This is a genomic window from Kaistia defluvii, assembly GCF_040548815.1.
GTDB classification, from domain to species: Bacteria; Pseudomonadota; Alphaproteobacteria; order Rhizobiales; family Kaistiaceae; genus Kaistia; species Kaistia defluvii_A.
This window is the reverse complement of record NZ_JBEPSM010000001.1, coordinates 1-111,433: the sequence shown is the minus strand read 5'-3', so window position 1 is coordinate 111,433 and position 111,433 is coordinate 1. Positions and strand designations below refer to the sequence as shown.

Genomic DNA, 111,433 nt, shown 5'->3' with positions numbered 1-111,433 from the left:
GCCATAGGTCGGATCGGTGAACCAGATCGAGCCATCCGACTTCACGACCACGTCGTTGGGCGCGTTCAGCTTCTTGCCTTCGAACCGGTCGGCAAGCACCTTGCGCGTACCGTCATGCTCGATGCGGCTGACGCAGCGGCCGAGATGCTCGCAGGAGACGAGGCGTCCCTCGAGGTCGACGGTATGGCCGTTGTGGTTGTTGCACGGCGTGGCGAAAACCGAGACCGAGCCGTCGGTTTCGTCGTAGCGCATCAGACGGTCGTTCGGGATGTCGGACCAGATCAGATATTTGCCGGCGGCGAAATAGGCCGGGCCCTCCGCCCAGCGAAAGCCCGTCGCGAGCTGCTCGACATGGACGTTCCCCATGGCCAGAGAACGGAACCGGTCGTCATAGACCACGAAATCCTTGGTAAGCATGTCCCCTCCACAATCTTCCATATCTTGGCGTTGAAAGATGCCGAAGCATAGGCGAAGCAACCTTTGCCGCAAGGCCCTCCCCGACGGCCGCCAACGCATAACCGTGCATAGACAGACTGTTCACCAGCAGCCGCCTTTCAAAAAATGCTCAGGCATCCGACATGTGCTGAAGTGCAAATGAAGGAAGGCTCCCATGACCAAGGTTCTCGTTCTCTATTATTCCGCGTATGGCCACATCGAGAAGATGGCTGAAGCCGTCGCGGAAGGCGCCCGCTCCACCGGCGCCAAGGTCGATATCAAGCGCGTACCCGAGCTGGTGTCGGAAGAAGTCGCCAAGGCTTCGTATTACAAGATGGACCAGGCCGCTCCGATCGCGACCCCGGCCGATCTCGAAAACTACGATGCGATCATCGTCGGCGCCGGCACCCGCTACGGCACCGTCGCCTCGCAGATGCGCAATTTCTGGGACCAGACCGGCGGTCTGTGGGCCCAGGGCAAGCTCGTCGGCAAGGTCGGCTCGATGTTCACCTCGTCGGCGACGCAGCATGGCGGCCAGGAGTCGACGATTCTCGGCTTCATCCCGACCTTCCTGCATCACGGCCTGGCCTATGTCGGCCTGCCCTACGCCTTCCAGGGCCAGATGGGCGTTGAAGAAGTAAAGGGCGGCTCGCCCTACGGCGCCTCGACCATCACCGATGGCGACGGCAGCCGCCAGCCGTCGGCGATCGAACTCGAGGCCGCCAAGTTCCAGGGCGCCCACGTCGCCACCATCGCTGCCAAGGTTGCCGGCAAGGTCCTGCAGCCGGCATAAGCCGCACCAGAGCCGCTGCGCCCGCCTTCCTGCGCGGCGCGCTTGGAAACGCCCCGGCCTTCGCCGGGGCGTTTTTGCGTCGGGCGCCCGATTTTGTCGCGGCTTGCTTGAACCCGCCCGCCGATCCCGCTAGCTCATGCGCATGACTTCCATGGATTTCGAACGCGACTTCGATCCCGCCTATGGCCGCGCCGTCGCGATCGGCGACCAAGTGCGCCGCATGACAGTGCCGAATGGCGGCCCCTTCACCTTCCACGGCACCAACAGCTACATCGTCGGCCGAGGCGACGTCGCGGTAATCGATCCAGGTCCCGACGATCCCGAGCATATCGAGGCGATCCTGCGCGCCACAAAGGGCGAGCGGATCCGCCAGATCCTTATCACCCATACGCATCGCGACCATTCCCCCGGCGCCGCGCGCCTCAAGGAGCTCACCGGCGCGACGCTGCTGGGCGAAGGGCCGCACCGGCTGTCGCGGCCTCTGGCAACCGGCGAAATCAACATGCTCGACGCCAGCGGCGACATGGATTTCGTGCCGGACCGGGCGCTGGCGGATGGCGACCGGATCGAGGGCGACGGCTGGGCGCTGACGGCGATCGCCACCCCCGGCCACGCCGCCAACCATCTCGCCTTCGCGCTCGAAGGGACGCCGCTGCTGTTCTCCGGCGACCATGTGATGAAATGGGCGACGACCATCGTGGCGCCGCCGGACGGGGCGATGAGCGACTACATGGCCTCGCTCGACAAGCTGGCCGAGCGCCCCGAGACGATCTACCTGCCCGGCCATGGCGGCCCGGTCGAGGATGCCCCCTCCTTCGTGCGCGGCTTGAAGGCGCACCGGCGGATGCGCGAGGCGGCCATCGTCGACCGCATCGGTCGCGGCGACCGCACCATCGCCGACGTCGTCGCCGCCATTTATCGCGATACGCCAACCGCTCTGCATGGCGCCGCCGCGCTCTCAGTCTTCGCGCATCTGGAAGATCTGGTGGCGCGCGGACGGCTTCGCGCGCCGGAAGGCGTTACGCTGGTCGGCAGGTTCGAGCCGGCCTGAACGGACGCCTCATCGCGCCCGGGGCGATACCGGCGGCAAGGGCGGCATGTCGGTCTCGTCGCCTTCGACGGGCTCCGTAATGCCCTGAAGAGCCGAATCCAGATCGCTGAAGAAGGCGCGGATCCGGCGCGCATTGTCGCCGAGATCATGCGAGCCGATGCGCGAGGCCGACCGCATGTCGACGAGCGAACCGTCATCGTCGGCGACGATGCGAAGCGCGACATCCGCCGGCAGGGCCAGGACGAGGGTGCGCGCGACCGCCTCGATCGACGCGTCGGCGCTTTCGATATCGGGCGGCGCCGCCTTGCTGATGGTCCAGCCGCGCGCCGTCATCAGCGCGGTCGCGGCGTCGTAGACGCGCGCGGGCGATACCGGATAGTGGCGCGAGAGGATGTCGGGATAGGCCTTCGCCTGCTCATCATTACTGACGACATCCGGTGCCGGATGGGCGGCCTGGGCTGACGGCGCCAGTTCTGGCGGGTCGTTCAGATCGGTCGAGATATCGGCGAGGCGCGGCAGGCGGATCATTTCCTCGACCACCAGCCCCGGCACGGCGAGAATCGCGATCGCCAGCAGCGAGCCGGTGAGCGCCGGGGCGAAGCCGCGCACGCCGTCGATCCAGATCCGGCGCATGGCGAGCCCGCCGAGCACCAGCGCCGCCAGCGCCAGCGCCCAGGCGATGGCGATCAGCAGGAAGAGCGGCACGGTGTCGATCTGGCCGTAGCGGTGCATCACCACAGCGACGATCAGGAGCGGGATCGGCAGGAGGGCAAGGCGCAACGACCAGGGGGCCGTCCTCGCCTCGCGCTCGAACGGGCGCGCGGTCATGCTGTCTCTCCGCAGCCACGCTGCTTCAGGAAACTCGGCTGGCCGGAACTCGTCTTCCGGAAGCTTGTCGTGGCAAGTTTACCGCAGCCGGCGGACATTCCTATCCTGCAATATCCTTTAACAATCATTGTCCTCAGCCGTGGCCTTTTAACCATTTTGTAAACCACGAATCCGCCATAATGGAATTTCATACGCGCATCCCTCGGATGCCAGCCGGCGAAAGATCGGTACGGTGTCCGGCGGAAACGCTCAGGATTCGAGACGATTATGACCAGTGTGAAGCACCCCCCCTTCCGTTCCAAGGCTCAACGCGAGCAGGAGCAGAACCTGCAGGCCAAGTATGGCGAACTCGGCAATCCCGAGATCGTCGCCGCCATCCTGCAGAAGAAGAAGCTGGAACAGCAGAAGCAGGCTCAGGCCGCTCTGAAGCCCAGCGAGCGGGACTGATCCACGCGGCGGCCCGATGGGCGGCCTCGCGTATCGACCGGAATAGCCGAGGCGGGACGACCCGCGGGATCCGCTGAATCGTGCGGGAAGCCTGCGCAGCGCTGTCGCGACTGCGCCTCGACGGTGAACCTTCCAGCCTGAAAACGGGCTGCGGGCATGCCGTCGGCACGCCTGGACGCGCCGCCGGTCAAGGTAGCCGTCAGCGCCACGTGGGCTATCGCTTTGGCCTATCAGCCAAAAGCCTGCCACAGCAGCGACGCGGCGATCGCGAACATCACCAGGCCGATGACGATATCGAGCGCCTGCCAGGCGACGGGCCGGGCGAACAGGGGCGCCAGCAGCCGCGCGCCATAGCCAAGCGCATAGAACCAGACGCAGGAAGCGAACATCGCGCCCAGGCCGAATGCCAGCCGGGCCGTGCCCGCGTGGCGCGCCGACAGCGAGCCCAGCAGCACGACCGTGTCGAGATAGACATGCGGGTTGAGGAAGGTCAGCGCCGCGACGGTCGCCAGCGCCGGGGCAAGCCGCGTCTCCGCCGCGCCGCTGGCCGAAAGCCCCGCGGCATGGAAGGCGCGGCGGATGGCCATCGCGCCATAGGCTGCGAGGAAGGCCGCGCCGGCCAGCGTCACCACGAACAGAACGCTCGGCATCGCCTGCACCAGCGAACCCAACCCGCCGACGCCGGCCGCGATCAGCAGCGCATCGGCAAGGAAGCAGAAAGTGGCGATCGCAAAGACATGCCGCCGCGCCAGTCCCTGCCGCAGCACGAAGGCATTCTGCGCCCCGATGGCGACAATCAGGCTCGCGCCGAGGAAGAAACCCTCGACGGCGGGCTGGAGCAGGTCTGGCATGGGGTCGGCTTCCGGACAGGCGAGAGAGGTTGGACGGCACCGTCTTAGGCAAGCCGAATGGCGCCGTCATCCTCCAAAACGTCGATTTCGCAGCCGGAAGGGGGCGTAGCGCGCCTAGAACAGCTTCAATTGACTGTTGTCGACCGGCTTTTCCGCCTTTTTCGAACGCGAGGGCTCCGGTTCCGGCATGGGCGCCACGCGCGCCAGGATCGACGGATCGTCATTGCGGAAGTTGTTGACGGCCTGGCCGATCGGGATCGCCTCGAACGTGCCGTCCGGGGGCGGCAGCAGCACCTGCGCGGCCTTGGCGCCCCGGTCGGCGTCGAGCCCGAGCCAGAGATCATATTGCTCGCGCCGGACGATGACCGGCATGCGCTCATGAATCGGCGCCAGTTCGCGGTTGGCGGCCGTGGTCAGGATCGTCGCCGTATCGATGATATTGCCCTTGTCGTCGGCCCATTCATCCCAGAGCCCGGCGAAGGCGATGATGCCGCCGCTGGCGGGCTGCAGATAGTAGGGCTGCTTCCTGCCGTTCGGGCCCTTCTGCCATTCGTAGAATCCGGTCGCAGGGATCAGGCAGCGGCGATGGCGATAGGCGCCGCGATAGGCCGGCTTCTCCGCCGCCGTTTCCGAGCGCGCATTGAACAGCAGCGGCAGGGCGGCGAGGTCCTTGGTCCAGGACGGGATCAGCCCCCAGCGCACCAGCGCTGGCCGCCGCTCCCCCCGTTCGCCGCGGACGATCAGGATCGGCTGCGTCGGTGCAATGTTGTAGCGCGGCGGAAACCACTCGATGCGGATCATCGAGAATTCAGCCTCGATATCCTCCGGCTGCACCGCCAGGGCGAAGCGTCCACACATCCATTTTGCTCCAACTCAGCCTGCGGCGCCGCTTTGGTAAAGACTTCGTAAGGAAGCGCCGCTAACGATCTGCATCGTATCATTTTCTCGCCGCGTATTTGCGATGCCGTCCAGCGTCGTCGCAATTTGGGGGACAGCATGCAGTTCGGGCCGGCGCCGCCGGAAAGCAATTATCTGAATCACGCCGAGGACCTGGCGCTGCTTCTTGAGACATTGCCGCACCGGCTCGACCTCGTCGACGGCGTTCTGGCCTGGAGGCCGGAGCACCGGCGTCATGTGCTGGCCACCGCGGCCGGCCACCGCGATCGCGTTCGCCTGGAACAGCTGGAAACCCGGCTCTATCGCCAGGCCACTGCCGCGCAGGACGCGGTTCGCGAAGTGGTGCGCAACGGCAAGCTCGACCTGCTCTGGCCGATCGCGGCCCTCGCCGCTAAGGAAATCCGGCCCGTCATCGCCGAGGCGCGCGACGCCATCGCCCATGCCGAGCCGACGATCGCCTCCCCCGCTCCGGAGGAATCGCATGTCCCGTTCGCCCGCTCCGCCTGAACCGCCCACGACCGCGCTGCCGGCCGGCCCGGTTCTCGGCGTCAGCGTCGCCGTCTGGCGCGATGGCAAGGTGCTGCTCATCCAGCGCGGCCACGATCCCTGGCGGGGAGCCTGGTCGCTGCCCGGCGGTCGGGTCGAGCGCGGCGAGACGCTGATCGAGGCGGTCGCGCGCGAACTGCTGGAAGAAACCGGCCTCGTGCTTGGCGTGCCTCGCCTCGTCGAAACGCTGGACGCGATCGACCGGGCCGAGGACGGCACGGTGCGCGGCCATTTCGTCATCATCGTCTTCGCGGCCGATGCGGAAGGGACGCCAATCGCGGCCACCGACGCCGCGGACTTCGGCTGGTTTACGCTCGACGCCATGGACGCCCTCACGACGACGCCGGGGCTGAAGCGCATCGTTGCCCTCTCCGCTCCGGCATGAGCGGCGCAAATTGCCACCGCGACGCCGGGCGGCCTTGCTGCGCGTCGCCCGGCACAGCATGATCCCGCCCGACCGCGAGGTCGCAGCAGGAACGGCAAGCAGGATCGGCGTGATCACCTCAAAGGGCAATTCGGGACGGATGGCGGCGATCGCGCTGGCGCTGGTGCTCGCGGGCACGCCCATAGTGACGCGAGGCCAGGATGCCGTCGGCGCCGGCGCGGGCGACCCGCCCTATGAACAGCAATTGCAGCGGCTGGCCGAGATCCTTGGAGCGCTGCACTATCTGCGCCCGCTTTGCGGGGCCGAGGAACCGAGCGTCTGGCGCGACCAGATGGACCAGATCCTTGCCGCCGAGGACCCGACGCCGGACCGGCGCGCGCGCATCGTCTCGCAGTTCAACCACGGCTTCTCCAGCTTCGCCACGGTCTATCGCACCTGCACGCCGGCGGCGCTGACGGCGATCGATCGCTACATGGCAGAAGGCAAGAAGCTGACCCGCGACATCACGGCGCGCTACGGGCGCTGATCGCGTGTGTTAACCAGCCGCATCGAATTGTTATCGACATCTTAACCTCCTCTTCAGGATCTCGGCCCGGTTACAACCGCTCGTGCTACCCTGCGGATGAGGGCGATTCGGTTTCTGCCCATTCATGATGCGGAAAGCAGGCGACCCCATGGAACACGATCCCGACGAGATCGAGATTGCCGAACAGAAGCGCGCGGCTCTCGCCTATCTCACGGAAGCCTGGGACGAGGCGATCGCCGAGGGTATCGAGCCGGACATTCTCGCCCATGCCGCCCTGTTCGCGGCTCTTTCCGACCTGATCGACACCTATGGCGAAGACGCCGTCGCCGATCTCGCCGTGTCGCTGCCCGACCGCGTCCGCCGCGGCGAATTCACGCTGCAGCGCACGATCCAGTAACGGTTCCGGCCACAGCGCATTGACATCAAAGCCTCGCGGCGGAAACGCCGGCGGGGCTTTTTCATGCCCGGCGAAGGCCGGATTGTCCGCCCCGGCGCTTGGCCGATTCCGGCCGGTCGGTTATGACTGACAGACGAATGTAGGAGACAGGCATGCTCGGGCGCTGGACTATCGCGGGAACCGCCATCGCGATGCTGATGATCGGGACGAGCCCGTCCCACGCTCTCGTCGCCGGCGAGAGCAAATCGGTGCCGACCTTGAGCATCACCATCCCGCCCGATCCGGAGGACGATGGCGCCGAGGATCCGGCCGATGCCAAGAAGGCTGCGCCCGCGGTCAGGGTCGCGCCGGATGAGCCGCTTCCGGTCATCGAATATGACGTCTCCAAGCTGCCGGAACCGGTGAAGCGCCTGCGCGAGAAGCTGCTCGAGGCCGCCAAGACCGGCGACATCAACCAGCTGAAGCCGATCATCGACGCCAACAAGTCACCGCCCAATCTCGGCGCTGACGAAGACCAGGACAAGGACCCGATCGCCTTCCTGAAGACGCTGTCGGGCGACCCCGAGGGCCGCGAGATCCTGGCGATCCTGAGCGAGATCCTGGATGCCGGCTACGTCCATGTCGATATCGGCACGCCGCAGGAAGCCTATATCTGGCCCTATTTCGCGCGCTACCCGATCGACGCGCTGACGCCGCCACAAATGGTGGAGTTGTTCCGCATCCTCACCTCGTCCGACTTTGACGAGATGAAGAGCTTCGGCGCCTACATGTTCTACCGCGTCGGCATCGCGCCGGACGGCACCTGGACCTATTTCGAAGCGGGCGACTGAGGCCACTGGCCTCGCCCAAAGCCGGTTGACGACGCCTGAGGTTCATGGTTTGTTCCATATGCCATCGGAGGGAACATCATGGACACCACGCAGTTTCATCGCGGCCGCCTGATCGACCATATCCAGCTCGTTGTCAGCGATTACCCGGCCTGCCGCCGCTTCTATGAAGCGATCATGGATGTCCTCGGCATTCCGATCCTGTTCGGAGAGAACTTCCTCGACGCCGATGATTTCGTGGTGAGCGCGGGCTCGCCCCCGACCGGGCGCTGCCACGTTGCCTTCCAGGCGAAGGATCAGGCGACCGTCGACGCGTTTTACGCCGCCGGGCTGAAAGCCGGCGGCCGGGACAATGGCCCGCCCGGCCTGCGCGACTATCATCCGAACTACTATGCGGCGTTCCTGATCGATCCGGCCGGCAACAACATCGAGGCCGTGAACCACGGCCCCGCGAGGCGATCGGCGGAATCGGTGGTGATCGAAGCGCTGTGATCCCTGCGCCTCCCCTGGGAGGGTGCAGCGACCCCGGTCGTGCCGGGGCCGGAGTTAACGGGCGGCGTGCTCTGGGGCCCGAGGACCGCCAATCAGCCGCGCGGCAGGGCCTCGAGGAACTGGATCGGTTCGCCGATCGAGGGCTCCGTGATCTCGCCATCCCACATGACGCGGCGGCCGCGCACGACGGTGCCGACCGGCCAGCCGATGACGCGCTTGCCATCATAGGGCGTCCAGCCAGCGCGCGATGCGATCCACTTGTTGGTGATCGTCTCGCGCCGCTTCATGTCGACGATGGTCAGGTCGGCATCGTAGCCGACGGCGATGCGGCCCTTGCGCGCCATGCCGAAGATCCGCGCCGGTCCGGCCGATGTCAGGTCAGCCAGGCGCTCCAGCGTCAGCCGGCCCGCATTGACGTGGTCGAGCATGATCGGCACGAGCGTCTGCACGCCCGTCATGCCGGAGGGCGAGGCCGGATAGGGCTTGGCCTTTTCTTCCAGCGTATGCGGGGCATGGTCGGAGCCGAGCACGTCGATGATGCCCTGCGCCACGCCCTTCCAGACGCCGGTGCGATGGCGCGCATCGCGGATCGGCGGGTTCATCTGCAGAAGGGTCCCGAGCCGGGCGTAATCGTCGGAAGAGAGCGTCAGATGGTGCGGTGTCGCTTCGGCGGTGGCGACATCCTTGTGCAGCGCGAGGAAGTCGATTTCTTCCGCCGTCGAGATATGCAGGACATGGATGCGCGCGCCGGTGCGGCGGGCGATGGCGACGAGCCGCTCGGTCGCCTGCATGGCGGCGATCTCGTCGCGCCAGACCGGATGCGAGGACGGATCGCCCTCGACGCGCAAGGACTTGCGCGATTCGAGCCGCATCTCGTCTTCGGAATGAAAGGCGGCGCGGCGGCGGGTCTTGGAAAGGATGGCGGCGATGCCTTCATCGTCCGCGACCAGCAGATTGCCGGTCGAGGAACCGATGAAAACCTTGATGCCGGCAGCGCCCGGCAGGCGCTCGAGCTCGGGAATCGCGTCGACATTCTCGCGCGTGCCGCCGACCCAGAAGGCGAAATCGCAATGCATGCGGTGATGCGCGCGCGACACCTTGTCGGCCAGCGCCTCGGCGGTGGTGGTCGTCGGGTTGGTGTTCGGCATCTCGAAGACGCCGGTCACGCCGCCCAGAACGGCGCCGCGCGATCCAGTTTCGAGATCTTCCTTCTGTTCCGCGCCCGGCTCGCGAAAATGCACCTGGGTATCGACGACGCCCGGCAATATATGCAGGCCGGTGCAGTCGATCACCTTGCCGGCGCGACGCGGATCGACATCGCCGATCGCGGCGATCCGTCCATCGCGGACCGCGATGTCATGCGTTCCGATGCCGTCCTGATTGACGACGGTTCCGTTCCGAAAGAGAAACTCGTAGGTATCCGACATGGCCGCCCTCCCCAGTGCATACCTGATCCGCCCAAGTCCGATGACGGATGGCTGGCATCGGATTAAGGAAGGCGGAAGAACTTCACAAGCGCGTCCAATGCATGGGAACCATGTCTATGCGTAATGGGTCATATGCCCGCCTTACCGATCGCGGCTCCGTTTTCATCAATGGCGCAGAGGCCGAAGCGTTTCTGCAGAATATCATCACGACCGACATGGGTCGCGTGGTTTCGAGCGGCGCCGGCTTTGGCGCGCTGCTCTCGCCACAAGGCAAGATCCTGTTCGATTTCCTCGTCTTTGCAGCCGAGGACGGCTTCCTGTTCGACCTGCCGCGCGCGCTGGTGGCCGATTTTCTCAAGCGCATGACGCTCTACCGGCTGCGCGCCAAGGTCGGCATCGCCGATCGCAGCGAGAGCGACCAGGTCGTGGCGTTCTGGGGCGGCGACGTTCCGCCCGCGATTGCCGGAGTGGTCGCCGCCGATCCGCGCCTGCCGGCGCTCGGCTATCGGGCGATCGTCCCGGTCGAGACGTCCCTGGCGGTCGCGGGTTACGACGAGGCGACCGAGGCGGATTATCACGCCTGGCGGACCGGGCTGACCGTGCCGGAGGGCGGGCGCGACTTCCCGTTCGGCGACGCATTTCCGCATGATGTCGACATGGACGATCTTGGCGGGCTCGACTTCCGCAAGGGCTGCTATGTCGGCCAGGAAATCGTCTCGCGCATGGAGCATCGCGGCACCGCCCGCCGCCGCGCCGTTGCCATTGCGGGCGAGAGCGCCCTGCCCCCGCCCGGCACGCCGATCGAAGCCGACGGCAAGCCGCTCGGTGCCCTGGGCGGCACGGCGGGCCAGGCCGGCATCGGCCTGATCCGGCTCGACCGGGCGAAGCGGGCGCTCGACCAGGGAATGCCGGTAACGGCGGGCGGCGTGCCGCTTTCGATCACGCTGCCAGCCTTTGCCAAGTTCGACTGGCCTGGAGATGGCGGAGAGAGCGACGCATGAAGCCGAAGGCCGCCGCTCCGCCCCGCGTCTGGCAGCGCATGCTTTCCGGCCGAAGGCTCGATCTGGCCGATCCCTCGCCCTTCGACATCGAGATCAGCGACATCGCGCATGGCCTTGCCCGCGTCGCGCGCTGGAACGGCCAGACCAGCGGCGCGCATGCCTTCTCGGTGGCGCAGCATTCCGTGCTGGTCGAGGAGATCGCGGGGCTTGCCGATCCCGCGCTTTCCCCAGCCGGGCGGCTGGCGGCGCTGCTGCATGACGCCCCGGAATATGTCGTCGGCGACATGATCTCGCCGTTCAAGGCGCTGGTCGGCGGCGAATACAAGGTGGTCGAGGCGCGGCTGCAGGCGGCGATCCATCTGCGCTTCGGCCTGCCGGCCGACCGTGCCGCGAGCCTGACCGAGGCGATCAAGGCGGCGGACCGCGTGGCCGCTTTTTTCGAGGCGACGGAACTGGCCGGTTTCACCGCCAACGAAGCGGCGAAATATTTCGGCCGGCCGCGCGGCCTGCATCGCGAGCAGCTGGCGCTGGAGCCCTGGCCGACGGCCGAAGCCGAGCAGCGCTTCCTGGCGCGGTTCGCCGCCCTGGTCGAGGCGCTGGCGCCCCCGACCGTTTCGGCGTGACCCGAACGCCTCGAACCCCTACATAGACGTCCCGGCGCCTGTTTCGCCGGGCCAATCCATTCCGGCGGCCGGTCGATCCGGCACGCCGGCGAACGAGACGGCGCAAGGAGAAAAACGATGTCCCGCATTCACGTCTGCTCATTGTCCCGTATCGGTGCGACCGTAGCCCAGACCGGCGCCAGCCATCTTGTAACACTGATCAATGCCGGCACGCCGGTCGAGCGCCCGGTGGCGATCCCGGAAGACCGCCACCTCTTCCTCGCCTTCAACGACATCCTGGAGCCGATGGAGGGCATGACCCCGCCGGCCGAGGAGCATGTCGTCTCACTGCTCGACTTCGTCGAGGGCTGGAAGCCGGAAAAGCCGATCGTCATCCATTGCTTCGCCGGCATCAGCCGCTCGACCGCCGCCGCCTTCATCACGGTCTGCGCGCTGCGCCCGGATCGCGACGAGGCCGAGATCGCCACGCTGATCCGCAGTGGCTCGCCCTCGGCGACGCCGAATCTCCGCCTGGTGCGCTTCGCGGACGAGATCCTCGGCCGCCGCGGCCGCATGGTCAGCGCGATCGAGGCGATCGGCCGGGGCCGCGACGCATTCGAGGGCCACCCCTTCGCGCTCGACCTGGATCTGGTGCGGTGATCGCACTTCGCGGGAACCCAGCTGCATGAACATTCAATCTCTGCAATTCCCCCTCGCGACTGGTCGGCTGACGCTCCGGCCGTTCGTGGCGGAGGATTTCACTGCCTACGCCGCGTACCACACGCTTCCCAAGGTCTATCGATATCTCTATGCGGCGCCGCCGGCCGGCGTGGACTTGCAAAAGCAGTTTGACGAAGTGCTCTCCGCGCCTTTCGATACGGACGGGGATGCCTTCCGGCTGGCCGTCGTGTCGACTGCCGAGCACGCCGTCATCGGCGAGACCATTCTGAAATTGGCCAGCAAGGCGGCCCTGCAGGGCGAGGTGGGATACATCTTCAACCCCGCCTTCGCCGGAAAGGGCTATGCCACCGAAGCCGTTGCCAGCACGATCGATTTCGGTTTCTTCAACTTCGGCTTCCACCGGATCTTCGCACGGCTCGACACCGCCAACCGCGGATCCGTGGGCGTGGTCGAGCGCCTCGGCCTGCGGCGCGAGGCGCATCTCGTGCAGAACGACCGCTTCAACGGCGAATGGGGCGACGAGTACATCTATGCCGTGCTGGCCTCGGAATGGCGCCAGAGACGGGCCATCGCCTGATCCTCGCTCGCGCGCCAATCGCCGCAGGGACAGGCGCCGAGAACTGTTTCAATATTTTCGTGTTGCAGCGCAGTAAGAGCTTGATCTAGCTAGATGTAGCGCCGGCAGGAGCCGGTCGCCGCTGGAGCGTGCGCAGATGACGAAATGGGTCTACACCTTCGGCGGGGGACGCGCCGAGGGTGACAGCGCGTTGAAGGAGATCCTGGGCTCCAAGGGCGCGGGACTCGCCGAGATGAGCGCGCTCGGCCTGCCGGTGCCGCCGGGCTTCACCATCTCGACCGAAATCTGCCGCCACTTCCTCGCGACCGAAAGCGCCTTCCCGCCCGAGCTCGAGCAGCAGGTTGCCTCGGCACTGGAGGGGATCGGCAAGGTGGCCGGCCATCGCTTCGGCGATACCGAGCATCCGTTGCTGGTATCCGTCCGTTCCGGCGCCGCCGCGTCGATGCCCGGCATGATGGATACGGTCCTTAATCTCGGCCTCAACGACGAGACGGTCGAGGGGCTGGCGCGTGTCTCGGGAGATCGCCGCTTCGCCTTCGACAGCTATCGTCGCTTCATCCAGATGTATGGCGACGTCGTGCTTGGTCTCGACCACTCGGTGTTCGAGGAGAAGCTGGAAGACTACAAGCTCGAGCGCGGCTTCACGCTCGACAGCGATCTCGATGCCGGTGACTGGCACGCGGTCTGCGATTTGTTCAAGGCGCTCGTCGCCGACGAGCTGGAGATCCCCTTCCCGCAAGCGCCGCAGGAACAGCTCTGGGGCGCGATCTCGGCCGTCATCCGCTCCTGGAACAATCCGCGCGCGAAAGCCTATCGCCGGATCAACAATCTGCCGGAGGGCGGGGGCACCGCCGTCACGGTGCAGGCGATGGTGTTCGGCAATCTCGGCGAAACCTCGGCGACGGGCGTCGCCTTCACGCGCCATCCCTCGACCGGCGAAAACATCCTCTGGGGCGAATACCTGCCGAATGCGCAGGGCGAGGACGTCGTCTCGGGCATGCGCACGCCGCAGGACCTGACCGAGGTCGCGCGTCGCGAGACCGGGTCCGAATTGCCGTCGATGGAAGCGGCGATGCCGGCGGTGTTCGCCGAGTTCCGCGCCGTCTGCGCGGCGCTGGAAAAGCACCATCGCGACGTGCTCGACCTCGAATTCACCATCGAGCGCGGCCGGCTCTGGATGCTGCAGGCGCGGCCGGCCAAGCGGACGATCCACGCGGCGCTGAAGACCGCCGTCGACATGGCGCATGAAGGGCTGATCACCCGCGCCGAGGCGGTCGCGCGCATCGATCCACGCACGCTGGAGCAGCTGCTGCACCCGACGATCGACCCGGAATCGAGCGGCGACATTTTTGCACGCGGGCTGCCGGCGTCGCCCGGGGCGGCGAGTGGCACCGTCGTCTTCACCTCGGAAGAAGCCGAGATCGCGCGCACGCAGGGGCGAAAGGTCATCCTGGTCCGCGTCGAGACCAGCCCGGAAGACGTGCACGGCATGCATGCGGCGCGCGGCATCCTGACGACGCGCGGCGGCATGACCAGCCATGCGGCGGTCGTGGCGCGCGGCATGGGCAAGCCCTGCGTCTCCGGCGCCGGCACGATCCGCGTCGATTTCCACGCCGGCACGATGTCGGCCGGCGGCCGGACGATCCAGCGCGGCGACATGATCACCATCGATGGGGGCACCGGCCAGGTGCTGCTCGGCGCCGTTCCGCTGCGCGAGCCCGAGCTTTCGGGCGCCTTCGCCGAGCTGATGGAATGGGCAGAGACCTTCCGCACGCTCAAGATCCGCACCAATGTCGATACGCCCTCGGATGCGCGCGCCGCGCGCGGCTTTGGCGCCGAGGGCATCGGCCTCTGCCGCACCGAGCACATGTTCTTCGATGCGCGCCGCATCGTCGCCGTGCGCGAGATGATCCTGGCCGAGACCCATGCCGCCCGCGCCGAAGCGCTGGCCAAGCTGCTGCCGATGCAGCGCAGCGACTTCGCCTCGCTGTTCGAGATCATGTCGGGCCTGCCGGTGACGATTCGCCTGCTCGATCCGCCGCTGCATGAATTCCTGCCGAAGGGCGAGGCGGAGATTGCCGAGCTCGCCGCAGTCATGGGGATTTCACCGGCCAAGATCCGCGCCAGCACGCATGCGCTTTCGGAAGCGAACCCGATGCTCGGCCATCGCGGCGTGCGTCTTGCCATTTCCTTCCCCGAGATCGTCGAGATGCAGGCGCGCGCCATCTTGGAGGCAGCCCTCGACGTCGCCGACGAGACGGGCACGCCGGTCGACCTCGAAATCATGGTGCCGCTGATCGCCGGCAAGCCGGAGCTCGACCTGGTCAACAGCCACATACGTGCGGCAGAAGCGCTCGTTCGAAAAATTCACGGCCGCGCCCCCGCCTACCAGCTCGGCACGATGATCGAGCTGCCGCGCGCGGCTCTGGCCGCCGGCGAGCTGGCGAAGAGCGCCACGTTCTTTTCGTTCGGCACCAACGACCTGACCCAGACGACGTTTGGTATTTCGCGTGACGACGCCGCGACTTACCTGAACACCTATCTCGCCAAGGGCATCCTGCCGCACGATCCCTTTGCCTCGATCGATCGCGAAGGCGTCGGCGAACTGATCCGGATCGCCTGCGAGCGCGGCCGGGCAACGCGGCCGGACCTGAAGCTCGGCGTATGCGGCGAGCATGGCGGCGACCCCGCCTCGATTCATTTTTTCGCCGAAATTAACCTTGATTACGTCTCGTGTTCGCCTTTCAGGGTGCCCGTCGCCCGGCTGGCCGCCGCTCAGGCAGCCTTACAAAACAGAGACAGAGCCAATTCCGCCTCTCCCCTCCCAACGCCCCCGACAGCCCCTCCCGACCGTTAACCTCGTTTTTAGGTTAATGCCGCAGATTCCAGCCACGTGACCAGCAAAGCACACTGGTCGGTTTTGTTCCGTGCGCGTGGAGTTGCGTACCTCATGGCTGGATCCAAGCGGCGTCCGACGTCAGGAATGTCCCTCCGCGCCCACCCGGGCAACGACGCGCAATTCGTGCTGCGACGTCGGCGACCGAGGCCGACCTTCCGCCGCATCGCGCTGCTTTCCGGCATTCTGGCGAGCGGCCTCGTGGCGCTTTCCTCGACCACCGTCGCGTTCCAGGACGTCGCCAGCCTCTATGGCAAGGACCTGCCGGCCTCGCAGCGCTGGCTGGCGCGGCTGATGCCGCGGCCCTCGGGCGAAGCCTACCAGCCGGGCTCTCTTTCGGCGCCGCCGGCAGCCCGCCTCGTCGCCGGCAATGTCGTCAGCGACGGCAAGCTGATCGAGCCCGTGCTCGACATCGCCGTGCGCGGTCCCGTTTCCGCGCCGGAATTCGTTCCGCCGACCGTGAACCGGACCGGCAAGCAGGACATCACCGTCGCGCAGCGCAAGGCGGAGCCGCTCCGGACCGCCGCCGCCCGCTTCAAGGCCGGCGTGCTCAAGACCGCCGATCTCGGCAGCGTCTTCAGCAGCGCCAATGCCGTTCCGAAGATGGCCTTCCTGACCGCCCAGGACGTGGCCAGGCCCGATCAGCCGCTGCAATACGCCTCGAAGGCCGATCCGGTCGGCGCGGATGCGAAGAAGGGCGAGGAAGTCGCCAAGCCGGTGGTGGCGCTCGCCTCGATCGCGCCGCTGCCGCGCCGCAACGAATTGCTCGATCGCAGCGGCAAGAACGCCGAGGCTGCCGCCAAGGCGCCGGGCAGCCTGGTCGTCTCCGCCTATGCCAATCCCGAGCAGGACAAGGCGCTCAGCGCGCCGTTCACCGCCCTGCTCAACCGCCCGATGGCGATCGGCAAGGATGGCAAGCCGGATCATTGGTGGGTGATGAACAAGATCCCGACCAATGCGCGCTCCGCCACCGAGCAGAAATGCCTGGCGACCGCGATCTATTTCGAAGCGCGCGGTGAATCGGTGAAGGGCGAACTGGCCGTCGCCCAGGTCGTCATCAACCGCCTGAAGAACCCGGCCTATCCCAACACGGTCTGCGGCGTCGTCTACCAGAACAAGAACATGCGCAACGCGTGCCAGTTCTCCTTTGCCTGCGACGGCATCCCCGACCGGATAACCGATGCGACCTCATGGGCGCGGGCTCAGGTTCTGGCCAAGCGCGTCCTGTTCGAAGACAACTGGTGGAATGCCGATGTCGGCTCGTCGACGCACTATCACGCGAACTACGTGAAGCCGCGCTGGGCGAGGACGATGAAGAAGATGCAGAAGGTCGGGCACCACATCTTCTACAAGACCTATGGCGGCGGCTGGATCTGAGGCGGCGCGACTGGCTTTTCCTGTGGCGGACGACGGCCGTCGCCCCCGCTCCGCCGTCATCCCTGCGCAAGCAGGGATCCATGCCTAAGCGAGGCTCAGGCCTTCCGGCCTACGGCCACGACCGCCCTAGCCGTCAACACCGCGTTTTACAGAAAGGTGGATCCCTGCTTTCGCAGGGATGACGCCGAGGGTGAGGAGACGGGGGAGCTGCATTTCTGCGCGAGGATGACGCCGGCGCGGGACGCGAAAAGCCCTACCCGATCTCCACCACCAGACGTCCCCGCACCTTGCCGTCGACGATCTGACGCGCGGCGTCGATGACATCGTCGAAGGCAATCCGCTTCGTCATGGCGGCCAGCTTGGCGCGGTCGAGGTCGCGGTCGAGCCGATCCCAGGCGGCGATGCGGACGGGCTTCGGCACATAGACCGAATCGATACCGTACAAAGTCACGCCGCGCAGGATGAACGGCGCGACGGTGGCCGGGAATTCCATGCCGCCGGCCAGCCCGCAGGCCGCGACCGCGCCGTCATAGCGGATCATCGACAGCAGATTGGCCAGGGTTTGACCGCCGACGACGTCGATCGCGCCGATCCAGCGTTCGCGCGCCAGCGGCTTACCGGGACCGTTCAGCTCCGAGCGCGGTATGATCTCGGCCGCGCCCAGCCCCTTCAGATAGTCTGCCTCCTCCGGCCGGCCCGTCGAGGCGACGACGTGGTAGCCAAGGCCGGCCAGCAGGGCGACGGCGACCGAGCCGACTCCGCCCGCAGCGCCCGTGACGAGCACGGGCCCGGCGGGCGGATGGATGCCGTGGCGCTCCAGCGCCATCACCGCCATCATCGCGGTATAGCCGGCCGTGCCGATCGCCATGCCTTCATCGGGCGAGAAGCCGGAGGGCAGCGAAATCAGCCAGTCGCTCTTCCAGCGTGCCTTTTCGGCCCAGGCGCCCAGGTGCAGTTCGCCGACGCCCCAGCCATTCAACAGCACCCGGTCGCCCGGCTTGAAGCCCGGCGCGGAGGATTGCTCGACGATGCCGACGCCATCGACGCCCGGCACCATGGGAAAGCGGCGCACGACCGGGGCACGGCCCGTGATCGCCAGGCCGTCCTTGTAGTTGACGGTCGAGCGCTCGATGCGCACCGTGACGTCGCCTTCCATCAAATCCGCGTCGCTGAGGGTCGCGAAGCCGACCGACTGGCTGCCGCTCGCATCCCTCTGGATCAGGACGGCCTTGAAGCCGGGCATGGCATGTCTCCTCGGTTCGGTTGCGGGCAAAGCGCTTCCACGATCATAGGAAGTCGAGCCCGCTTCGATAAGGTCGCCGCGACCTGAAAGCGCCGGATCGCGCTTCAACCCTCACCCGCCATCTGCTTCTGCCGACCGGGAATCCCGCGCTTCCTTGACCGGGCGGGCGCCGGGCGATTAGGGTGCGCCGCCTTCGCGTCGCATCACGCCACGCGTCCGAATTTCTCAAGGTTTGCCGGTGTTCGAAACACTTCCTCCCCACATGCGCCCTGACCGGTCCTTCCAGGGCCTGATCCTGACGCTGCAGCGCTTCTGGGCCGATTACGGCTGCGCGATCCTGCAGCCCTATGACATGGAAGTGGGCGCCGGTACCTCGCATCCCTCGACCATGCTGCGATCGCTCGGTCCGAAGCCGTGGAAGGCCGCCTATGTGCAGCCTTCGCGCCGGCCGAAGGACGGCCGCTATGGCGAGAACCCGAACCGGCTGCAGCACTACTACCAGTTCCAGGTGATCCTGAAGCCGAACCCGCCGAACCTGCAGGATCTCTATCTCGACTCGCTGCGCGCCATCGGCATCAACATGGCGCTGCATGACGTGCGCTTCGTCGAGGACGACTGGGAAAACCCGACGCTCGGCGCCTGGGGCCTCGGCTGGGAGTGCTGGTGCGACGGCATGGAAGTGTCGCAGTTCACCTATTTCCAGCAGGTCGCCGGCATCGAGTGCAATCCCGTCTCGGGCGAGCTGACCTACGGCCTCGAACGCCTCGCCATGTATGTGCAGGGCGTCGACAACGTCTATGACCTGAACTTCAACGGCCGCGAGGGCGACGAGAAGGTCACCTATGGCGACGTCTTCAAGCAGGCCGAGCAGGAATATTCGCGGCACAATTTCGAATTCGCCGACACGGAGATCCTCTTCCGCCGCTTCGCCGATTGCGAACGGGAATGCCAGGCGCTGCTCGCCGCCGGCGGCATGACCATGCCGGCCTATGACCAGTGCCTCAAGGCAGGCCACGCCTTTAACCTGCTCGACGCGCGCGGCGTGATCTCGGTCACCGAACGCCAGAGCTACATCCTGCGCGTCCGCGAACTGGCCAAGGCCTGCGGCGCTGCCTGGCTGGAAACCGCAGCCGGGGGAAAAGAATAAATGCCCGATCTTCTGCTTGAACTCTTCTCGGAAGAAATCCCCGCCCGCATGCAGCGCAAGGCGGCGGAAGACCTGAAGAAGCTCGTCACCGACGCGCTCGTCGAGGCAGGCCTGCACTATGAGGGCGCCAAGGCGTTCTCGACGCCGCGCCGCCTCGCCCTCACCGTCAGCGGCATCCCGACGCATTCGGCCGCGACCCATGAGGACCGCAAGGGACCGAAGGTCGGCGCCCCCGACGCCGCGATCCAGGGCTTCTTGCGTGGCGCGGGGCTTACCTCGCTCGACCAGGCGCATATCCACTCGGATCCGAAAAAGGGCGATTTCTACGTCGCCCATATCCACAAGCCGGGCAGCGACACCAAGGACGTGCTCGCCAACGCGATCCCGGCCATCATCCGCTCGTTCCCCTGGCCGAAATCCATGCATTGGGGCACCGGCAAGCTGCAATGGGTGCGCCCTCTGCAGTCGATTGTCTGCACCTTCGGACCGGAGACCGAAGAGCCGGAAGTCATCGATTTCGAGATCGACGGCATCCGCTCGGGCAATATCACCCACGGCCACCGCTTCATCGCGCCGAGCGCGATTCCGGTGAAGCGCTTCGACGATTATGTCGACAAGCTCGACAACGCCTCCGTCATTCTGGATGCCGACCGCCGCAAGGACGTCATCCTGCATGACGCGCGCGACCGGGTGTTCGCGCTCGGGCTGGAACTGGTCGAGGACGAGGGCCTGCTGGAGGAAGTCGCGGGCCTGGTCGAATGGCCGGTGGTTCTGGTCGGGACCTTCGAGGAAGAGTTTCTTTCGATCCCGCCGGAAGTGATCCGCGCCACCATCCGCGCCAACCAGAAGTGCTTCGTCGTCCGCAAGCCCGGCACGACCGAGCTCGCCAACCGCTTCGTGCTGATCTCCAACATCGAGGCGATCGATGGCGGCGAGGCGATCACCGCCGGCAATGGCCGCGTCATCCGCGCCCGCCTGTCGGACGCCAAGTTCTTCTATGACACGGACCTGAAGACCCGCCTCGAGGACCGTCTGCCGAAATTCGACCAGATCGTCTTCCACGAGAAGCTCGGCACGCAGTCGCAGCGCATCCTGCGCCTGCAGAAGCTCGCCGCTGCGATCGCGCCGCTGGTCGGCGCCGATGTCGACAAGGCGAAGCGCGCCGCGCTGCTTGCCAAGACCGACCTCGTCACCGAGGTGGTCGGCGAATTCCCGGAAGTCCAGGGCCTGATGGGGCGCTACTACGCCATCGCGCAGGGCGAGGACGAATCGGTCGCGGCCGCGATCGAGGACCACTACAAGCCACAGGGACCCGGCGACCGCGTGCCGACCGATCCGGTCGCGATCACCGTTGCGCTCGCCGACAAGCTCGACACGCTCACCGGCTTCTGGGCGATCGACGAGAAGCCGACCGGCAGCAAGGACCCCTATGCGCTGCGCCGCGCGGCGCTCGGCGTCATCCGCATCGCGCTGTCGATCCCGGCCAAGCTGCCGCTCAACGTCGCTCTCGCCCATGCGATCGACGGCTATAACGACCAGACCGAATCCGAAGCGCTCACGGATTATGAAGGCGCCCAGAGCCATGTCTCGCGAGACGACGTGGATGGCGAACAGGATCTCGACAACGCGCTGGAGAGCTTCGGCCGCCGGCTGCGCCGCGAGCTCGACGCGAAGACGCCCGAGATCATCGCCGACCTGATCGCCTTCTTCGCCGATCGCCTGAAGGTGCAGCTGCGCGATCAGGGCGCGCGGCACGATCTGGTCGACGCCGTGTTCGCGCTCGGCAATCAGGACGATGTGCAGCTGATCGCCCGCCGCGTCGAGGCGCTGGGCAAGTTCCTCGATACCGAGGACGGCAAGAACCTGCTCGCCGGCTACCGTCGCGCCGCCAACATCCTCAAGGCCGAGGAGAAGAAGGGCGAAAGCTTCGATGGCGCCGTCGATGCCGCCCATCTCCGCCTTTCGGAAGAGCGGGCGCTGCATGTGGCGATCGCCACCGCCCGCGCCGAGGCGGAAGGCGCCGTCGCGCGTGAAGACTATGAAGGCGCCATCGCCGCGCTCGCGCGCCTGCGCGCGCCGGTCGATGCCTTCTTCGAGGCCGTCCTGGTCAATGCCGAGGAGCCGGAGGTCCGCGCCAACCGCCTCCGCCTGCTGAACGCCATCCGCAGCGCCACGCTGACGGTTGCCGACTTCTCGAAAGTCAGCGGCTAGTCCGCCGCGATCCGCCTGGCCCTCCCCCTGGGGAGGGCCAGGTTGCGCCCCACTCTCCTGATGGTGGCAATTCGATCACGCTACGTCACAGCGTTTTGAGGCGCGGAATTCTTGATCTCCTGCGGGAAAGAGAGATCTTCCCGACTTGCCCTCGGCCCGGGGGAAATCCCCCGTTTGAAGCACCTTTGGATCCGATGCGACGCGCGAGCGGCGGGGAGGTCGCTCGGTTTGCACGTCGCTGCCGATGGCATGGGCTCAAGGAGCAATCATCATGGCGACTCAAACCAGACATGCTTCACTTGCTTTCGCTGCCGCCCTTTCCTTGGCCGCAGCGCCCGCATTTGCCGATCAGAACGGATATGGCGGCCCAAAAAGCTATTCAGGTACCGGCGGGTCGTCCTTCACGAGTATGAGCGGATCTTCCTTCTCCAGCATGACGGGAGGGGGGTCCATGTCCCGCTCCCCGTCCTGGGGCAGCGCGACATCCATGCACAGCCCTTCGTCCAGCAGCCATTCCGGTTCGGGATGGCAGGGTGGAACCGGCCAAAGCCCCAAGAACTGGGCCAATAATGGCTCCTGGGGCGGCAACCGGCACCATGGCGTCAAGTGGCCAGGCACTGGTCATTGGCCGCATCATCCCCTGCCCGAACCCGAGCCGACACCGACGCCGACACCCACGCCAACGCCGGTCCCGGTGGCTCCGCTGGCGCGCCTGCTGGGCCTCGGTAGCGGCGGGGGAGCAGCAGCAGCATGCCGGACTACAACTGCTCGATCTACGGCTATGCGAACGCGCCCTGGTATTGCGGACCATCGTCCGGCGGCCAGTAACAGTCTTCGCCGGATCGGTGATTTCCGCTGATCGCGCCGGGGTCGCGAGCTTGTGACCCCGGTCATATTGCCGCTGAGGGGAAAAGACGATGGTGCGCCTGCCATCGGCCGGGCAGACATGCCCGGTGCAGCCTCTCCTCGAAGAGACCGCATGGGCGCGCGGACGACAGGGTGTCGCTCCGGTATTCGCGTCGTCATCGGTGGCAGCTCAAGGGAGCCCCATCATGACGAAACGCCTCGCCCTTTCCATCGCCGCCTTTGCCATCGCCGGCCTGTTCATGGCCGACCTGTCGCCGGCCATCGCCCAGACCGCCGCGCCTTCCCGCACGCCCCCGTCCTCGACCGTTCCTGGTGGACCGGATGGCGGTGATGGCGGCATGCGTTCGGCCAGCTGCGGCGAATACGGTTATGCCAACATGCCGTCGGGCTGCCTGGTCCAGGCCATGGCCTGCGTCTGCCCGAACGACAGCGATCCGAACTACCGGTCGCCTTCCAGCTGCGAAGGAATTACGCGTAACGCCCGCCACGCCGCGGAGCGCAAATGCGCCAACAACACGCGCGCGGTTCGCCGGCTGTTCTGAGACGTCGGTTTTGACCGAAGACTTCGCTACGGAGAGATCTAGTAGCGGTCGTTGGGACGATAGATGCCGGTCACAGGATCCTGAACCAGAGTCGCCATCGGCCGCTTGGCCATGGCGCGCTCTGCTTCGCGCATCCGGACCGCGACGCGTTCGCGCGACTTCATCAGGGTGCGGGCCGTAATGACGCCCAGCGTGCCCAGAAGCGCCAACATCAAAACCTGCAGCATCATCCCAATCCCTTCCCTGTCGAGCCCTTGGCTCGCTCGATCCATCCGCTGAACGATGCCGGGAAAACCCGGCCTGCGCCTAGAGCCCGAACCGGCTCCAATGGGCGCGTTCCTCCAGCGTCGAGACCGCACTGTCCACAATATTGGACGCAATAGCGGCAGAGGCAAGGCCACCGGCTCCACCACCGCCAAACCGCGCCAACACGCCGCGCTTCGGCGCGACCAGGACCATGCGCATCTTGTCGCCGAAACGACCGCGCAGATAGGAGCGCAGGTCGCCGATCCGGTCGATCAGGCCGAGTTCCAGCCCTCGCGTGCCCGACCAGAACGCGCCGGAAAACAGCGTCGGATCATCGGCGAGCCGCTCGCCCCGGCGGGCGCGGACAAGGTCGATGAACATGTCGTGCACGTCGCGCTGCAACGACTTCAGATGCTGGATGTCGGCCTCTTTCTCCGGCTTAAACGGATCGAGCATCGCCTTGCTCTCTCCCGCCGTGTATACGCGGCGCTCGATGCCGATCTTCTCGATCAGCTTCTCGAAACCGAACCCGGCCGAGACCACGCCGATCGACCCCACCACCGAGCTCTGGTCCACGATGATGACGTCGCCGGCCAGCGCGATCAGGTAGCCGCCGGAAGCGGCCACATCCTCGACCCCGACGATGACTTCCTTCTTGTTCTCCTCCGCCAGCGCGCGGATGCGCTTGAAGATCAGATGCGACTGCACCGGCGAACCGCCGGGCGAATTGATCAGGATCCCCACCGCGGGCGCGTTTTTCATCGCAAAGGCGCGCTCCAGCTGCGGCGCCACGCTGGAGAGCGTGAGGCCCGAGCGAAATTGGGAAACGGCGCCGATGACGCCCGAGAGGCGAACCACCGGGACGACCACCTCTTCCTTGCGGAAGCGGGCGGGAAGAACCCTGGAGAGCGAGGCTTTGAGATCCTGGAGCACGGCGATCTGACCTTCACGAAGAACGGGTTGCGGTCTCGCCCCATTGCGGGTCGGACCAGACGGAATGGATATCGGCGATCGACGCACCCTCGCGCAGGATCGCGGCAGGGCCGGCCAGATAGGCGGAGCCGGTGCTGCCGTGCAGGAAGAGACCCGGCAGAAGCCGCATGGCGGCCCGGCTGCCCTTGGTGCCGCGGACCAGAACCCGGCTTGCCGGTTCGCCGGCTCGCGGATGCAGCGGCAGGACCGCCAGGCCACCGAACCGGCCCTCGCAGGCGGCCAGAACCGCCGGCAGGCGGTCGGCGGGCAGGATGGCGGCCAGCGTCCCCTGCTGGCGGACGAGCGCGGCGGCGGCGCGGAACCAATCGTCCAGCCCGCCCGCCTCCAGCACATGCGCGCGGGCGCGGAAATCATCCGGCGAGGCTCGAACGCGCCCCTTGTCATGGAATGGCGGATTCATCAGCGCATGGTCGAAGCTCTCCGGCAGCAGCGCCGCCGCCTTGCGGGCATCGCCGGCCAGGAGATCCACGCCGACGACCTCGACCCGATCGGCGAAGCCGGCATTGGCCGGCCGCTTGAGGGCCCGCTCCGCGCAAGCCAACAGTTCCGCTTCGCGTTCGGCCAGCACCAAGCTGGCGCCCGGGGCCCGCGCCGCGAGCGACAGGCCGGCGACGCCGGCCCCCGCGCCCATGTCGATGATGCGGCCGCGCGCGACGGCACCCATCGCGGCCGCAAGGATGACCGCGTCGAGCCCGGAGCGGTGATGACCGCGCGCCGGCTGGATCGCCTCCACCATGCCGCCCAAGAAGGCGTCGACCGTCGTCTCAAGCGGCACGTCGAGCATCGCCTAGCGTTCCTCCGGCAGTTCGCCACCGACACCGGCGTCGGTCAGCAACTGGCGTGCATCCGCCATCTCCTCGGCGAGGACGAGGACGCGGCGCGGCAGCACGCCGAGCGAACCTTCCATGACGCTCATGTTCTGGTCGACGACCATATGCTCGATGCCGGCATCCCGCAGCAGGGCTTCGACGAAGGAAATCATGACGATGTCGTTGGTACGGATGAGTTCTTCCATGTCCCCTCAAGGGTTGTCGACGGCGATATACCGTCTCGCCAAGCCTAAGGCCGGCCGGGCCTGGCAGCAATGCGGCTGGCATCGTCGCAACGTTCGTCCTGCATCGCAGCAAGAAAAGCCGCAATCGGCGACTTGGTTGCCTGCGTGAGCCATCGTGTCACTTGTTCCGATCCCGCTCGCCCCCTATTGTCCCCCGCGAAACAGAGGCGAACCGGGAGCGTTGCCCGTGGGATTGGTAGTTCCGCTCGACGAGAGCAAGAAGAAGGGCGCAGCCCGGATCGAGCCTCTCGTCGCGCTAGTATCGGCCGACATGGATCTGGTGAACCAGATCATCCTGTCCAAGGCCGGATCTGATGTGGAGATGATCCCCGAGGTCGCCCAGCATCTTATTTCCTCCGGCGGCAAGCGCCTGCGCCCGATGCTGACGCTCGCGGCGGCGCGCATGTCCGGCTATCACGGCGATGCGCATGTGAAGCTCGCGGCCAGCGTCGAGTTCATGCATACGGCGACGCTGCTGCACGACGACGTCGTCGACGAGAGCGAATTGCGGCGCGGCAAGCAGACGGCGCGGATGGTCTGGGGCAACCAGGCCAGCGTGCTGGTCGGCGACTTCCTGCTCGGCCAGGCCTTCCGCATGATGGTCGAGGTAGGCTCGCTCGACGCGCTCGACGTCCTCTCGGCTGCCGCCACGGTGATTGCCGAGGGCGAAGTGATGCAGCTCTCGGCCGCCAAGAACATGGCGACGACCGAAGACGAATATCTGGCCGTGATCAAGGCCAAGACGGCGGCGCTGTTCTCGGCCGCTGCCGAAGTGGGTCCGATCATCGCCGACAAGGGCCGCGATGCCCGCGCCGCCTTCCGCTCCTACGGCACCAATCTCGGCCTCGCCTTCCAGCTGATCGACGATGCGCTCGACTATGGCGGCAACTCGGCCGAGCTCGGCAAGAAGGTCGGCGACGATTTCCGCGAGGGCAAGATCACGCTTCCGGTCGTGCTGGCCTATCGGCGCGGCTCGGAAGCCGAGCGTGCCTTCTGGCAGCGTACGCTCGAAAAGGGCGACATCCAGGACGGCGATCTGGAAAAAGCAATCGCGCTGCTTCGCTCGCACAAGACCATCGACGAGACGATCGAGCGCGCCCGCCATTTTGGCTCGGTCGCGCGCGACGCGCTAGCCACCTTCCCGGACAGCGGCTGGAAGTCCTCGCTGCTGGAAGTCATCGACTTTTGCATCGAGCGGGCGCACTGACGAACGTGGCGAGGGAACGCGTAGCGCCCCGGCTGCCATGAGTTCATTCGCCACGGGTTGCGGGGTGGTCGCAAAAGCGCCATCCTCTTTGGCCAGCCTCGGGATCGAGGTTCTATACCAACACTGGGTATCAGACAGGATTTCGATGCGCCGCACGCTGCCTTCCCTTGTCCGCCCGCTTCGCTCCGCGGCCATCTGCCTTGCCCTGCTCGCCAGCACCAGCCTTCTGGCCGGCGCGGCGGCCCGGGCCGAGACGTCCGTGTCCGACTTGCTCGACGACGCGATGCCCACGCTGACGGGCAGCTACCTGGCCGCTTTGAGCGCAATCTCCGCCCAGGACTACGATTCGGCGACCGCGCTGTTCGAGGAGGCGCTGAGCCAGGATCCGGACAATCCGATCCTGATGGAGCGGACCTTCACGCTGCTGATCGCCAATGGCCATATTGACCGGGCCATCCCGCTGGCCGAACGGCTGGTCGAGCTGAACCCCGAAATGCGCATGGGCCAGATGGTCCTCGGCGTGAAGGCGCTCAAGTCGAAGAAATTCGCCGAAGCCGGCAAGCATCTCGGCAAGAGCGAGCGCGGCCCCCTCGCCAACATCTCGTCCGGCCTGCTTTCGGCCTGGGCGGCGCAGGGCCAGGGCGAGACCGACGCGGCGCTCAAGATCGTCGAGACGCTGCAAGGCCCCGAATGGTATTCGGTGTTCAAGAATTTCAACATCGCGCTGATCAACGAGAATGCCGGCCGCACCGACGCGGCGCTCAAGGCGATCACCGCCGCCTATGAGGCCGAAGGCGGCTCGCTGCGCGTCACCGAAGCCTATGCCCGGATGATGGCGAGGGCCGGCAAGATCGACGAGGCGAAGCAGGCGCTCGACCGCTTTACCCAGAACAGCGTTGGCCACCCGCTGGTCGCCGCGCTGCAGAAGGACGTCGCTTCCGGCCGGAAGCCCGCCCCGATGGTGCGCAACGCCCAGGAAGGCGCCGGCGAAGTCCTCTACGGTCTCGGCTCGGCGATCGGCAGCGAGAATGGCGGCGCCGACTTGGCGACGATCTATCTGCGTCTGGCGAACTACCTGCAGCCGACCAACGAACTCGTGATCATGGCGCTCGGCGACCTGACGCAGAACGCGCAGCGCTTCGAGCGCTCGATCCCGATCTTCGACAAGGTCCCCAAGACCTCGCCGCTGCGGCGCAATGCCGACCTCCAGGTCGCACTCAGCCTCGACGCGGCCGGCAAGCCGGACCTGGCCATCAAGCGCCTCAAGAGCCTGATCGCCGCCAACCCGCGCGACATCGACGCCCTGACCACCCTGGCGACGATCAACCGCACGGCCAAGCGCTATGACGAGGCGGCCAAGCTCTATACCCGGGCGATCGATGCGATCACCGAGGACAATCCCCGCAACTGGCTGATCTACTATTTCCGCGGCATCGCCTATGAGCGCGCGCAGCAATGGCAGAAGGCCGAGGCCGATTTCCTCAAGGCGCTGGAAATCACCCCGGAAGAGCCGCAGGTACTGAACTATCTCGGCTATAGCTGGATCGATCGCGGCCTCAATCTCGACCGCGCCACCGACATGATCAAGAAGGCGGTCGAGCTGCGCCCGAATGACGGCTACATCGTCGATAGCCTGGGCTGGGCCTACTACAAGCAGAACAAGTTCGAGGAGGCGGTTGCCCAGCTCGAGCGCGCCATCACGATCAAGGCCGACGACGCCACCATCAACGACCATCTCGGCGACGCTTACTGGAAGGTCGGGCGCAAGCTCGAAGCGACGTTCCAGTGGGCGCATGCGCGCGACCTGAACCCCGAGCCGGCCGACAAGGCGCGTATCCTCGCCAAGCTGGCCAAGGGGCTCGACAAGGTCGAAGCCGAAGAGAAGGCCGCGGCTGCCCCTGGCGGCGACGCAGCCAAGGGCGACGCGGCAAAGACCGAGTCGGCCAAGCCGGAGCCCGCCAAGGCAGATTCCGCTACCGACAAGACAGCTTCGCCGCATGCCGAGGGTCCGAGCCGGATCACGATCAGCGCCGGCGACAGCCTGTGGAAGATTGCGCTCAAGGTCTATGGCGACGGCGAGCTCTACAGCCGGCTGATCGACGCCAACCGTGACAAGCTGCCCAACCCGAACGTCATCGTTCCGGGCCTGGTCATCGACATTCCGCAGTTCGACACGGCGCAGTGACCGCAGACGACCGGAGCGGCGCCGAGCCCGGCTCCGCGCTCGGATCGGCCTTCGCTCCGGCGAAGGTCAATCTCGCCTTGCACGTCACCGGCCGGCGCGCCGATGGCTATCATCGCCTGGACAGCCTCGTTGCGTTCGCGGCGATCGGCGACACCATCGAGGCGATCGCCGACCCGGCCGCCACCGAACCTTCCCTCGCCATCCAGGGTCCATTCGCGTCTGGTCTCGCAATCGAGCCGGACAATCTCGTCCTGCGGGCTGCGCGCGTCCATGCCGCGGCCGGCGGCCGTATCGACGGCCTGGCCCTGCGCCTTACCAAGCGGCTGCCCGTCGCATCCGGGATCGGCGGCGGATCGGCCGACGCGGCGGCAACGCTCCGCCTGCTGGGCGCGATATCTCCCCTCCCCGACGCGCGCGCCAGCGAGCTTGCGGCCCTCGCGGCATCGCTTGGCGCCGACGTGCCGATGTGCCTGCTCTCGACGCCGGCGCGCGCCAGCGGCATTGGCGAGATCCTCGAGCCGGTGCCCGGCCTGCCCGCCCTGCCGATGCTGCTGGTGAACCCCGGCATCGCCGTCTCGACGCCGGCCGTCTTCAAGCGGCTCGAACGGGCCAACAATCCGGCGCTTCCGCCTATTCCCTCCGCCTTCGCCGATAGTGCCGCAGTGGCGGAATGGCTTCGCGCGACGCGCAATGACCTCGAGGCCCCGGCCATCGCGGCCCTGCCGCCAATCGCCGATGTGATCGCCAGGGTCGAGGCCGAGCCGGGATGTTTGCTGGCGCGAATGTCAGGGTCCGGCGCCACAGTCTTTGGACTTTTCCCCGATGCCGCCAGCGTGGACCGGGCCGCCGCGCGGATACGCGCCGATCATCCCGCATGGTGGGTCGTCTCGACCCGGACGGCTGCGTCCTAGCCGCCACTATCCTCTCCGCCCGGCGCGGTCTATGTCTGGTCCCGAGACATGCGACCGAGGATCCAGCCATGGCCACGCCCGACGAGAGCCTCCCCTTCATTGCCGTCCGCTTCGCCGTGCTGACCGTCTCGGACACGCGCTCGCTGGAGGACGACAAGTCCGGCAAGATCCTGGCCGACCGCATCCTGGAGGCCGGCCATATCCTGTCCGTGCGCGCGATCGTTCCCGATGACATCGACGAGATCCGGACCATCGTCACCTGCTGGATCGAGGACCCCGAGATCGACGTGATCATTACAACGGGCGGAACCGGCTTCACCGGCCGCGACATCACGCCGGACGCCGTCGAGCCCTTGTTCGAAAAGCGGATGGACGGCTTCTCCGCCGTCTTTCACCGGATCAGCTACGACAAGATCGGCACGTCCACAATCCAGTCGCGCGCCACGGCCGGCGTCGCCAACTCGACCTTCATCTTCGCCATTCCGGGATCGCCCGGCGCCTGCAAGGATGCCTGGGACGGGATTATCCGCGTGCAGTTCGACTATCGCAGCCGGCCCTGCAATTTCGTCGAGATCATGCCCCGCCTGGACGAACACCTGAAGCGCGGCAAGCTGAAGGGCTGATCATGCGACCGCTGCGCGCGACACGGCACGCGACCGCAGGAAGGACAGCCGGGCCCGCCCGATGCGACGGGCTAAATCGCCGTCGACATTGCCGGGCCTGGCCCGATGGCCGCCGACCGTGCGGTAGAGGCTGGCCGAGACCAGAAGCCCTTCCATGCGCGAGGGCGACGCGAACAGGCGCGAGCGAACCGAGGCACGGATTTCCGACAGCCGCGCCCGCCAGCCGAAGCCGGCATTGGCATGACGGAACGAGGCGGCGCGATTGGCCCCTGCCCCCGACATCGCCAGACGATCGATGAAGTCGCGCGCCTCGCGCTGCCAGCCGGGCTCCAGCATCACGTCGGGCGACAGGAACAGCAGCCAGTCGGAACGCGCCTTGGCGGCGCCCGCCGCCAGGTCCGCGCCGCGATCGCCGGTACCGGGGAGGATCTTGCAGCCGGCCGCATCCGCGACCGCCAGCGTGTCGTCCGTCGAGCGCGCATCGACCACGATCACTTCGCGCACCATGCCATCGGCCGCAGCCGGGACCAGTGCCGCCAGCGCATGCGCCAACGCCATTTCATCATTGTGAGTGGAAAGGATCACGCTGATCATCATTTCGATCTTAAACCGAGTTTTTTGCGACTGCGAGACGAATCCACCGAGACGTTGCGTCGCAAGACATAACGTTCTTGTTTTGTTCCCGCTGTGAGCGTATGAATCGTTGCATGTCGCTCGCCCGCTCCCTCCCCCCGCATCTCGACCCGCTGCTCCTGTCGACGGACCAGACCCATGCCGCGTCGATCGATCCTGACCGTCGACGCGGACGGGGCGCCCAGAGCAACAGCTCTGGGCGCTTTGAAAAATTCCAGTCCATCCCCTTCGACGATGGCTGGCAGACCCTGGATGAACTGCCGCCGTTCAAGACGGAAGTGATGCCGGAGAAGGCGAAGACGATCATCACGCGAAACGATTCGCCGGATCTCGCCTTCGACCGGTCGATCAACCCCTATCGCGGCTGCGAGCATGGCTGCTCCTACTGCTTCGCCCGGCCGACGCACGCCTATATGGGCCTGTCGCCGGGGCTCGATTTCGAATCGAAGCTTTTCTACAAGCCGGACGCCGCCAAGCTGCTGGAAAAGGAGCTTTCCGACCCCGGCTACAAGCCGCGCACGATCGCCATCGGGACCAATACTGACCCGTATCAGCCGATCGAGCGGCAGCACCGGATGATGCGTGACATCCTCGAGGTTCTGGACCACTTCAACCATCCCGTCGGCATCGTGACGAAGTCGGCGCTGGTGCTGCGCGACGTCGACATTCTCGGGCGGATGGCGGAGCGCGGCTTGGCCAAGGTGGCGCTGTCGATCACGACGCTCGACCGCCAGCTGGCGCGCACGATGGAGCCGCGCGCCGCCACGCCCGGCCGCCGGCTCGACGCGCTGCGCGGCCTGGCGGATGCCGGCGTCCCCGTCGGCGTCCTGGTCGCCCCGGTCATTCCCGCCCTCAATGATTCGGAGATCGAGCGCATTCTCGACGCCGCCGTCGCCGCCGGGGCGACGGAAGCCGGTTATGTGATCCTGCGCCTGCCGCTCGAGGTGAGCGAGATCTTCAAGGAATGGCTGCTGCGCCACTATCCCGACCGCTTCCGCCATGTCCTCTCGGTCCTGCGCTCGATGCGCGGCGGCAAGGATTACGATTCGGAGTTCGGCAAGCGGCAGAAGGGCGAAGGCCCCTATGCCTGGCAGATCGGCCGCCGCTTCGAGATCGCGGCGCAGCGCCTCGGGCTGAACCGCCGCCACCTGAAGCTTCGCACGGACCTGTTTTCCCCACCTCGCGAGGCCCCGGCGCAGCTCAGCCTGTTCTAGTCACGGCGCTCTCCGACGCCATCTATGGTAACAAGGGCGATCTGGCGCGCGGGTGGCAGGCGCTCGGCGTCTTCGTCCATCGGCCGCCCTCATGCGACGATCGGAGTGAGAATTGGCAGAACAACTTCCCGGGGCGACGCAGAAGCTCGCTCTGCTGATCGATGCCGACAATGTCCGGGCCGACTTCCTTCCGATCATCATTCGCGAAGCCTCGACCATCGGCCGCGTCGTCATCCGCCGCGTCTATGGCCACTTCGCCTCCAGCGCGATGAACCAGTGGCAGCCGCTGCTGCATTCGCATGCGCTTACGCCGGTCCATGTGCCGCCGGCCGCTGTCGGCAAGAACGCGACCGACATGAAGCTCGCTATCGAGGCGATGGACATGCTGCACGAGAAGGGGCTAGACGGCTTCTGCATCGCGTCCAGCGACAGCGATTTCACGACTTTGGCGAGCCGGATCCGCGAGGACGGCCTGGTCGTCTATGGCTTTGGAGAGCAGAAATCGACCAAGCCCTATGTCGCCGCCTGCGACCGCTTTTTCTACTGCGACCTGCTGCTGGCCGAAGAGCGGCAGGAGAAGAATGACGGACCGGCGGCCAAGGCAGCCAAGCAGCCGGCCAAGAGCGCCCCTCGCCTGCCGCGCGACGAGATCTTCGCGGCGATCGAGGACGTGTCCGGCGACGATGGCTGGGCGCATCTCGGCCCGGTCGGCCAGATCCTGTTCAAGCGCATGCCCGATTTCGACCCGCGCAATTACGGCTTCCGCAAGCTCGTCGACTTGATGGAGACGGTTGCCGGCGTCGAGGTGCGACGCGTCGACCTGGAAGCGGGCGGCCGCGCCGTGATGATCCGGCTCAAGGTGAAATAGCGAAGGCCCGTGTTGGCAGGCGAAGCGCAGCGCGCGGCGGCCGGATGGCATTGCGGCGCGCTGCTTTGCTGACTAACATACTCACAATTGTATCCATCTTGTGGGGGCGACCGTGCTCAAGTCCACGACAACCGATCTCGACTATCTGGTCAGCCACATCGCCCAGGCGGTCCGCTCTGCCGAAGCGTTCGACGATCCGTTCTATCATCTGGTGCTGGACGGGATCTTTCCGGCCGATGTCTATGCCGAGATGCAGGAACTGATGCCGTCGGCCGGCCATTTCCGCGCGCTGGCCGGCCGGGGCAACGTCAACATCCGCGACGACGGCAGCGCCACGCGGGTCAAGGTCGACCTGTTCCCGGAATATCTGCGCCATCTCGAAGGCCGCCGGAAGGTCCTCTGGAACCTGGTCGGGGCCGCGCTGTGCTCGGTTCCCGTCCGCGATGCCTTCGTCGAGCGGCTGGAGCCCGGCCTCAAGCGTCGCTTCGGCAGCGCCTACAAGGCGACGGATTTCTTCCCGATCCCGATGCTCACGCGCGACACCTCCGGCTACCGGATCAAGGAACACACCGATACGCGCTGGAAGGGCATCACCGTCCAGATGTACCTGCCGCGCGACGAATCGCTGAACGGCGTCGGCACCGTGTTTTCCTCGCGCGAGCCCGAGGGTGGCTTCACCCGGGTGAAGCAGATGGAGTTCATCCCGAACCACGGCTATGCCTTCGCGGTCGGCGACAACACCTGGCATTCGGTCGACCCCACGGGCGTGCTGCCGACTTCGCGCGACAGCATCCTGCACACCTATTTCGTCGACCAGACCGCCTTCGAGAAGGCGCGCAATCGCGGCAAGCGGGTCGGCAATTTCATCAAGAACGAGTTCCGCCAGTTGGTTGGCTGAATTCGGCCCACAGCGGCGCAGTCCTGGATTCGAAGGCGTCGGGGCAACCCGGCGCCTTTTTCCATTCGGCCACGGCTCGCCTGCGTCGTCAGGCGCGACGCCGGCCGCGCTTGCATTCGTCCGCCGCCTCGGGGATTTTGCCGGAATGGCACGCGCATCCGAATCACAGCTTCTGTTCGAAATTCCGCCCGTCCCAACCGACGCGATCGAACGACGCCTGCGCCGGGCCGGCCACAAGGCCATTGCCGGGGTCGACGAAGTCGGCCGCGGTCCGCTCGCCGGCCCTGTGGTCGCGGCGGCGGTCATCCTCGATCCCAAGCGCATTCCCGACGGGCTGAACGATTCGAAGAAGCTGACGCCCGCGGCGCGCGAAGCGCTGTTCGAGCAGATCATGGCCACGGCGCATGTCTCCGTGGTCGCGGCGTCCGTGCTCCGGATCGATACGACCAACATCCGCCAGGCAACGCTCTGGGCGATGGCCCGAGCCGTCAACGGCCTGTCTCATCTCGCCGACCACGTCATCGTGGACGGTATCGACGTGCCGCCTGGCCTCGCCTGCCGGGGCGAGGCGTTCGTCAAGGGCGATGGACGCTCCGTGTCGATCGCGGCCGCCTCGATCGTCGCCAAGGTCTCGCGCGACCGGATGATGGTCCGCGCCGCCGCGCATTACCCCGATTACGGTTTCGAGCGCCATGTCGGATATGGCACGGCGGTTCATCTCGCCGCGCTGGCAAGCCTCGGCGCCTGCCCGCTGCACCGCACCAGCTTCGCGCCGGTGCGCGCCGTGCTCGCAAACGAAAACGCCGCCGGCATGGCCGACGGCGTTGACTGTCTCGACGAGGAATTCCTCGTTTAGTTCAGGCGGTTCTTCACGTCGGCGATCGACGAGGCAACCATCTCGGCGCCGGCCGCGCCCTTGAGCTTGGCCGACAGGATCTTCTCGGCAGCCGCAATCGCGACATCGGCAGAAAGCGCCTTCACTTCCTGCAGAGCCTGATGCTCGGCCTGGGTGATCTTGTCCTCGGCCATCTTGGTGCGGCGCGTGACGTAATCTTCCATCTGGACCTTCGCCTCATCGGCCAGTGCCGCGGCTTCGCGACGTGCCTTCTCGACGATGGTCTGAGCCTCGGCCTCGGCCTCGCGAGCCCGCTTCTGGTAGTCGGCGAGCAGAGCCGCCGCTTCCTCGCGGAGACGCTTGGCGTCGTCCAGGTCCTTGGCAATGCTCTCGGAACGCTTGTCGAGCGCCTTGCCAATGGTCGTGTGCACACCGACGAAAGCCAGCAGCACGAAGAAAAGGATCAGGCCGACAAGGGCGAAAAAGGAAGCATCGATATGCATGGTCCTGCCCCTTACTTCGACGAAACGGAAGAGACGGCGGCTGCCACCTCGTCCGAGCTCGGCTGCTGTCCGGAAAGCGCCGCGACAACGGCTGCGGCGGTTTCTTCGGCGATCGCGCCGACATCGCCGAGCGCCTTTGCCTTGATCTCGCCGATCCGGGCTTCGGCTTCCTCGAGCTTCGCGCTGAGCGAGGACTCGATATCGGCACGCTGCTTGACGGCGGCGGCCTTCGCCTCGTCCGTGCCGGCCTGCGCGATGGCGTGGGCGGCGGTACGTGCGTCGGCCAGAGCCTTCTCATAGGTGCCGAGTGCCTTGTCGGACTCGACGCGAAGGCGCTGGGCTTCTTCCAGATCGCCGGAGATCCGCGCTGCGCGGCCCTCGACGATGGTGCTGAGCCGCGGCACCAGGAAGCGCTTCATCAGCAGATAGAGCAGGCCGAAGAAGATCACATACCAAAGGATCTGCGACGGGTACTTCTGCGTGTCGAAGGGTGGGAACGGTGCCTTCACCCCTGCCTCGTGCCCGACCTCGGTATGTGTCTCAGTCGGCGCCGGCGGAACGACGGCAGGCGCCGGCGCGGGCGCGGCATCCTGTGCGTGGGCAGGCGAGATGAACCAAGTCATCGAAGACCCCAGATCGTAAACTAAAACACATGCGACGGCACGAGGCCGCCGCATGAGGCTTCACCCGGCCGCCCGAAGACGGCCTGACGGGATCAGACCACGAAGAGCAGGAGCAGAGCGACGAGCAGCGAGAAAATGCCGAGCGCTTCCGTCACGGCGAAGCCGAGGATGAGGCGACCGAACTGGCCGTCAGCAGCCGACGGATTGCGCAGCGCGCCCGTCAGGTAGCTCGAGAAGATGTTGCCGAGGGCGAGAGCCGTTCCGGCCATGCCGAAGCAGGCAAGACCAGCACCGATGAACTTTGCAGCTTCCGCTTCCATTTTATGCTCCTTGAAGTCGTAATTTCGGGTTGGAAGAACGTGTACCTTCGCCGACCTGCTGATCAATGCCCGGGATGGAGGGCGTCGTTCAGATACATGCAGGTAAGGACCGTGAAGATGTAGGCCTGGAGGAATGCCACCAGGAATTCGAGAGCCGTCAGGCCGACCGTCATGGCCAGCGGCAGGATCGCGCCGCCGACGCCGATGGCGCCGAGCGAGGCCATGCTGGCAACGAAGCCGGCGAAGACCTTGAGCGTGATGTGACCGGCAAGCATGTTGCCGAAGAGACGAACCGAAAGGCTGATCGGGCGGGACAGGAACGAGATGATCTCGATCGCCGACACCAGCGGCACGACCGCCATCGGAACGCCATGCGGCACGAACAGGCCGAGGAAGCCGAAGCCATGGCGCATGAAGCCATAGACAACCACGGTCAGCATGACCGTCATCGCCAGGGCGAAGGTCACGATGATCTGGCTGGTCGCCGTCATGAAATAGGGGAACATTCCGAAGAAGTTCGCCACCAGGATGAACATGAACAGCGAGAATACGAGGGGGAAGAACCGCATCCCCTCCTTGCCGGCGCTCGATCGGAGCGTGTTGGCAACGAACTCATAGGCCAGTTCCGCGACCGACTGCAGCCGGCCCGGGATCAGGCTCGCCTTCGACGTCGCGAGCAGGATGAAACCCGTCACGATGGCGACCGTCGCCCCCATGGCGAAAGCGGAGTTGGTGAAATGGAATTCCATTCCGCCGAACTGGCCGAGCGGGAAATATTCCTGAATGTGAAACTGATGGATCGGATCGTTAGCCACCGAGCCCGCCTTCTTCGCCTGAGTCTGACCGCAGCCTGTGCCGCGACCCTATGGATACCTACTTCTTCTTAGCCCGGCTCGACACCTGCCGGGCTTCCGGCGGCGCAACTTTGCCGACCGCGCGCAAGACGTTCAGGACGCCCGCGACGAACCCAAGCAGCAAGAGCACGATCATCCCCCAGGGGGACGTACCAAGCCAGCGGTCGAACAACCAGCCAAGTCCGGCACCGACCAGCACGCCCGAGACGAACTCTCCAACGATCCGAAACGCCAGGCGCATCCCCTGCGCATTGACTTCGTTCGATGGTTGAGCCCGTTCGGCTGCCTTCGCTTCCTCAGACGCCTTATCCAGCTTCTGACTTAGCGCGCGCAGCCTCGCCGATAGCGCGGCTTCGTCCTCAGCCATACGCTTGATCGTCTCTTCGTCACCCGGCGAACCCGTGTCGCTCATCGCGTCATCCTTGCCAAGTGCCGAGAAAGCCTCACAAAGCTTATTACCGCCCCGAAACCGCGCGCACCATAGTGACGCCTCCAACCCGTGTCAAGAAGCCGGAATTCATTCGTAACGCCTTGATTTTATTGGAATTAATCAAATCGATGCTGAGACGTTTTATCGGAATCAGCGAATCCCTGACGGGCGGCACGTTCACAGCGCCCCGCCATCGTGCGACAAGACGACCATGAGCGACAATACCAACCCCAAGGTCAACCGCGGGCCGCGATCGATCGGCGCGCTGATCGCCAGCGTGATTGCGCCGGTCTGCGCCAAGCGCGGCTTCGCCACCGCCGATCTGATCTCGTCCTGGGCTGACATCGTCGGTCCGCGCTACGCGACGACCACAATGCCGGAAAAGATCACCTGGCCGCGGCGCGACCAGGCCAAGGCGCCGTCCGGCGCGACGCTGGTCATCCGGGTCGATTCGGGCATGGCGATCTATCTGCAGCACGAGACCGGCGTGATTCTCGACCGGATCAACGGATTTCTGGGTTTCGGCGCGGTGTCGCAGCTCAAGATCGTGCAGGGCGTCGTCGCCACGCCGCGCAAGGCCACGGTGGCGCCCGCCCCGCTTTCCAAAGCCGATGAAGCCCGCGTCGTCGATACCGTTGCCTCCGTCGAGAGCGAGGGATTGCGCCAGGCGCTCGAGCGCCTGGGTCGCGGCGTCTACGGCGCCTCCCGGCGGTCCTGAGCGTCGCTGGCAAGGGCCGGCGTGTTCAACTTAACGAGAAACGCCACATTTGATGTGGTAGGTTTCCCGCCAAGCGTGTCATTCGTTCCGCTGTCCGGACGCCATAGCAGCGCCGGGGCAAAAGGAGATGCAGGATCTTGAAGTTCAATCGCAGACAGTTTCTCGGCCAGGCTGGTGTCGGCGTTCTCGCCATCGGCGCCGTTTCGATGCTGCCGGCTTCGGCCCAGGCCGCGGACACGGTCGACCTCGCAGCATTGCTGAAGCCGGGCCCGCTTGGCGACAACATGATGGGCGATCCCAAGGCCCCCATCACGGTCGTCGAGTACATGTCGCTGACCTGCTCGCACTGCAAGCATTTCCACGACACGACCTGGAAGCCCTTCAAAGAGAAGTACATCGACACGGGCAAGGTCCACTTCATCATGCGGGATTTCCCGCTCGATCCGCTGGCCACAGCCGCGATCATGCTGGCGCATTCCGCGCCCAACGATAACTTCTTCCCGATGGTCGACCTGCTGTTCGACCAGCAGGAGAAGTGGGCTTTCGTCGAGAACCCGGTTCCCGCCCTACTCGACCTCGCCAAGCAGGTCGGCTTCACGCAGGAGACCTTCGAGCTCACCCTGAAGAACCAGGCCCTGCTCGATGCGGTGAACGCGGTCAAGGAACGCGGCGCGAACGAGTTCGGCGTCAATTCTACCCCGACCTTCTTCATCAACGGGTCCAGGCATCCGGGTGCTCTCTCGATCGAGGAAATGGACAAGCTGCTGGCCGGCTGACCGGCGGCACCGGATCGTATCCAGTCTCGCGAGGGCGCGCTGGCGCCCTTGCGAGCCTTCCTGTCTGTCTGTCCCGACGACCGGCCCTCTCGACCCTGGGAGGGCTTTTGCTATGCAGTTGTTCCGCTTGCCGTCCCTCCGCTCGCAGCCCCTCCCCTCCAGGCCCGGTACCGCGTCATGAAATTCACGCGGCTCCGCGTCCACGGCTTCAAGTCCTTTGTCGAAGGGACCGATTTCCTGATCGAGCCTGGGCTTACCGGCGTGGTCGGCCCGAACGGCTGTGGAAAATCCAATCTCGTCGAAGCGCTACGCTGGGTGATGGGCGAGAGCTCGTACAAGAACATGCGCGCGTCCGGCATGGACGACGTCATTTTCGCCGGCAGCGGCAAGCGCCCGGCGCGCAACACCGCCGAAGTGACGCTCGTCGTCGACAATCAGGACCGGATGGCGCCCGCCGCCTTCAACGATGCCGACATCCTGGAAGTGACGCGCCGGATCGAGCGCGAATCGGGCTCGGTCTACAAGATCAACGGCAAGGACGTCCGCGCCCGCGACGTGCAGTTGCTGTTCGCCGACGCCTCGACCGGCGCCCGCTCTCCGGCCATGGTGGGCCAGGGGCGCATCGGCGAGCTGATCTCGGCCAAGCCGCAGGCTCGCCGCGCGGTGCTCGAAGAGGCGGCCGGCATTTCAGGGCTCTATTCCCGCCGCAACGAGGCCGAGCTTCGCCTGCGCGCCGCCGAGCAGAACCTGGAGCGGCTGGAAGACGTGCTCTCCGAGCTCGAGAACCAGCTCGAGGCGTTGAAGCGCCAGGCGCGGCAGGCCAACCGCTACCGCAACCTTTCTGCCGATATCCGCAAGACGGAAGCGACCGTCCTTTACCTGCGCATGCTCGCCGCCGCCGTGCAGATGCGCGACGCGGAAACGGCGCTGCAGGCGGCGGGCGAAACCGTGGTGGCCCGCAGCGAAGCGCAGGCTCGCGCGGCCCGCGACCAGGCCGTCGCCGCCAGCAAGCTGCCGGCGCTGCGTGAGGCCGAGGCCGGATCCGCGGCGGCGCTCCAGCGCCTGACGCTCGCCCGCGACGCGCTCGACGCCGATGAAAAGCGGATGAAGGAGCGGCTGGTCGACCTCGACCGCCGGCTCGCCCAGCTCAACGAGGACATCCTTCGCGAAGAGCGCATGGTGCGGGAGAACGCGGACATCCTCGCAAGGCTGGACGCAGAGGAACAGACGCTCCGGGCCGAGGGCGCCGAGGCTGTCGACAAGCAGGCTTCGGCCAATGAGGCGCGCGGCCTCGCCGAGGTCCGGCTCGCGGAAACCGAGCGCAAGCTCGCCGAGGCGACCGCCGCCCATGCCGCGATCGCGGCGCGGAAATCCGAGCTGGAGCGCGCGCATCGCGAGACCGGCGAGCGCACCGCCCGCGCCCGCAACCAGCTTGCGGAAGTCGACCGGGAACTGACGGCGCTGGTCAGCCAGATCGCCGCCTTGCCGGGCGTAGCCCCGGCGCAGGCAGCGGTCGCCGCCGGCGAGGGAGCGGTTGCGGAGGCCGATGCCAAGGCCCAGGCGGCAGAGCGCCAGACGGCGCAGGCCCGCGAGAGCGAGACCGCCGCCCGTGCGCCGCTGGCGGAAGCCGAGCGCGCGCTTTCGGGCATCGAGACGGAAGCGCGAACGCTCGCCAAGATCCTGGGATCCGGGGCGCCGGCGGGCAAGCGCCCGCCCCTGCTCGACACGCTCTCCGTCGCCAAGGGCTTCGAGGCAGCGCTGGCGGCTGCCTTCGGCGATGCGCTCGACGCCTCCGACGACCTCGCCATGGTCGCGCATTGGCGCGATGTCGCGGCGCTGGGCGACGACCCCGCCCTCCCCGCCGGCGCGCAGCCGCTTGCCGCCAAGGTCAAGGCGCCCGACGTGCTGGCCCGCGCGCTGGCCCAGACCGGGCTGGTCGCCCGCGCCGATGGCCCGGCGCTGCAGAAATCGTTGAAGACCGGCCAGCTTCTGGTCTCGCGCGAGGGCGACCTCTGGCGCTGGGACGGCTATGTCGCCACCGCCGAAGCGCCGACGGCCGCCGCCATGCGCCTCGCCAACCGCAACCGTCTGGCCGAGTTGCAGGAAGCGGCGATCGGCGCCCGCGCCGAGGTGGAAAAACACCAGGCCGGATTGGCGCAGGCAGCGCTTGCCGCCCGCACCGCGCAGGAACAGGAGCGGATGGTGCGCGAGGCCGGCCGCGCCGCGCAGCGCACGCTGGACGAAGCGCGCAGCCGCCTCGCCGCCGTCGAGCGCGAGGCCGGCCGCCTGACCAGCCGGCGCACGGCGCTGGAGGAATCGCGCGAGCGCGTCGTCGCTTCCGTTACCGAGACCGAAGCGCAGCACGCCAGCGCCGCCAGCGCGCTCGCCGACGCGGCCGACCCGCTCGCGGCGCAGCAGGACGTCATGATCCTGCGCGGCACGGTCGCCGAGGAGCGCGGTGCGCTCTCCGAAGCCCGCGCCGCCGCCGATGGCCTGACGCGGGAGTCGGAAGTGCGTCGGCGCCGCCTGGAGTCGATGGCGGCGGAACGCAAGAACTGGCAGGAACGCGCCCTCAACGCCGAGAGCCAGGGCCGCATCCTGGCCGGCCGGCGCAAGGAGATCGAGACCGAACGCGCCGGCCTTGCCGACGCCCCGGCCGAGATCGAGCAGAAGCGGCGGGCGCTGCTTTCCGAAATCACCCGGGCGGAGGCCGCCAAGCGCGATGCCGCCGACGCGCTGCGCGAAGGCGAGCAGGCGCTGGCCGGCTTCGACCGCGCCTCACAGGACGCCATGACGGCGCTTTCCGAGGCGCGCGAGCAGCGCGGTCGCGGCGAAGAGCGGTTGAAGGCGACGCAGGAGCGCCGGCTTGAGATCGAGGCGCGCATCCTCGAAATCCTCGATTGCGAGCCGCATGAGGTGGTGAAGCTCGCCGAGATCGATGCTTCCGCGCCGATGCCGGACCTTGGACAGCTGGAGACCCGCCTCGACCGGCTCCGGCAGGAGCGCGAAAAGCTTGGCGGCGTCAACCTGCGCGCCGATGACGAGGCGGTGGAAGTCGCCGGCCGGCGCGAGGCGCTGATCAAGGATCGCGACGATCTGATCGAGGCGATCCGCCGTCTCCGTCAGGGCATCGCCAGCCTCAACCGCGAGGGCCGCGAGCGCCTGCTCGCCGCCTTCGACGTGGTGAACGGTCACTTCCAGCGGCTGTTCACCCATCTCTTCGGCGGCGGCGCGGCCGAACTGCAGCTGACCGAATCGGACGATCCGCTGGAAGCCGGCCTCGAAATCATGGCCAGCCCGCCCGGCAAGAAGCCGCAGACCATGACGCTGCTTTCGGGCGGCGAGCAGGCGCTGACGGCGATGGCACTGATCTTCGCCGTGTTCCTGACCAACCCGGCGCCGATCTGCGTACTCGACGAGGTCGACGCCCCGCTCGACGACCACAATGTCGAGCGCTTCTGCAACCTGCTGGACGAGATGGCGCGGACGACCGACACCCGCTTCGTCACCATCACCCACAACCCGATCACCATGGCGCGGATGAACCGCCTGTTCGGCGTGACGATGGGCGAGCGCGGCGTCAGCCAGCTGGTTTCGGTCGACCTCGAAACGGCCGAGCAGTTCCGCGAGGCGGGCTGAGTCGCGCCGCTATCGGCGCGGCTTTTTGGCCATCGGCGGCGCGCTCGCTCGCAGCTCTATTCCGGCTTGCTGGCCTGGAACACCAGTATTTTCAGCGGCATGCGGGCGGGATCCTTGCCGAACGCAGCATGCAGCGCCGCGACGATCGCATCGACGATATCGTCGGGATCGACGCCGCCCCGCGCCCGGATTTCAGCGATCGCCGGGTTGCCGTAGATCAGACCGCGCGCGAAGGCCTGGGCATCGCGGATCACGCCGCGCCTTGCCACGAACTCCGTCTTGATGTCGACAAAGCCGGCCTCGGCCAGCGAAGCGCGGATCGGCTCGGGATCCGAGCAGGAAAAAGGAACCTTGTAGAATTGCGGCGGGTCGTCCGGGAAAAAGCCGGCCACGACTTCGTGCGCGATGCGGCCGAACGGATTGTCGGCATGCGAGCCCCAGGTGTTGAAGTGATAGACGCCGCCCGGCTCCAGCACGCGAAACACCTCGCGATTGCAGCGGTCCTTGTCGGGGAAGAACATCACGCCGAACTGGCAGGCGACGACATCGAAGGAATTGTCCCGGAACGGCAGCAACATCGCGTCGGCGGTCTGGAACTCGACCTGCTCGCCGGGCCGGAACTTCGACTGGGCGAGGTCCAGCATCGGCGCGTTGAGATCTGTGACCGTGAGGCGCACGCTGGCCGGAAGGCGGTCGCGCAGCTTGCGGGAGAGAATGCCCGTGCCGGCCGCGATTTCCAGCACCAGCGCCGGGTTGCTCGCCTCGACGCGTCGCGCGAGATCCTCCGCATAGTCGGCAAAGATCACCGGTCCCAGCCCGGCATCGTAGTGCTCGGGGATGTCGCCGACGAAACGTGCTATGTCGCTGCCCATGAATGGCCCTTGGTGCTGTCAAAGAAGATAGAAAAGCGCGGCGGCGTGGCAAGGTTTTGGCGACAAGCCGGCTTTCCACCGGTCTCTTGCCAAGTCGCGGCCGAGGCATTAGGTAGCGTGCACCGACAGGCGCAGGAGTTCAGGACAATGAAGCAGCAGGCATCCGCGACGGCTTAATCGCCGTAATCCGCCTGTCCCTGGCGCGCCGATCCGCGCCCTGCTTCCTTCTCCGGTATCTCCCATGTCTCTTCGCGCCGCCACGTCGCTCGTGGCCCTGCATGGCGTTTCGTTCGCCACCCCCGACGGCCGCCTTCTCCTCGATGGGATCGACCTCGCCTTCGGGCCGGAACGCACCGGCCTCGTCGGCCGCAACGGCGTCGGCAAATCGACCCTCCTGAAGATCATCACCGGCGAAGCCTTGCCTTCCGCCGGCTCGGTCGAGCGTGCCGGCCGGATCGGGCTGCTGCGCCAGACCGTTCAACCCTCTCCCGGCGAGACCGCCGCCACCGCGCTCGGCATCGGCGCCGATCTCGAACGGCTCGACCGGCTGGAGCGCGGGCTCGGCACGGATGAGGACTTTGCCGAGGCGGACTGGTCGCTGGAAGCCCGCCTGGGCGAAGCGCTCGCTGCGGTCGACCTCGCGGGGCTCGATCCGGGGCGGGCGATCGACAGCCTTAGCGGCGGCCAGCGCACCCGGCTCGGGCTCGCCGCGCTGCTTCTGGCCGAGCCCGACTTGATCCTGCTGGACGAGCCGACCAACAATCTCGACGCCGAGGGCCGCGCCGCCGTGGCCCGCATCCTGGCCGGCTGGACAAAGGGCGCGATCGTCGTCAGCCATGACCGGACGCTGCTGCGCGACATGGACCGCATTGTCGAACTCTCGACGCTGGGCGCCCGCATCTATGGCGGCAATTACGACCTCTATGCCGAGCGCAAATCAGCCGAACGGGCGAGCGCCGCGCGCGATCTGGAGAGCGCCCGGAACGAGGCGAAGGCGACGGAGCGCCGGATCCAGGCCAGCGTCGAGCGCCAGCAGAAGCGCGACGGTCGCGGCGCGAAGAATCGCGCCCGGAACGACCAGCCGAAGATCCTGCTCGACGCCAAGCACGATCGCAGCGAGCGCACCGCCGGCGCGATCGGCCAGCGCGCCGAACACCAGCGACAGGAGGCGGCGGAGCAGCTTTCCAGCGCTGAAGCCGAGGTCGAGCGCATCGAGACGCTGGCATTGCGCCTGCCCTCGACCAAGCTGCCGGCGAGCCGGATTGTGCTCGCTTTCGACAAGGTCGCGTTCGCCTATCCCGACCGCCCCGCCATCCTCCGCGATTTCAGCCTCACCCTAACCGGGCCGGAGCGCGTGGCGCTGGTCGGCGCGAACGGGGCCGGCAAATCGACCTTGCTGAAGCTCGCCGCCGGCGAACTGCAGCCAACGGTGGGAATGGTGCAGCGGCCCGTCCCGAGCGCCATGCTCACCCAGAGCGTCGATTTTCTCGATCCAGCCCTGTCGATCGTCGAGAATTTCCGCCGCCTCCATCCAGTTGCCAGCCTCAACCATGCCCATGCGGTGCTGGCGCGCTTTCTCTATCGCAACCAGGCGGCGCTGAAGCCGGTGCATGCGCTTTCCGGCGGCGAGATACTTCGGGCCGGGCTTGCCTGCGTGCTGGGCGGCGCGACGCCGCCGGGCCTGCTCATCCTCGACGAGCCGACCAACCATCTCGATCTCGATTCGATCGCGGCGATCGAGGCGGCGCTGCGCGAATTCGACGGCGCGCTGCTGGTCGCCAGCCATGATGCGGATTTCCTTGATGCCATCGGGATCGAACGTCGCATCCCCTTCCCGCTCGCTGGCGCAGCAACACCGTTTCCAGCATGATCCCGGCATGATTCAGCCCGTCAGCCCGCCCCGTCCCGCCGATCTGCTCGCCTGGTACGATCGTCATGCCCGCTGGCTTCCCTGGCGGACGCCGCCGGCCGAACGTTGCGCCGGAGTGAAGCCCGATCCCTACCGGGTCTGGCTTTCGGAGATCATGCTGCAGCAGACCAACGTCACGACGGTGAAGCCCTATTTCGAGGCGTTCCTCGCGCGCTGGCCGACGGTCGCCGACCTCGCGGCCGCGCCAACGGAAGACGTCTTGAAGGCCTGGGCCGGACTTGGCTATTATTCGCGCGCCCGCAATTTGAAGGCCTGCGCCGATGCCGTGGTGCGCGAGCATGGCGGCCGCTTCCCCGAAAGCGCCGCGGGCCTGCGGGAATTGCCGGGAATCGGCGCCTATACCTCGGCCGCCATCGCCGCGATCGCGCATGACGAACCGGCCGCGGTCGTCGACGGCAATGTCGAGCGCGTGCTGTCCCGCGTCTTCGCCATCGAGACGCCGTTCCCGGCCGCCAAGAAGGAAATCGGCGCGTTGCAGGCGCAGCTGACGCCGGAAAAGCGGGCGGGCGATTATGCGCAGGCGATGATGGATCTAGGCGCCACGCTCTGCACGCCAAAGCGGCCCGCCTGTTCGCTCTGTCCCTGGGAGACCGGCTGCGTCGCCCATGCGCGCGGCACGGAAGAGCTCTATCCGCGCAAGGCGGCCAAGACCGACCGGCCGGAGCGCGCCGGGGCCGCTTTCGTCGCCATCCGCGCCGATGGCGCCATCCTGCTGCGCAAGCGGCCCGAGCGCGGCCTGCTCGGCGGCATGACCGAAGTGCCGGGCTCCGACTGGATCCAGGGTTCGGAGGGATCACGGGGACCCGAAGCGGCGCCGCTCGTCGCCGACTGGCAGCGCGTCGCCGCGCCCGTCATCCATGTCTTCACCCATTTTCGCCTGACGCTCGACATCTGGCATGCCCGCCTGCCGGACACCCATCCCGCTCCGGACGATGCCTGGTGGGCGAGCGCGGCGGAGCTGCCGCATGAAGCGCTGCCCAGCGTGATGAAGAAAGCGATCGAAGCGGCCGCCCCCGGAGCGACCCGCAAACGCAAATGACGGCCGGAGACCGGCCGTCATTCCGCCTGTCAAGGCGTCCCGCCTACTGCGGCGGCTGTTGCTGCTGCAACTGGTCCAACTGTTGCCGGATCATCCGCTGCGGCCGCTGGTTGTCGCCGCCCTGCTGGTTCGGCATGCACTGACCACGACGGAAGGTGGTTCCATCGGGGCAATCCGGCCGCTTGCGTTCCGGCTGCTGGTTCCGTTGCGGCCGGTTGTCTTGCGGCGGCTGGCTATCCTGCTGGGGCCGGTTGTCGCGTTGGCGCTGCGGCTGCACGTCGATGCAGCGGCCGTTGCGCAGGCGCTGGTCCGGCCCGCACTCGACCGGCGCCGGCCGAGCCGGGCGATCCGGCTTCTGGACGTCGGTCGGTATGCAGCGGCCACGGCGCGAGATCGTCCCATCGGCGCAGGCCTGCTGGGGCGGATTGGACCGTACGTCGACGCAGCGACCATTGCGCAGGCGCTGGTCCGGGCCGCAGGCGGCGGGCGTGTTCCGGTCCGGGGTCTGGGCGTCGGTCGGCACGCAACGGCCGCGGCGCGAGATCGTGCCATCGGGGCACTGCTGCTGGGGGTTCTGGATGTCGACGCAACGTCCATTGCGCAGCCGCTGATCCGGCCCGCACTGGGCAGGCGCAGGACGAACCGGCTGGTCCGGATTCTGCACGTCAACCGGAACGCAGCGCCGTCCCTTGCGAACCTGGCCATCCGGGCATTGCGCGGCGGCAATCGGACGGCAGCGGCCATTGTCGGCCCGCTCCTGGCCGCGTGGGCAAGGCCTTGTGTCCGGCGGGGCAACGCAACGGCCGTTATTGTCGCGGATCTGCGGCGGACGGCAATCGCCCTGCGGCGGGACGCAGCGGCCATTGTTGTCGCGGATTTGCGGCGGACGGCATTCGCCTTGCGGGGGAACACACCGGCCGTTGTTGTCGCGCACCAGCGGCGGGCGGCACTCGCCTTGCGGCGGGACGCAGCGGCCATTGTTGTCGCGGATCAGCGGCGGACGGCACTCGCCTTGCGGCGGGACGCACCGGCCGTTGTTGTCGCGGATCAGCGGCGGACGGCACTCGCCCTGCGGCGGAACGCAACGACCGTTGAAGTCGCGCACCATCGGCGGGCGGCACTCGCCCTGCGGCGGAACGCAGCGGCCGTTGAAGTCCCGCACCATCGGCGGGCGGCATTCGCCCTGCGGCGGGACGCAGCGGCCATAGCGGTCCATGAACAGCGGCGGGCGGCAGCCGACCGGCGGCACGCAACGGCCGTTGCGATCCATGAACATGGGAGGACGGCAGCCCTGCGGCGGCAGGCAGCGACCGTCGCGGGTCATGAACATGTCCGGCGGGCAACGCTGCGGAATGCACTGGCCACGGACATAGATTTCGTCGCGCGGGCAGCCGCAATAGCCGTTGGGCAGCCGCACCAGGTCCGGCGGGCAGCGCCAGGGAATGCAGCGCCCGTCAACGAAGGTCTCGTAGCGCTCGCAATGCATCGGCGGGGGCAGGCATTCGCCCCGGATGCGGATCATGTCCGGAGGACAGCCTATGGCGACGCAATAGCCATCGCGGAAGCGCGTGCCGATCGGGCAACTGGGCGGCAGCAGGCAAGCGTCACCAACGAGGAAAGTGCCGACCGGGCAGCCGAGCAGTACCGGCGGCGGCGGAGGCAGCGGTTCGGAGAAGCGCGGCGGTGGCGGCGGCGCCACGGCGCGGCGGCCGGGCGCAGGCGCAGCCTCGCAGGGCAGCGTGACGACGGCGCCCATGTGACCGGAGAAGGCGCTGTCGCCCGGCTTGTCACCATAGGCGATGAACCAGCTGTTGGTCGGCGGGGCGTTGGTGGGCAGCACGAGTTGCGTGTCGTTGCCCTGCAGGCCGTCGACGGGTTCGACGGACGGAGCGTCGCCGAGCAGTTGCTCGCCCGTGGACCAGAGCGTGACGGCGCAGGCGTTCATCTGCATGCGGCCGCTGGAATCATAGCCGCGGCCGAGCGCTACGCCGCCATCGGCATTGCGGTAATCCGGCAGCAGGCCAACCGCATATTGCTCCGGCATGGGCAGCCAGAGACCGGGCTCGGAATCCGGCTGCGCCTTCGGCCGGAAGCGCAGCACGCGGCTGTTGCCGCCCTCCGCGACATTGGTGAAATCATAGGCGCCAGTCGGCGGTGCGCGTTCGGCCGCATAGAGCAGGCCGCGATTGTCGAAGGCGATGGAGGAGACTTCCATGCCGGGTCCGAGCACGTCGACGGCGGTCTCGAAGCGCGCATCGCGGGCGAAGGAGCCGTCGCGGTTGATGCCGACCGACCAGATCTCAGGGCCAGCGGCGACGGAATAGAACAGGCGGTCGCCATGGATCGCGAGCGCGAAGACCAGACGCTCCGGATCGGCGAAGCCCCAGGTCGCGGGCTGCTCGGTATCGAAGGACTGGCTGGCGATATCGACGCGGACGGGTGTAAGCGGCGCTTCGGCCAAGCCGTTGGCCGGGCGCGCTTCCGTGCCATGGTCATAGGTGCCGCGATCGGCGCCGTCGAGGCTGAGCTTGTGGATCAGGCCCGTCGCGCGGTCGGCGACGAAGATCTGCTGGCTGAGCGGGTCGTAGGCAAGACCGCCCAGCGAGGCGGCGGCGTTGGCGCCCTCATCGCCGATATTGGCGAAGAGCGCGACCTGGCCAGTCGTGCCGTCGACGCGCCAGATCGAGGTCGGGCCGCCGCGCTGCTCGGCCGGGCCGAACTGGTTGGGCAGGAAGCTGGCGCCCTGCAGGCCGTGCAGCAGGCGCTTGAAGCCGCCGCCCGACGCATCGGCGAGGCCGATCGACAGGCCATAGGCCGAGGTGGCGGCGAGATAGATCGAAGGCGCCGGCGCATCGTCGAGCGCGACGCCGAAGACCTGGCCAACCTGGCCGGCCTTGACGGTGAAGGGCTTGGACGCTTCGGACAGCCCGCCCTGCGCGCCGAGCCGGGACAGGTCGATGACCCGGGCCGAGGGGCCGTCGGCAGGGATGACGAGGTAATCGAGCGGGTCGGCTCCGCTGGGCGCCTGGCCCGGCGCCGTGCCGGAGAAGCCGGTGACAACAGCGTCCTCGGGGCCGACGATCGCCTGTTGCTGCTGCGCCTGCGCGGGCGCAGCGCCAAAGCCCATGCCGGCCGCCAATAGCAAAAAGGCGCCCGATAGGCGCCGTGTCCACATCCCTGAACGGGAAATAGCCGATCCCGCGCCAGCCACCCGCCGCGCCGCCTTCAAGCCCGTAAGCATGGTCGCCTCTCCCAGAACAGCATCCCGTGGCGAAGGTCGCGGCAAAGGAGGGAAGAGAAGAGCCGCGGTCCCAGACACGAAACAAGCTAATCTTCTTTGGCCGAAATCTACGCCACGGCAGAACTTCCAGCCAGCGGGAACATTATTAAGGCATGCGAAATTGTCAGTGACCGCCTTCACAGCGTCAAGAAGATGGTGAGGGTGGTTGCGAACCTACGATTCCAGGACGCGAGGAGCACCCGCCCGTGAGCGAAATCCAGCACATCGTCTTCGATATCGGCAATGTCTTCCTGCGATGGGATCCCGAGATCCCTTTCAAGCGGCTGATCCCGGACGACGCGACCCGGCAGCAGTTCCTCGCCGAGGTCTGCACGCCGGACTGGAACCTCGAGCAGGATCGCGGCCGCCCCTGGCAGGACGGCGAAGCGGAGCTGGTGACCCGGTTCCCCGAGCACGAGGCGCTGATCCGCGCCTGGAGGGCGCATTGGCACGAAATGGTGCCCGGCTCGCTGGAAGAGGCGACGGTTATCCTGGACGAGCTGATCTCGAGCGGACATGACGTCACCGCCTTGACCAATTTCGCCGAGGACACCTTCACCGAGGCGCAGGAGCGCTTTCCCTATCTGCGCCTGTTTCGCGGCGTCACCGTTTCCGGCCGCGTCGAACTGGTAAAGCCCGATCCCGAAATCTACCGGCTGCATGCCGACACGTTCGGACTCGCCCCGGCCGCGACGCTGTTCTTCGACGACAACGCGGCCAATGTCGAAGCGGCGCGGGCGGCCGGTTGGAAGGCCGAACGCTTCATCGACGCGGCGACGATGCGCGCCGATCTCGCCCGCCACGGCATCAGGGTTTCCTGACACAGCCCGCTTCCCGTCTCCCTCCCGTCCAGCCCGCTTGACAGTCTCGCATCTCATGTAACATTATTTGTTTCATGAGACACGACAGCAGACTTTCGGGCGTCCTGCACGTCCTCCTTCATATGCTCGAGGCCGGCGAGCCGATCACCTCCGAGCACCTGGCCGAGATGATGTCGACCAATCCGGTCGTCGTCCGCCGCATCATGGCTGGGCTTCGCGATGCCGGCTTCGTCCATTCGGAAAAGGGCCATGGCGGCGGCTGGACCGTCACCTGCGACCCCGCCCAGGTCACGCTCGACGACATCTATGTCGCGCTCGGCTCGCCGCCGGTCTTCGCGCTCGGCCACCGCTCCGAAAACCCGGCCTGCCTCGTCGAGCAGGCCGTCAACGCCTCGCTGGAGAGCGCCTTCCACGACGCCGAGCAGCTTCTGCTGAAGCGCCTCGGCGAGGTGACGCTTGCTGCCCTCTCCGCCGATTTCCACCAGCGCTACCTCGCCAAGCGGGGCACGAAGAAGGACATCAGCCATGCCGTATGACGCCATCATCATCGGCGGCAGCTATGCCGGCCTTTCCGCCGCCATGCAGCTCGCCCGCGCCCGGCGCTCCATCGCCGTCATCGACAGCCACACGCCGCGCAACCGCTTCGCCGCCGCCTCGCATGGCTTCTTCGGCCAGGATGGCGCCGCGCCCCGCGCCATGATCGCCCAGGCGTGCGAAAAGCTTCTCGCCTATCCGAACGTGCATTTCGTCGACGGCACGGCGATCCATGCCGAGGCGGTCCCCGCCGGCTTCGCGATCGATCTCGGCCAGGGCGACAGGCTCGAAGCCGCCAAACTGGTGCTGGCCTTCGGCGTCGTCGACGAGCTTCCCGACCTTCCGGGCCTGGCCGGCAAATGGGGCAAGTCGGTGCTGCACTGCCCCTATTGTCACGGCTACGAGTTCAAGGGGCAGCGGCTCGGCGTGCTCAACGTCATGGAAAAATCGGTGCATCAGGCGCTGATGATCCCGGACTGGGGTCCGACGACCTTCTTCGTCCATGGCGGCGCGATGCCGGATGCCGAGACGCTGGAGAAGCTTCGCCGCCGCGATGTCGTGATCGAACCGGCGCAGGTCGTGGCCCTGGAGGGAACCGAGACGGATCTTTCCGGCGTGCGTCTCGAGGATGGCCGGGTGATCGAGCTCGATGCGCTCTTCACCGGCTCGCGTACGCGAATGGCGAGCGGAATCGCCGAGCAGCTCGGCTGCGCCTTCGAGGAAGGCATGCTGGGGCCCGTGATCCGCACCGACGCCATGAAGATGACGACGGTGCCGGGCGTCTACGCCGCCGGCGACATTGCGCGCGGCATGCACAACGCGACCTTTGCCTCGGCCGACGGCGTCATGGCCGGCACGGCAGCGCACCAGGCGCTGATATTCGAACCGCTGGCGGCCTGATCCGGGATCGGATCCAGGACGCCAGCGGCTTGTCAGGACACCGCGAGACCCGAGGGCCTCGCGGCGTCGGCTCAGCCTCCGGCTGCAGCCAGTTCATCGCGGACGATCTTCCGGAGATCGTCGATCGAAGTCAGTCGCCCATTGTGGTGGACGTGCCAGAACGTCCAGCCATTGCAGGCGTCGAAACCCTGTACCAGCGCGCCGACCCGGTGGATCGAGCCCATCATGGCGCCGGATTCCAACGAGGCGTCGGCCCGCACGCGAGCCTGGTGGCGGCCGCGGGAATCGGTAAGCACGGCGCCCGGCACGATCAGGCCGCGCTCCAGCAGCGTGCCGAACGGAATGCGCGGCTCGGAACGCTTGCCCTTGAGCAGTTCGAGGGCAGCGGCCGGCGCGGTCTCGACGGCATCGATGCGGGCCTGGGCCGCGTCGATATAGGCCTGCTCGCGCTCCACGCCGACGAAATGGCGGCCGAGGCGCTTGGCGACGGCGCCGGTCGTGCCCGAGCCAAAGAACGGATCGAGGATGACGTCGCCGGGCTTCGACGAGGCCAGCATGACGCGGGCGAGCAGCGCTTCCGGCTTCTGCGTCGGGTGAACCTTGTGGCCGTCGCCATCCTTCAGGCGCTCGCCGCCGGTGCAGATCGGGAGCAGCCAGTCGGAACGCATCTGGACGTCGTCGTTGAAGGCCTTCATGGCCTCATAGTTGAAGGTGTATTTCGAGCCCTGCCCGCGCGAGGCCCAGATCATGGTCTCATGCGCATTGGTGAAGCGCTTGCCGCGGAAGTTCGGCATCGGGTTGGCCTTGCGCCAGACGACGTCGTTCAGGATCCAGAAGCCGAGATCCTGCAGCATCGCGCCGACGCGGAAGATGTTGTGGTAGGAGCCGATGACCCAGAGCGCGCCATCCGGCTTCAGCACGCGGCGCACCGCCAGCAGCCAGGCGCGGGTGAAGGCGTCATAGGCCTCGAAGCTGTCGAACTTGTCCCAGTGATCATCGACCGCGTCGACGACCGAATGATCCGGACGGGTCAGACCGCCCTCGAGCTGCAGATTGTACGGCGGATCGGCAAAGACGAGATCGACCGACGCGGAAGGCAACTTCTCCAGCGCGGCAATGCAATCGCCCTTGATGATGGTATCGAGCCAGGGTGCCTGGTTCGCGACCTCGATCGGCTTCCGCGCAAGTGCCTTCATTTCCCAACTCCCCAACGCAACGAAACATGCGCCTATGGTTAGCGAACAGGGTGAAGGACCCGTTACGAAGCATGGTTAATCAATTGTAAGCGCACGAAATTGCACGTTTTTGCCGGCTTCGACATCGTTTCGCCGAAAGTCTTGGTTTATGGTTCGGCGTCGAAAGGGCCCGGCGCCGGGCCGCACCATCGAGGCCATCATGATCCGCGGTTTTCTTGCCCTGCCGGCTGCGCTGGCTCTTCTTTGCGCGACCAGCGTCAGCGTGCTCGCCGACGACGTGATGCTCGTGATCGACGCATCCGCCTCGATGGCCGGCAAACTTGGCCGCGACCGGAAAATCGATCTCGTCGCCGATAGCGTCGAGACGGCGGTCGCCGACTTCCCGACGGAAGCGCGGATCGGCGTGCTTGCCTTCGGCGCCAAGAGCAAGACCAGCTGCACCGACGCCGAAGTCGTCGCGCGGCCCCAGCGCAACAACAACGAGATCGTCGCCGCGGCCGCCGCCAAGCTGCAGCCGCGCGGCAAGGCGCCGCTCGCCGTCGCGGTCGAGCGCGCCGCCAACGCGCTCGACTACAAGAAGGAGCGCGCCACCGTCATCGTCTTCGTCGACAAGGTGGAGGCCTGCGATGCCAATCCCTGCGTGCTGGCGGAATCGCTGGCCGAGCGGGCAAAGGACCTGACCGTAGAGGTGATCGGCCTCGGGCTCGACGACAAGGACATCGAGAGCGTCGCCTGTCTCGCCGAGAAGACCGGCGGCAAGTTCATCAATGCCAAGGACGGCACCGACGTGGCTGGCGGCCTCGCCGCGGCCCTCGCCTCGGCCAAGGCGCCGCCGCCCAACCTGCCCTCCGCCCATATCGAAGCGCCGGCCAAGGTGATCCAGTCGGCCGTCTTCGACGTCGCCTATGACGGCCCCAAGGCCAAGGGCGACCGCGTGCAGATCGTCTGGCCGGGCCTGCCGGCGGGATCGGAAATCCGCAGCGTGCTGGTCGCCAAGGACGGCAAGATCCGCAAGCTGCGCGCCCCGGCCGAGCCCGGAACCTACGAGATCCGCTATTACCATCCCGAGCTCAACGTGATCCTGGCGACGCAGTCGATCGAGGTCGATGTCCGGCCGACCACGGTCACCGCACCGGACCGCGTCGGCGCCGGCGCGCCCTTCAGCGTCGCCTGGTCCGGACCGGCCGCCGCTTCCGATGTGATCGAGATCGCGCCGGAGGCCGCCAGCACGAAGCTCGCCGCGATCAGCGTCAACAAGGACGGCCGCGCCCTCACCTTCACGGCGCCGATCGCGCCGGGACGCTACGAAGTGCGCTACCGCTCGGCCGCCGACCAGACGATCGCCGCCAAGGCCGGCTTCACGGTCGATGCGCCGTCCGCGTCGCTGAACGGCCCGGCAACCGCCAAGCCCGGCAGCGAGATCAAGGTCGACTGGAAGGGTCCGGCGGCTCGCTTCGACGACGTCGTCGTCGCTCGCGCCGAAATGCCGGCCGGCGAGCATGTCACGCTGGCGCGCATCCGCCCCGACCGGCCGACCGTCGCGATCACCGTGCCCGCCGAGCCCGGCAGCTACGAACTGCGCTACATTGCCGGCGATGGCACGGCAATCTTCGCCCGCGCTCCGCTCACGGTGCGCTAGAGGCCGCAACCGAGCCCTTTTTCAGCGCGGATCGGAACGAGACAGTTTCGCCGCGATCTGATAGAGAGCCCGCGTATTTGACCGGCGAGATCGCGTCCCGCACCCGATCCCGCCCTCGCCCTGTCCTGCAACGCGCGATCCACGTCCGAACCGTTCGCGACGCTTCGAGATCCGCTCAGACTGACCGGAAGGTCCTTCATGCTTGTTCTTTTCGATTGCGACGGAGTGCTCGTCGATTCCGAAATCATCTCCTCGCGCGTCGACAGCGAGCGGCTCGCTGGCATCGGCTACGACATCTCGGTCGAGGAAATGTCGCACCGCTTCGCCGGCCTCACCTGGGACCGCATCTCCAAGCTGATCGAGGCGGATCTCGGCCATGCGCTGCCCGAGAACTTCCATGAGGAGACCAACAAGGAGCTCGACCGCCGGCTCGCCAAGGACCTGCAGATCATCCCCGGCGTGCAGGAGATGCTCGATGCGCTCGACTACCCGCGCTGCATCTGCTCCAACTCCTCGCCCGAGCGGCTGAAGATCTCGCTGACCAAGACCGGGCTCTACGACCGCTTCCGCCCCTACATCTTCTCGGCCGTCGCCGTCCGCAACAAGCAGCCGAAGCCGTCGCCCGACGTCTACCTGCATGGCGCGGCCGAATTCGGCGTCGACCCCAGGGACTGCATCGTCATCGAGGACTCGACCCACGGCATCCATGCGGGACGCGCGGCCGGCATGCGCGTGGTCGGCTTCACCGGCGGCACCCATTCTTGGCCCGGCCATGCCGACGCCCTGACGGCTGCGGGCGCCATCACGGTCATCAACCGTATGCGCGACCTGCCGGCCACGATCGAGGCGCTCGCCGCCTGGCACCCTGAAGACGTCTGATCGGCGGGAGTTCGACGTGACCGACACCCAGTCGTCCGCCTTCGTGCCTTTGCTGGCCGCCAAGCGCTCGCCGACGCAGATCGCGGTGCTCGTCGCCTGCGGTGCACTGTTCCTCGCGGCGTCGTCCTACATCGCGGTGCCGATGGTGCCGGTCCCGGTGACGATGCAGACCTATGCGGTCATGCTCGTCGGCGCGCTGGCCGGCTGGCGCTACGGCGCGCTGATCGTGCTGGTCTGGCTGGCAGCCGGCCTCGCCGGCTTGCCGGTGCTTGCCGGCGGCGCCGGGGGCCTTGCGCCCTTCACCGGGCCGACCGCCGGCTATCTCGCAAGCTTTCCCTTCGCCGCCGCCTTCTGCGGCTGGATCGCCGAGCGAGGCTGGACGAGGCGGGTCGCGTGGTCCTTCGCGGGCTTCCTGCTGGCGCAGGCGATCTGCCTGGTACCGGGCGCGCTGTGGCTTTCGACCTTCGTCGGCCCTGCCAAGGCCCTGGCGTTCGGTGTCACGCCGTTCCTGGTCGGCGCGGTGATCAAGGCGGCGCTCGCGGTCTGCACCCTCGTCGTCATCGAAAGGCTCGCCGTCGGGCGTGCCTCGGCGCCTTGACCGTCCGGCTGCGCGCCCATCACCTGCTCTGCATGCTGACCTATGTCGGCAAAGGCTACACGCCGGCCTTCTGCACCAATTACGACGCGATCACGGCGCGGCTGACGAGCGGCGAGGACATCGAGATCGTTGCCGGCCCGGACGATGTCTGCGCGCCCCTGCTTTCGACGGACGACCCGCATTGCCACAATGACAGCGTACCGGTCCGCGACGCGGAAGCCGCGGCGGCTGTCTCCGCCCTCTTGGAAACGCCGGTCTCCGACGGCTTCCGCCTCTCGCTCGATGCCATGACGCTTACCCGCTTCCAGGCCGCCTTTGCCGCCGGCACGACGCGGACGGCCTGCGGCGGCTGCGAGTGGTCGGAACTCTGTGACAGTGTCGCCGCAGGCGGGTTCCACGGCACCCGGCTGTCGAAAACCTGAGCGTTATCCGGCCGGCGGCGCGACCGGGCTTCGCCGCAGCCGCATGAAGAACCGCCAGCGCTCCAGCCGCCGCCAGCCGCTCCAGCGCAGCCGCACGCGCACGCGGGCATCCGATGCGTCGAACTGGCCGGAGAACCGCCGGGCACGCGGTGGCTCGCCCGTCCTCGGCCCCAGCACGCGGTCGAACCCGATCGCGTCGCGTCCCGGCAGGTCCCGCACGGCGGGCGGCCGGAAATAGGGCATCATCCCGCAGCGCCAGGCGATCTCGTCGGCCGTCAGATCCGACGAGACGACAAACGACTTGGCCGGAACCACCTTCACATAGGATGCCGCGGCCTCGTCCTGCGGACGGGCATCGATCCTGCCCTCCAGGAAGGCCGGAATCTGATCGACCAGCCTGGCGGCAGCATGGGCGAGCGCGACGGCGTAGCTGTCCGCGGGCGGCTCCTTCGGAAAGGCTACCGGCGTCTGCGCGACGATCGCACCCGTGTCGAAATTGGCGTCGAGCAGATGCAGCGTTGCGCCTGCCGCATCCGTCGCACGGTCAAGGATCATGCCCGGCAGCGGCGTCGGCCCCCGGTAGCGCGGCAGCAGCGAGGGGTGGATGTTGAAGGCACGGCCGGGAAAGAGATCGAGCAGGTCGGGCGGAATGAGATGATGGAAATAGGCCGAGATCAGCACATCGGCCCTCGCCTCTCGCGCAAGACGCACCCGCTCCGGATAGAGGCGGAGGCTCGGGACCTCAATGATCGGCACTCCCGCCGCCCTGAGCTGGCGGCCGATCGACCATTGCGGCGCGACCCGCCCGAGCTTCCGGTCGAACCGCCAGAGGTCCTCCTTGCCCGATGCCGTCCAGAAGGCCGCGATCGTGTGGCCGTTGGCCAGCCAGCGCGCGACGATCGCCGCCGGGGCGACCGACGGGCTGCCCAGGAAAAGTGCCGTCAGCGCCACGCGAGCCCTCCCGGTCCAGGAACCGGCGGCTTCCCGAGCCGCCGGTTTACACAACGGCAACGCACCGTTACCGTTGCGCTACCGAAGCAGGAGCACAGTATGACACCGATCCGCAAACCCTACGCCAAGCCCGTCCTGACGAAGGGCGAAGCGCTGGGCGCCATCGCCGCGATCTCGCCCCAGAGCAACGGCAAGGGCTGACGCCCTATTCCGCCGCGGCCGCCTCCACCCACGGCTCCGGCTTTTCCCATTTGAGCTTGGGCGACCGCGCGGCGCGCGTCTCGTCCAGGCGGCGGCGCGGCGCATAGCGCGGCGCCTGCTGGAAGCGCTCCAGTTCTCCGGCCTTCGCCCTCATCACCAGATCCCGCAACGTCGCGATGAACAGGTCCAGCGAGGCCTTGGATTCCGATTCCGTCGGCTCGATCAGCATCGCGCCATGCACGACGAGCGGGAAATACATCGTCATCGGGTGATACCCCTCGTCGATCATCGCCTTGGCGAAATCGAGCGTCGAGACGCCGGTGCCTTCCAGGAAGGTGTCGTCGAACAGCACCTCATGCATGCAGGTGCGGTCCCCCGAAGGCTGGCTCATCAGGTCGCGCAGGCCGGCGCGGACATAATTGGCGTTGAGCACGGCATCCTCCGACGCCTGCTGCACGCCGTCCGAGCCATGCGACAGCATGTAGGAAAGCGCGCGGACGAACATGCCCATCTGGCCATGGAACGCCGTCATGCGGCCGAAGGGCGTCTCTCCCGGCAGCAGCGCTTCCTCGCTCTCGACGAGAACCGGGCCATCCTCCCCTGCCCGTACGAAGGGCAGCGGCGCGAAGGCCGCGAGACGCTCGGAGAGGACGACCGGACCCGCGCCCGGACCGCCGCCGCCATGCGGCGTGGAGAAGGTCTTGTGCAGGTTGATGTGCATCGCGTCGACGCCGAGATCGCCGACCTTGGCCTTGCCGACGATGGCGTTGAAATTGGCGCCGTCGCAGTAGAAATACGCGCCCGCCGCATGGATCGCCGCGGCGATCTCGACGACGTCGCGCTCGAACAGGCCGCAGGTGTTGGGGTTGGTCAGCATGATCGCGGCGACATCGGGCGAGAGCAGCGCCTTGACCGCCTCCGGCGCAACGGTGCCATCCGGCCTAGCGGGGACGGTGACGACCTTGAAGCCGATCAGGGCGGCGGTGGCCGGATTGGTGCCATGCGCCGATTCCGGCACTAGCACGATGTTGCGCGTCTCGCCCTTGGCGGCGATGGCGGCCTTGATCGCCATCATGCCGCAAAGCTCGCCATGCGCCCCGGCCTTGGGCGACAGGGCGACCGAGGTCATGCCGGTCATTTCCAGCAGCCAGCGGCCAAGCTCGGCCATCAGTTCGACCGCGCCGCCGACCGTCGAGAGCGGCTGCAGCGGATGCACGTCGCCGATGCCGGGCAGTCGCGCCATCTTCTCGTTGAGGCGCGGATTGTGCTTCATCGTGCACGAGCCGAGCGGATAGAGGCCGCTATCGATGGAGTAGTTCTTCTGGCTGAGGCGCACATAGTGGCGCATCGTTTCCGGCTCGGAGAGGCCGGGAAGATCGATCGGCTGCTGGCGGGCGAGCTTGCCGAGGCGCGGCTTGAAGTCGGCGGGTTCGTCGAGATCGACGCCGGTGACGTCATGCCGTCCGACCTCGAACAGCAGCGCTTCCTCGATCTGAAGGGCGCGGTTGCCGGTGAAGGTATCAGGCAGGTCGGAGGTCGCTGCGGTGGCGGCGACGGTGGGGCGACCCTGGCTGTTCATGCTCATGCGAGCACCTCCGAAAGCGCGGCCACGAAGGCGGCGCGGTCATCATCCGTGTTCACTTCGGTCGAGGCGACGATCAGCAGATCGGCGAGTTCGGCCTTGCCGGGCTCGAGCCTGGAGACCGGCACGCCGGCGAGCACACCCTTGTCCACCAGCTTCTCGACGATATCAGCGGCGTTGCCCGGCAGGCGGATGGTGAACTCGTTGAAGAACGAGTCATTCAAGAGACTTACGCCCGGCAGCGCAGAAAGCGATTCAGCGAGCTTCACCGCATTGGCATGATTGACCCGGGCCAGCCGCGCCAGGCCCGTCTGGCCGAGCAGCGTCATATGGATCGTGAACGCCAGGGCGCAAAGCCCTGAATTCGTACAGATATTCGAGGTCGCCTTGTCGCGGCGGATGTGCTGCTCGCGGGTCGACAAGGTCAACACGAAACCGCGCCGACCTTCCGCGTCGACCGTCTCGCCGCAGAGCCGACCCGGCATCTGGCGGACGAATTTCTGGCGCGTCGCGAACAGGCCGACATAGGGGCCGCCGAAGGAGAGCGCATTGCCAATCGACTGGCCTTCGCCGACGACGATGTCCGCTCCCTGCGCGCCCGGAGGCTCGATCAGGCCGAGCGAAACGACCTCGGTGAAGACGGCGATCAGCAGCGCGCCGACCTCATGCGCCTTCGCCGCGATCGGCGCGAGATCGATCAGGTGGCCAAAGACGGAGGGGGACTGCACGACGACGCAGGACGTGTCGGCATCGATCGAGGCGAGAATGTCCTCGGTCGCGCCCGGATCGGCCGGCAGCGACAGGACCGTGTCTCCGGCCATGGGCGAGAGCGATTCGACGACGGCGCGATAGTGCGGGTGCAGGCCGCCGGAGAGCACGGCCTTCTTCCGCTTGGTCAGGCGATGCGCCATCAGCACGGCTTCGACCGTCGCGGTAGAGCCGTCATACATCGAGGCGTTCGCCACCTCCATGCCGGTCAGATGCGCGATCTGGGTCTGGAATTCGAACAGAACCTGCAGCGTGCCCTGGGTGATCTCCGGCTGATATGGCGTGTAGGAGGTCAGGAATTCCGAACGCTGGATCAGGTGGTCGACGGTCGCCGGCACATGGTGCTTGTAGGCGCCGGCGCCGACGAAGAACGGCACCGAGGACGCCGAGACGTTGCGGGCCGAAAGGCGGCCGAGCGTGCGCTCGACGGACATTTCTCCAGCAGCCTTGGGCAGGTCCAGCCCGTGGACGCGAAGGTCCTTGGGAATATCGGCGAACAGATCGTCGATCGAGCCGACGCCGATCGACGCCAGCATCGCCTGCCGGTCGACATCGGAATGGGGAAGATAGCGCATTGCCTGGTCTTTCCTTCACCTCTCCGCTCGCGGGAAAGGTCGACGGCGCCGCCGTCGGGGAGGGTTTCGGGGCGGTCGTTCCGCTACAGGGTCTCGACGAATGCCCGGTAGGCGGCCTCGTCCATCAGGCCGTCCAGTTCGCTGGGCTCGGTCAGCGTCAGCTTCAGGAACCAGCCGTCGCCTTCGGCGGCGTCGTTGATCATGGCGGGCGACTTTTCCAGGGCGTCATTGACGGCAACCACGACCCCGGAGACGGGGGCGTAGACGTCGCTGGCCGCCTTGACGGATTCGACCACGGCCGCGTCGTCGCCCTTGGCGAAGGTCTTGCCGACGGCGGGAAGCTCGACATAGACGACGTCGCCCAGTTGCGACTGTGCGTAGTCGGTGATGCCGACATAGGCCGCGTCGCCATCGATGCGGACCCACTCGTGATCCCTGGTGAAATAGCTGGTCATGGTGATCTTCCCTGGAAGGTGCCGTTCAGGCTTGCTTGCGGAAATAGCGGTGGGGAACGAAAGGCATGGCGACGACGGACGCAGCAAGATCCTTGCCGCGCACCACCAGGGTCACCGGCGTGCCGGGCGCGGCATGCTCGGCCGCGACATAGCCCATGGCGACGGGTCCGCCGGCCGTCGGGCCGAAACCGCCCGAGGTGACGATGCCGATGGTGGTGCCGGCCGCATCACGGATCTCGGTGCCCTCGCGGGCGGGCGCCCTGCCCTCTGGCTTGATGCCGACGCGCAGCCGCGCCGGACCGGAGGCGAGTTCGCCCAGGATGCGCCCGGCGCCTGGAAAGCCGCCCTCCGCGCGACGGCGCTTGGCCAGCGCGAAGCCGAGATCGGCCTCGACCGGCGAGGTCGCCTCGTCGATGTCGTGGCCATAGAGGCAGAGGCCGGCTTCGAGCCGCAGCGAATCGCGCGCGCCGAGACCGACCGGTTCGACCTCGGGTTCGGCCAGCAGCGCACGGACCAGCGCCTCGGCGTCGGCCGACCTTACGGAGATCTCGTAGCCGTCCTCGCCGGTATAGCCAGAACGGCTCAGATGGCAGTCTATGCCGTCGACGGCGAAGCGCGCCGCCGTCATGAAGCCCATTCCGGCCGCTTCCGGGCAATGGCGCGCCATCACCTCGGCCGCCTTCGGTCCCTGCAGCGCCACCAGCGCCAGGTCGTCGGCCGGCTCCAGCGTGACGCCTTCCGGCAGGTTGGCGGCGATATGGGCGTAATCGATCGCCTTGCGGCCGGCATTGACGACCAGATAGAGCGTGCCGTCCTCGTTGGGATCGGCGGAGCGCGTGACCATCAGATCGTCGATGATGCCGCCTTCCGGCGTCGTCAGCAGCGTGTAGCGGATGCGGCCGGGCGCCAGCGCCTGGAATTCGCCCGGCGTCAGCGCCTCGAGCGCGCGCGCCGTCGTCGCATGGTCCGGGCCGACCAGATAGGCCTGCCCCATATGCGAGACGTCGAACAGGCCGGCGCTTTCGCGCGTCCAGTTATGTTCGGTGAGGATGCCCTTGGGGTATTGCACCGGCATCGCATAGCCCGCGAAGGGCACCATGCGGGCGCCGAGTTCGCGATGGAGGCCGGCAAGCGGCGTCTCGAGCAGAAGGTCCGTATCGGCCTGTTCAGCCATGCACCAGAATCCTCGACAGGGTCCAAATGGCACGGGCAGGCCCAATCTGGCCTGTTCCGCGCCCCCTCTGTCTGAGAACCTGAGAGATTTCCCACGCTTGGCCGTAAGGCAAACGCGGCTACTCCTTCGGTGAGCCCTTGCCTGATGATGGCAAGAAGCTGCTTTCCAGAGCGTCGCCGACCGTCCGGTCCGTTGGCCTGAGAGTTTCCGGGGCGGTTGCTCCTTCGGCGCCGACGGGGCTTTCACCCCTTCGGTCTCTCCCGGCGGTCGTTCAGCCGGCGACCATGGCCACCGACTCGACAGGATCGCGACACGGATCCTGCCTGGCTCGTTAGTGGCGGATACCGGGCATGCCTGTCAATCGACGGAATGCCCGGAGCTGCCTCAATACTGGACAAATGCCAGAAGCCGGACCCGGAGCCCGGCTTCGGGAGGCCGCCCTTAGCTGCGACCCTTGCCGCCCGCCGCACGCTCGTCGAAGCCGACATAGACGTGGAAGTCGGTGTTGTTTTCCGACAGCGGCACGGTGATCGATTCGTCGATGCGCGAGAAGTCGGACGCGAAGGTCGGGGCCGACAGAACGACCGGCAGCTTCACCAGATCGGACTTCAGCACCTTGTCGCGGCCTTCCATGACCACGATGCGAATCGGCACGTTGATGGTCTGCGCCTTGCCGGCGGGACCGGAGGCGACGCGGCCCTTGATTCCGAGCTTGATGTTGACGCCACCCTCGACCTTGCGGCATTCGCGCGCCGTGTCGATGATCGTCGCCTGATAGACGACCGGCGGATTGGCGCCCGTCAGCGGGTCCGGCTTGCCGGCCGCGAAAACCTTGAATTCCTCGGTCCCCGGCTTGATCGCCACCGGCGGACAGTCGACGTCGGCGCCGAAATTCGCGGCCGAAACGATCGTCGCATTCTGCAGGTTCTTGTTCGGCGCGCCGAAGATCGCGTTGTTGACGACGTTACCGCCGCCGGACGAACCATCGGCGACGCTCGAGCAAGCGGAAACCAGGCCAGCCAAGGTGGCGACCGATAGAAGAGCCATGAGGCGGCGCGGCCCAGCCGAGCCACCGAAAGAAGAACCATGCATCCCAATAATCCTCGACGCTGATGCGCGACGTCTATAACAGTCCGATTGATCTTTGGCGACTTAGTGGCCGACGGCCCGCCGCACCTTGCCCGCCGCATCACGCGAAGATAGGGTTGCAGCAAAGAGCGGCCGGCTACAAGTCCGGCCGCATGTGGAGGCGTTTCTTCCGTGAAATATGTAAGCACGCGCGGTCTTGCCCCCGCGCTCGGCTTCTCTGACGTTCTTCTGGCTGGGCTCGCACGCGATGGCGGCCTGTATGTCCCCGAGACATGGCCGGCATTTTCTTCCGAGAGCTTCGCGCGCCTGGCAGGGCGGCCCTATCACGAGGTTGCCTATGCGGTGATCCATCCATTCGTCGCCGGCGAAATCGCCGATGCCGATCTGGAACGGATGTGCACCGAGGCCTATGCGACCTTCCGCCACCCGGCGGTGGCGCCGCTCGTGCAGAGCGGCCCGAACAGCTTCATCCTCGAGCTGTTCCACGGCCCGACGCTGGCGTTCAAGGACGTGGCGATGCAGCTGCTCGCGCGGCTGATGGACCATGTCCTGGCCGAACGCGGCCAGCGCGCCACCATCGTTGGGGCGACTTCCGGCGACACGGGCGGCGCCGCCATCGAGGCGTTCCGCGGGCGCAACGCGACCGATATCTTCATCCTGTTCCCGCATGGCCGCGTCTCTCCGGTGCAGCAGCGCCAGATGACGACGGTGCGGGATGCCAACGTTCATGCCATTGCGCTCCAGGGCTCGTTCGACGACTGCCAGACGATCGTGAAGGGCCTGTTCAACGACCACGGCTTCCGCGACCGCGTCTCGCTTTCGGGCGTCAACTCGATCAACTGGGGCCGCATCGTCGCGCAGGTGGTCTATTACGTCACCGCCGCGCTCTCGCTCGGCGCGCCGGCGCGTACGATCTCGTTCACGGTCCCGACCGGCAATTTCGGCGACGTCTTCGCCGGCTATGTCGCGAAGAAGATCGGCCTGCCGATCGACCGCCTGGTGATCGCGACCAACACCAACGACATCCTCGCCCGCACGCTGGAAAGCGGCCGCTACGAGATGACCGGCGTGGTGCCGACGCAGTCGCCATCGATGGACATCCAGATCTCGTCGAATTTCGAGCGCCTGCTGTTCGAGGCGACCGGCCGCGACGGCGACGGCGTGCGCCGCCTGATGGACAGCCTCGGCCAGTCCGGCGCGTTCACCATGCCCGAGGCCGCGCTGGCCGGCATTCGCAGCGAATTCGCCGCCGGCTGCGCCAGCGAAGCCGAGACCGAGGCGACCATGCGCGACACGCTGGCCTCGACCGGCTATCTCGCGGATCCGCACACGGCGGTGGCGCTCGCCGTGGCGGCGCGCCAGCTCAATACGGGCTCGCCGATGGTCACGCTCTCGACCGCCCATCCGGCCAAATTCCCGGCGGCGGTCGAACAGGCGACCGGCATCCATCCCGCCCTGCCGCTCTGGCTCAGCGACCTCATGCAGCGGGAGGAGCGCTTCACCGTTCTTCCCAACGATATCGGTGCCGTCGCCCGCTTCGTCGAAGCCCGCGCCCGCGCTCTCCACGAGAAGGTGTGAAGCATGGCTCTGGAAGCATTCCTCATGCCGGTGATCCGCGCATGACCGTGCAGGTGACCAAACTCAAGTCGGGTCTGACCGTCGCGACCCACGACATGAATCACCTGGAAAGCGCGGCCTTGGGCGTCTGGGTCGGCGCGGGCTCCCGCCGGGAAGAAACCTCGGAACACGGAATTTCGCACCTTCTCGAGCACATGGCCTTCAAGGGCACGCGCAAGCGGTCCGCGACCGACATCGCCGAGGAAATCGAGGCCGTCGGCGGCGAACTCAACGCCGCGACCAGCGTCGAGACGACCTCCTACTACGCCCGGATCCTGAAGCCGGACGCCGAACTGGCCGTCGACATTCTGAGCGACATTCTCTGCAATTCGGCCTTCGACACCGACGAGCTGAAGCGCGAGCAGCACGTCATCGTGCAGGAGATCGGCGCCTCGCTCGATACGCCGGAAGATCGCGTCTTCGATTTCTTCGTCGAGAGTGCCTATCCCAACCAGCCGATCGGCCGCACCATCCTCGGCACCGAGGAAACCGTGCGCCGCACGCGTTCGAGCGACCTCTCCTCCTATCTCGACCGCCATTATCACGGCCCCAACATGGTGCTGGCCGCGGCCGGCAATGTAGATCACGACGCCCTGGTCAAGCTCGCCGACGATCGTTTTGCCAGCCTGCCAGCGGCGGAGCTGTCGCAGAGCGAGCCGGCGCATTACCGCGGCGGCGAGATGCGCGAGACCCGCGACCTGATGGAAGCGCAGATCCTGCTCGGCTTCGAGGGCGTGCCCTACAAGTCCGAGGATTTCCACGCGGTCCAGATCCTCGCCTCGATGCTGGGCGGCGGTATGTCCTCCCGTCTGTTCCAGGAAGTCCGCGAAAAGCGCGGCCTCTGCTATTCGGTGTACGCCTTCCATTGGAGCTTCGCGGATACCGGCCTGTTCGGCATCCATGCGGCGACGGGCGGCGAGGACATCGAGGAGCTGATGCCGGTGATGCTCGGCGAACTCGAGCGCGCCAGCCTCGACGTTACCGAGGCGGAGCTTGGCCGAGCCCGCGCCCAGATGCGCGCCAGCCTGCTGATGAGCCTGGAGAGCCCGGCGGCGCGTGCCGGCCAGGTCGCCAGGCAGTTGCTCCTGTTCGGCCGCCCCATTCCGGTCGAGGAGATCGTCGCCCGCATCGACGACGTCTCCGTCACCCGGGTGCGCGACCTTGCGCAGCGCATCTTCACCGGCAGCGCGCCGACGGTCGCCGCAATCGGCCCCATCGACAAGCTGGTCGAGCATGGCAAGATCGCGGAGCGCCTGGGAGCGCCGCTCGCGGTCTGACGGATGGACGGACGGTTGTGGCGGATCGGGGCATCCCGGCCGCCGGAACCGGGAATAAACGACCAGATCGATCCCGGACGGATTTATCTGGAAGGCAAGCAACGCGGATCGGGGGGCCCGGCGCGGCAAATGGAATTCTTGCGATCCGTCGTGCCGTTCCATCCCATGCCGGTGATCTCCACCGGCACCGTCGTCCTGCGCGCACCCTCCATGTCCGATTTCGACGCCTGGTCGAGCCTGCGGGAACAGAGCCGCAGCTTCCTGGCGCCATGGGAGCCGCTCTGGCCGGCCGACGACCTCACGCGCGGCGCCTTCCGCCGGCGGCTGCGCCGCTATCACAGCGAGATGCGCGACAGCACCGGCTTCCCTTTCCTCGTCTTCACCACCGACGGGATGCAGCTCGTCGGCGGGCTGACGCTATCCCATGTCGTGCGCGGCGTGACGCAGAGCTGCTCGCTCGGCTACTGGATGGGCGCTCCCTTTGCCGGCCGCGGCCTGATGACCGCGGCGGTCCGCGCCGTCATCCCCTTCGTTTTCGATACCTTGCGCCTGCACAGGCTCGAAGCCGCCTGCCTGCCGCATAACGCGGCATCCACACGCCTTCTCGAAAAAGCCGGATTCACCCGCGAAGGCTATGCGCGTCGCTATCTCTGTATCGAGGGTCGGTGGCAGGACCACCTCCTCTACGCGATCGTCAGCGATGATCCACGTCCTTGAGACACCGTGCTTCGTCGGGCCCCACCCGACTGGGCGAAAGGAACTGTTGCAAGCCTGTCACGCAGCCGAAAATTTCTTGTGCTGCCCCGGCCCGGATAGTACTGCTCGACTGCCTTCGGGCCTTGGAGGTTTGTTTGTTGCTTAACCGCTTCGTCGCCGCGGTCCTGTTCGTCCTGTTTGCGGTCGTCGGCACAGCCACGCACGTGCAGGCGCTCGATGCTGTCAACGTGCCGCTCGACGGCACGACGCTCGACCTGACCAAGGCCGTCGAACGCGCTTCCCGTGACCCGTCCGATCGCGTGCAGGTATCGACCGCGCCGGGCCCGGACGGCATCGTCCGCCGCATCGAAGTGCGCTCCAACGAAGCCGGCGGCACCTCCTACTGGGTCTCCTTCGCGCTCACCAACAATGGCGACGAGCAGATCGACCGCCTCCTGGTCGCGCCGCATTTCCGCCTCGCCAATTCCGGCCTGCTGATCCCCGATCTCGGCGCCTCGCGCATCGCGACCGTGACGCCGAGCCAGGGTTTTGCGCCGGAACGGCAGGCGAGCCAGGAAGCCGACGTCTTCCGCGTCACGCTCGACCCCGGCGCCGTCGTCACCTTCGTGGCGGAACTGCGCACCCCGGTGCTGCCGCAGCTATATCTCTGGGATCCCGACAACTACAAGGACGCCATCAACAGCTACACGCTGTATCATGGCATCGTGCTGGGCATTTCCGGCCTGCTGGCGCTGTTCCTGACCATCGTCTTCGTGGTCAAGGGCACGGCGATGTTCCCCGCCACGGCGGGCCTCGCCTGGTCGGTGCTGATCTATCTCGCCATCGATTTCGGCTTCTGGAACAAGGTCATTCAGATCGCGCCGGGCGACGACAAGATGTGGCGCGCCTTCGCCGAGGTGCTGCTGTCTGCGACGCTGCTGATCTTCACCTACACCTATCTGAACCTGAACCGATGGCACGCCCGCTACAGCCACGCGACGATCGCCTGGCTGGTCGGCCTGCTGATCCTGCTCGGCGTTGCCGTGTTCGAGCCCGGCATCGCCGCCGGCGTCGCCCGCTTCTCGTTCGGCCTGACGGTGACGCTCGGCTTCGTCGTCATCATCTACCTGGCGCTGCATCACTACGACCGCGCCATCATGCTGATCCCGACCTGGGTGCTGCTGATGGTGTGGATCCTCGGCGCCTATCTGACGGTGAACGGTAACCTCACCAACGACGTGATCCAGCCCGCGCTAAATGGCGGCCTCGTGCTGATCGTGCTGCTGATCGGCTTCACGGTGATGCAGCATGCCTTTGCGGGCGGCTCGATCGCGCAGGGCGCCATCGGCGAGACGGAGCGCCGGGCGCTTGCGCTTACCGGCGCCGGCGACATCGTCTGGGACTGGGACGTCGCGCGCGACCGCATCTATACCGGCTCCGACGCCGAGGACCTGCTGGGCCTCAAGCACGGCGCGCTGGAAGGCCCTGCCCGCGACTGGCTCGACGTGCTGCATCCTTCCGACCGCGACCGCTTCAAGGCGACGCTGGACGCCGTCATCGAGCAGCGCCGGGGGCGCATCGCCCAGGATTTCCGCCTCCGCGCCGAGGATGGCCATTATCGCTGGTTCCACCTCCGCGCCCGCCCCGTTCTGGGCTCGGATGGCGAAGTCACGCGCTGTGTCGGCACGCTGGCCGATGTCACCGAGGAACGCACGGCCGAGGAACGGCTGCTGCATGACGCTGTCCACGACAACCTGACCGGCCTGCCCAATCGCGAGCTGTTCATGGACCGTCTGGCTTCGGCCGTGACGCGCACCCAGGCCGAAGGCGCCGCGCGCCCGTCGGTGTTCGTGCTCGACATCGACCGCTTCAAGCAGGTCAATGACGGCTTCGGCCTCTCGGTCGGCGACTCGATCCTGCTGACGATCGCCCGCCGCCTGACCCGCCTGCTGAAGCCGCAGGACACGCTCGCCCGCATCTCCGGCGACCAGTTCGCCTTCCTGCTTATTTCCGAGAGCGAGCCCGAGCGCATCGCCGGCTTCGCTGATTCGGTTCGCCGCACGCTGCGCGCGCCGATCTCGTTCGGCGACAAGGAAATCTTCCTGACCGCCTCGATCGGCATCGCCATGCATGACAGCAAGCAGAGCGAGGCCGCCGAGATCGTCAAGGATGCCGAGATCGGCATGTATTACGCCAAGCGCCTGGGCGGCGACCGCATCGAGGCGTTCCGCCCGGCGCTGCGTCAGCACGGCGCCGACACGCTGACGCTCGAGGCAGACCTGCGCCGCGCCATCGGACGCGAGGAGATCAAGGTTCTTTACCAGCCGATCGTGCGGCTGGAAGACAGGACCATCGCCGGCTTCGAGGCTCTGGTGCGCTGGGACCATCCCCAGCACGGCCGCATCCCGCCGGCGGAGTTCATCCCGCTCGCCGAGCGCAACGGCCTGATCATCCCGCTCGGCCTGTTCGTGCTCGAACGCGCCGCCAAGCAGCTTTCGGACTGGCAGGAACAGCTCGGCCGCGACGTGCCGCTGTTCGTCTCGGTCAACATCTCCAGCCGCCAGCTGCTGCGCCACGACCTGATCAACGACGTGAAATCGGTGCTGTCGCGCTCCGCCGTCACGCGCGGTTCGCTCAAGCTCGAGTTGACCGAAAGCCTGGTGATGGAGAATCCGGAATATGCGGCGCAGGTGCTGACCCGCATCCGCGAACTGGGCGCCGGTCTGTCGCTGGACGATTTCGGCACCGGCTATTCGTCCCTGTCCTATCTGCAGCGCTTCCCCTTCGAGACGCTGAAGATCGACCAGAGCTTCGTCCGCGGCCCCTCCGCCAAGCAGAAGCGCGTGATTCTCCGCGCCATCATCGGCCTGGCGCATGAGCTGGAGATGGACGTGGTGGCCGAGGGCGCGGAGACAGAGGACGACGCGCTCGACCTCTACGATCTCGGCTGCGAGTTCGCCCAAGGCTTCCTGTTCGGGCAGCCGATGACGGCCCCGGAAGCGGGCAAGCTGATCTTCCGCGAAGAAGAGGCGATGATCGCCTGAGGCGACGTCGCCCGAGGCCGGCGTTCCCGCCAGCTGCGGCAATCGATCAGGCGACCTGGCGCTCTGCCATGCCGGAAACATGCTCCAGCACCTGTTCGCGCAGGTGCATCAGTTCGGCGTCGTCCGTGACGCGGGCCAGGAGCTTCTGCTCGCGGTCGTCGAGCTGGCTGTGCCGCGACAGGCGCCGGGCAATGGCATCCTCGCCGAGCGGCGACAGGCCCTCGAACGAGCTGCCGCCGCCTTCGACGGCCACGCGGTACAAGGCCCCTTCGTCCGGCACCAGCCGAAGCCGCGCGGCGATGGCCGCGCGATAGGCGGCATCGACGACCCAGCGGTCGTAATAGACCCCGACATGGCCCGGCAGAAGATGGGTGTGGCCAAGAAATTCGCCTGCATGCGATTTCCAGAGTTCGATCGAGTTCTGGAAATAATCGTCCGCCCGGTCCTTGCCATAGAGGACATGCATGCCGTTGCTCATGCGGATCCGGCTGGCAAACATGTTGAGTGGGTCTCGCAGCAGCAGGATGTGCTGGCAGCGGCGCGGCCAGGGTGTGAAGATCGGCTTGTCGATCGGCCAGTCTTCCAGGCTCACGCAAAGGCCGCGGGTAAGAAGCTTCCAACCGGTCTTGCGCAGCATGCGGCGGACATAGCGACGGGCGCAAACGCGCGGAAACCAGTGCAAGAAGGCCTTGGTGGGAAACGGATCGCCGAGCAAGGCGGGCACCTGCTCGCGCTGCAGGATGTCGTTCATGAAGAAGGTGGACTCGGTCAGACCGCTCCAGTTGAGAACGACGTGGTTGCCGCTCCGCCTCATCCCGTGAAAAGCCCATGTCTGCATGGAAGCTGCCTCATCGTGCTGCCCCCACCCCAAACCAAAATGGGCAAGAATTATCGATAAGGCTACCAACCCATACACGTTTCCGTGAACGACTACACGCAAGCGGTTTGCCCTCACGGCGCTTGACAGCGCACCGCCCCATCCCTCTATTCCCGTCTCATGTCGCGGAACGAAAAACCCATGGCCGTCGCCCCCAAGCCCCCGCTCGAAATCCTGCTTTGCGCGCCGCGCGGCTTCTGCGCCGGAGTCGATCGCGCGATCCAGATCGTCGAGCTGGCGCTGCAGCGTTTCGGTGCGCCGGTCTATGTCCGGCACGAGATCGTGCATAACCGCTATGTCGTCGACAGCCTGCGCGACAAGGGCGCTGTTTTCGTCGAGGAACTGGACGAGATCCCGGATGACGGCCAGCCCGTCGTCTTCTCCGCGCATGGCGTGCCCAAATCCGTGCCGGCCGACGCCACGGCGCGACAGATGTTCTTCCTCGATGCCACCTGCCCCCTGGTTTCCAAGGTGCACAAGGAAGCGCAGATCCATTTCAAGCGCGACCGCGAGATCGTCTTGATCGGCCATGCCGGCCATCCGGAAGTGATCGGCACGATGGGCCAGTTGCCGGAAGGCACCGTGACGCTGATCGAGACGGTGGCCGACGCCGAGGCCTTCCAGCCCAAAAATCCGGAATCGCTCGCCTTCATCACGCAGACGACGCTGTCGGTCGATGACACCTCGGCGATCGTGCGGGTGCTGACGGCGCGCTTTCCCTCGATTTCCGCGCCGCACAAGGAAGATATCTGCTACGCGACCACCAACCGCCAGGAAGCGGTCAAGCGGATCGCCGGCGATGTCGATGCGATGATCGTCGTCGGCGCACCCAATTCGTCGAACTCGCAGCGCCTGCGCGAGGTCGCCGAGCGCGAGGGCTGCGCCGTCTCTGTGCTGATCCAGCGCGCCGCCGACATCGACTGGTCGCAGCTCGACGGCATCCGCCGCGTCGGCGTCACTGCCGGCGCCTCGGCGCCGGAAATCCTGGTCGAGGAAGTGATCGACGCCTTTGCCGCGCGCTACAGCGTCAAGGTCGAACTCGTCCAGAACGCGATCGAGACGATCGCCTTCAACCTGCCCCGCGAACTTCGCCTTCCAGCCGCAGAATGAGCTTTGCCTGATGGCCGTCTATACCGAGATCGCTGACGATGAGCTCGCCTGCTTCATCGCGAGCTACGACATTGGCTCCGTGCTCTCCCTGAAGGGCATCGCCGAGGGCGTCGAGAATTCCAACTATCTTCTCGTCACCGAAACCGGCCCCCACATCCTGACGCTCTACGAGAAGCGGGTTGATCCGAACGACCTCCCCTTCTTCATCGGGCTGATGGAACATCTGGCGAAGCGCGGCATCATCTGCCCGCAGCCGGTGCGCAACCGCGAGGGACAGGCGCTCGGAACGCTCGCCGGCCGGCCGGCGGCGATCGTCACCTTCCTGCCGGGCATGTGGGTGCGCCGGCCGCGCGCCGACCATTGCCTGGCGATCGGCGGGGCGCTGGCGAACCTGCACATCGCCGGCGAGGGCTTCGAGCTCACCCGCCACAACGCGCTCACGGTCGATGGCTGGCGGCCGCTGTTCGACCGCGCTGCGGCGCGCGCCGACGAAGTGATGCCGGGCCTTCGCGACGACATCGCGGGCGAGCTCGACCTGCTGGAAGAGACCTGGCCGACAGACCTGCCGCGCGGCGTCATCCACGCCGATCTCTTCCCCGACAACGTCTTCTTCCTGCATGAGGAATTGTCCGGGCTGATCGACTTCTATTTCGCCTGCAACGATTTTCTCGCCTATGACGTCGCCGTCTGCCTGAACGCCTGGTGCTTCGAGTCCGACGGCTCGCTCAACGTCACCAAGGCGCGCGCGCTGCTCGCGGGTTACCAGAAGGTCCGCCCCTTCACGCCCGAGGAACTGCAGGCGCTGCCGCTGCTGGCGCGCGGCTCGGCGCTGCGCTTCCTGCTGACCCGTCTCTATGACTGGCTCAATGTCCCACCCGGCGCGCTGGTCGCGCCGAAAGATCCGCTTGAATATCTGCGAAAGCTGCGTTTCCACCGCACGGTGCAAAATGCCAGCGCATATGGATTGATCCTTTGACTGACGAAAACAAGATCTCGATCTGGACCGACGGCGCATGCTCGGGCAATCCCGGCCCCGGCGGCTGGGGCGCCGTGCTGATTTCCGGCGAGCACGAAAAGGATCTGAAGGGCGGCGAGGCCGACACGACCAACAACCGCATGGAGCTGACGGCGGCGATCGAGGCCCTCGACGCACTGAAGCGTCCTTCCGTCGTCGATATCCATACGGACTCGCAATATGTGAAGGGCGGCATCACCGGCTGGATCCATGGCTGGAAGCGCAATGGCTGGAAGACCGCCGACAAGAAGCCGGTGAAGAACATCGACCTCTGGCAGCGCCTCGACGCGGCCCTGCAGCGTCACACGGTGACCTGGCACTGGGTGAAGGGACACGCCGGCAACGAGGTCAACGAGCGTGCCGACCAGCTCGCCCGCGACGGCATGGCGCCCTACAAGGTGAAGAAGAAGAGCTTCAGCCCGGGCTGATCGCCGCGTCCCAAAGACGCCGGACGCCGAAGCGATCATAGAAGGTCTCGTTCGACACCAGCACGATGTCCTCGATCAGCGCTTGGGCGATGAGGATCCGGTCGAACGGGTCGGCGTGCGCTCCGGCGAAGGTCTCCGCCCGCGCCGCGTGCTGGATGGTGATCGGCAGCCGTCCGAAACCGGCCTCTTCGATCTCGTCATCGACATGGTCCGCCAGCCGCTGCATGGCCGGCAGAATCCCGATCCGGCGCTTGCCCAGCAGTTCCAGCACCGAGGCGGCGCTGACCAGAGGATCATTGCCCGCGTCGGCGATGGCCGCGCGCGCCGGCAGCGAAAGGCGCGGGCTGCCCATCATCCACCAGAACCAGGTCTGCGTATCGAGAAGCAGCTTCATCGCTAGTGATCCCACTGCGCCGATTCGGAAGGCGGATAGGGATCGAAGAAGCGATCGTCGAAATCGATTAGGCCGCGTAGCCGGCCGGGAACACGCGGAGGGCGAAGCGAAGCGCCATCCGCGGGAGGCGCAAGCGGAACAATCCGGGCGACCTCGGTATTGCCGCGCATCAAGACCACATCCTCCCCTGCCAGCGCCTGTGCGACAAGCCTGGAGAGGTTGGTCTTCGCTGCGTGCATCTTGACCCGTATCATGGCGCGGAAACCCATCAGCTATGCCTAGCTAAAGGGTTTCCGCTACGGAAAGCAAGCCTTACAGCAGTTCGAGGATCGCCGCGGCGCCCGAGCCGGTCACGCCGCCGGCTTCCTCGACGTTCAGCGTCTTGACCACGCCGTCCTCGACGATCATGGCATAGCGCTTGGAGCGCAGGCCAAGCCCGTTGGCCGAGAGGTCGAATTCCAGGCCGATCGCCTTGGTGAAATCGCCGGAGCCGTCGGCGAGGAACACGATCTTGTCCTCGGCGCCGGTGGCCTTGGCCCAGGCGCCCATGACGAAGTGGTCGTTCACGGCAACGACGGCGATGGTGTCGACGCCCTTGGCCTTGATGGCGGCCGCCTGGTCGATATAGCCCGGCAGGTGGTTCTTGTGGCAGGTGGGCGTGAAGGCGCCGGGAACCGCGAACAGCACGACCTTCTTGCCGGCGAAGATGTCCGCGTCCGTCTTTTCGACGGCGCCGTCCGCCGTCATGACCCGGAATTTCGCTGCCGGAATGCGATCGCCAACCGAGATTGTCATCTCGTGCTCCATGAATTGCTGTGTGGGTGGGTGAATGTCAGGCGGGAACACCGCGCGAGGCAGGGTTCCCGGAAAGCTAGCGTGGCGACGTTACGGCCTGGCGTCGCCCGCGTCGAGCGTGAAAGTCCGGCTCGTCGCGCCGCCCTCGCCCTTCAGCGTCAAGCGGATCTGCGAGCCGTCGATCCTTCCGGCGGCGGAGCGTCGGTCGACGACGAAACGGAAGCCCGGCTGGCCGGCTTCGCCCGCGACCGGCTTGGGCTGGCCGGCAAACCAGTCGCCCGGGGTCTCGACGAACAGCACCGCCTTATCCGGCTGGCTGCCGGCAAAGGTCGCCTCGAACTCCGGCTTCTGGTCCGGCCCGCCGACGCGCTTCAGCGCGAGCAGTTCGAATTCGCCCGGCTTGCCGGGTCCCGGCACCGCCGCGCGCGCCGTGGCGACGAGCGTACTGGCGACGGGATCGCCGTCCTTGGGCGCGACATCGACCGAGGTGCGGAGATTGACCGGGATGCAGATCTCCTCGCAGATCCCGATATCCATCGTCACATCCAGCGTCACCGGCTTGGCGGCGTCGGCCACGGTGAAGCGGACTGGAAGCACGACCCGGTCGTGATAGACATTCGAGGCGGCATAGCCGTCGTCATAGCGCTCGGGCGCCGGGAAATCGACCGCGGCCGCCTTGGCGTTGCTGGAACCCGAGAAATCGAACTGCGGCGGTACGCCGGCGTCGCCGGGCGAACGCCAATAGGTCTTCCAGCCCGGCGCGAGCTCGATCTCGATCGCGCCGTCCAGGATTCCACCGGCCGAAGGGGGCGCGGCGACGAGGCGCGCGCGGACCTTGTCGGTGGAAACCCACGGTCCCATGGCCGCCCAGACAGGCTGGGAAATGACGGCGAAAAGGCCCACAAGAATGAGTCGTCGGATGCACATTGTGACAGGCTACCGGTGCTTTTGGGCAATCTCCAGACCGGCTCAAGGCAGCCCGATCATTTGTTCGTGTGCCCTCGGAGCGATCGCGGCGCAGTCTTTTCTTTTGGTCCGCCCGTGCTAGGCTTGCTCCCATGATCGAGAAACCGCACCGCGCGCCGGTCGAGCCCAGCTATCTCGACGGGCAGTTCCTGATCGCCATGCCGAGCATGGAAGATGGACGCTTCGCCCGCTCCGTCGTCTATATCTGCGCCCATTCCGCCGATGGCGCGATGGGCATCGTGATCAACCAGATCGCGCCGCAGATCGATTTCGTCGACCTGCTAATCCAGCTCGACATCATCCCGGACGGCCCCGAAATCCGCCTGCCTGCCAGGGCCAACCGCATGATCGTGCAGCGCGGCGGCCCGGTGGAAACCGGGCGCGGTTTTGTGCTGCACAGCGCCGACTATTTCATCGAGAACTCGACGCTGCCGATCGCCGAGAATGTCTGCCTCACCGCGACGCTGGATATCCTGAAGGCGATCGTCGCCGGCTCGGGCCCGCGAAGCGCCATGCTGGCGCTTGGCTATGCCGGCTGGGCGCGGGGCCAGCTGGAGGCGGAGATCCAGCAGAATGGCTGGCTGCACTGCGAGGCGCCGGCCGACCTGATCTTCGATCCGGAACTATCGACCAAGTATGATCGCGCCATGGCGCTGCTGGGCGTCGACCTCGCCATGCTCTCGGACGAGGCCGGGCACGGCTGAGGCCTGTTAGTCCCGGCGCTTCAGCACGCCGCGCGCATAGGCGATGAAGACGCCGACAAGCGCCAGCGCCAGCCCGAACCACGTCACGACATATTGGAGATGGTTGTTGCTGAACGTGACGGTGGTCTCGCCGCCCTGCGGTAGCCCGCCGGGATTGGGCGTCGCGTCGGCGTCGATCGTGTAGGGCGCGACCTTGTCCGCAGGCAGGCCGGCGCGGCCCGCGAACTTGTCCGGCTGGCGGGCGAACCATTGCTGGCTCGTCTCCTTGGCGGAGGCCTGGAAGCGGCCCGGCGTCTCGGGCCGGCGCAGCAGGCCGGTGACAGTAACACGGCCCGGAACCTGTCCCGCGGGGCGTGTGGAGGCCTGTTCTTTCTCGACGGGCACGAAGCCCCGGTTCACATAGACGATCCAGCCCTCATCGGTCCGGAGCGGCGTGAACACGAACCACCCGACACCGCCGACCGGCCCGCGCGGCTCCATCAGCGAATTGTAGAGATGTGCCTCAGCGTCGTGCAGGAACTCGCCCGATACGGTCACCGGCGTGTAGTCCGCCTCGGTCAGGTCGAGCGACTGCCAGCGGTCCGGACCGGGCGCCGGCACCGGCGCCTCCTTCAACCGGCTGTCGACCTGCGCGATCAGCGCTTCCTTCCAGTGCAGGCGTCGTACCTGCCACATGCCCAGCGAGCACAGAAGGGCAAAGACCACGGCCGTGGCGATCGCGGGCACGATCAGCTTGCGCAGGGGAGAGCGGCGGGACGTTTCAGGCATGGATCTATCAGACATGGACGGCGGTGCCGGGTCAGCCCTGCTCGAGCCGCCCCTCCTCCGCCTTGTGGCGATACTGGATCGCGATCATCAGCCCCTTCAGTGGCCGCAGCAGCCCGAGCGCCAGGACGACGACGAGCGGGATCCAGAGCAAGGCATGGACCCAGAAGGGCGGCTGGAAGGTGAATTCGACGTAGAGCGCCAGGAAGGCGACGATGAAGCCGACGATCAGCATGATGAAGACGGCCGGGCCGTCGCCCGCGTCGCTGAAGGAATAGTCGAGGCCGCAATTGTTGCAGCGCGGCGCCACTTCGAGATAGCCGCTGAACAGGCGTCCCTCGCCGCAGCGCGGGCAGCGGCCGCGCAGGCCGGTGCTGGAAGGGGTCAGCGGCGGGTACAGCGCCTTGTCACGGTAGGGCGTGCCGGAATCGGACAAGGGTGGCTCCTGGAAACGCAGGCGGCACAATCGGGATCGCTGCGCCGCAAAGGAAACGGGCGGCCCGAGGCCGCCCGTCATGTCTGTTATCAGCCGCCGTGCATCGGCGCGCCCCAGCCGCCCCACACATAGATCGTGAAGAACAGGAAGAGCCAGACGACGTCGACGAAGTGCCAGTACCAGGCAGCCGCCTCCATGCCGAAATGCTCCTTCGGCGTGAACTGGCCGGCAAGCGCACGCAGCAGGCAGACGATCAGGAAGATCGTGCCGATGATGACGTGGAAGCCGTGGAAACCCGTCGCCATGAAGAAGGTGGCGCCGTAGATGTTGCCGCCGAACGAGAACGCGGCATGGGCATACTCATAGGCCTGGACGCAGGAGAAGATCAGTCCAAGCACGACGGTGCAGATCAGGCCCCACTTCAGGCCCTCGCGGTCGTTGTGCAGCAGGGCGTGATGCGCCCAGGTCAGCGTCGTGCCGGAGGTCAGCAGGATCAGCGTATTCAGCAGCGGCAGGTGCCAGGGATCGAACACCTCGATGCCCTTCGGCGGCCAATGGCCACCGGTGAAGGCATAGCGGCCGACATTCTGCGCTTCGCTGGCGAACAGGCTGGCGTCGAAGAAGGCCCAGAACCAGGCGACGAAGAACATCACTTCCGAGGCGATGAACAGGATCATGCCATAGCGCAGGTGCAACTGCACGACGCGCGTGTGATGGCCTTCCTGGCCCTCATGGATGACGTCGGCCCACCAGGCGTACATCGTATAGAGGACCATCAGCGTGCCGGGGATCAGCCACAGCATGGATCCGCCATGCATGTAGGTGATGCCGCCGAGCGCCAGCGCAAACGCGCCTGCCGAGGCCACGAAAGGCCAGGGGCTCGGATTGACGAGGTGATAGTCGTGGTGCTTGGCGTGGGCCTCAGCCATGGAGATGCTCCCCGGTCTTTCTCAAAGCGACTTTCCCGCGTCCTTCGCAGAGATCGCGGCGACGGGCGCCGGGGTCTGCTCGGAACTCGGGAAGAAGGTGTAGGACAACGTGATCGTGTCGATGTTGCGCGTCTGATAGTTGTCGACGATCGCAGGATCGATGAAGAAGGTGACCGGCATCTCGACCTTTTCGCCCGGCTTCAGCGTCTGCGACGTGAAGCAGAAACAGGCGATCTTGTTGAAATACTGCCCGGTGATATCAGGCGTGACGTTGAAGGCCGCGGTGCCGGTCGAGGTCCGGTCGGTGCGGTTTTCGGCGAAGAACTTGATCTCGTTGATCTGGCCAACCTTGACCTTGATCTGGCGCTGCTCCGGACGGAAGGCCCAGCCGATGCCGTTCGCGACATTGCCGTCGAAGCGCACCGTTACAGTGCGGTCCAGCGCCTTCTTGGGCGCCGAATCGGCGCGCACCGGGGTGCCGCCATAACCCGTCAGCTGGCAGAACATGCTGTAGAGCGGGACCGACGCGAAGGCCGCGCCGAGCATGGCCGCGACGAACACGCCACAGGCGGCCGCCGTCAAACCGTAGGACCGCCCCCGCGGCTTGTTGCTCATGTCAGACCCTCACAAAGGCCGGTTGAGAACAGCGCCGGGTCCCATCTTGACGATGGTGACCACGTAGAACAGCGCGACGAGACCGAACAGGACCGCGGCGATGGCAATCGAGCGGGCGCGCTGACGGCGCTTCTGTTCGTCGGTAAGCCGGATGCCGTCTTCTTCGTTCATGGCGATGTCCTTCATGCAACGAACCCCAGCAAGCCAAGGCAGCGTTCGACAAGCAGCATGGCGAAGAGCAGGAACAGATAGAGGATCGAGAAACCGAACAGGCGCTTGGCCGGGAGCATGGCCTTGTCGTCGTCGGTCATGCGGTAGACCCGCACGGCCAGGATGACGAAGCCGAGGCCGAGCGCCGAGGCCGCGACGCCATAGGCGAAGGAGGCGAAGCCGAGGATCGCCGGCAGAACGCCAATCGGCGCCAGCAGGATGGAGTAGATCAGGATCTGCTTGCGGGTCTCGGCCATGCCGGAGACGACCGGCATCATCGGTATGCCAGCGCGCTTGTAATCATCCGACTTGAACAGAGCCAGCGCCCAGAAATGGGGCGGCGTCCACATGAAGATGATCAGGAAAAGGATGATGCTCTCATAGCTGACGCTGCCGGTGACGGCGGCCCAGCCGACGATCGGCGGGAAGGCGCCCGCGGCGCCACCGATGACGATGTTCTGCTGCGTCGAGCGCTTCAGCCACATCGAGTAGATGACGACGTAGAAGAAGATGGTGAAGGCGAGCAGCGCGCCGGCGACCAGATTGACGAAGAGCGCTAGCAGGGCGACCGAGAAGCCGGCGAGCGTCAGGCCGAAGGCCAGCGCCTCACCCTCGGTGATCGTGCCCTTGGGAATCGGACGCGACTGGGTGCGCTTCATCACGCGGTCGATGTCGGCGTCGTACCACATGTTCAGCGCGCCGGAGGCGCCGGCGCCGATGGCGATGCAGAGCAGCGCCGTGAAGCCCAGCACCGGGTGGATGCCGCCCGGCGCCATCACCATGCCGACCAGCGCCGTGAAGACGACAAGCGACATCACACGCGGCTTCAGCAGCGCGAGGTAGTCGGATGGGCTAGCGAGATTGCCGGCCACGGTGTCGATCCGGTTCAGGGGCACGTCAGACATGGTGGTTCTAACTACTCAAAAAGGAGGGCCGGGACGCATCCCGGCCCCTGATCGTTGCGCTTAGTGCTTGGTTTCACCAATGCGCGGCAAGACTTCCCACTGGTGGAAGGGCGGCGGCGACGACAGCTGCCACTCGAGCGTCGTGGCACCCGAACCCCACGGATTGTTCGGAGCCGGGACCTTCTTCAGGAAGGCGTCGATGACGCCATAGAGGAAGATCGCCACGCCGAACATCGAGATGTAGGAGCCGATCGACGAGACGAAGTTCCAGCCCCAGAAGGCGTCCGGATAGTCTGCGTAGCGGCGCGGCATGCCATCGAGGCCGAGGAAATGCTGCGGGAAGAACACCAGGTTCACGCCAATGAACATCACCCAGAAATGCGCCTTGGCGATGGTGTCATTGTACATGTAGCCGAACATCTTCGGGAACCAGTAGTACCAGCCCGCGAAGATCGCGAACACGGCGCCCAGCGACAGCACGTAGTGGAAGTGGGCCACCACGAAATAGGTGTCGTGGAACGAGCGGTCGAGACCCGCATTCGCCAGCATGACGCCCGTCACGCCGCCGACGGTGAACAGGAAGATGAAGCCGATCGCCCAGAGCATCGGCGCCTTGAAGTCGATCGAGCCACCCCACATCGTCGCGATCCAGGAGAAGATCTTGATGCCGGTTGGCACCGCGATCACCATAGTGGCGGCGACGAAATAGGCCTGCGTCTCGAAGGAAAGGCCCGTCGTGTACATGTGGTGCGCCCACACGATGAAGCCGACGACGCCGATCGCGACCATGGCGTACGCCATGCCGATATAGCCGAAGATCGGCTTCTTCGAGAAGGTCGAGATGATGTGGCTGATCATGCCGAAGCCGGGCAGGATCAGGATGTACACTTCCGGGTGACCGAAGAACCAGAACAGGTGCTGGAACAGGATCGGGTCGCCGCCGCCTTCAGGCTTGAAGAAGGTGGTGCCGAAATTGCGGTCGGTCAGAAGCATGGTGATCGCGCCGGCGAGAACCGGAAGCGACAGCAGCAGCAGGAAGGCGGTGACGAGCACGGACCAGGCGAACAGCGGCATCTTGTGCAGCGTCATGCCCGGAGCGCGCATGTTGAAGATCGTGGTGATGAAGTTGATCGCACCGAGGATCGACGAGGCGCCCGAGATGTGCAGGGCGAGGATCGCGAAATCGACGGCAGGACCCGACGCGCCTTCCGGACCGGAGCCCGACAGCGGCGGATACATCGTCCAGCCACCACCGACGCCATGCTGACCCGTCGCGCTCGGCATGAAGAGCGAGATGATCAGCAGCAGCAGCGAGGGCGGCAGCAGCCAGAACGAGATGTTGTTCATGCGCGGGAACGCCATGTCCGGCGCGCCGATCATGATCGGCACCATCCAGTTGCCGAAACCGCCAATCATCGCGGGCATGACCATGAAGAAGATCATGACCAGGCCGTGCGCCGTGACGAAGGTGTTGAAGACGTAGGGGTTGCCGAAGATCTGCAGACCAGGCTGCTGAAGCTCCAGACGAATGCCGACCGACAACGCACCGCCGATGATACCCGCGACGATCGCGAAGATCAGGTACATCGTGCCGATGTCTTTATGGTTGGTCGAATAGACCCAACGACGCCAACCCGTCGGGTGGTCGTGGTGTTCAGCAGCGTGTGCAGCACCCGTGGCCATGGCCTGCTCCCTTTTCGTGTCCTGCGGCATCACGGCGCTGACGCGCCGGAGCCGATCAATTGCAATCCTGCGTCCCGGCGGCTGCCTTTAGCGGGCAGCCACCTCGACGGCGGTTTCCGAGGCCTTGGCGCCATTGTCCTTGGCAACCTTGTCCGAAGCGAGTGCCGCCGCGAGCGTCTTGTAGGCGCCGGGCAGGTCGTCCTTGGCCTGGGCGACCCAGGTCTTGAACTGGTCCGGCTTCACGACGCGGATGGCGATCGGCATGAAGGCATGGTTGGTGCCGCAAAGCTCGGAGCACTGGCCGTAATAGACACCCTCGCGCTCGGCCAGGAACCAGGTCTCGTTGAGACGGCCGGGCACGGCGTCGAGCTTCAGGCCGAAGGCCGGCAGCGCGAACGAATGGATCACGTCGGCGCCGATCACCTGGAGGCGAACGACCGTGCCGACCGGAACGACCATGTCGTTGTCGACGGCGAGCAGGCGCGGCTGGTTGACCGGATCGGTGCGATCCTTGTCCTCAAGCATGGTGGAATCGAAGGCGACGCCTTCATTGTCCGGATACTCGTAGTTCCAGTACCACTGCAGGCCGGTCGCCTTGATGGTCAGCGTCTTGGCCGGATCGTAGTTCTGCACGACGCGGGCCGGGTCTTCCTGCGCGAACAGCAGCGAGAAGGACGGGACCGAGATGCCGATCAGGATCAGGATCGGGGCAAGCGTCCAGACCACTTCGATCATCGTGTTGTGCGAGGTGCGCGAGGGCACCGGGTTCGCCTTCGCATTGAAGCGGAGGACGACATAGACGAGCAGGCCCAGAACGACGAGCACGACGATCGCCATGGCGATCGTGATGCCCAGATTAAACCGCTCGATCATATCCATGATCGGCGAGGCCGGCGTCTGCATCCACATCGCCCAAGGGGTCGGCTGGGCGGCCTGCGCCACACCCGTCAGCCCGCTCAATGCCGTCGCAGACGCTCCGCCGAGCGCCAAAAATGATCCGAGACGCGTGATCGCCTTCGTCACGTGTACACTCCCTGTCCATGCCTTAACGGCATCGAAGCCGATCAGCGCAACGAAGCTCGAAAAACGGCCTCCGTTGCGCCATTTTCCACAACACTATAGGCCGAAGGCGTTTTCTGCCATGCGGAGAGTTCGGATTCGGCCGAATATCGACCGAGACAAACCACATGCCCCTTTGCCTAGCAACGGGGGATCGTGAGATGAGATGCGGCAAATCGCGCTCGCCGAAGCGCCCCGCGAGGGTTACTGCGGCGAGCATCGTCGTGCATGGATGTGCGACAATTGTGAGAATCGAGGAGATCGCTCAGGTGAAGGTATTTCCGACTGTGCGTCTTGGCGCATTTCGTCCGTTGCGAATCGTTCTAAGCGCCCTGGCGATGGCGGCCCTGGCCGCTGCCATGCCCGTCGCGGCGTCCGCCCAGGGCGTCTCCAAGGGCATGCATGGCGATTGGGAAACGCGCTGCGACAAGCCCCCGGGCGCGCAGGGCGAAGTCTGCTCGATGATGCAGTTCGTGACCGCCGAGGACCGCGACAATGTCGGCCTCTCGGTCATCGTCCTGAAGACGGCGGACAAGAAGTCGAAGGTCATGCGGGTGCTGGCGCCGCTGGGCGTGCTCCTCCCCTCCGGCCTCGGCCTCAAGATCGACCAGAACGAGATGGGACGCGCCGGTTTCGTGCGCTGCCTGCCGGATGGCTGCCTCGCCGAGGTGATCCTCGACGACGACCTGATCGGCAAGCTGCGCAATGGCAAGACGGCTACCTTTGTCATCTTCCAGACACCGGAAGAAGGTATCGGCATCCCGATCTCGCTGACCGGCTTCGGTCCGGGGTTCGACGCCCTGCCCTAAGACGCTGAGAGTGCGACATGGCCCGGATTGAATCGCTCGAATCGCTGCGCGCCATCTATGGCGCGCCGAAGGGGCGATCCGTCGCCAAGCAACTCAACCAGCTCGACCGGCATTGCCGGTCGTTCATCGCGCTGTCGCCCTTCCTTGTTCTCGCCACTCAGGGCGCGGACGGCTTCGGCGACGCGACGCCGCGCGGCGATCATCCGGGCTTCGTCAGCGTGCTCGACGACAATACGCTGGTCATCCCCGACCGCCCCGGCAACAACCGGATCGACTCGCTCGCCAACCTGGTCGAACGGCCGAGCATCGGCCTGCTGTTCCTGATCCCCGGCGTCGACGAAACGCTACGCGTCAACGGCACGGCGGTGATCGATGACGACGAGACGCTGCGGGCCGCGCACATGGCGGACGGCAAGCTGCCGGCCACCGTCATGGTCGTCACCGTGCACGAAGCCTATCTGCAATGCGGCAAGGCGCTGATGCGCTCGAACCTCTGGGCCGACGAAAGCCGGATCGACCGCAGCCTCCTGCCCACGATGGGCGAGATGCTTCGGGATCACACCCGCTCCAGTGAGCCGCCTGAGACCCAGGCCGACATGCTCGCCCGCTACGCCAAGGCGCTGTATTGAGGCGGCCAGTCGCCAACGTTTTCCCACCTCTCCCTGAGGGAGAGGTCGACGGCCGCAGGCCGGCGGGTGAGGGTTTACGGCCTCACCGGATAGTCTCCTAAACCCTCACCCGGAGCTTCGCTCCGACCTCTCCCTCAGGGACAGGTGAGGAAGGCGCCCTTGCTTCTGGGCAGATGAACCTCCCTCAATCCGCGATCTTCACGCCAAGGCCGGTCAGCGCTTCCCAGTAGGTCGGGTAGGTCTTCGCCACGCAGCCGGGGTCGAGGATGGTGATGCCGCCGATCTTGATGCCGGCCAGCGCCAGGCTCATGGCGATGCGGTGGTCCGAATAGGTTTCGATGCGCGCCGGAAGCGTCTGCCCGGCGAGCGACGGATCGGAGGCCACGATGAGGTCGTCGCCCTCCTCCGTTCCGAGGCCCGGTCGGATACGCGAGAGCTCGGTCGCAACCGCCGCGACGCGGTCGCATTCCTTGACGCGCAGATTGGCGATGCCGACGAAACGCACCGGCGCGTTGTTGAAGGCGGCGAGCACGGCAATGGTCGGGATCGCGTCCTGCATCTGCGAGCCGTCGATGACGGCCGGCAGGTTCGGGAACTGGGCGATCACCTCGCGCGCCTTGGCGTCGGGCTGGGTAAAGGCATCGGACGGGACGCCGAGATCGATATGGCCGCCCGTCAGCACTTCCGCCGCCCAGAGATAGGTGGCGGCCGAGGCGTCGGGTTCGATGACGAAATCGGTGGCCTGGTATCCGGTCGGCTGGACGCGCCAGCTCGATGCGTCGATCTGCTCGACCTCACCGCCAAAAGCGCGCATCGCGGCGATCGTCAGATCGACATAGCCGCGCGCGCCGATCTCGCTGCCGGTCAGCGCCACCTCGATCGGGCCGTTGCCGAAGGCGGCCGCCATCAGCAGCGCCGAGACATACTGGCTCGACAGGCCGCCATCGATCTCGACCCGGCCGGAACCGAAGGTGCCGTTGCCCTGCACCGTGACCGGGGGATAGCCGCCGGCGTCCGACGCATCAATGCCGAGCGAGCGCAGCGCCTCGACCAGCGGGCCGATGGGGCGCTTGCGCATATGCGCGTCGCCATCGACGACGACGGTGCCCTCGACCAGCGTCACCGCCGCCGAAAGGAAGCGCATCGCCGTGCCGGCATTGCCGAGGAACAGCGGCTCGGCCGGCGGGGCGAGCCGGCCGGAACTGGTGACGATGAAGGTGGTGTCGTCCGGCTCCTCGACCGTGACGCCCATCGCCCGCAGGGCGCCGGCCATCAGCTTGGTGTCCAGGCTCTTGAGCGCACCGGTCAGGCGGCTGGTGCCCTTGGCGAGGGCGGCCAGTAGCAGGGCCCGGTTGGTGATCGACTTGGAGCCCGGCGGGGTGACCCGACCCTCGAGCGGCCCCGACACCGGAATAATCGTCAAAGCCTGCTTGTCGAGACCGAATGCCGTCGCCATGATTCGTCTTGTCCTTCTCGCCTGGAGATCGCGGCGCGTCGCGCTTCCGTGCGTCGCGCGGCCGGCGATCCCCCGTCCTGTTCCGTGCCGCAGCGTATGGGCCATTCGGGGGGCGAAACGCAATGGGGGACGGCATGCGGTTGGTTCTCGACAGGTGCCGGGCGTGCCATAAGGCACCGCCCGCTCAAGCAAAGGTCCATCGTCATGAAGCTTTCCTCTTTGATCGTCCTGACGATCCTCGGGCTCTCGGCCGCCGCTCCGGCGGAGGCCGCCAGCTTCAATTGCGCCAAGGCCGTCGCCCCTGACGAGGTGGCGATCTGCAGCAATCCGGAGCTGTCCGAGCGCGACACGGAAATGGCGGCGCTCTGGTTCGCCTACAATAAGGTCCCGATGATGATGGGCGCCAATGCGGCGCGGCGGGACGGCGCCACGGACTTCCTCAAGCTGCGGGCCGCCTGCGGCAGCGACACGGCGTGCCTCGGACGGGTTTATGAAGCGCGGATCACGGCGCTGCGGGCCGAGATCTCGCTGGCGATGGATGCGCTCGCCGGACAGCAATGAACAGGCAGAGGCCGGCAAGGGGGTGCGAAAGCGCGTGCGATCCCCTATTTCTGCTGCTTAGACACGAGCCCGGAGTTCCCCATGGCCGATGAACAGCTTTCCATTCTCGCGCGCGCCGGCCTCGACCGTGACGAAACCCGCACCGTCGTCGCCGAGGCGCTCTCCGGCGCCGATGATGGCGAGCTCTATCTCGAATACGCCCAGTCGGAGGGACTCGTCTTCGACAATGGCCGCCTTTCGGGCGCGAGCTTCGACACCCGCCAGGGTTTTGGCCTGCGCGCCGTCGCCGGCGAAGCGGTCGGCTATGCGCATGCCGGCGAAGTCTCGCTCGACGCGATCCGCCGCGCGGGCGATGCGGTCGCTTCGGTGAAGCGCGGCCATTCGGGCACGCTGGCCGAACCGCCCAAGGGCACCAACCGCGTGCTCTATACCGACGAGAACCCGCTCGGCAGCCCGAGCTTCGCCGAGAAGGTGAAGCTGCTGGAGGCGATCGACGCCTATGCCCGCGCGAAAGATCCGCGCGTGCGTCAGGTGAGTGCCTCGCTGGCCGGTTCGTGGCAGATCGTCGAGATCTTGCGTCCCGACGGCGTCTATCGCCGCGACATCCGCCCGATGGTGCGAGTCAGCGTCTCGATCATCGCCGGCGAAGGCGATCGGCAAGAGCAGGGCTCCTATGGCATGGGCGGGCGCGAAGGCTTCGGCCAGTTCGTGACCAGCGACCGCTGGCACCATGCCGTGGACGAGGCGCTGCGCCAGGCCCTGGTCAATCTCGAAGCCGTCCCCGCCCCCGCCGGCACCTTCGATGTCGTGCTCGGCCCCGGCTGGCCGGGCGTCATGCTGCATGAGGCGGTCGGCCATGGTCTCGAGGGCGATTTCAACCGTCGCGGCGAAAGCGCCTTCTCCGGCCTGATGGGCCAGCAGGTGGCCGCCAAGGGCGTCACCGTCATCGATGACGGCTCGATCATGGACCGGCGCGGCTCGCTTTCCTTCGACGATGAGGGCACGCCGACCCAGGCCACCACGCTGATCGAGGATGGCATCCTGGTTGGCTACATGCAGGACCGCCAGAACGCTCGCCTGATGGGCATGCAGCCGACCGGTAATGGTCGTCGGCAGTCCTATGCCCATGTGCCGATGCCGCGCATGACCAACACGATCATGAAGAGCGGCAAGGATGATCCGGCCGAGATCCTCGGCTCGGTCAAGAACGGCCTCTACATGGTGTCGTTCGGCGGCGGCCAGGTCGACATCACGAGCGGCAAGTTCGTCTTCGCCTGCACCGAGGGCTACCGGATCGAAAACGGCAAGATCGGCGCGCCGGTAAAGGGCGCGATGCTGATCGGCAATGGGCCGGATGCGATGAAGCGCGTCTCGATGGTGGGCAATGACATGGCGCTCGATCTCGGCATCGGCACCTGCGGCAAGAGCGGCCAGGGCGTTCCGGTCGGCGTCGGCCAGCCGACCATCCGCATCGACCAGATCACGGTCGGCGGCACGGCGACCTGACGGCCGGGTAATCCCTTTACGCGGCGGCGCGGGCGGGACGGGGAAGCACTCCCCGCTCCGGCGTCATCCCGGCGAAGGCCGGGATCCAGACACACTGCCAGCCGCCGAGAAGGCTGTGCGCGGCCTCCTACGACTGTGTTAATGGGCCCCGGCCTTCGCCGGGGCGACGTCCTGCACAACAATCGCAAATCGTGCGGCTGAAAGACGGCCCCAGCCTACGGATACAGCCGCTCGCTCTGCCACTCGCCCTCGCCCGGCACCGCGCGGCGGAAGACGACGCGGTCGTGCAGACGGAAGGCGCCGTCCTTCCAGAACTCGATCTGGACCGGCTTGATGCGGAACCCGGACCAGTGTGGCGGGCGCGGGATTTCGCCGATCGCATATTTGGCGGCCAGCGCCGCCACCGACTTTTCCAGCGCAAAACGCGATTCGAGCGGCTGCGACTGTTTCGAAGCCCAAGCGCCGAGACGGCTATGGCGGGCGCGCGTCGCGAAATAGGCGTCGGCCTCGGCATCGGTCACCGTCTCGACCAGGCCGCGAACCCGCACCTGCCGGCGCAGGCTCTTCCAATGGAAAAGCACGGCGGCCTTGGGAGTTGCGAGCAGTTCCCGGCCCTTGGCGCTGCCATAGTTGGTGTAGAAGACGATCCCGTTCTCGTCGAAATCCTTCATCAGCACCATGCGCACATCCGGCAACCCGTCGGGGTCGACGGTGGCCAGCGCCATGCCGTTCGGATCGTTGATTTCCGAGGCCTCCGCCTCCTTCAGCCAGCTGGCGAAAAGGGCGAACGGGTCCGTCGCGGCGGTGAAGTCACTCATCCTTAATCATCTTTTCCGATGCTGCGATCCGCAGAGCGTCCGCTGAGGATCATTCGTGCTGCTACGGGACAGACATATATCGACCGGACGGCATATGACCAGACAAGACGGGATCCACCGGGAATGCGAATGATTGGCCGAATAGGACCGATCATGCTGTGCGCGGGTCTGGCCGGCTGCGGTCTGACGCCGGGCGGCCCGGAAACCGACATCGATATGACCACCACGGGCTCGATCGCCCCGGCGGTCCCGGCCGCCAAGCGCACGGTCGTCGAAGCCGTGGACCCGTCCGACTGGGAGCATATCCGCCTGACGGCCTCGACCTTCATCTCCGGCTCCGCCAATGGCGACGTCATCGACTGGACCAATCCCGACACCGGCTCGAACGGCACGCTGTCGCCGGTCCGCGCCGCCCATGTCGAGCCGGATGGCCGCAACTGCCGCGCCTTCGCGCTCACCGTCAGCGATGTCCGAGGCATCCGCCGCTACAAGGGCGATGCCTGCCGGGCCACGGATGGCATGTGGCAGCTCTTCGAAGTCGTTCCCGAAGACAGCGCGCTCCTTTAGACTCCAATCCGAGTCGAGGCGATTGGAATCAATTCCTAGCCTCCCTATGTTATGGAGGGTTCCGGTGCCGCTGTTTGGGCCGGGACGAATCCTGCCCTTAGAGGGGGTTTCCCATGCGTGATCCATACCAGGTGCTCGGCGTCGAGAAGAAGGCGTCCGCGGCCGAGGTGAAGAAGGCGTTTCGCCGTCTCGCCAAAAAACACCATCCCGACCAGAATCCGGACGACTCCAAGGCCCAGGAGAAGTTTTCGGAGATCAATTCTGCCTATGAGATCCTCAGCGACGAGGAAAAGCGCGCCCAGTTCGACCGTGGCGAGATCGATGCCGAGGGCAAGCCCAAGTTCCAGGGCTTCGAAGGGTTCGATCCGCGCGGCGGCGCGGGCGCCGGTGCCGGCGCGCACAGCTTCCGCTGGTCGTCTGCCGGCGGCGCCGATGACATCCTGAACGATATTTTCGGCGGCTTTGCCGGCCAGGGCGGCGGCGGCTTCAGCAATTTTGGCGGCGGCCGGGCCGGCGGCTTCAGCGGCGCCGGCGCACGCGGCTCGTCGCAGGCCCGCTCGCGCGGCGAGGACGTCACCGCCACCGTTGGCGTGACGCTGGAACAGATCGCGCGCGACGAGAAGGTGCGCGTCGAACTGCCGACCGGGCGCACGCTGGAGATCGCCATTCCCGCCGGGACGCGGCCGGGACGGGTGATCCGCCTGCGCGGCCAGGGCTGGGCCAGCCCGACCGGCGGCCAGGCCGGCGACGCGCTCGTCACCGTCGAGTTCGTGCCGCACCCGCTGTTCAAGGTGGAGGGCGACGCGCTGCGCCTGGAGCTTCCGGTGACGCTGGATGAAGCGGTGCTGGGCGCCAAGGTGCGCGTCCCGACGCTGACCGGCTCGGGCACCATGACCATTCCGGCCCATTCGGATGGCGGCCGTGTGATGCGCCTGAAGGGCAAGGGCCTGCCGACCGCCGTGGGCGGCAATGGCGACCTGCTCGTCGCGCTCAAGATCGTGCTGCCGCCGGAGATCGATCCGGAATTCGAGGCGATGATGCGGCGCTGGCGCGAGACCAAGGCCTATTCGGCGCGCGGACCCGAGTTCGAAAGGTAGTTTTTTCGCCTGCCCTGATTCTTCTCCTCTCCCTCAGGGTGAGGTGAAGGATGGCAACGCGTCCTGCCTTTCGATCAATCCTGCCGCCTCACGGGCGCGGAGCAGCGGCGCGGCGAAGGCGGTCGACGATCGCCTCGCCGAGGCCGGTCGTCGGGATTGGCGCGACCGCGATGGTCGCGGCCTTGCCATCCAGCTCGCGCAGCGCCGAAAACAGACGCGCCGCCGCCTCGATCAGATCGCCGCGCTCGCTCAGATTGATCGTCACGGCCGCATTCTCGGCATGGCGCGGCAGTTCTAGCCCGAAGGCGAGCAGCGCCTCGCCGGGAAACACTTCCTCCACATCGAGCCGGACCATCGCGCCCGGCGCGTAATGCGAGGCCAGCTGCCCCGGCGCGGTCGGCGCTTCGGGATCCGTGAGGTCGACGATCGCCAGCGGCATGCCGGCGACCGCCCCGATAGCCTCGCGCGGCAATCCGCCCGCGCGAAGCAGCGCAAGTCCGGCCGGCGTGGCCGCGACGATGGTCGACTCGACGCCGACATGGCTCGGGCCGGCATCGAGCACGATCGCGACGGCGGATCCGAGATCTTCCGCGACATGGGCGGCGGTGGTCGCGCTGACATGGCCGGAGCGGTTGGCGCTGGGCGCCGCGACCGGCCGGCCGAACGCCTTCAAAAGCGCATGCGCGGCCGGGTGGGACGGCATGCGCACGGCCAGCGTGTCGAGCCCGGCGGTGGCGAGGTCGGATACGCCGGCGCCGGCGCGCTTCGGCAGAACCAGCGTCAGGGGACCCGGCCAGAACGCCTCGGCCAAGCGCCGCGAGACAGGATCGAACAGGACCAGCCGCTCCGCCGCTTCGAGATCCGCGACATGGGCGATCAGCGGGTTGAAGCTCGGGCGTCCCTTAGCGGCATAGATCCGGGCGACCGCTTCGCCATTGGTGGCGTCCGCCGCCAGGCCATAGACCGTTTCGGTCGGCATTCCGACAAGCTGACCAGCCCTGAGCGCCGCGATCGCCTCGCGCAGCGCGTCGTCGTCATCCGCCGGACGTATGTTGGAGGAATGATGCCTGGCCAATCCGGCCTCCCGAGCCAATTTTGCAGCGAAGCGCCAAAAGGCCCGTCGCGGCCGGGCAGTCAAGCCCTATCCGCCCTCGCCGCCCAAACCGCGGGGATCCGCCATGTGGCCGCGTCAATTGTAGGCAATTTTGAACATATGCTTTACTTCGCGGCAGGACCTGTCCAATTCTCCTCCGCCAACTAGCTAATGGGAAGGTGGGACCCGGATGAGCGAGAGCATGAGTTTGCCGATCGGTATCGAAGCGAAGGGCGGGATCACCGTCATTCGATTCGACAGACCGGAAACTCAGAATGCCCTGACCGTCGAGATGCTCACCACGATTTCGGACGCGCTTGTCCTCGGGGAACGGGACGGTCGCAACAAGGCCTTCGTCATCCTCGGTTCGCCGGGCGTGTTCTCCATCGGCAACGACCTTCGCGAGTTGATCCAGTTCGCCGATGAGGGACGCATCGACGAGAGCATCGCCCGCTTCCTCAAGACCATCGCCACCATCGAGAAGCCGCTGATCGCCGCCGTGGACGGGCTGGCGATGGGAATTGGCGCCACCATCCTGCTGCATTGCGACTATGTGGTCGCCAGCGAATGGTCGGCCTTCGAATCGAACTGCGTCGAGCTGGGCCTGATCCCGAGCGGCGGCTCGACGCTGCTCGCCGCGCGGCTGATGGGGCACCAGCGCGCCTTCGAATATCTCGTGCTCGGCGAGCGTTTCGACGTCGAGCGCGCCTTCCAGGCCGGGCTGGTCAACCGAATCGTTCCCGCCGCCGATGTCGAGAAAGCGGCGCTCGCCGTCGCCCGGAAGCTCGCCAGCCGCTCGATGGAATCGGCCGGCACCACCCGTCGCCTGATGCGCGGCGACCGGCGCGAGGTGCTGACCCGCATAGACCAGGAAATCGCCCAGATCCTCAATCGGCTACGTTCGCCCGTCGCACGCGACACGCTGGTTGCCTATATGCGCAAGAACCAATGACCGGCGCCGCCATTCGGTGGTCCGTCTGAAAATCGAATTCGGGACGCCCATGGCAACGCTGCTGATCCATCATCCGGTCTTCGCCGAGCACCTCGTGCCCTTCGGCCATCCGGAACGCCCCGAACGCATCCAGGCCGTCGAGGCGGCGCTCTCCGACGACCGCTTCGCGCCGCTGCTGCGCGAACAGGCGCGGATGGCGGATGTCGAGATGATCCTGCTCTGCCACCCGCTCTCCCATCTCGAGGCGATGCGCCATTACAGCCCCTCGGAGAGCATGATTCGCGTCGATGCCGACACGACGATGTCGCCGATGACGCTGGAAGCGGCGCTGATCGCCGTCGGCGGCGCCTGCCAGGCGGTCGATGCCGTGCTGGATGGCGACGCGAAGAACGCCTTCTGCGCGATGCGCCCGCCCGGCCACCATGCCGAGCCGGATCGCGCCATGGGCTTCTGCTTCTTCAACCAGGCGGCGATCGCCGCCCGCCACGCCCAGCGCGGCCACGGTCTCGAGCGCGTCGCTGTTGTCGACTGGGACGTGCATCACGGCAACGGCACGCAGGCGATCTTCTGGGACGATCCGTCCGTGCTCTACGCCTCGACCCACCAGATGCCGCTCTATCCCGGCACCGGCGGCGCGTCCGAGACAGGCGCCGGCAACATCTTCAACGCGCCGCTCGCGCCCGGTGCCGATGGCGCTGATTTCCGCCGTTCGTTCGAGACCGTGATCCTGCCGGCCCTCGACGCCTTCCGGCCGCAACTCATCATCATATCCGCCGGCTTCGACGCCCATTCGCGGGATCCGCTCGGCGAGTTGGAACTGGTCGAGGCCGATTTCGTCTGGGCGACCGAGCAGTTGATGGAGGTCGCGAATCGTCATTCGCATGGCCGCATCGTCAGCATCCTGGAGGGCGGCTACGACCTGAAGGCGCTCGCCGCCTCGACCGCCGCCCATGTCGAGACGCTGATGCGCGCCGGCTGACCGGCCGGGGCCGTGCACGGCTTGCATCGCGCGGCCCGATGGCCGAAAAGGTTCGCCGCACAATTCCGGAGACCAGCCCATGTCCGACGTTCAGACCGCCCTTGAAGGCCTCTCCTTCGAGAAGGCCCTGGCCGAGCTCGAGACCATCGTCGGCCATCTCGAGCGCGGCGACGTTCCGCTCGAAGAGTCGATCAAGATCTATGAGCGCGGCGAAGCGCTGAAGAAGCATTGCGAGGCACTGCTGAAGCAGGCCGAGACCAAGGTCGAGAAGATCCGCACCGGCGCCAACGGCCAGGCGACCGGCACCGAGCCGCTCGACGTCGAATAGGCCAGTCGGCGCTTTCGCTGAACAATCCGTCGCCGGAACGGCGTCTTTCGGCTCATACTCCGCCTCTCCATTATCGGCTCAACACCGAAGCCAAGGAGATTGCCATGAGCCGCCTGCCCGATATCGATCCGATCTTTGGCGACGCCGCCTCGAGCGACGCCATCGAACTCGTCGTCGTGCCGCGCACCGTCGACATTGGCGGCTTCGCGGTGAAGCGCGCCTTGCCGACGGCCAAGCGCCGCATGGTCGGGCCGTTCATTTTCCTCGACCAGATGGGCCCCGGCGAATTCCCGGCCGGCGAAGGTCTCGACGTGCGGCCGCATCCCCATATCGGGCTCGCGACCGTCACCTATCTGTTCGATGGCGAGATCGTGCACCGCGACTCGACCGGCGTCGAGATGGCGATCCAGCCGGGCGACGTGAACTGGATGACGGCCGGGCGCGGCATCGCGCATTCCGAGCGCTCCAGCCCGGAATTCCGCCATCGCGCCAATGACCGCAAGGTCGGCGGCCTGCAGACCTGGGTGGCGCTGCCGAAGGACCATGAAGAAGACGCGCCCGAGTTCCACCATCACGGCAAGGCCAACCTGCCCGTGGTCAGTGGCGATGGCGTCGACCTCCGGCTGATCCTGGGCTCCGCCTATGGCGAGACCTCGCCGGTGCAGACCTTCTCCGACACGATCTATGCCGACGTGGCGCTGCAGCCGGGCGGCCGCCTGCCGATCGACGCCGAGCATGAGGAACGCGCGCTCTACATCTTCGAGGGCGAGATCGAAATTGCCGGCGACGTGTTCGAGGCCGGGCGCCTGCTGGTGCTTCGCCCCGGCGACCGGATCAGCCTGACCGCGCGCAAGCCGACGCGGCTGATGCTGGTCGGCGGCGCGCCGATGGACGGGCCGCGCCACATCTGGTGGAATTTCGTCTCCTCGTCGAAAGACCGCATCGAGCAGGCCAAGAACGACTGGAAGCTCGGCCGCTTCGACAAGGTGTTTGGCGACGAGAGCGAGTTCATCCCGCTGCCCGAGGGGCCATAGGTTTCCCGCTCTAGTCGGCAAAACAGGGCTGCTCATCACCTTCCAGAGAGAGCGAGAGGTGATGGAAAGCGGCGTGTCAGGTTGCGGCGAACCGCCCCCCCACCCTCGGCGTCATCCCGGGCGGAGACCCGGGATCCATTCATCCGGGTTCTGGGGAGCTTCTCGCGGATCAGGGCTCGGCTGCATGGGTCCTCGCTTTCGCGAGGATGACGACGAGCGTGTTGGGTGTTGCGGAAAGGCTGGCCAAGCAACCGGAAAGGACTTCCCCGGCCGAGCCGAAGTCTCAGAGAAACACCGGTTCCTCGACCAGTTCCACGCCGAATTTCGCGCGCACGCCCGCCTTGATTTCCCCGGCCAGCGCGGTGATCTCGGCCGCCGAGCCGCCCCCATGGTTGACCAGGATCAGCGCATGGCGGTCATAGACGCCGACATGGCCGAGCCGGACGCCCTTGAAGCCGCTCTGCTCGACCAGCCAGGCGGCCGAGAGTTTGACCTGCCCATCGGGCTGCGGATAGCCACCGAGCTTCGGATAGTCGACCTTGAGCGCGTCGTGCTTGGCCGCCGGGACGATCGGGTTCTGGAAGAAGCTGCCGGCATTGCCGATCACCGCCGGATCGGGAAGTTTTCGCCCGCGCACGGCGACGACCTCGTTGAACACCGCTTCTGGCTCAACCGCCTCACCATGCTGGAAAATCGCGGCGATGTCGGGATAGCTCAGTACCGGCTGCCACGGGCGCGGCAGGCGGAACCGCACGCTCGTCACGATGTAGCGGCCAGGATGGTGCTTGAAGACGCTGTCACGATAGGCGAAGGCGCATGCGTCCTTGTCGAAGGTGACGAAGCGCTCCGTCTCGACGTCATAGGCGCGCAGGCTGTCGAACCGGTCCGCCAGTTCGATGCCATAGGCGCCGATGTTCTGGACGGGCGAGGCGCCGACTGTGCCCGGAATCAGGGCGAGGTTTTCGAGGCCCGGATGGCCCTCTTCCAGCGTCGAGCGGACGAAGCCATGCCAGTTTTCGCCCGCCGCCGCCTCGACGATCCAGGCATCGTCCCGCGTCTCGACCAGCCGGCGGCCCTGGCTGCGCATCAGCAGCGTCACGCCCTCGAAATCCGCGCTCAGCACGATGTTGCTGCCGCCGCCGAGAAGCCGGCGCGGCAGGCCCTGGAGGCGCGGATCGGCCAATGCCGCCACGAGATCGGCCTCGGAGCGGATCTCGACCGCGTAGCGGCTCCGGGCGCGGAAGCCGAAGCTGTTGCTGTCGTCGAGCGGGTAGTCGGTCAGTATCTCGGGCATTCTCGTTCCGGCAGAAGGGCTAAGCCGTCGGGTCGGCCCTTCCTATGGACGATCAGGCTGTCCGTGTCGATTCCGCCGGCGGCAAGGGTCCTCGCCGCTCGGGAATCTCCGTCAGTTCCGGAGCGTCGTCTCCGTCAGGTTCTTGTGCATCAGCGACGCCGCCAGCCCGTGATACAGCGATTGCGGCATGATCAGGCTCGAAACGCCGTAGCCGAGCACCGACGCGCACATGATCGGAATGACGTCGCTGTTGTTGCCCGTCATCTCCAGGATGATGACGAAGGCGGTGATGGGAGCCTGCACCACGCCGGCGAAATAGCCGGTCATCCCCAGCAGTGCCGCTATGCCGGCCGTGCCCCCGAGCGCCAGGGCGAACAGACTGCCCAGGCCGGTTCCAACCGCCAGCGATGGCGCGAAGATGCCGCCCGGGATGCCCGAGATGGACGACAGCAGCGTGGCGATGAACTTCGCCGGCCCAAAATACCAGGGCAGGATCTCGCCCTCGAGCGCCAGCCGCGCATGCTCATAGCCGGTGCCGAAGGTGATGCCCCCCGATGCGAGCCCGATCAGAGCCACGACAAGGCCGCAGGATCCCGCGATCACCAGCGTCCGCACCAGCGTCATCTCGCTGGTCCAGCGGCGGATGGTTTGCGTCGACCACAGCATCAGCCGGCCGAACAGGGCGCCAAACAGGCCGCCGAACACACCGCAGAGGCCCACCATGACCCATCCCTGCAGGCCGACGACATGGCCCGAGGCCTGACCGAAATAATTGTAATTGCCAACCAGCCCGAGCGAGACGAGACCGGCGAGGATCACGGCGGACAGGACCAGTCCGGAGGTCTTCGTCTCGAACGATCGGCTCATCTCCTCGATGGCGAAGACGATGCCCGCGAGCGGCGCATTGAACGCCGCCGATATGCCGGCCGCCGATCCTGCCAGGATCAGGCCGCGCGCGCGGTCCGCCCCGCCGATCTGGCCGACCTTGAGCATGATCGCGGCGCCGACCTGAACCGTCGGCCCCTCGCGGCCGATCGATCCGCCTGAAGCAATGCCTACCAGGGTCAGCAGGATCTTGCCGAAGGCGACGCGCAGCGACAGCAGCTTGTTGCGGGACGCTTCATCGGTCATCTCGCAGGCAGCGATCGCATGCTGGATGCCGCTGCCGGCCGAGCCGGGAAATACCGTGCGCGCCAGATGGGCGCAGAGCATGAAACCGAGCGGCGTCAGGATCAGGGGGATCCAGAACGCCTGGCTGGACACAAGGTGAAAGAGCGATTGCGCCTGGTCGGCCGCATAGGCGAAGGCGACGCTGACCAGGCCCGTGACGCCCGCGCCAGCCCAGAAGACCACGCGCCGTCGCCACACGTCGCGGGAAAGCCAGGCAGGCTGCGACCGCTTCAGTTTCCGTCTTAACAACAACAATCCACTCCCTAGGGAAAATCGGGCCGCGCACGCTGACGTAGGCCGGAGGGCCCAGCGGTTCAGTCGGCGGTCAGGGGCACGTAGTCGATCTCCAGGAACGACTCGACCTCGGGGATCCAGCGGTCCCGAACGAAGGCGACATGGTCGGGATGATCGTTATACAGGGAATAAGCGGCCTCGTCGGCGAACTCCATGGAGAAGCCGAAATCATAGTCGTTCTTGGGGCTGACCTGGCGCAGCTGCTCGAAGTTTCCGACGCCCGGGATCGCGGCGAGGATGCGGGCATCGGCGAGAAACCTTCCCTCCGCCTCGGAGCCGCGGGAACGCTTGAGACGGAAGACGACAGTATGGCGGATCATGCAAAGGCTCCTTCGATTCAGGAGAAATGCACAGTAGAGGACGCGGAAGCGCGTGCAACCGCGCGGATATGGCCCGCCCCCTCGGCCTTGACCGCGTTGCCACCCGTCGCCACGTCGTGTAACCGTGCCCCTTCACATAACAGTCTTGTTTCATAGATGACCGGCAAGCCCGAAACGCCCCTTCTCGACACCGTCACCACGCCCGAAGATCTCCGTCGCCTGCCGGAGAGCTCGCTCGTGCAGCTGGCGGCCGAACTCCGCGCCGAGACCATTGATGCGGTTTCGATCACCGGCGGCCATCTTGGCGCCGGCCTCGGCGTCGTCGAGCTGACGGTGGCGCTGCACTACGTGTTCAACACGCCCGCCGACCGGATCATCTGGGACGTCGGCCATCAGGCCTACCCGCACAAGATCCTGACCGGCCGCCGCGACCGCATCCGCACGCTGCGCCAGACGCATGGGCTCTCGGGCTTCACCAAGCGGGCAGAGAGCGAATACGACCCGTTCGGCGCCGCCCACTCCTCGACCTCGATCTCGGCCGGCCTCGGCATGGCGGTGGCGCGCGACCTTTCCGAAGGCGACAATGCCGTCGTCTGCGTGATCGGCGACGGCGCAATGTCGGCCGGCATGGCCTATGAGGCGATGAACAATGCTGGTGCCCTGCGCTCGCGGCTGATCGTCATCCTGAACGACAACGACATGTCGATCGCGCCGCCGGTTGGCGCCATGTCGGCCTATCTGGCGCGCCTGGTCTCGGGCCGCGCCTATCGCTCGTTCCGCGAAGTGGCGAAGCAGCTGACCAAGAAGCTGCCGCGCATCTTCCACGACAAGGCGAAGCAGACCGAGGAATATGCGCGCGGCTTCTTCACCGGCGGCACGCTGTTCGAGGAACTCGGCTTCTACTATGTCGGGCCGATCGACGGCCACAATCTCGATCACCTGCTGCCGATCCTGCGCAATCTGCGCGATGCGCCGGAAGGTCCGATCCTGCTGCATGTCGTGACGCAGAAGGGCAAGGGCTACGCCCCGGCCGAGGCCGCCGCCGACAAGTATCACGGCGTCAACCGCTTCGACGTCATCACCGGCAAGCAGGCCAAGGCGACGCCCAACGCGCCGAGCTATACGCGTGTTTTCGCGGAAACGCTGATCAAGGAAGCCGAAGCCGACGACAAGATCGTCGCCGTCACCGCCGCCATGCCGACCGGCACCGGCCTCGACCTGTTCGGCCAGGCCTTCCCTAGCCGCACCTTCGATGTCGGCATCGCCGAGCAGCACGCCGTCACCTTCGCCGCGGGCCTTGCCTCGGAAGGCTACAAGCCGTTCTGCGCGATCTATTCGACCTTCCTGCAGCGCGGCTACGACCAGATCGTCCATGACGTGGCGATCCAGAAATTGCCGGTGCGCTTCGCGATCGATCGCGCCGGTTTCGTCGGCGCCGACGGGCCGACCCATGCCGGCTCGTTCGACACCGGCTTCCTGACCGCGCTGCCGGGCATGATCGTCATGGCGCCGTCCGACGAGGCCGAACTGGTGCACATGATCGCGACCTCGGTCGCCATCGACGACGCGCCCTCCTCCTTCCGCTATCCGCGCGGCGAAGGCGTCGGCATCGACATGCCGGCACGCGGCGAGGTCCTGCCGATCGGCAAGGGCCGGATCCTGCGGGAGGGATCGAAGATCGCCATCCTCTCCTTCGGCACGCGTCTCAAGGACGCGATGAAGGCGGCGGAAGAACTGGATACCTACGGCCTCTCGACGACGGTCGCCGATGCCCGCTTCGCCAAGCCGCTCGACACCAACCTCGTGCTGGACCTAGCCCGCAATCACGAAGTCGTGATCACGGTCGAGGAAGGCGCGGTCGGCGGCTTCGGCGGCCAGGTCCTGGCCTTCCTCGCCGGCGCCGGCGCCTTCGATCGCGGTCTCAAGATCCGCACGTTGGTGATGCCGGACGAGTTCACCGATCACGACAAGCCCGAGGCGATGATCGTTTCCAGCGGGCTCGACGCGCGCGGCATCGTTGCGACGGTGTTCGAGGCGCTCGGCCGCGGCGACGAGGCGGCGGCGATCCGGCTGGCCTGAAATCCAGCCTTCACCACGTAAACTTGGCGCCATTCCGTTTCGTCACGTCACGACTCGTTCTACCCGATAGCGGACGGGATCCCCTTAGGATATCCGGCCGAAGGGGGAACGAGGATGGTATCCGACGCGATCCGGCTGGCGCTGACGAACCTGCCAAGCCTGCTGTTTTTCGCAGCCCTGCTCATCGCCACCCTGCGCGGCGGTTCGGCGCGAGCCTATCTCGACTGGCTGCTTCTGCTCTCCATCGGGGTCACCAATGTCTGGGCCGGCCTCTACCACGTCTTCGCGCCGGAAACGGCCGCGGCGTTCATCGGCTGGCAGGTCAGCCCGTTCCAGTTCGAGGTAGGCATCGCCGATATCGCGCTCGGCGTCATCGCCATCGTCGCGTTCTGGCAAACGCTGGCGTTCAAGGCCGCCGTGATCCTCTTCACCACGGTCTATTACGTCGGGCTTGTGATCGGCCACATCCACCAGATCGTCAGCGCCGGCAACTGGGCGGCCGGCAATGCGGGGGCGCTCCTGCTCCTGACGGTGCTCCAACCGATCCTGCTCATCGCCTGCTACTGGATCCTCACACGACGCCAGGCCGCCAGGCCGCTCTGACGTCCGCCACATCGTCGCACGGCTCGCGCGGCAGTCCGCCGCGCTTTGCAAGCGCGGCGTGCGGGGCTATCTCTGCGACATGATCAAGCACATCGCCCTTTCGCTCCTTCTCGCCGCGTCGCTGGCAACGCCTGCGCTCGCCGATGTCACCGCCGGCCCGCTCGTCATCAGCGAGCCCTGGTCGCGCGCGACGCCGCCCGGCGCCAAGGTCGGCGGCGGCTACCTGACCATCCAGAACACCGGCACCGAGCCGGATACGCTGGTCTCGGTCGCCTCGCCCGTCTCCGAAAAGACCGAGCTTCACCTGATGAAGACCGAGGATGGGGTGATGACGATGCGTCCCGCGACCGACGGCGTCGAGATCCCGGCCGGCCAGACGCTGACGCTGGAGCCCGGCGGCTACCACATCATGTTCATCCGCCCGAAGGCGCCCTTCGTGCAGGGCGAGACCGTGCCGCTGACGCTGACCTTCGCCAAGGCCGGCCCTGTCGAGGTCGAACTGACCATTTCGCCGATCGGCGCGCCCGGCCCGAAGACGGATCATTCCATGCACATGAACCATGACGGCGCCGCGAAATGAGCGACAGCAGCAAGCCCGACGCCAGCCGCAAGACGCTGCGAACCATCCGCTACATCCTCTGGGGCCTGGTCGCCGTCGCGGTCATCGCCGTCGCCGGCTTCGCGGTGACGCAGAAGAAGGGCGGCGCCAGCCTGACCACCAGCGCGATCGGCGGGCCGTTCTCGGTCGTCGACCAGAAGGGCCAGCCCGTCACCGAGGCGGCGCTGAAGGGACATCCCTCGGCGATGTTCTTCGGCTTCACCTTCTGCCCGGACGTCTGCCCGACCACGCTGTTCCAGGCGACGCAGTGGCTGAAGCAGCTCGGCCCGGACGGCGACAAGCTCAAGGTCTTTTTCGTCACCGTCGACCCCGAGCGCGACACGCCCGAGCAGATGGACAACTATCTGCACGCCTTCGATCCGCGCATCATCGGCCTGACCGGCAGCCGGCCGCAGATCGACGCGATGCTGAAGGCGTACCGGGTCTATTCGAAGAAGGTCGGCGAGGGCGAGGACTACACGATGGACCACGCGGCCGCCGTGTACCTGCTCGATTCCGACGCCAATTTCGTCGGCACGGTCGACTATCACGAGAAGGACGAGACGATCATGGCCAAGCTGAAGCGCCTCGTCGCCGGCTAGGCAGGGACACCGGACGCCGCTTGCGGCAAGGTTCCCGACAGGGGCGCGACGGGCATCGTCGCGCCCCTTTTCGTTTGCGGTCGGCTCGGCGTCTGGCCCACCTGCCGCCATTGCGCCGCCTGGAGTGTCCGCTCCAATGCTTCAGGTAGCTCGACCAACATCCTGAGGTGCCCGGCAAAGCCGGACCTCGAAGGAGGGTCCAGCGAACGCTCAGATGGCGCGATTTTGCTCGACTTCCGGATTCCCTGAAAGGCCGGATTGCCCACTGGAGCGCCTCCTTCGAGGCTTCGCGGAAGCGAAGCGCCTCAGGATGAGGGCGGAGCCGATTGATCTGCCTGAAGAGGCAAAGCTTGCCAGCCGGCCGTATCGGCCGAATTCAGCGGCCCGATCCGGAGGCCGCCACCTTCCCTCGCACGGGCCCTCCGCAACCCGTCGCCAGATGAGATACTCCCGCTTGCTGTATCCCCTCCCCCAGGATAGGATATCGCATGAGCCACGCCCAGAACCCCGATATCCTGCTCCGCCTGCGCCGCGCCTCCGGCCACCTGACCAGCGTCATCGCCATGGTCGAGGACGGCCGTGACTGCCTTGATCTCGCCCAGCAGATGCAGGCCGTGATCAAGGCGATCGAAAGCACCAAGCGCATCCTGATCCACCACCATATCGACGAGCATCTGGGGGCGGCCGCCAGCGCCCTGCCCGCCGCCGAGGCCCGCGCTCTGGTCGAGGAAATCAAGGAAGTCAGCAAGTATCTCTGAGGAGCGGACGGGCCATGGCAGGAGTATCGCAATGAACGCGTCGCAAGCCCTCGGGGGCCACGAACACGTCTTCCTCGGCGCCTCGCACGATCGCAACCAGCGCCGGACGATGATCGTCGTCGGCATCACGACGCTGACCATGCTGGCCGAAATCGTCGGCGGCTATGTCTATGGCTCGATGGCGCTGCTGGCGGACGGCTTCCACATGTCGACGCATGCCGGCGCCCTGCTGGTGGCGGCGCTCGCCTATCGCTATGCCCGCCGCCACGCGCATGACCCCGCCTTCACCTTCGGCACCGGCAAGATCGGCGACCTCGCCGCCTTTGCCAGCGCCGTCATCCTCGGGGTCATCGCCGTGCTGATCGCCGCCGATGCCGCCTGGCGCCTCGCCCATCCCATCGACATCAGCTTCAACCCGGCGATCGCCGTCGCGGTCATCGGCCTCGCCGTCAATCTGGTCAGCGCCGCGCTGCTGCACGAGAGCACGGGACACAGCCACGGCCATGACGACCACCACGGGCATGACCATGATCATGCGCACCACGATCATGGCGGCGCCCGGGATCACAATCTGCGCGCCGCCTATGTCCATGTGCTTGCCGATGCGGCCACCTCTGTGCTCGCCATCACGGCGCTGCTCGCCGGGCGCTTCCTGAACTGGGTCTGGCTGGATCCGGCCGTCGGCATTCTCGGCGCAGCGGTGATAGCGAGTTGGTCGCTGCAACTGATGCGCGACAGCGGCCGCATCCTGGTCGACACCGTGCCCGATCCGGATCTCGCCACCGCCATGCGCGCCCGGATCGAGCAGAATGGCGACCGGGTCACCGACCTGCATCTCTGGCGCGTCGGCCCCGGCCACAACGCCGCGGTGATCAGCCTCGTTTCGGCCCATCCGCAATCGCCCGACGTCTACCGCAAGAAGCTCGCGGCCCTGCACGCGCTGTCGCATGTCACGGTCGAGGTGCAGGCCGCGCCGGCCGTTTAGTCAGGCTGGTGCGCGAAGCGAGCCCAGCGCAATTGTGGTAGGAGACGCACCCCGGCCGGCGAAAACCGATGGAGGTGCGAGCGCCATGACCCAGAATATTTACGACAATCCCGCCTTCTTCGAGGGCTACAGCCAGCTCGGTCGGTCCGTCCATGGACTGGCGGGGGCTGCAGAATGGCCGGCACTGCGCGCCATGCTGCCGGAACTGCGCGGGCTTCGCGTGGTAGATCTGGGCTGCGGCTATGGCTGGTTCTGCCGCCATGCGAGCGAACAGGGCGCGGCCTCCGTGCTCGGGCTCGACGTGTCGGAGGCGATGCTGGCGCGCGCCACCTCCATGACCAAGGATCCCCTTATCCGCTACGAGCGCGCCGATCTCGAGACGCTGGAACTGCCCGAGGCCGCGTTCGATTTCGTCTATAGCTCGCTGACGCTGCACTATATCGAGGACCTGCCGCGCCTTTTGGCAACCGTGCATCGCGCGCTGGTACCGGGCGGCAGGCTCGTCTTCTCGATCGAACATCCGATCTATATGGCGCCGACCAACCCCAGCTGGGTGATCGATGCCGAAGGCCGCCGCACCTGGCCGCTCGACCGCTACAGCGCCGAAGGGCCGCGCTCGACCGACTGGCTCGCCAAGGGCGTCATCAAGCACCATCGCACCATCGGCACCCAGCTCAACATGATGATCCGGCAGGGTTTCACCATCACCCATTTCGAGGAATGGGGGCCGACCGACGCCGAGATCGCCGCGCAGCCGGCGCTGGCCGAGGAGCGAGACCGGCCGATGATGATGCTGATCGCGGCACATCGATAGGCGCCCCTTTCGCGCCAGCTCGCCCCTTTCGGCGGTCTGCGGGACCTGCGACGCGTGCCTGCGGCCCGATAGCGCTTGCGCTTGGCCGCCGCGCACGCCATCACTCGCGCCATGAACGACACCACACATCGCCTGGACATGGTCCTGCTGGCGCGCGGGCTGGTCGCCTCGCGGGCCAAGGCGCGCGACGCCGTCCTGCGCGGCCATGTCCGCGTCGACGGGGTCCTGATCACCAAACCCGCCGCAACCATCCGTCAGAACGCCACGCTTGAGATCGACGATCCCGCGCAGCGCTACGTCTCGCGCGCCGCGCTGAAGCTCGTCGCCGGGCTGGATCATTTCGGCTATGACCCGACCGGCCGCACCGCGCTCGATCTCGGCGCCTCGACCGGCGGCTTCACCGAAGTTCTGCTCGAACGCGGCGCGCGCCATGTCCATGCGCTCGATGTCGGGCATGGCCAGCTGCATCCGCGCGTGGCCGGCCGGTCGCGCGTCACCATGCGCGAAGGCCTGAATGTCCGCGACCTGACGGCCGAGGACATTGGCGAACCCTTCGACGCCATCGTCTGCGATGTCTCGTTCATCTCGCTCCGCCTGGCGCTGCCGCCGGCGCTCGAGCTGGCCGAGCCTGGCAGCTGGGGCGTCCTGCTGGTCAAGCCGCAGTTCGAGGTCGGCAAGGACGGCATCAACAAGAGCGGCCTGGTTCGCGATCCCCTGGAAGGCGAGGCCGCTGTCGAGCGCATCGTTGACTGGATTGCCGCGGAGCCGGGATGGGTCGTCGACGGCCTCGTCCCCTCCCCGATCGCCGGTGGCGACGGCAATCATGAATTCCTGCTCGGCGTTAGGAAAGAAACAGCCCATGGCTGAAACCCTCACCATCACTTCCCTCGGCCATGAGGGCGACGGCATCGCCGAGACCGCGTCGGGCCAGAAGGTGTTCGTGCCCTTCACCCTGCCGGGCGAAGTCGTCACGGCCGATATCGACGGCGAGCGCGGCCACCTGGTTTCGATCATCACGCCGAGCCCGGACCGCATCGCGCCCGCCTGCCGGCATTTCACCGTCTGCGGCGGCTGCTCGCTGCAGCATTGGGCGCCGGAGAAATACCAGGCCTGGAAGCGCGAGCTGGTCGTGCACGCCTTCGCCCAGCGCGGCATCGAAACGGAGGTCAATCCGGTGATCCCGGTTGCGCCCCATTCGCGCCGCCGCGCCGTCTTCACCCTGTCGCGCACCGAACAGGGCGTCGTGCTTGGCTTCAACAAGCGCGAGAGCCACGACATCCTGGCGATCGAGGAATGCCCGCTGCTGGTGCCCGAGATCGAAACACGGCGCGACAAGCTCGCTGCCCTGGCCGACCGGCTGATGGATCGCGGCAAGCGCGCCCGCATGACCGTGGTCTCGACCGATACCGGCCTCGACGTGTCGCTGGAAGGCGCGCGCAAGCCCGGCCGTGCCGACTATGAGGCGCTCGGTCGCGCCGCGGTCGACGGCTCGATCTCGCGGCTGACGGTCGATGGCGCTGAAATCTTCATGAGCCGCGTGCCGGAAATCCGCAACGACCCGATCGTGCTCTATCCGAGCGCCGGCGGCTTCCTGCAGGCGACGGCCAGTTCCGAACTGGCCATGGCCGACCTCGTCGACGCCGCGATCGGCAAGTCGGGCGGCCCGGTGCTCGATCTCTTCTCCGGCATCGGCACCTTCACGCTGAAGCTGGCGCGGCGCTTTCCCGTTCTCGCCGTCGAGGGCGAGACCAAGCTGCTACAGGCGCTCGACCGCTCGATGCGCTTTTCCACCGGCATCCGGGCGGTGACAACCCGCCGGCGCGACCTGTTCCTCAATCCCATGGCACCGGTCGAGCTGAAGGAATTCAAGGCCGTCGTGTTCGACCCGCCCCGCGCCGGCGCCAAGGCGCAGGCCGAGACGCTGGCGAAGTCGATCGTGCCGAAGATCGTCGGCGTTTCCTGCAATCCCGCGACGCTCGCCCGCGACGCGCGCATCCTGATCGACGGCGGCTACAAGCTCACCAGCGTCACGCCGGTCGACCAGTTCCTGTGGTCGGGCCATGTCGAGGTGGTGGCGACCTTCGAGCTCGCCCGCAAGAGCGCCAGCAAGGGCCGCCCGGTGCGGTTGAGCTGATCGGCCGGCTGGGACCCGTCTGGGTGGCGGAAGCCCAGGAAAGCCCCTCACCCAACCCTCTCCCGCAAGCGGGCGAGGGCTTTTGCGGCCGGCGCTCTTCGCCATATGGCGCGACAGTCGCCACAAGCACCACCTGCCCCCTCGCCCGCTTGCGGGAGAGGGCTGGGGTGAGGGTCTGAACGCCAGGCTCAGACAGGACGCTCCCGCAATTCGGCGGCAAGAACCGGATAGAACCGGCGCGCCCTCCCGCGTTAGCTCGCAGCTTCCAAACCCATGAGGAAGCCTCGATGCCCGCCCTTCGCTATGTCGCTATTCCCAGCACCGCCGCCGCGCATTATCGCAGCGGCGGGCTCGATGCCAACGGACAGGCGCCCGAGCGTCGCCTCTCGGACGGCCAAGGCGTGCCCTGCCGTCACTGCCTCGACATCGTCCCCGCCGGATCCGACTATCTGATCCTCGCCCACCGGCCGTTCGAGACGATTAACCCCTATGCCGAACTGGGGCCGATCTTCCTGTGCGCCGACGCCTGTGTCCGCGCCGAGGAGAGCGACGCGCTGCCGCCGATGCTGACCTCGACGGCCTACATCATCCGCGGCTATTCGGCCGATGAGCGCATCGTCTATGGCAGCGGCAAGGTGGTGCCGCGCGAAAGGCTTGGCGCCGAGGCGGACGAACGGCTCGCCCGCGACGACATCGCCTTCGTCCATGTTCGCTCCTCGACCAACAACTGCTTCCAGTGCCGGATCGAGCGGGGGTGAGGCGAGCTATGGGCTCGTTGTTTCACCTCTCCCTGAGAGAGAGGTCGACGGCCGCAGGCCGACGGGTGAGGGTTTACGGCCTGACCGAGATAGAAGCCATCGTCCGAGCCTTATGCGGAGGGTTTCCTAACCCCTCACCCGGAGCTTCGCTCCGACCTCTTCCTCAGGGAGAGATGAAAAAGCGCAGCGCGTTCAGAAAAATGGCGGCCCGAGGCCGCCATTTTCACTTGTGCGGGAGAGGCGACGATCAGGCAGCCGCCAGTTCCTTGCGGCCCGCCTTCAGCGTCGCGCCGACCTTGGCAATGCGGTTCAGCATGAGATTGGCGGAATCGACGAAGCTCGCCGGCGGCACGAACAGATCGTCCTGGCGGTATTGCGAAAAGAACGGAATGTTGACCTCGCCCGCCACGACCAGACCGACCGCGCCGGCGACCGGCTTCAGCAGTTGCACCGCCCGGGTGCCGCCGGAGACGCCGCCATAGCTGACGAAGCCGAGCGGCTTGTCGGCCCATTCATGCGAGAGGTAGTCGATCGCGTTCTTGATCGAGGCCGGGAAGCCGTGATTGTACTCGGGCAGCACGAAGACGAAGGCATCGGCCGCGTCAATCGTCGCGCTCCAGTCCTTGGTGTGCTGATGCACATATTGGCGCATGCGCGGGTGGTTGGGCTCGTCGAACATCGGCAGGTTGACCGCCTTCAGGTCCACGAGTTCGGCCTGGAAGTCCTTGTGCGCGGCGGCGACGCCGTTGAACCAGGTGCCGATGGAAAGGCCGGCGCGGCCCGGACGGGTCGAGGCGACGATGGTTTGAAGCTTGAGCAAGGTGAAGCGTCCTGTGCAGATCCGATAAGCCTGTGATACCATATATAGGGCTTATCAGATCGCCGGGAGGTGAACGGTGCGTCAACCGTTCCCGCTCCGACGCGGCCGCTCAGTCGATCGGATCGAAATAGGAGCCGACGGGCGCGGCCGCGAAAAGCCCCCGCGCCTGCTGCAACAGGTCCGGCGGGATGTTCTTGACCGAGGCCTGGTGCGCCTCGGGCGTTTCCCAATGCTCGATCATGAGAAAGCGCGCGGCGTCGTCCCGGTCGCGGAACAGCTGGCAGGACAGCGCGCCCTCCGAGCCCAGGATCAGGGGCGTGATCGAGGCAAGGAAATGGGCCAGAGCGTCCTCCTGGCCCGCGAGGGCCCGAAACTCGCCAATCCGTGCGATCGCCATGACGTCCTCCCCAAGCTGCGTGGTAGAGCCTAGCCGTTCTGGCCCCGATGACGAAGATAATGATCCGCGATGGCGCAGGCGACCATAGCCTCGCCGATCGGCACAGCGCGGATGCCGACGCAGGGGTCGTGCCGGCCCTTGGTCATGACGTCGACTTCCTCGCCCTGCGCCGTGATCGAGCGGCGCGTGGTCAGGATCGACGAGGTCGGCTTGACGGCGAAGCGGGCGACGATCGGCTGGCCGGTCGAGATGCCGCCCAGAATGCCGCCGGCATGGTTGGAGAGGAACAGCGGCTTGCCGTCATTGCCCATCCGCATCTCGTCGGCGTTTTCTTCGCCCGTAAGCGCGGCGGCATCAAAGCCCTCGCCGATCTCGACGCCCTTCACGGCGTTGATCGACATCAGCAGACTGGCGATATCCTGGTCGAGCTTGGCATAGACCGGCGCACCGAGGCCGGCCGGCACGCCCTCGGCGATGACCTCGATGACCGCGCCAGCGGAAGAGCCTGCCTTGCGGATGCCGTCCAGATATTCCTCCCACACCGTCGCCGTCTGGGCGTCAGGGCAGAAGAAGGGGTTCTGGTCGACCTCGTTCCAGTTCCAGCGCGAGCGGTCGATCTTGTGCGGGCCGATCTGCACCAGCGCGCCGCGCACGCTCATGCCCGGCACGACCTTGCGGGCGATGGCGCCGGCGGCGACGCGGGCCGCCGTCTCGCGCGCCGAGGAACGGCCGCCGCCGCGATAATCGCGGATGCCGTATTTCAGGTCATAGGTGAAGTCGGCATGGCCCGGCCGGTAACGATCCTTGATGTCGCCATAGTCCTTGGAGCGCTGGTCGACATTCTGGATCTCGAGCGCAATCGGCGTGCCGGTGGTGAGCAGCGTGCCATCTTCCTGGGGCAGGACGCCGGAAAGAATGCGCACCTCGTCGGGCTCGCGGCGCTGGGTGGTGAAGCGCGAGGTGCCGGGCTTGCGCTTGTCCATCCAGGCCTGGATCTCGGCCTCGGAGATGGCGATGCGCGGCGGGCAGCCGTCGACGACCGCGCCCAGCGCGGGTCCGTGGCTCTCGCCCCAGGTCGTGACGCGAAACAGATGGCCGAAGGTATTGTGCGACATGGGCGAAGGCGCTCCCGGTGATTGGCCCCGGTTCTAGAAAGCCAGCGGCCTTCCGTCAAACGCCAGCTTCGCGCGGGCCCGGATATGCGCGAGCGGTGCATAGAGAGTGAGCACAGGACACCATCACTTGCACTGATGGTAAGCTTTGCTATTATCAGCCATAAGGACTTACACGAAAGCGTGATTACGCAAGGCCGGACGGCGCGACATGTCACATCCACCCCTACGATCCCCGCGAAACCGCCGGGCTTGGCTCCCCCTAAGCCTTCTGGCAGCGAAAGCGACCTTCAAGCGCTAAGCCGATGAATTCCTTGTGAATTGCCTTCGAACGAGAGGACTCCATTTTCCGACGCAGCCAGGAACGGGCACCGCTTCCCCCCGCGGATCGCTTCATCGGACCCTGGCTTGACCCTGCAGGAACTGGAAACCACACCATGCGCCATCTCGTTCTCGCCGCCGCGTCTGTCGCCCTTCTGTCTTCGGGCGCTGTCGCTTACGCCGCCGAAGAAGTCGAAGGCTCGGTCGAAAGCGTCAATGTCGGACACGGCACATTGACGCTGCAATCCGGGCAGACATTCACCTTCGCCAACCCGGCGGTGCTCTATGGAATCGTGCCCGGCCAGTCGGTGGGCGTGAGCTATACCGGCCGGAACCAGGGCATCACGGCTTTCGACCCCCACCCGGAGAGTGACGGCGACCACGGAAATTACTGACCTCCCCGTTGACGCTACTCTCTGAAAGCGGCGCCCGGCACCCCTCCGGGCGCCGCTATCTTTTTAGGTCCTCCCCGATGGCCGCCGACGGGGGCCCGCCGGGCCAAGGGCCTGCCCTCCGAGTCGAGTTCGTCGTCCCCGCGGGGGTTGCTGGCGAAGCGGGGAGTTCTTCTCACCAGCCAGCCCCCTTGTCTCGCTTCCACCATCCGCCAGCCGGCAAACCGCGCGGGACCATGTGGGAAGCTCGGGCAATGATAAGTGGCCGTACTTTTCATGGGCGATCGGGTGCCCGAGAGCTCGATTCGACCGGGCCCAAAGCCCGCGATCGATCCCGCCGGATCCATTTGATGAGCTTTTACTACAATAAGCAGTGACACATAATGAACAGTGCCCTTGGGTTCAGTGAACAATCCGATAGCGCTGCGCCTATCAAATTCCTAAATCAGGCAGCTTTGTAGAATTTTCGTCTCGTATCAGTCGATTATGTATTCGAAAATAGAAATGCCAGGGTCTGAACGGCCGATTTCGCAAAATATCGGGCGCTTGCAAACCGCGATGGACAGGACCAAATTCAGCTCACCGGCGACGGACTGAACGAAACCGCCCCACAGAAAAAGGGGTCGTCGCTGCAAGCGGTCGAATGAATCGACCAGGAGAAAAAAAGATGCGTAACCTTATCATTGCTGCCGCCTCCGTCGCGTTCCTTGCTTCCGGCGCAGCCGCCATGGCCGCCGAGCAGACCGAAGGCACCGTCACCAGCGTCAACGCTTCGGCCGGTACGCTGACCCTGCAGGACGGCCAGACGTTCAATTTCGCCAATGGCACCCAGCTCTACGGCATCCTGCCCGGCCAGACGGTCGGCGTGACCCACGATGGCAGCCAGGGCCTCGGCGCCTTCAATCCGAAGCCGGCCAACGACTGATCGCCCTCGCGATCTCGAGCTGAGCTTCCAGGCCGGCGTCCGGCTTCCTCCCTCCCGGACACCGGCTTGATCTACCGCCTGCCCCCCCGACAGGCGGACGGGAATGGCCCCTCCCCCGACCGGGCCAAATCACGTCGAACGCGGTTCGACAAGGAGACTCAAATGCGTAATCTGATCCTCGCCGCTGCTTCCGTTGCCTTCCTCGCTTCGGGCGCCGCCGCC

116 protein-coding genes and 1 riboswitch (1 of these 117 cut by a window edge) are annotated in these 111,433 nt (G+C 66.5%); of the genes, 68 read left to right on the top strand and 48 right to left on the bottom strand.

The window, feature by feature from the left end; genetic code table 11:
- On the bottom strand, positions 1-417 hold the 5' portion of the coding sequence (locus ABIE08_RS00580; RefSeq protein ID WP_354547969.1) for an SMP-30/gluconolactonase/LRE family protein. Its footprint begins 510 nt before the window's first position; 417 of the gene's 927 nt are visible here — the first part of the coding sequence; the start codon lies at positions 415-417; its stop codon lies beyond the left edge, outside the window.
- 193 nt (positions 418-610) lie between these two features.
- Here ABIE08_RS00580 and wrbA point away from each other — a divergent pair, with 193 nt between their 5' ends.
- Positions 611-1,228 carry an NAD(P)H:quinone oxidoreductase type IV gene (gene wrbA / locus ABIE08_RS00575; protein WP_354547967.1) on the top strand — a complete coding sequence of 206 codons (618 nt, stop codon included), beginning with the start codon at positions 611-613 and terminating at the stop codon, positions 1,226-1,228.
- Between the two features lie 142 nt (positions 1,229-1,370).
- Entirely contained in the window at positions 1,371-2,279 is a 909-nt protein-coding gene (locus tag ABIE08_RS00570; RefSeq protein WP_354551513.1) for an MBL fold metallo-hydrolase, read from the top strand.
- 9 nt (positions 2,280-2,288) lie between these two features.
- On the opposite strand, the gene ABIE08_RS00565 is transcribed toward ABIE08_RS00570, so the two are convergent.
- Complete coding sequence (locus ABIE08_RS00565; protein ID WP_354547966.1) at positions 2,289-3,107, bottom strand: DUF1499 domain-containing protein; 819 nt, start codon at positions 3,105-3,107, stop codon at positions 2,289-2,291.
- 267 nt (positions 3,108-3,374) lie between these two features.
- Between ABIE08_RS00565 and ABIE08_RS00560 the strand changes: the two genes are divergently transcribed.
- Positions 3,375-3,554 (top strand): hypothetical protein, encoded by a 180-nt coding sequence (locus ABIE08_RS00560; protein WP_354547965.1) that lies wholly within the window; start codon positions 3,375-3,377, stop codon positions 3,552-3,554.
- A gap of 230 nt (positions 3,555-3,784) precedes the next feature.
- On the opposite strand, the gene ABIE08_RS00555 is transcribed toward ABIE08_RS00560, so the two are convergent.
- The gene (locus tag ABIE08_RS00555) at positions 3,785-4,396 is read right to left on the bottom strand and encodes a LysE/ArgO family amino acid transporter (protein ID WP_354551512.1); all 612 of its coding nucleotides are present in this window, start codon (positions 4,394-4,396) and stop codon (positions 3,785-3,787) included.
- A 123-nt stretch (positions 4,397-4,519) separates the two neighbouring features.
- Positions 4,520-5,263, bottom strand: coding sequence for an SOS response-associated peptidase (locus ABIE08_RS00550; RefSeq protein WP_354547964.1), 744 nt, complete (start codon positions 5,261-5,263; stop codon positions 4,520-4,522).
- Positions 5,264-5,401: 138 nt separating this feature from the next.
- On the opposite strand from ABIE08_RS00550, the gene ABIE08_RS00545 reads away from it, so the two are divergent.
- The 6 genes from ABIE08_RS00545 to ABIE08_RS00520 all read left to right on the top strand — a co-directional run bounded on the left by ABIE08_RS00545 (position 5,402) and on the right by ABIE08_RS00520 (position 8,475).
- Entirely contained in the window at positions 5,402-5,809 is a 408-nt protein-coding gene (locus tag ABIE08_RS00545) for a hypothetical protein (protein WP_354547962.1), read from the top strand.
- Positions 5,784-6,233 carry an NUDIX hydrolase gene (locus tag ABIE08_RS00540; RefSeq protein WP_354547961.1) on the top strand — a complete coding sequence of 150 codons (450 nt, stop codon included), beginning with the start codon at positions 5,784-5,786 and terminating at the stop codon, positions 6,231-6,233. Before ABIE08_RS00545 ends, ABIE08_RS00540 begins: the two co-directional genes overlap by 26 nt.
- A gap of 139 nt (positions 6,234-6,372) precedes the next feature.
- Positions 6,373-6,759: a TIGR02301 family protein gene (locus tag ABIE08_RS00535; RefSeq protein ID WP_436409531.1), complete on the top strand. Its 387-nt coding sequence runs from the start codon at positions 6,373-6,375 to the stop codon at positions 6,757-6,759.
- 148 nt (positions 6,760-6,907) lie between these two features.
- Entirely contained in the window at positions 6,908-7,156 is a 249-nt protein-coding gene (locus tag ABIE08_RS00530) for a hypothetical protein (protein WP_266333004.1), read from the top strand.
- A gap of 152 nt (positions 7,157-7,308) precedes the next feature.
- Complete coding sequence (locus tag ABIE08_RS00525) at positions 7,309-7,986, top strand: hypothetical protein (RefSeq protein WP_354547958.1); 678 nt, start codon at positions 7,309-7,311, stop codon at positions 7,984-7,986.
- A 78-nt stretch (positions 7,987-8,064) separates the two neighbouring features.
- Positions 8,065-8,475 carry a VOC family protein gene (locus ABIE08_RS00520; protein WP_354547957.1) on the top strand — a complete coding sequence of 137 codons (411 nt, stop codon included), beginning with the start codon at positions 8,065-8,067 and terminating at the stop codon, positions 8,473-8,475.
- A gap of 92 nt (positions 8,476-8,567) precedes the next feature.
- On the opposite strand, the gene ABIE08_RS00515 is transcribed toward ABIE08_RS00520, so the two are convergent.
- The gene (locus ABIE08_RS00515) at positions 8,568-9,902 is read right to left on the bottom strand and encodes a dihydroorotase (protein WP_354547956.1); all 1,335 of its coding nucleotides are present in this window, start codon (positions 9,900-9,902) and stop codon (positions 8,568-8,570) included.
- Between the two features lie 116 nt (positions 9,903-10,018).
- Between ABIE08_RS00515 and ygfZ the strand changes: the two genes are divergently transcribed.
- From ygfZ to ABIE08_RS00485, 6 genes are all read left to right on the top strand, one after another.
- Positions 10,019-10,903: a CAF17-like 4Fe-4S cluster assembly/insertion protein YgfZ gene (ygfZ, locus tag ABIE08_RS00510; protein WP_354547955.1), complete on the top strand. Its 885-nt coding sequence runs from the start codon at positions 10,019-10,021 to the stop codon at positions 10,901-10,903.
- The gene (locus ABIE08_RS00505) at positions 10,900-11,526 is read left to right on the top strand and encodes an HD family hydrolase (RefSeq protein ID WP_354547953.1); all 627 of its coding nucleotides are present in this window, start codon (positions 10,900-10,902) and stop codon (positions 11,524-11,526) included. The genes ygfZ and ABIE08_RS00505 overlap by 4 nt, the downstream gene beginning before the upstream one ends.
- 117 nt (positions 11,527-11,643) lie before the next feature.
- The gene (locus ABIE08_RS00500; RefSeq protein ID WP_354547952.1) at positions 11,644-12,165 is read left to right on the top strand and encodes a tyrosine phosphatase family protein; all 522 of its coding nucleotides are present in this window, start codon (positions 11,644-11,646) and stop codon (positions 12,163-12,165) included.
- Between the two features lie 25 nt (positions 12,166-12,190).
- Positions 12,191-12,763 carry a GNAT family N-acetyltransferase gene (locus ABIE08_RS00495; RefSeq protein ID WP_354547951.1) on the top strand — a complete coding sequence of 191 codons (573 nt, stop codon included), beginning with the start codon at positions 12,191-12,193 and terminating at the stop codon, positions 12,761-12,763.
- A 136-nt stretch (positions 12,764-12,899) separates the two neighbouring features.
- Positions 12,900-15,620 carry a pyruvate, phosphate dikinase gene (gene ppdK / locus ABIE08_RS00490; protein WP_354547949.1) on the top strand — a complete coding sequence of 907 codons (2,721 nt, stop codon included), beginning with the start codon at positions 12,900-12,902 and terminating at the stop codon, positions 15,618-15,620.
- Between the two features lie 126 nt (positions 15,621-15,746).
- Positions 15,747-17,036, top strand: coding sequence for a cell wall hydrolase (locus tag ABIE08_RS00485; RefSeq protein WP_354547948.1), 1,290 nt, complete (start codon positions 15,747-15,749; stop codon positions 17,034-17,036).
- Positions 17,037-17,289: 253 nt separating this feature from the next.
- Here ABIE08_RS00485 and acuI read toward each other — a convergent pair whose 3' ends face one another.
- On the bottom strand, positions 17,290-18,279 hold the full coding sequence (gene acuI, locus ABIE08_RS00480; protein WP_354547947.1) for an acrylyl-CoA reductase (NADPH): 990 nt from the start codon (positions 18,277-18,279) through the stop codon (positions 17,290-17,292).
- Positions 18,280-18,541: 262 nt separating this feature from the next.
- Between acuI and ABIE08_RS00475 the strand changes: the two genes are divergently transcribed.
- A complete protein-coding gene (locus ABIE08_RS00475) occupies positions 18,542-19,426 on the top strand; it encodes a glycine--tRNA ligase subunit alpha (RefSeq protein WP_266332994.1) in 885 nt (294 codons plus the stop codon).
- Complete coding sequence (gene glyS, locus ABIE08_RS00470) at positions 19,427-21,637, top strand: glycine--tRNA ligase subunit beta (protein ID WP_354547945.1); 2,211 nt, start codon at positions 19,427-19,429, stop codon at positions 21,635-21,637.
- A gap of 375 nt (positions 21,638-22,012) precedes the next feature.
- On the opposite strand, the gene ABIE08_RS00465 is transcribed toward glyS, so the two are convergent.
- The gene (locus ABIE08_RS00465; RefSeq protein ID WP_354547944.1) at positions 22,013-22,204 is read right to left on the bottom strand and encodes a hypothetical protein; all 192 of its coding nucleotides are present in this window, start codon (positions 22,202-22,204) and stop codon (positions 22,013-22,015) included.
- 485 nt (positions 22,205-22,689) lie between these two features.
- Here ABIE08_RS00465 and ABIE08_RS00460 point away from each other — a divergent pair, with 485 nt between their 5' ends.
- Complete coding sequence (locus ABIE08_RS00460) at positions 22,690-23,046, top strand: hypothetical protein (protein ID WP_354547943.1); 357 nt, start codon at positions 22,690-22,692, stop codon at positions 23,044-23,046.
- A gap of 38 nt (positions 23,047-23,084) precedes the next feature.
- Here the strand turns inward: ABIE08_RS00460 and ABIE08_RS00455 are convergent, their stop codons facing one another.
- From ABIE08_RS00455 to ABIE08_RS00440, 4 genes are all read right to left on the bottom strand, one after another.
- A complete protein-coding gene (locus tag ABIE08_RS00455) occupies positions 23,085-23,258 on the bottom strand; it encodes a hypothetical protein (RefSeq protein ID WP_354547942.1) in 174 nt (57 codons plus the stop codon).
- A gap of 94 nt (positions 23,259-23,352) precedes the next feature.
- On the bottom strand, positions 23,353-24,225 hold the full coding sequence (locus ABIE08_RS00450; protein WP_354547940.1) for a S49 family peptidase: 873 nt from the start codon (positions 24,223-24,225) through the stop codon (positions 23,353-23,355).
- 13 nt (positions 24,226-24,238) lie between these two features.
- Positions 24,239-25,069, bottom strand: a complete 831-nt coding sequence (locus ABIE08_RS00445) for a tRNA1(Val) (adenine(37)-N6)-methyltransferase (protein ID WP_354547938.1) — start codon at positions 25,067-25,069, stop codon at positions 24,239-24,241.
- 3 nt (positions 25,070-25,072) lie between these two features.
- A complete protein-coding gene (locus ABIE08_RS00440; RefSeq protein WP_266332986.1) occupies positions 25,073-25,300 on the bottom strand; it encodes a putative signal transducing protein in 228 nt (75 codons plus the stop codon).
- A 226-nt stretch (positions 25,301-25,526) separates the two neighbouring features.
- Here ABIE08_RS00440 and ABIE08_RS00435 point away from each other — a divergent pair, with 226 nt between their 5' ends.
- The 4 genes from ABIE08_RS00435 to moaB all read left to right on the top strand — a co-directional run bounded on the left by ABIE08_RS00435 (position 25,527) and on the right by moaB (position 30,265).
- Positions 25,527-26,546, top strand: a complete 1,020-nt coding sequence (locus tag ABIE08_RS00435; RefSeq protein ID WP_354547936.1) for a polyprenyl synthetase family protein — start codon at positions 25,527-25,529, stop codon at positions 26,544-26,546.
- 145 nt (positions 26,547-26,691) lie between these two features.
- Complete coding sequence (locus tag ABIE08_RS00430; RefSeq protein ID WP_354547934.1) at positions 26,692-28,731, top strand: tetratricopeptide repeat protein; 2,040 nt, start codon at positions 26,692-26,694, stop codon at positions 28,729-28,731.
- The gene (locus ABIE08_RS00425; protein WP_354547933.1) at positions 28,728-29,642 is read left to right on the top strand and encodes a 4-(cytidine 5'-diphospho)-2-C-methyl-D-erythritol kinase; all 915 of its coding nucleotides are present in this window, start codon (positions 28,728-28,730) and stop codon (positions 29,640-29,642) included. The genes ABIE08_RS00430 and ABIE08_RS00425 overlap by 4 nt, the downstream gene beginning before the upstream one ends.
- Before the next feature lie 68 nt (positions 29,643-29,710).
- Complete coding sequence (moaB, locus tag ABIE08_RS00420) at positions 29,711-30,265, top strand: molybdenum cofactor biosynthesis protein B (RefSeq protein WP_354547931.1); 555 nt, start codon at positions 29,711-29,713, stop codon at positions 30,263-30,265.
- Here the strand turns inward: moaB and ABIE08_RS00415 are convergent, their stop codons facing one another.
- Entirely contained in the window at positions 30,266-30,859 is a 594-nt protein-coding gene (locus ABIE08_RS00415; RefSeq protein ID WP_354547929.1) for a glycosyltransferase, read from the bottom strand.
- 113 nt (positions 30,860-30,972) lie between these two features.
- On the opposite strand from ABIE08_RS00415, the gene ABIE08_RS00410 reads away from it, so the two are divergent.
- From ABIE08_RS00410 to ABIE08_RS00395, 4 genes are all read left to right on the top strand, one after another.
- Positions 30,973-32,112: a PA0069 family radical SAM protein gene (locus tag ABIE08_RS00410; RefSeq protein WP_354547928.1), complete on the top strand. Its 1,140-nt coding sequence runs from the start codon at positions 30,973-30,975 to the stop codon at positions 32,110-32,112.
- 112 nt (positions 32,113-32,224) lie between these two features.
- Positions 32,225-32,980 carry an NYN domain-containing protein gene (locus ABIE08_RS00405; protein WP_354547926.1) on the top strand — a complete coding sequence of 252 codons (756 nt, stop codon included), beginning with the start codon at positions 32,225-32,227 and terminating at the stop codon, positions 32,978-32,980.
- Between the two features lie 112 nt (positions 32,981-33,092).
- Complete coding sequence (locus tag ABIE08_RS00400; protein WP_354547924.1) at positions 33,093-33,878, top strand: hypothetical protein; 786 nt, start codon at positions 33,093-33,095, stop codon at positions 33,876-33,878.
- Between the two features lie 145 nt (positions 33,879-34,023).
- Positions 34,024-34,734 (top strand): ribonuclease HII, encoded by a 711-nt coding sequence (locus tag ABIE08_RS00395; RefSeq protein ID WP_354547922.1) that lies wholly within the window; start codon positions 34,024-34,026, stop codon positions 34,732-34,734.
- Here ABIE08_RS00395 and ABIE08_RS00390 read toward each other — a convergent pair.
- The 5 genes from ABIE08_RS00390 to ABIE08_RS00370 form a co-directional block, all read right to left on the bottom strand.
- Positions 34,731-35,216, bottom strand: a complete 486-nt coding sequence (locus ABIE08_RS00390) for a F0F1 ATP synthase subunit B family protein (protein WP_354547920.1) — start codon at positions 35,214-35,216, stop codon at positions 34,731-34,733. The genes ABIE08_RS00395 and ABIE08_RS00390 overlap by 4 nt on opposite strands.
- Positions 35,217-35,227: 11 nt before the next feature.
- Positions 35,228-35,839 (bottom strand): F0F1 ATP synthase subunit B, encoded by a 612-nt coding sequence (locus tag ABIE08_RS00385; RefSeq protein ID WP_354547918.1) that lies wholly within the window; start codon positions 35,837-35,839, stop codon positions 35,228-35,230.
- Positions 35,840-35,931: 92 nt separating this feature from the next.
- Entirely contained in the window at positions 35,932-36,159 is a 228-nt protein-coding gene (locus tag ABIE08_RS00380) for a F0F1 ATP synthase subunit C (protein WP_266332970.1), read from the bottom strand.
- A 62-nt stretch (positions 36,160-36,221) separates the two neighbouring features.
- A complete protein-coding gene (locus ABIE08_RS00375) occupies positions 36,222-36,974 on the bottom strand; it encodes a F0F1 ATP synthase subunit A (protein ID WP_354547916.1) in 753 nt (250 codons plus the stop codon).
- A 58-nt stretch (positions 36,975-37,032) separates the two neighbouring features.
- Positions 37,033-37,425, bottom strand: coding sequence for an AtpZ/AtpI family protein (locus ABIE08_RS00370; protein ID WP_354547914.1), 393 nt, complete (start codon positions 37,423-37,425; stop codon positions 37,033-37,035).
- Between the two features lie 229 nt (positions 37,426-37,654).
- On the opposite strand from ABIE08_RS00370, the gene ABIE08_RS00365 reads away from it, so the two are divergent.
- From ABIE08_RS00365 to smc, 3 genes are all read left to right on the top strand, one after another.
- Positions 37,655-38,161 carry a DUF721 domain-containing protein gene (locus ABIE08_RS00365; protein WP_354547913.1) on the top strand — a complete coding sequence of 169 codons (507 nt, stop codon included), beginning with the start codon at positions 37,655-37,657 and terminating at the stop codon, positions 38,159-38,161.
- A gap of 137 nt (positions 38,162-38,298) precedes the next feature.
- On the top strand, positions 38,299-38,937 hold the full coding sequence (locus ABIE08_RS00360; protein ID WP_266332964.1) for a DsbA family protein: 639 nt from the start codon (positions 38,299-38,301) through the stop codon (positions 38,935-38,937).
- 177 nt (positions 38,938-39,114) lie between these two features.
- Positions 39,115-42,576: a chromosome segregation protein SMC gene (gene smc, locus ABIE08_RS00355; protein ID WP_354547911.1), complete on the top strand. Its 3,462-nt coding sequence runs from the start codon at positions 39,115-39,117 to the stop codon at positions 42,574-42,576.
- A 56-nt stretch (positions 42,577-42,632) separates the two neighbouring features.
- Here smc and ABIE08_RS00350 read toward each other — a convergent pair whose 3' ends face one another.
- Positions 42,633-43,448: a class I SAM-dependent methyltransferase gene (locus ABIE08_RS00350; protein ID WP_354547909.1), complete on the bottom strand. Its 816-nt coding sequence runs from the start codon at positions 43,446-43,448 to the stop codon at positions 42,633-42,635.
- 241 nt (positions 43,449-43,689) lie between these two features.
- Between ABIE08_RS00350 and ABIE08_RS00345 the strand changes: the two genes are divergently transcribed.
- Together ABIE08_RS00345 and mutY are read left to right on the top strand one after the other, a co-directional pair.
- On the top strand, positions 43,690-45,318 hold the full coding sequence (locus ABIE08_RS00345) for an ABC-F family ATP-binding cassette domain-containing protein (protein ID WP_354547907.1): 1,629 nt from the start codon (positions 43,690-43,692) through the stop codon (positions 45,316-45,318).
- 7 nt (positions 45,319-45,325) lie between these two features.
- Entirely contained in the window at positions 45,326-46,417 is a 1,092-nt protein-coding gene (mutY, locus tag ABIE08_RS00340; protein ID WP_354547905.1) for an A/G-specific adenine glycosylase, read from the top strand.
- Between the two features lie 43 nt (positions 46,418-46,460).
- On the opposite strand, the gene ABIE08_RS00335 is transcribed toward mutY, so the two are convergent.
- Positions 46,461-49,544, bottom strand: a complete 3,084-nt coding sequence (locus ABIE08_RS00335) for a hypothetical protein (RefSeq protein ID WP_354547903.1) — start codon at positions 49,542-49,544, stop codon at positions 46,461-46,463.
- Between the two features lie 359 nt (positions 49,545-49,903).
- Between ABIE08_RS00335 and ABIE08_RS00330 the strand changes: the two genes are divergently transcribed.
- The 3 genes from ABIE08_RS00330 (at position 49,904) to ABIE08_RS00320 (ending at position 51,952) form a co-directional block, all read left to right on the top strand.
- Positions 49,904-50,518, top strand: a complete 615-nt coding sequence (locus tag ABIE08_RS00330; RefSeq protein WP_354547902.1) for an HAD-IA family hydrolase — start codon at positions 49,904-49,906, stop codon at positions 50,516-50,518.
- Positions 50,519-50,592: 74 nt separating this feature from the next.
- A complete protein-coding gene (locus ABIE08_RS00325) occupies positions 50,593-51,054 on the top strand; it encodes an Rrf2 family transcriptional regulator (RefSeq protein ID WP_266332956.1) in 462 nt (153 codons plus the stop codon).
- Complete coding sequence (locus ABIE08_RS00320; RefSeq protein WP_354547900.1) at positions 51,044-51,952, top strand: NAD(P)/FAD-dependent oxidoreductase; 909 nt, start codon at positions 51,044-51,046, stop codon at positions 51,950-51,952. Before ABIE08_RS00325 ends, ABIE08_RS00320 begins: the two co-directional genes overlap by 11 nt.
- Positions 51,953-52,023: 71 nt before the next feature.
- On the opposite strand, the gene ABIE08_RS00315 is transcribed toward ABIE08_RS00320, so the two are convergent.
- On the bottom strand, positions 52,024-53,148 hold the full coding sequence (locus ABIE08_RS00315; RefSeq protein ID WP_354547898.1) for a site-specific DNA-methyltransferase: 1,125 nt from the start codon (positions 53,146-53,148) through the stop codon (positions 52,024-52,026).
- A gap of 199 nt (positions 53,149-53,347) precedes the next feature.
- On the opposite strand from ABIE08_RS00315, the gene ABIE08_RS00310 reads away from it, so the two are divergent.
- The 4 genes from ABIE08_RS00310 to ABIE08_RS00295 all read left to right on the top strand — a co-directional run bounded on the left by ABIE08_RS00310 (position 53,348) and on the right by ABIE08_RS00295 (position 56,686).
- Positions 53,348-54,787 (top strand): vWA domain-containing protein, encoded by a 1,440-nt coding sequence (locus tag ABIE08_RS00310; RefSeq protein WP_354547896.1) that lies wholly within the window; start codon positions 53,348-53,350, stop codon positions 54,785-54,787.
- A 198-nt stretch (positions 54,788-54,985) separates the two neighbouring features.
- Positions 54,986-55,666: an HAD family hydrolase gene (locus tag ABIE08_RS00305; protein ID WP_354547895.1), complete on the top strand. Its 681-nt coding sequence runs from the start codon at positions 54,986-54,988 to the stop codon at positions 55,664-55,666.
- Positions 55,667-55,682: 16 nt separating this feature from the next.
- Entirely contained in the window at positions 55,683-56,264 is a 582-nt protein-coding gene (locus ABIE08_RS00300) for a biotin transporter BioY (RefSeq protein WP_354547893.1), read from the top strand.
- Complete coding sequence (locus tag ABIE08_RS00295) at positions 56,261-56,686, top strand: DUF1284 domain-containing protein (protein ID WP_354547891.1); 426 nt, start codon at positions 56,261-56,263, stop codon at positions 56,684-56,686. The genes ABIE08_RS00300 and ABIE08_RS00295 overlap by 4 nt, the downstream gene beginning before the upstream one ends.
- Positions 56,687-56,689: 3 nt before the next feature.
- On the opposite strand, the gene ABIE08_RS00290 is transcribed toward ABIE08_RS00295, so the two are convergent.
- The 6 genes from ABIE08_RS00290 to ABIE08_RS00265 form a co-directional block, all read right to left on the bottom strand.
- A complete protein-coding gene (locus ABIE08_RS00290) occupies positions 56,690-57,637 on the bottom strand; it encodes a formyltransferase family protein (protein ID WP_354547890.1) in 948 nt (315 codons plus the stop codon).
- Between the two features lie 205 nt (positions 57,638-57,842).
- Positions 57,843-59,423 carry an aminomethyl-transferring glycine dehydrogenase subunit GcvPB gene (gene gcvPB, locus ABIE08_RS00285; protein WP_354547888.1) on the bottom strand — a complete coding sequence of 527 codons (1,581 nt, stop codon included), beginning with the start codon at positions 59,421-59,423 and terminating at the stop codon, positions 57,843-57,845.
- Positions 59,420-60,763: an aminomethyl-transferring glycine dehydrogenase subunit GcvPA gene (gene gcvPA, locus ABIE08_RS00280; protein ID WP_354547886.1), complete on the bottom strand. Its 1,344-nt coding sequence runs from the start codon at positions 60,761-60,763 to the stop codon at positions 59,420-59,422. The genes gcvPB and gcvPA overlap by 4 nt, the downstream gene beginning before the upstream one ends.
- Positions 60,764-60,846: 83 nt before the next feature.
- On the bottom strand, positions 60,847-61,218 hold the full coding sequence (gcvH, locus tag ABIE08_RS00275) for a glycine cleavage system protein GcvH (RefSeq protein ID WP_354547885.1): 372 nt from the start codon (positions 61,216-61,218) through the stop codon (positions 60,847-60,849).
- Between the two features lie 25 nt (positions 61,219-61,243).
- Positions 61,244-62,392, bottom strand: a complete 1,149-nt coding sequence (gene gcvT / locus ABIE08_RS00270; protein WP_354547883.1) for a glycine cleavage system aminomethyltransferase GcvT — start codon at positions 62,390-62,392, stop codon at positions 61,244-61,246.
- A 177-nt stretch (positions 62,393-62,569) separates the two neighbouring features.
- A riboswitch (glycine riboswitch) is annotated at positions 62,570-62,666 on the bottom strand.
- 167 nt (positions 62,667-62,833) lie between these two features.
- Entirely contained in the window at positions 62,834-63,439 is a 606-nt protein-coding gene (locus tag ABIE08_RS00265; protein WP_354547881.1) for a hypothetical protein, read from the bottom strand.
- 213 nt (positions 63,440-63,652) lie between these two features.
- Here ABIE08_RS00265 and thrC point away from each other — a divergent pair, with 213 nt between their 5' ends.
- The 4 genes from thrC (at position 63,653) to ABIE08_RS00245 (ending at position 70,115) form a co-directional block, all read left to right on the top strand.
- Positions 63,653-65,059, top strand: a complete 1,407-nt coding sequence (gene thrC / locus ABIE08_RS00260) for a threonine synthase (RefSeq protein ID WP_354547880.1) — start codon at positions 63,653-63,655, stop codon at positions 65,057-65,059.
- 41 nt (positions 65,060-65,100) lie between these two features.
- Positions 65,101-66,375, top strand: coding sequence for a M16 family metallopeptidase (locus ABIE08_RS00255; protein WP_354547878.1), 1,275 nt, complete (start codon positions 65,101-65,103; stop codon positions 66,373-66,375).
- A gap of 129 nt (positions 66,376-66,504) precedes the next feature.
- Positions 66,505-67,092 carry a GNAT family N-acetyltransferase gene (locus ABIE08_RS00250; protein WP_266332941.1) on the top strand — a complete coding sequence of 196 codons (588 nt, stop codon included), beginning with the start codon at positions 66,505-66,507 and terminating at the stop codon, positions 67,090-67,092.
- 134 nt (positions 67,093-67,226) lie between these two features.
- Positions 67,227-70,115 carry an EAL domain-containing protein gene (locus ABIE08_RS00245; protein ID WP_396307401.1) on the top strand — a complete coding sequence of 963 codons (2,889 nt, stop codon included), beginning with the start codon at positions 67,227-67,229 and terminating at the stop codon, positions 70,113-70,115.
- Between the two features lie 46 nt (positions 70,116-70,161).
- Here the strand turns inward: ABIE08_RS00245 and ABIE08_RS00240 are convergent, their stop codons facing one another.
- Positions 70,162-71,055 (bottom strand): hypothetical protein, encoded by an 894-nt coding sequence (locus ABIE08_RS00240; RefSeq protein WP_354547876.1) that lies wholly within the window; start codon positions 71,053-71,055, stop codon positions 70,162-70,164.
- Between the two features lie 78 nt (positions 71,056-71,133).
- Here ABIE08_RS00240 and ispH point away from each other — a divergent pair, with 78 nt between their 5' ends.
- The 3 genes from ispH to rnhA are packed head-to-tail and all read left to right on the top strand — an operon-like array spanning position 71,134 to position 73,545.
- Positions 71,134-72,102 carry a 4-hydroxy-3-methylbut-2-enyl diphosphate reductase gene (gene ispH, locus ABIE08_RS00235; RefSeq protein ID WP_354547874.1) on the top strand — a complete coding sequence of 323 codons (969 nt, stop codon included), beginning with the start codon at positions 71,134-71,136 and terminating at the stop codon, positions 72,100-72,102.
- Between the two features lie 10 nt (positions 72,103-72,112).
- Positions 72,113-73,078, top strand: a complete 966-nt coding sequence (locus tag ABIE08_RS00230; protein WP_354547873.1) for a homoserine kinase — start codon at positions 72,113-72,115, stop codon at positions 73,076-73,078.
- Positions 73,075-73,545, top strand: coding sequence for a ribonuclease HI (rnhA, locus tag ABIE08_RS00225; RefSeq protein ID WP_354547871.1), 471 nt, complete (start codon positions 73,075-73,077; stop codon positions 73,543-73,545). The genes ABIE08_RS00230 and rnhA overlap by 4 nt, the downstream gene beginning before the upstream one ends.
- Here the strand turns inward: rnhA and ABIE08_RS00220 are convergent.
- The 4 genes from ABIE08_RS00220 to ABIE08_RS00205 form a co-directional block, all read right to left on the bottom strand.
- Positions 73,532-73,939, bottom strand: coding sequence for a type II toxin-antitoxin system VapC family toxin (locus tag ABIE08_RS00220; RefSeq protein WP_354547869.1), 408 nt, complete (start codon positions 73,937-73,939; stop codon positions 73,532-73,534). The two genes, rnhA and ABIE08_RS00220, sit on opposite strands and share 14 nt — an antisense overlap.
- Before the next feature lie 2 nt (positions 73,940-73,941).
- Positions 73,942-74,208: a type II toxin-antitoxin system Phd/YefM family antitoxin gene (locus ABIE08_RS00215; RefSeq protein ID WP_354547868.1), complete on the bottom strand. Its 267-nt coding sequence runs from the start codon at positions 74,206-74,208 to the stop codon at positions 73,942-73,944.
- A 43-nt stretch (positions 74,209-74,251) separates the two neighbouring features.
- Positions 74,252-74,734, bottom strand: coding sequence for a peroxiredoxin (locus ABIE08_RS00210; protein ID WP_354547866.1), 483 nt, complete (start codon positions 74,732-74,734; stop codon positions 74,252-74,254).
- A 90-nt stretch (positions 74,735-74,824) separates the two neighbouring features.
- Positions 74,825-75,637: a protein-disulfide reductase DsbD domain-containing protein gene (locus tag ABIE08_RS00205; RefSeq protein ID WP_354547864.1), complete on the bottom strand. Its 813-nt coding sequence runs from the start codon at positions 75,635-75,637 to the stop codon at positions 74,825-74,827.
- A gap of 155 nt (positions 75,638-75,792) precedes the next feature.
- On the opposite strand from ABIE08_RS00205, the gene ABIE08_RS00200 reads away from it, so the two are divergent.
- Positions 75,793-76,404 (top strand): YqgE/AlgH family protein, encoded by a 612-nt coding sequence (locus ABIE08_RS00200; protein ID WP_354547862.1) that lies wholly within the window; start codon positions 75,793-75,795, stop codon positions 76,402-76,404.
- Positions 76,405-76,410: 6 nt separating this feature from the next.
- Here the strand turns inward: ABIE08_RS00200 and ABIE08_RS00195 are convergent, their stop codons facing one another.
- The 8 genes from ABIE08_RS00195 to coxB all read right to left on the bottom strand — a co-directional run bounded on the left by ABIE08_RS00195 (position 76,411) and on the right by coxB (position 82,970).
- Positions 76,411-77,172 (bottom strand): SURF1 family protein, encoded by a 762-nt coding sequence (locus ABIE08_RS00195; protein ID WP_354547860.1) that lies wholly within the window; start codon positions 77,170-77,172, stop codon positions 76,411-76,413.
- Between the two features lie 31 nt (positions 77,173-77,203).
- The gene (locus ABIE08_RS00190) at positions 77,204-77,605 is read right to left on the bottom strand and encodes a DUF983 domain-containing protein (RefSeq protein WP_354547858.1); all 402 of its coding nucleotides are present in this window, start codon (positions 77,603-77,605) and stop codon (positions 77,204-77,206) included.
- Positions 77,606-77,694: 89 nt separating this feature from the next.
- Complete coding sequence (locus ABIE08_RS00185) at positions 77,695-78,534, bottom strand: cytochrome c oxidase subunit 3 (protein WP_354547856.1); 840 nt, start codon at positions 78,532-78,534, stop codon at positions 77,695-77,697.
- A 21-nt stretch (positions 78,535-78,555) separates the two neighbouring features.
- A complete protein-coding gene (locus ABIE08_RS00180; protein WP_354547855.1) occupies positions 78,556-79,149 on the bottom strand; it encodes a cytochrome c oxidase assembly protein in 594 nt (197 codons plus the stop codon).
- Between the two features lie 9 nt (positions 79,150-79,158).
- Positions 79,159-79,320, bottom strand: coding sequence for a hypothetical protein (locus ABIE08_RS00175; protein WP_354547853.1), 162 nt, complete (start codon positions 79,318-79,320; stop codon positions 79,159-79,161).
- A gap of 11 nt (positions 79,321-79,331) precedes the next feature.
- Positions 79,332-80,264 carry a heme o synthase gene (locus ABIE08_RS00170; protein ID WP_354547851.1) on the bottom strand — a complete coding sequence of 311 codons (933 nt, stop codon included), beginning with the start codon at positions 80,262-80,264 and terminating at the stop codon, positions 79,332-79,334.
- A gap of 60 nt (positions 80,265-80,324) precedes the next feature.
- Entirely contained in the window at positions 80,325-81,947 is a 1,623-nt protein-coding gene (ctaD, locus tag ABIE08_RS00165) for a cytochrome c oxidase subunit I (RefSeq protein WP_354547850.1), read from the bottom strand.
- Between the two features lie 87 nt (positions 81,948-82,034).
- Positions 82,035-82,970, bottom strand: a complete 936-nt coding sequence (coxB, locus tag ABIE08_RS00160; protein WP_396307393.1) for a cytochrome c oxidase subunit II — start codon at positions 82,968-82,970, stop codon at positions 82,035-82,037.
- A gap of 374 nt (positions 82,971-83,344) precedes the next feature.
- On the opposite strand from coxB, the gene ABIE08_RS00155 reads away from it, so the two are divergent.
- On the top strand, positions 83,345-83,815 hold the full coding sequence (locus ABIE08_RS00155; RefSeq protein WP_354551507.1) for an invasion associated locus B family protein: 471 nt from the start codon (positions 83,345-83,347) through the stop codon (positions 83,813-83,815).
- Positions 83,816-83,832: 17 nt separating this feature from the next.
- Positions 83,833-84,444, top strand: coding sequence for a pyridoxamine 5'-phosphate oxidase family protein (locus ABIE08_RS00150; protein ID WP_354547848.1), 612 nt, complete (start codon positions 83,833-83,835; stop codon positions 84,442-84,444).
- Between the two features lie 184 nt (positions 84,445-84,628).
- Here ABIE08_RS00150 and ABIE08_RS00145 read toward each other — a convergent pair whose 3' ends face one another.
- The gene (locus ABIE08_RS00145; protein ID WP_354547846.1) at positions 84,629-85,900 is read right to left on the bottom strand and encodes a 3-phosphoshikimate 1-carboxyvinyltransferase; all 1,272 of its coding nucleotides are present in this window, start codon (positions 85,898-85,900) and stop codon (positions 84,629-84,631) included.
- 204 nt (positions 85,901-86,104) lie between these two features.
- On the opposite strand from ABIE08_RS00145, the gene ABIE08_RS00140 reads away from it, so the two are divergent.
- Positions 86,105-86,461 carry a lysozyme inhibitor LprI family protein gene (locus ABIE08_RS00140; protein WP_354547845.1) on the top strand — a complete coding sequence of 119 codons (357 nt, stop codon included), beginning with the start codon at positions 86,105-86,107 and terminating at the stop codon, positions 86,459-86,461.
- Between the two features lie 81 nt (positions 86,462-86,542).
- Entirely contained in the window at positions 86,543-87,967 is a 1,425-nt protein-coding gene (gene tldD / locus ABIE08_RS00135; protein ID WP_354547843.1) for a metalloprotease TldD, read from the top strand.
- Between the two features lie 215 nt (positions 87,968-88,182).
- Here tldD and pdxH read toward each other — a convergent pair whose 3' ends face one another.
- Positions 88,183-88,785, bottom strand: a complete 603-nt coding sequence (pdxH, locus tag ABIE08_RS00130; RefSeq protein ID WP_354547841.1) for a pyridoxamine 5'-phosphate oxidase — start codon at positions 88,783-88,785, stop codon at positions 88,183-88,185.
- Positions 88,786-88,938: 153 nt separating this feature from the next.
- Between pdxH and ABIE08_RS00125 the strand changes: the two genes are divergently transcribed.
- A complete protein-coding gene (locus tag ABIE08_RS00125) occupies positions 88,939-89,352 on the top strand; it encodes an RT0821/Lpp0805 family surface protein (RefSeq protein WP_354547840.1) in 414 nt (137 codons plus the stop codon).
- A gap of 113 nt (positions 89,353-89,465) precedes the next feature.
- Complete coding sequence (locus ABIE08_RS00120; RefSeq protein ID WP_354547838.1) at positions 89,466-90,449, top strand: DnaJ C-terminal domain-containing protein; 984 nt, start codon at positions 89,466-89,468, stop codon at positions 90,447-90,449.
- 88 nt (positions 90,450-90,537) lie between these two features.
- Here ABIE08_RS00120 and ABIE08_RS00115 read toward each other — a convergent pair whose 3' ends face one another.
- Entirely contained in the window at positions 90,538-91,524 is a 987-nt protein-coding gene (locus ABIE08_RS00115) for an L-threonylcarbamoyladenylate synthase (RefSeq protein ID WP_354547836.1), read from the bottom strand.
- Positions 91,525-91,744: 220 nt separating this feature from the next.
- On the opposite strand from ABIE08_RS00115, the gene ABIE08_RS00110 reads away from it, so the two are divergent.
- From ABIE08_RS00110 to ABIE08_RS00095, 4 genes are all read left to right on the top strand, one after another.
- Complete coding sequence (locus tag ABIE08_RS00110) at positions 91,745-92,494, top strand: enoyl-CoA hydratase-related protein (RefSeq protein WP_354547834.1); 750 nt, start codon at positions 91,745-91,747, stop codon at positions 92,492-92,494.
- 49 nt (positions 92,495-92,543) lie between these two features.
- Complete coding sequence (locus tag ABIE08_RS00105; protein ID WP_354547832.1) at positions 92,544-93,473, top strand: histone deacetylase family protein; 930 nt, start codon at positions 92,544-92,546, stop codon at positions 93,471-93,473.
- A 79-nt stretch (positions 93,474-93,552) separates the two neighbouring features.
- Entirely contained in the window at positions 93,553-93,801 is a 249-nt protein-coding gene (locus ABIE08_RS00100; protein WP_354547830.1) for an exodeoxyribonuclease VII small subunit, read from the top strand.
- Positions 93,802-93,905: 104 nt separating this feature from the next.
- On the top strand, positions 93,906-94,835 hold the full coding sequence (locus tag ABIE08_RS00095; RefSeq protein WP_354547829.1) for a pirin family protein: 930 nt from the start codon (positions 93,906-93,908) through the stop codon (positions 94,833-94,835).
- A gap of 283 nt (positions 94,836-95,118) precedes the next feature.
- Here ABIE08_RS00095 and murB read toward each other — a convergent pair whose 3' ends face one another.
- The 3 genes from murB to ABIE08_RS00080 all read right to left on the bottom strand — a co-directional run bounded on the left by murB (position 95,119) and on the right by ABIE08_RS00080 (position 97,913).
- Positions 95,119-96,129 (bottom strand): UDP-N-acetylmuramate dehydrogenase, encoded by a 1,011-nt coding sequence (gene murB, locus ABIE08_RS00090; RefSeq protein WP_354547827.1) that lies wholly within the window; start codon positions 96,127-96,129, stop codon positions 95,119-95,121.
- A gap of 111 nt (positions 96,130-96,240) precedes the next feature.
- The gene (locus tag ABIE08_RS00085) at positions 96,241-97,482 is read right to left on the bottom strand and encodes a chloride channel protein (RefSeq protein WP_354547826.1); all 1,242 of its coding nucleotides are present in this window, start codon (positions 97,480-97,482) and stop codon (positions 96,241-96,243) included.
- Between the two features lie 131 nt (positions 97,483-97,613).
- Positions 97,614-97,913, bottom strand: coding sequence for a Dabb family protein (locus tag ABIE08_RS00080; protein ID WP_354547824.1), 300 nt, complete (start codon positions 97,911-97,913; stop codon positions 97,614-97,616).
- Positions 97,914-98,069: 156 nt separating this feature from the next.
- On the opposite strand from ABIE08_RS00080, the gene dxs reads away from it, so the two are divergent.
- The 10 genes from dxs to ABIE08_RS00030 all read left to right on the top strand — a co-directional run bounded on the left by dxs (position 98,070) and on the right by ABIE08_RS00030 (position 107,244).
- Complete coding sequence (dxs, locus tag ABIE08_RS00075) at positions 98,070-99,992, top strand: 1-deoxy-D-xylulose-5-phosphate synthase (protein WP_354547823.1); 1,923 nt, start codon at positions 98,070-98,072, stop codon at positions 99,990-99,992.
- Positions 99,993-100,106: 114 nt separating this feature from the next.
- Entirely contained in the window at positions 100,107-100,595 is a 489-nt protein-coding gene (locus tag ABIE08_RS00070; protein ID WP_354547821.1) for a DUF6790 family protein, read from the top strand.
- A 58-nt stretch (positions 100,596-100,653) separates the two neighbouring features.
- Complete coding sequence (locus ABIE08_RS00065; RefSeq protein WP_354547819.1) at positions 100,654-101,175, top strand: copper chaperone PCu(A)C; 522 nt, start codon at positions 100,654-100,656, stop codon at positions 101,173-101,175.
- Complete coding sequence (locus tag ABIE08_RS00060; protein ID WP_354547818.1) at positions 101,172-101,795, top strand: SCO family protein; 624 nt, start codon at positions 101,172-101,174, stop codon at positions 101,793-101,795. Before ABIE08_RS00065 ends, ABIE08_RS00060 begins: the two co-directional genes overlap by 4 nt.
- Before the next feature lie 488 nt (positions 101,796-102,283).
- Positions 102,284-102,553: a metal-sensing transcriptional repressor gene (locus tag ABIE08_RS00055; protein WP_354547816.1), complete on the top strand. Its 270-nt coding sequence runs from the start codon at positions 102,284-102,286 to the stop codon at positions 102,551-102,553.
- Positions 102,554-102,578: 25 nt separating this feature from the next.
- Complete coding sequence (gene dmeF, locus ABIE08_RS00050; protein WP_436409530.1) at positions 102,579-103,538, top strand: CDF family Co(II)/Ni(II) efflux transporter DmeF; 960 nt, start codon at positions 102,579-102,581, stop codon at positions 103,536-103,538.
- Between the two features lie 85 nt (positions 103,539-103,623).
- A complete protein-coding gene (locus tag ABIE08_RS00045) occupies positions 103,624-104,352 on the top strand; it encodes a class I SAM-dependent methyltransferase (RefSeq protein ID WP_354547812.1) in 729 nt (242 codons plus the stop codon).
- A gap of 111 nt (positions 104,353-104,463) precedes the next feature.
- Positions 104,464-105,219: a TlyA family RNA methyltransferase gene (locus ABIE08_RS00040; RefSeq protein WP_266332902.1), complete on the top strand. Its 756-nt coding sequence runs from the start codon at positions 104,464-104,466 to the stop codon at positions 105,217-105,219.
- Positions 105,212-106,486, top strand: a complete 1,275-nt coding sequence (locus ABIE08_RS00035) for a class I SAM-dependent RNA methyltransferase (protein ID WP_354547810.1) — start codon at positions 105,212-105,214, stop codon at positions 106,484-106,486. Before ABIE08_RS00040 ends, ABIE08_RS00035 begins: the two co-directional genes overlap by 8 nt.
- 287 nt (positions 106,487-106,773) lie before the next feature.
- A complete protein-coding gene (locus tag ABIE08_RS00030) occupies positions 106,774-107,244 on the top strand; it encodes a DUF1203 domain-containing protein (protein ID WP_354547808.1) in 471 nt (156 codons plus the stop codon).
- 247 nt (positions 107,245-107,491) lie between these two features.
- Here ABIE08_RS00030 and ABIE08_RS00025 read toward each other — a convergent pair whose 3' ends face one another.
- The 3 genes from ABIE08_RS00025 to aroC all read right to left on the bottom strand — a co-directional run bounded on the left by ABIE08_RS00025 (position 107,492) and on the right by aroC (position 109,576).
- Complete coding sequence (locus tag ABIE08_RS00025; RefSeq protein ID WP_354547806.1) at positions 107,492-108,064, bottom strand: NADPH-dependent FMN reductase; 573 nt, start codon at positions 108,062-108,064, stop codon at positions 107,492-107,494.
- 109 nt (positions 108,065-108,173) lie between these two features.
- Positions 108,174-108,461, bottom strand: coding sequence for a putative quinol monooxygenase (locus tag ABIE08_RS00020; protein WP_354547805.1), 288 nt, complete (start codon positions 108,459-108,461; stop codon positions 108,174-108,176).
- Positions 108,462-108,490: 29 nt separating this feature from the next.
- On the bottom strand, positions 108,491-109,576 hold the full coding sequence (gene aroC, locus ABIE08_RS00015) for a chorismate synthase (protein ID WP_354547803.1): 1,086 nt from the start codon (positions 109,574-109,576) through the stop codon (positions 108,491-108,493).
- Positions 109,577-110,010: 434 nt separating this feature from the next.
- Between aroC and ABIE08_RS00010 the strand changes: the two genes are divergently transcribed.
- Both ABIE08_RS00010 and ABIE08_RS00005 read left to right on the top strand, forming a co-directional pair.
- Positions 110,011-110,289 carry a DUF1344 domain-containing protein gene (locus ABIE08_RS00010; protein WP_354547801.1) on the top strand — a complete coding sequence of 93 codons (279 nt, stop codon included), beginning with the start codon at positions 110,011-110,013 and terminating at the stop codon, positions 110,287-110,289.
- Positions 110,290-110,953: 664 nt separating this feature from the next.
- Complete coding sequence (locus tag ABIE08_RS00005; protein WP_354547799.1) at positions 110,954-111,211, top strand: DUF1344 domain-containing protein; 258 nt, start codon at positions 110,954-110,956, stop codon at positions 111,209-111,211.
- Positions 111,212-111,433 lie beyond the last annotated feature (222 nt).

Bases quoted from the DNA above. Each gene is read 5' to 3' on its own strand.
- wrbA (WP_354547967.1), top strand. From the start codon at position 611: ATGACCAAGGTTCTCGTTCTCTATTATTCCGCGTATGGCCACATCGAG.
- ABIE08_RS00570 (WP_354551513.1), top strand. From the start codon at position 1,371: ATGACTTCCATGGATTTCGAACGCGACTTCGATCCCGCCTATGGCCGC.
- ABIE08_RS00565 (WP_354547966.1), bottom strand. From the start codon at position 3,107: ATGACCGCGCGCCCGTTCGAGCGCGAGGCGAGGACGGCCCCCTGGTCG.
- ABIE08_RS00560 (WP_354547965.1), top strand. From the start codon at position 3,375: ATGACCAGTGTGAAGCACCCCCCCTTCCGTTCCAAGGCTCAACGCGAG.
- ABIE08_RS00550 (WP_354547964.1), bottom strand. From the start codon at position 5,263: ATGTGTGGACGCTTCGCCCTGGCGGTGCAGCCGGAGGATATCGAGGCT.
- ABIE08_RS00545 (WP_354547962.1), top strand. From the start codon at position 5,402: ATGCAGTTCGGGCCGGCGCCGCCGGAAAGCAATTATCTGAATCACGCC.
- ABIE08_RS00540 (WP_354547961.1), top strand. From the start codon at position 5,784: ATGTCCCGTTCGCCCGCTCCGCCTGAACCGCCCACGACCGCGCTGCCG.
- ABIE08_RS00535 (WP_436409531.1), top strand. From the start codon at position 6,373: ATGGCGGCGATCGCGCTGGCGCTGGTGCTCGCGGGCACGCCCATAGTG.
- ABIE08_RS00530 (WP_266333004.1), top strand. From the start codon at position 6,908: ATGGAACACGATCCCGACGAGATCGAGATTGCCGAACAGAAGCGCGCG.
- ABIE08_RS00525 (WP_354547958.1), top strand. From the start codon at position 7,309: ATGCTCGGGCGCTGGACTATCGCGGGAACCGCCATCGCGATGCTGATG.
- ABIE08_RS00520 (WP_354547957.1), top strand. From the start codon at position 8,065: ATGGACACCACGCAGTTTCATCGCGGCCGCCTGATCGACCATATCCAG.
- ABIE08_RS00515 (WP_354547956.1), bottom strand. From the start codon at position 9,902: ATGTCGGATACCTACGAGTTTCTCTTTCGGAACGGAACCGTCGTCAAT.
- ygfZ (WP_354547955.1), top strand. From the start codon at position 10,019: ATGCGTAATGGGTCATATGCCCGCCTTACCGATCGCGGCTCCGTTTTC.
- ABIE08_RS00505 (WP_354547953.1), top strand. From the start codon at position 10,900: ATGAAGCCGAAGGCCGCCGCTCCGCCCCGCGTCTGGCAGCGCATGCTT.
- ABIE08_RS00500 (WP_354547952.1), top strand. From the start codon at position 11,644: ATGTCCCGCATTCACGTCTGCTCATTGTCCCGTATCGGTGCGACCGTA.
- ABIE08_RS00495 (WP_354547951.1), top strand. From the start codon at position 12,191: ATGAACATTCAATCTCTGCAATTCCCCCTCGCGACTGGTCGGCTGACG.
- ppdK (WP_354547949.1), top strand. From the start codon at position 12,900: ATGACGAAATGGGTCTACACCTTCGGCGGGGGACGCGCCGAGGGTGAC.
- ABIE08_RS00485 (WP_354547948.1), top strand. From the start codon at position 15,747: ATGTCCCTCCGCGCCCACCCGGGCAACGACGCGCAATTCGTGCTGCGA.
- acuI (WP_354547947.1), bottom strand. From the start codon at position 18,279: ATGCCCGGCTTCAAGGCCGTCCTGATCCAGAGGGATGCGAGCGGCAGC.
- ABIE08_RS00475 (WP_266332994.1), top strand. From the start codon at position 18,542: ATGCGCCCTGACCGGTCCTTCCAGGGCCTGATCCTGACGCTGCAGCGC.
- glyS (WP_354547945.1), top strand. From the start codon at position 19,427: ATGCCCGATCTTCTGCTTGAACTCTTCTCGGAAGAAATCCCCGCCCGC.
- ABIE08_RS00460 (WP_354547943.1), top strand. From the start codon at position 22,690: ATGACGAAACGCCTCGCCCTTTCCATCGCCGCCTTTGCCATCGCCGGC.
- ABIE08_RS00455 (WP_354547942.1), bottom strand. From the start codon at position 23,258: ATGTTGGCGCTTCTGGGCACGCTGGGCGTCATTACGGCCCGCACCCTG.
- ABIE08_RS00445 (WP_354547938.1), bottom strand. From the start codon at position 25,069: ATGCTCGACGTGCCGCTTGAGACGACGGTCGACGCCTTCTTGGGCGGC.
- ABIE08_RS00440 (WP_266332986.1), bottom strand. From the start codon at position 25,300: ATGGAAGAACTCATCCGTACCAACGACATCGTCATGATTTCCTTCGTC.
- ABIE08_RS00430 (WP_354547934.1), top strand. From the start codon at position 26,692: ATGCGCCGCACGCTGCCTTCCCTTGTCCGCCCGCTTCGCTCCGCGGCC.
- moaB (WP_354547931.1), top strand. From the start codon at position 29,711: ATGGCCACGCCCGACGAGAGCCTCCCCTTCATTGCCGTCCGCTTCGCC.
- ABIE08_RS00415 (WP_354547929.1), bottom strand. From the start codon at position 30,859: ATGATCAGCGTGATCCTTTCCACTCACAATGATGAAATGGCGTTGGCG.
- ABIE08_RS00410 (WP_354547928.1), top strand. From the start codon at position 30,973: ATGTCGCTCGCCCGCTCCCTCCCCCCGCATCTCGACCCGCTGCTCCTG.
- ABIE08_RS00395 (WP_354547922.1), top strand. From the start codon at position 34,024: ATGGCACGCGCATCCGAATCACAGCTTCTGTTCGAAATTCCGCCCGTC.
- ABIE08_RS00390 (WP_354547920.1), bottom strand. From the start codon at position 35,216: ATGCATATCGATGCTTCCTTTTTCGCCCTTGTCGGCCTGATCCTTTTC.
- ABIE08_RS00385 (WP_354547918.1), bottom strand. From the start codon at position 35,839: ATGACTTGGTTCATCTCGCCTGCCCACGCACAGGATGCCGCGCCCGCG.
- ABIE08_RS00380 (WP_266332970.1), bottom strand. From the start codon at position 36,159: ATGGAAGCGGAAGCTGCAAAGTTCATCGGTGCTGGTCTTGCCTGCTTC.
- ABIE08_RS00370 (WP_354547914.1), bottom strand. From the start codon at position 37,425: ATGAGCGACACGGGTTCGCCGGGTGACGAAGAGACGATCAAGCGTATG.
- ABIE08_RS00365 (WP_354547913.1), top strand. From the start codon at position 37,655: ATGAGCGACAATACCAACCCCAAGGTCAACCGCGGGCCGCGATCGATC.
- smc (WP_354547911.1), top strand. From the start codon at position 39,115: ATGAAATTCACGCGGCTCCGCGTCCACGGCTTCAAGTCCTTTGTCGAA.
- ABIE08_RS00350 (WP_354547909.1), bottom strand. From the start codon at position 43,448: ATGGGCAGCGACATAGCACGTTTCGTCGGCGACATCCCCGAGCACTAC.
- ABIE08_RS00345 (WP_354547907.1), top strand. From the start codon at position 43,690: ATGTCTCTTCGCGCCGCCACGTCGCTCGTGGCCCTGCATGGCGTTTCG.
- mutY (WP_354547905.1), top strand. From the start codon at position 45,326: ATGATTCAGCCCGTCAGCCCGCCCCGTCCCGCCGATCTGCTCGCCTGG.
- ABIE08_RS00335 (WP_354547903.1), bottom strand. From the start codon at position 49,544: ATGGGCTTTGGCGCTGCGCCCGCGCAGGCGCAGCAGCAACAGGCGATC.
- ABIE08_RS00325 (WP_266332956.1), top strand. From the start codon at position 50,593: ATGAGACACGACAGCAGACTTTCGGGCGTCCTGCACGTCCTCCTTCAT.
- ABIE08_RS00320 (WP_354547900.1), top strand. From the start codon at position 51,044: ATGCCGTATGACGCCATCATCATCGGCGGCAGCTATGCCGGCCTTTCC.
- ABIE08_RS00315 (WP_354547898.1), bottom strand. From the start codon at position 53,148: ATGAAGGCACTTGCGCGGAAGCCGATCGAGGTCGCGAACCAGGCACCC.
- ABIE08_RS00310 (WP_354547896.1), top strand. From the start codon at position 53,348: ATGATCCGCGGTTTTCTTGCCCTGCCGGCTGCGCTGGCTCTTCTTTGC.
- ABIE08_RS00305 (WP_354547895.1), top strand. From the start codon at position 54,986: ATGCTTGTTCTTTTCGATTGCGACGGAGTGCTCGTCGATTCCGAAATC.
- gcvPB (WP_354547888.1), bottom strand. From the start codon at position 59,423: ATGAGCATGAACAGCCAGGGTCGCCCCACCGTCGCCGCCACCGCAGCG.
- gcvPA (WP_354547886.1), bottom strand. From the start codon at position 60,763: ATGCGCTATCTTCCCCATTCCGATGTCGACCGGCAGGCGATGCTGGCG.
- gcvH (WP_354547885.1), bottom strand. From the start codon at position 61,218: ATGACCAGCTATTTCACCAGGGATCACGAGTGGGTCCGCATCGATGGC.
- gcvT (WP_354547883.1), bottom strand. From the start codon at position 62,392: ATGGCTGAACAGGCCGATACGGACCTTCTGCTCGAGACGCCGCTTGCC.
- ABIE08_RS00265 (WP_354547881.1), bottom strand. From the start codon at position 63,439: ATGGCTCTTCTATCGGTCGCCACCTTGGCTGGCCTGGTTTCCGCTTGC.
- ABIE08_RS00255 (WP_354547878.1), top strand. From the start codon at position 65,101: ATGACCGTGCAGGTGACCAAACTCAAGTCGGGTCTGACCGTCGCGACC.
- ABIE08_RS00250 (WP_266332941.1), top strand. From the start codon at position 66,505: ATGGAATTCTTGCGATCCGTCGTGCCGTTCCATCCCATGCCGGTGATC.
- ispH (WP_354547874.1), top strand. From the start codon at position 71,134: ATGGCCGTCGCCCCCAAGCCCCCGCTCGAAATCCTGCTTTGCGCGCCG.
- ABIE08_RS00230 (WP_354547873.1), top strand. From the start codon at position 72,113: ATGGCCGTCTATACCGAGATCGCTGACGATGAGCTCGCCTGCTTCATC.
- ABIE08_RS00220 (WP_354547869.1), bottom strand. From the start codon at position 73,939: ATGAAGCTGCTTCTCGATACGCAGACCTGGTTCTGGTGGATGATGGGC.
- ABIE08_RS00215 (WP_354547868.1), bottom strand. From the start codon at position 74,208: ATGGGTTTCCGCGCCATGATACGGGTCAAGATGCACGCAGCGAAGACC.
- ABIE08_RS00210 (WP_354547866.1), bottom strand. From the start codon at position 74,734: ATGACAATCTCGGTTGGCGATCGCATTCCGGCAGCGAAATTCCGGGTC.
- ABIE08_RS00200 (WP_354547862.1), top strand. From the start codon at position 75,793: ATGATCGAGAAACCGCACCGCGCGCCGGTCGAGCCCAGCTATCTCGAC.
- ABIE08_RS00195 (WP_354547860.1), bottom strand. From the start codon at position 77,172: ATGCCTGAAACGTCCCGCCGCTCTCCCCTGCGCAAGCTGATCGTGCCC.
- ABIE08_RS00185 (WP_354547856.1), bottom strand. From the start codon at position 78,534: ATGGCTGAGGCCCACGCCAAGCACCACGACTATCACCTCGTCAATCCG.
- ABIE08_RS00180 (WP_354547855.1), bottom strand. From the start codon at position 79,149: ATGAGCAACAAGCCGCGGGGGCGGTCCTACGGTTTGACGGCGGCCGCC.
- ABIE08_RS00175 (WP_354547853.1), bottom strand. From the start codon at position 79,320: ATGAACGAAGAAGACGGCATCCGGCTTACCGACGAACAGAAGCGCCGT.
- ABIE08_RS00170 (WP_354547851.1), bottom strand. From the start codon at position 80,264: ATGTCTGACGTGCCCCTGAACCGGATCGACACCGTGGCCGGCAATCTC.
- ctaD (WP_354547850.1), bottom strand. From the start codon at position 81,947: ATGGCCACGGGTGCTGCACACGCTGCTGAACACCACGACCACCCGACG.
- ABIE08_RS00155 (WP_354551507.1), top strand. From the start codon at position 83,345: ATGGCGGCCCTGGCCGCTGCCATGCCCGTCGCGGCGTCCGCCCAGGGC.
- ABIE08_RS00150 (WP_354547848.1), top strand. From the start codon at position 83,833: ATGGCCCGGATTGAATCGCTCGAATCGCTGCGCGCCATCTATGGCGCG.
- ABIE08_RS00145 (WP_354547846.1), bottom strand. From the start codon at position 85,900: ATGGCGACGGCATTCGGTCTCGACAAGCAGGCTTTGACGATTATTCCG.
- ABIE08_RS00140 (WP_354547845.1), top strand. From the start codon at position 86,105: ATGAAGCTTTCCTCTTTGATCGTCCTGACGATCCTCGGGCTCTCGGCC.
- tldD (WP_354547843.1), top strand. From the start codon at position 86,543: ATGGCCGATGAACAGCTTTCCATTCTCGCGCGCGCCGGCCTCGACCGT.
- pdxH (WP_354547841.1), bottom strand. From the start codon at position 88,785: ATGAGTGACTTCACCGCCGCGACGGACCCGTTCGCCCTTTTCGCCAGC.
- ABIE08_RS00125 (WP_354547840.1), top strand. From the start codon at position 88,939: ATGCTGTGCGCGGGTCTGGCCGGCTGCGGTCTGACGCCGGGCGGCCCG.
- ABIE08_RS00120 (WP_354547838.1), top strand. From the start codon at position 89,466: ATGCGTGATCCATACCAGGTGCTCGGCGTCGAGAAGAAGGCGTCCGCG.
- ABIE08_RS00110 (WP_354547834.1), top strand. From the start codon at position 91,745: ATGAGTTTGCCGATCGGTATCGAAGCGAAGGGCGGGATCACCGTCATT.
- ABIE08_RS00105 (WP_354547832.1), top strand. From the start codon at position 92,544: ATGGCAACGCTGCTGATCCATCATCCGGTCTTCGCCGAGCACCTCGTG.
- ABIE08_RS00100 (WP_354547830.1), top strand. From the start codon at position 93,553: ATGTCCGACGTTCAGACCGCCCTTGAAGGCCTCTCCTTCGAGAAGGCC.
- ABIE08_RS00095 (WP_354547829.1), top strand. From the start codon at position 93,906: ATGAGCCGCCTGCCCGATATCGATCCGATCTTTGGCGACGCCGCCTCG.
- murB (WP_354547827.1), bottom strand. From the start codon at position 96,129: ATGCCCGAGATACTGACCGACTACCCGCTCGACGACAGCAACAGCTTC.
- ABIE08_RS00080 (WP_354547824.1), bottom strand. From the start codon at position 97,913: ATGATCCGCCATACTGTCGTCTTCCGTCTCAAGCGTTCCCGCGGCTCC.
- dxs (WP_354547823.1), top strand. From the start codon at position 98,070: ATGACCGGCAAGCCCGAAACGCCCCTTCTCGACACCGTCACCACGCCC.
- ABIE08_RS00070 (WP_354547821.1), top strand. From the start codon at position 100,107: ATGGTATCCGACGCGATCCGGCTGGCGCTGACGAACCTGCCAAGCCTG.
- ABIE08_RS00060 (WP_354547818.1), top strand. From the start codon at position 101,172: ATGAGCGACAGCAGCAAGCCCGACGCCAGCCGCAAGACGCTGCGAACC.
- ABIE08_RS00055 (WP_354547816.1), top strand. From the start codon at position 102,284: ATGAGCCACGCCCAGAACCCCGATATCCTGCTCCGCCTGCGCCGCGCC.
- ABIE08_RS00045 (WP_354547812.1), top strand. From the start codon at position 103,624: ATGACCCAGAATATTTACGACAATCCCGCCTTCTTCGAGGGCTACAGC.
- ABIE08_RS00040 (WP_266332902.1), top strand. From the start codon at position 104,464: ATGAACGACACCACACATCGCCTGGACATGGTCCTGCTGGCGCGCGGG.
- ABIE08_RS00035 (WP_354547810.1), top strand. From the start codon at position 105,212: ATGGCTGAAACCCTCACCATCACTTCCCTCGGCCATGAGGGCGACGGC.
- ABIE08_RS00030 (WP_354547808.1), top strand. From the start codon at position 106,774: ATGCCCGCCCTTCGCTATGTCGCTATTCCCAGCACCGCCGCCGCGCAT.
- ABIE08_RS00020 (WP_354547805.1), bottom strand. From the start codon at position 108,461: ATGGCGATCGCACGGATTGGCGAGTTTCGGGCCCTCGCGGGCCAGGAG.
- aroC (WP_354547803.1), bottom strand. From the start codon at position 109,576: ATGTCGCACAATACCTTCGGCCATCTGTTTCGCGTCACGACCTGGGGC.
- ABIE08_RS00010 (WP_354547801.1), top strand. From the start codon at position 110,011: ATGCGCCATCTCGTTCTCGCCGCCGCGTCTGTCGCCCTTCTGTCTTCG.
- ABIE08_RS00005 (WP_354547799.1), top strand. From the start codon at position 110,954: ATGCGTAACCTTATCATTGCTGCCGCCTCCGTCGCGTTCCTTGCTTCC.